This window comes from Kutzneria buriramensis (assembly GCF_003387475.1).
Classification (GTDB): domain Bacteria; phylum Actinomycetota; class Actinomycetes; order Mycobacteriales; family Pseudonocardiaceae; genus Kutzneria; species Kutzneria buriramensis.
Window position 1 is genome coordinate 115,344 of the sequence record NZ_QUNO01000018.1, and the last position, 114,385, is coordinate 229,728.

A 114,385-nucleotide genomic window follows, 5' to 3' on the forward strand; every position below is an offset into this window, starting at 1 on the left:
GCGGTGCGGGCCGCGGTGGCGTAGTCGCTGTCGTTGACGGTGCCGGTGGAGGCGAAGGTGCCGTAGCCGTCGGTGATAAGTGAGTGATCCTCATCCGGCACGAGGTCGTACCAGCGGCTGGCCCGGAACAGGTCGGTCATCAGCCGGAACTCGCGGGTGGGCTGGGTGTCCAGGTGCTCCTGCCAGCCCTCCTTGAACTTCCAGGTCCAGCCGCTGCCGTAGAGCTGGCCGGTGGCGCCGGACAGCATCGCCCAGTACTCCTGGCGGCGCAGCGTGTGCGGGCCGGCGTAGTCGTGCTCGTCCTCGTAGTTGCCCTCGGTCATGTACACCGGCAGCGCGTCCGGCCGGTCGTACTCCTTGAGGACCTGAGCATAGGTCGGGTAGTACGTGTAGGCCGCGTCCAGCTGGATCATCGGCCGCCAGCTGGGGTCGTCCAGCGAGCCACTGCTGTCGTAGTTCAGCTGGACGGTCTGAAGGTGCGCGGGATCGTTGTCGCGGATGCCGCGCGACACCGCCATGACCAGGGCGTCGTCCTTCGGATCGCGCCACGTCTGGAGGTCGCAGCCGTTGAGCCAGACTATGTTGGGATACTTGGCGAATCGCCTGCCCAGGTCCGCGCCGAAGTCGTAGGCCTTGTCGGGACCGTTGTCCCGCAACAGTTGCAGGTGGCCGCAGGTCTCGGCCGGGTTGAGCCAGACGGTCAGGCCGTGGTCGGCGGCGGCGGAGATCATCTCCTCGACCCGGTCCCAGTACCGGGGATTGGGCGTGGAGAGGTCGCCCGCGGTGGTGAACGGGGCGACGCCGTCGAAGGTGGCGTCGTCGGGATGACCGCCCTGGTCGGGGCCGACGAGGGTGTTCAGCCAGAGCGTGTTGAAGCCGGCGGCCCGCCGGTCGGTGAGGAAGGTCCTGGCCTGCGCCACCGACATCGTCACGAACAGGGCCTGCGGCGAGTCGCCGGCGATCAGGTACGGGTGGCCCCGCTGGTCCAGCAGGTACCGGCCGTTCGCGCTGACCGAGGTCGGCCAGGCGAAGCGGCCGGGGCCCGGGGCCTGCGCCGACGGCGTGACGAGCACGGCCGTGATCAGCACAATCGCCGTCAGCAAGATCGGGATCCGCACGCTTGAGGATCGTACGGGTCGTTACGGCAGCAGATCGATCCGGTGCCGCGTCACCGGATATCCGGCCCTGGCGAACGTCCTGGCCATCCGGACGTTCGGCACGTCAGTGCTGGCGACGATCTTCTGCGCGCCTTCGGCGGCGAGCATGTGGGTGGCCTCCGCCAGCAGGTCGTAGGAGTAGCCGTGGCCGCGCTGCTCGGGCAGCACCGCGATGTAGCCGATGCAGTGGGCGCTGTAGTGGTAACAGGGCGCGGCCAGCCCGACGAGTTCGCCGTCCGGCGTGTACGCGAGCCGCCACCACTCGCGTGGGCTCGGCATCCAGAGCAGGTAGTCGAGATCGTCCTGGGCGGACGCGTCCAGGCCCTTCTCCTCGATGACGCGCCGGGCGTGTGCGTCGACACTGGTCGCGTTGACGCGGCGGAACAGGGTGAAGATGACGTCGTCGTCGGGCTCGGGCCGGAACTCCAGGCGCGTGCTGCGCTCCGGCAGCCCGCAGTCCGGAGTCCAGGTGTAGGTGTATCGCTCGACGAGGTAGGTCATGCCGGCGGCGGTCGCCGCGTCGAGACGCGCCGTGGCGGCGGCGTGCACCGCCGGGTCGTCGCGCCACTTCGGCGGCAGGATGAGCGAGTACTCGGCACTGAGCGGGGCGGTGCGCAGCAGGTGCACGGCGGCGTCTGCGTCGGTGAAGTCGAACCAGTCCAACGCCTTCGGCTCGGTGTCGTCGGGCCCGCCCCACCACACCGCCCGGGCAACGACAACGCCGTCGCGCAGCGCGATCCACGTCCATTCGAGGCGGTAATCGCCGGTGGCGTAGGTGATACCCAAGGGGGCGTAGCCGACCAGGCCGGGGTCGGGCAGCGAGTCGAACAGGGCCTCTTCGCCGGCCGCGAGGGGCCGGACGATCAGATCAGACATGCGGGCAACTCCGGGAGAATCGGTGTGTGCTCCCGGTTGTCACGCCCTGTGGGTCCGGTGGGAGCACGTGAACAGTCGAGTGACCATCGCTCCCACCTCCTCTGCCGTCGTCGAAGGGCGCGCCGGCGACTGTAGCCGCGCCGGCGCGTCCCTCGCGAACGGTTTTCAGCTCGTGGTGATGAACTTGTCCGGGCTCGTCACGACGGGGGACTCGACGTACAGGCTGCGGTACTCGTCCTGGATCCCCTTGTTGTGCACCTGGAGCGCCAGCGGGCCGTCACGGCCGGCGGTCTTGTCGGTGAAGTCCAGCACCTCGGTGCCCTTGCACGTGGTGGCGGTGCCCGACAGCGGGCAGCAGGCCATCCGGGCGACGCCGGTGGTCTTGTTGCCGATCAGCTCGCACTGGCTCCAGTTGTGGATGTCCAACTTGGTGTGCGGCAGCTGCTTGAACAGCTTGCCGCCGCCGTTGTTCTTGCCGGGGCGGTAGTCCCAGTGGCCGCCGTTGGGCGGCTGGAACTGGATGGCGCTCAGCGCGTCGCGGATGGGGTTGGTGGTGCCCCAGATCAGCACCGTCGGGGCGTGGTTGCCGACCACCTGGCGGACGTTGAAGATCCAGCGGAAGGTGCCGGCCTGGACCTTGTTGTAGTACAGCCAGCCGCGCGAGGTGCCGTTGCCGTGGATGACGCCGTTCTGCGCCGACCACTGGCCCGCGGCCTGCGAGGTCCACCCGTCCAGCGTCTTGCCGTCGAACATGGAGACGAGGTTCGGGTCGTTGTACGGGTTGCCAGGATCCTTGGCGGCCTGGCTTGCGGGAGCCATGGCGACCGCGACGAGCAGGGAGATCGCGATGGTGACTATCCATAGTGGACGACGGACCATGATCCCTCCGGGCGTGAATAGGACTGTAAACCTTTTCATGCGCGGCGGACCCCAGGTTAGAAGCGCCCGAAGCCCCCGTCAACGCCCAACCCCCGCGAGTCGCGCTGACGGACACACCGAATGTCGGTTTCAGGCAGAAACGAGACTGGGAGCTCAGTTCTGTCGGAAACTGGGGATCGGTGTGACGTCCGGGGACTCGCCGGGTGGGTGGGGGAGTGCGGCGGCGTGAGGGGTCGGTTGTGGCGGAACCGGGTTCGCGATAGCGCTGGGTGGGACTCGCTGGGATGAGGTGGCGGAGCGACGCGCCGATCTGCCGGAGTCCGGGGATCGACGCGACGCTGGGCGGGACTCGGGGGGCGAAGCGGGCGCACCTGAGTGGCTCGGTTGGCGGTGGTGGCCAAGTGAGCCACTCAGGTGGCGTTCGGCAACTGCCCCAGACCTACATTCGTTGTGTCTGTGAGCGCGACTCGCCGGGGTGATCAGGCGGGGGTGAGTTCCAGGACCAGGGCTTGGGCGGGGCCTAGGAGCGGGGCTTGGAGGCCGAAGGTGGCCAGGGTGGCGCCGGGGAGGGTGACGCCGGTGGCGACCCACGGGGTCTGCTGGGCGAAGCGGCTGGCGGCGGGAGCCAGCTCGGGGATGGCCCGTACGGTGTAGCGGCGCGCGGGGTCCAGGCCGGGGAAGCGCAGGCGGGCGGGCACCGCGTCGGGGGAGGTTTCCAGCCGGGCGTAACAGAAAACGGCGTGCCCGTCGCCGACGACGCCGTGCAGCAGGGAGCCGTGATCGGTGTGATCGGCCCGTACGGTCACGCCCCCGTGCAGCAGCGGCCGCAGCCGCTTGTACACGGCGATCCACCCGGTGAGCTGGGCCAGTTCCTCGGCGGACAGGCCGGTGAGGTCCCACTCCAGCCCGGCGTGGTCGAACAGGGCCGTGGCGCAGCGGAACGGCAGCTCGGTGACGCGCCCGGTGGTGTGCGCCTCCGGCGGCCCGACGTGGCTGCCGATCAGCTCCGGCGGCACGAGCAGGCCCATCCAGCGCTGGATCCGTTGCCGCTCAACGGCATCGTTGGTGTCGGACGCCCACACGCGGTCGGTGTGCCCGAGAATGCCGAGATCCACTCGGGCGCCGCCGGAGGAGCAGGACTCGATCTCCAGCGCCGGATGCCGTGACCGCAGCGCGTCGAGCAGCCGGTACACCGCCGCGGTCTGACCGTGCACGCCCGGCACGGCCTCCATCAGGTCCCGGTTGTGATCCCACTTGATGTAGTCGATCCGGTACTCGGCGACGAGGGAGTCCAGGCGCTCCAACAGATAGTCGAACACCTCGGGCTTGGCCAGGTTCAGCACCTGCTGCTGCCGCCACGGCCGCGCGAGCCGGTCACCGGCGACCAGCAGCCAGTCGGGGTGCGCCCGGGCCAGCTCCGAGTCGGGGTTGACCATCTCGGGCTCGAACCACAGCCCGAACTGCATTCCCTTGTCCCGCACGTAATCCACCAGCGGCTTGAGCCCGTCCGGCCACACCTGGGTGTCCACGTACCAGTCGCCGAGCCCGGCGCTGTCGTCCCGCCGGCCGAGGAACCAGCCGTCGTCCAGCACGAACCGTTCGACGCCGATCTCCGCGGCCCGGTCGGCCAGCGCCTTGAGCCGGTCCAGGTCGTGGTTGAAGTAGACGGCTTCCCACGTGTTGAGCACGACCGGCCGCGGCGTGGACGGATGCGAGTCGCGGGCCCGCATCCACGCGTGCAGGCGGTCGCTCAGTCCGTCCAGACCCCGGTCGGACCACACGAACAACGCCCACGGCGTCGCGTACGACTCGCCGGGGCCGAGGCGGATCTCGCCCGGGGCAAGGATTTCCGCCGAGCCGAGCACGCTGACGCCTTCGGCCAGCCGCTCGGCGAAGTGCTCGTGGTTGCCGCTCCACGCGAGGTGCACGCCCCACACCTCGCCGTGCCGGAACCCGAAGCCGTCGGTGCCGGCGACGAGCAGCCCGGTCGCGTCGTGACCGGTGCGGCCGCGGCGGCTCTCGCGCGCCCGCAGGCCGTGCAGGAACGGGCTGCGCTGTGGCGACCGCTCCCGGCACCACCGCCCGGTGAGGTCCAGCAGCTCCGACGCGTGCGTGGGCACCGGCAGCAGCAGCCGCAGGGCGTCCACCGTCCACGTGTCGGCGCCGGTGTTGACGATCTCGTGCCGGACCCGCAGCACGCCCTGCGGGTCGAGGTGCAGCTCGACGTGGAATTCCACGCCGGCAAGGGAATCGGCCGCGGTGAAGGTGACCGAGTTGCCGTCCACGGCGACCGGCGCGATCAACTCCGGCCGCACGTGCTGGTACGAGCCCTCGCGGTGGCCGGCCGTGCCGGGGCGGCCGAGCCAACCCTCCTGTTCGGACGGCAGCACGGTGAGCCGGATCGGCGTGTCGACGGAGCTCGGCGCCACGCCGGGCGTCGAGGCGAGAACCAACGCGTCGTCCACGGGACCGAGGTCGGCGCCCCAGTGCAGCACGCGGGGCAGGCCCGGGCCGGTTTCCAGGACCAGGCCCACCCCGTTCGCCGCGAGGCTGATCAGCTCACTCATGGCCGCAACCTAAGCGAGGCCGAGAACCTTTTCAACTAGCGGACGGCGACCAGCACCCGATCGTCACCGGACTGCCATACGAAGCCCACCTCGCGGAACCCGGCGGCCCGCAACAAATCGACGTGGGCGTCGAGGCCGAGACCGACGCCGTGGTCGTCGGCCGGCACCGCCCGCTCGCGGCGCTGGGCGAGGAGTCCGGCAAACGTTTCCTCCGCCTCGACGGCGGCCCACCACTGCTGCCAGTTCTCGTTGGCGGTCACGCCGACCCGGGCCTCCCGCTCGCGCCGCACCATCTTCTGGAGCTCCGCCAGCCGGGGCTGCGACTCGATGAAGTGATCACCGTCGACCAGCACGCCGCCGGGCTCGATCAGCTCGAACAGGTCCCGGTAGAGCCGGCTCAGGCCCTCCTCGGGCAGCCAGTGCAGCGCGGTGGTGGACACGGCCGCCTGCACCGGGCCGGTGAGCTCCAGCGCGTCCGCCCAGCCGGGCACGCCCAGCCGCGACTCGACGTACCGCACGTTCGGCGGCGTCGTGGCGCGGGCGAAGGCCAGCAGCAGGGGATCGGTGTCGATTCCCACCAGCTGGGCGCTCGGCAGCCGGCCCGCCAGCCGGCCGGCCAGCGAGCCGGGGCCGCAGCCCAGGTCGAGCACGGTGGGCGACGGGTGCTCGCCGAGCGTGTCCGCGAGGATGTCGCCGATAACTGTGAACCGCAGCTCACGGTCGGCGATGTAGTGCTCCTGCTGCGCGTCCCAGCGGCGCAGCCACTCGGCCGCGACGGCCGGATCGACGATGTCGGTGCTGGTCATGTGCCCTCCCCGTTCGATGCTCCTGTTGCAACTTAATGGCAATAAGCGCGGATCTCAAGGGGTGGACGGCCGATCGACGGGTGTCCGCGGCGGTTAGGGTCTGCGACCATCCGTTCACTGTCCGAGTTCGAGGTGGGGGAACACCGATGACCTGGCGAGGATCGTCTCTGCTCGTGGCCGGGCTGCTACTGGCCGGCACCCTGACCGCCTGCGGCGGCGGCGCCCAGAGCGCCAGCACCGCGTTCGACGCGAACAACTGCCAGGGCGGCACGCTGGATGTCCTCAACCAGGACGACGCCGCCTCGCACCTGGACCCGGCGCGGCTCTACACCTCCGGCGGCGGCAACATCCCGTCCCTGCTGTTCCGGACGCTGACGACCAGGACCCGCAAGGCCGGCGCGGACGGCGCGAAGGTCGCCCCGGACCTGGCCACCGACACCGGCGAGCCCAACGCCGACGCCACGGTGTGGACATATCACCTGCGGGACGGCCTGAAGTTCGAGGACGGCACGGCGATCACCGCGCAGGACGTGAAGTACGGCATCGAGCGCGGCTTCGCGGCCGAGCTGCCCGGCGGCGCGCCCTACCTGCACGACTGGCTCGTCGGCGCGCAGAACTACCCGGGGCCCTACAAGGATCCGAACGGCATCGCCGCGATCGAGACCCCCGACGCCAAGACCATCGTCTTCCACCTCAACTCGCCGCACGGCGACTTCCCCTACCTGGCCACGGCGACGCAGTTCGCGCCGGTGCCCAAGGCCCAGGACAAGGGCGCCGACTACGAGAAGCACCCGATCTCCAGTGGCCCGTACAAGATCGAGTCGTACGACAAGGGCAAGAGCATGGTGTTGGTGCGCAACACCAACTGGTCGCGCGCGGTGGACCCGAACCGGCTGGCCTGCCCGGACCGCATCGAGGCGACCTACGGCCTGGACCCGGCGGTGATCAACCAGCGGCTGACCACCGGCACCGGCAAGGACGGCGACGCGGTCACCACCGACACCGACCTCGGCCCGTCGGAGCTGGCCCAGCTGGACAACAACCCGGACCTGGCCAAGCGGGTGGCCAAGGGCGGCTTCCCGTACACGTACTACATCGCCTTCGACAACACCAAGGCCCCGTTCAACGACATCCGGGTGCGGCAGGCGCTGAGCTACGCCATCGACCGCACGTCGGTGGTCAACGCGGCCGGCGGCAGCTCGCTGGCCTACCCGGCGACGACGTTCCTGCCCGACAACAAGAACATGGGCTACCAGGCGTTCGACTTCTTCCCGGCCGGCAAGAACGGCGACCCCGCCAAGGCCAAGCAGCTGCTGGCCGAGGCCGGTTTCTCGAACGGCATCACCATCACGCTGGCCCACCGCAGCGCCGACTTCAACCAGGACGGGCCGAAGGTGGCCACGGCGGTGCAGGACGCGTTCCAGAAGGCCGGCATCACCGTGAAGCTCCAGAGCATCGACAGCGACAGCTACACCACCACGGTCAGCAACCCGGCGACCCAGCCGCAGGCGTCGGTGGAGGGCTGGGGCGCGGACTGGCCGTCCGGCGGCCCGTTCATCATCCCGATCTTCGACGGCCGGCAGTACCTGGCCGGCGGCGGCAACTTCAACACCGCGCACTTCAACGATCCCAAGGTGAACGCGGACATCGACGCGATCAACAAGATCACCGACCCGGACCAGGCCGCGCAGCGCTGGGGCCAGGTGGACAGCGAGATCATGAAGCAGGCGCCGCTGGTGCCGCTGTTCCACACCACCCAGCTGCGGCTGTACGGCAAGAACGTGAAGAACGCCTTCGTCAGCGACTGGACCGGCGTGTACGACCTGTCCCAGGTGTCCGTGAAGTGACCGCCCCGTCCGAGGCGAGACCCGGCTTCCGGGTCTTCGCCGGCCGGTTCCGCACCGACCGCGCCGCCGTGTTCGGCGCGGTCGTGGCGGGCCTGCTGGTGCTGCTGGCGGTGTTCGCCCCCGTGCTGACCGCGATCGAGGGCCAGGACATCGCCTCGTTCCACAGCGACCTGGTCGACTCGGCGCGCGGCGGCGTGCCGCTCGGGCCGCTGGGCGGGATCAGCGGCCAGCACTGGCTCGGCGTGGAGCCGCAGACCGGCCGCGATCTGTTCGCCCGCATCGCCCAGGGTGCGCAGATCTCGTTGCTGGTGGCCGTGTGCGCGACGGTGGTGCAGGTGTTCCTCGGCGTGACCGTGGGTCTGGCCGCCGGGTTGGGCAGCAAGCTGGTGGACACCGTGCTGACCCGGCTCGCCGACATCGCGCTGGCGTTCCCGGTCATCATCTTCTCGCTGGCGCTGCTGACCATCGTGCCGGACGCCTTCCCCCGGCCGCTGCTGCTGGCGCTGGTGATCGGCGTGCTCGGCTGGGGCGGCACGGCCCGCATCAGCAGGGCGCAGACGTTGTCCCTGCGCACCAGGGACTTCGTCGCCGCGGCCCGGCTGTCCGGCGCGGGCGGGTTCCGCATCGCACGCCGGGAGATCCTGCCCGGGCTGGCCGCGCCGGTGATCACCTATGCGGCGTTGCTGCTGCCCACCAACGTGATCACCGAGGCGGCGCTGTCCTTCGTCGGCGTCGGCGTGCGGCCACCGACCTCGTCGTGGGGGCAGATGCTGTCCACGGCGACGACGTGGTTTCGCAGCGACGTGATGTACGTGCTGATCCCCGCGGTCATGGTGTTCCTCACCGTGCTCTCGTTCACGCTGGTGGGCGAGGGTGTGCGGGTGGCGCTCGACCCGCGGACCACGCGCCTGACCAGGAAGGCGGGCTGAGGTGCTCGGCTACGCGGTGCGCCGGGTCAGCGGCGCGGTGGCGGTGCTGCTGATCATGTCGGCGGTGGTGTACGTGCTGTTCTTCCTGATGCCGGCCAATCCGGCGCAGCTGGTGTGCGGGATCAAGGCGTGCACGCCCGACCGGCTGGCGCTGATCTCGCACAGCCTGGGCCTGGACGAGCCGCTCTACCTCCAGTACTGGCACTTCCTGGTCGGGCTGTTCGCCGGCCGGGACTACAGCACCGGACCGTCCATCGTGCACTGTGCGGCGCCGTGCCTGGGCTATTCCTTCCAGTACACCGAGCCGGTGCTCCAGATCATCGGCGAGCGGCTGCCGGTGTCCGGCTCGCTGGTGATCGGCGCCGCGATTCTGTGGCTGTCGCTGGGCATCGGCATCGGCGTGCTGTCGGCGCTGCGCCGCGGCCGGTGGCTGGACCACGTGGTGAACGCGATCGTGCTCGGCGGGCTGGCCGTGCCGATCTTCATCACCGGCCTGATGGCGCTGATGATCGTCTGCGTCTGGTTGCAGTGGATGCCGTTCCCGACCTGGGTCCCGTTCGACGAGGATCCCGTGCTGTGGGCGCAGAACCTGGTCCTGCCGTGGATCGTGCTGGCGCTGACCACCATGCCGGTCTACGTCCGGATGTCCCGCGCCGGCATGCTGGAGACCCTGGCCGAGGACCACATCCGCACCGCCCGGGCGTACGGGCTGCCCGAGCGGCAGGTGATCGGCCGGCACGCGCTGCGCGGCGCGTTGAGCCCGCTGATCACGTTGGCGGCGCTGGACATCGCCGGCATCCTCACCTCCTCGGTGCTCACCGAAACCGTGTTCGGCCTGCCCGGCCTCGGCCAGATGACCGTGCAGGCGGTGCGCAACGTCGACCTGCCCGTCGTGGTCGGGCTGGTGCTGCTGATCGGGTTCGTCATCGTGGTGTGCAACACGATCGCCGACCTGCTCTACGCGGCGGTCGACAAGAGGGTGAGCGTGCAGTGAGCGAGCTTGTGAGCGAACCATTCAATGCTGAGCGTCCGCGAACGCGGACACCGGGCGCTGGCGAGGTGCCGCAGTGAGCGAGCTTGTGAGCGAACCATTCAACGCTGAGCGTCCGCGAACGCGGACACCGAGCGCTAGCGAGGTGCCGCAGTGAGCGAATCCGTTGTGTCGGTGCGGGATCTGGTCATCGACTTCCACACCGAGGGCGACACCGTCCGCGCCGTCGACGGGTTGTCGTTCGACCTGGCGGCCGGGCGGGCGCTCGGCATCGTGGGGGAGTCGGGTTCCGGCAAGAGCGCGACCGCGTTGTCCCTGCTGGGTCTGCACCGCGGCGGTAACGCGGACGTGACCGGCTCGATCGACGTGCTCGGCACGGATGTCCTTGCGGCGTCGAACGAACAGGTGCGGCAGCTGCGGGGCAACCGGATCGCCATGGTGTTCCAGGACCCGCTGTCCGCTCTGGACCCGTTCTTCAAGGTGGGCGACCAGATCGTCGAGGCCTACCGCGCGCACAACAAGGTCGACCGCCGCGCCGCGCGCAAGCGGGCGATCGAGGTGCTGGACCGGGTCGGCATCCCCGACGCCGCACGGCGGGTCGACGCCTATCCGCACGAGTTCTCCGGCGGCATGCGGCAGCGGGCCCTGATCGCGATGGCCCTGGCGCTGTCGCCGGAGGTCCTGGTCGCCGACGAGCCGACAACCGCGCTGGACGTGACCGTGCAGGCCCAGATCCTGGACCTGATCCACGACCTGCGGGCCGAGACCGGGATGGCGCTGATCCTGGTCACGCACGACCTCGCGGTGGCCGCCGGCAACGTCGACGACGTGCTGGTCATGCAGCGCGGCAAGGCGGTCGAGCACGGGCCGGCGGCCGACGTGCTCGGCGCGCCGAGCGCGGTCTACACGCGCGAGCTGGTGGCGGCCGTTCCCCGGCTGGAGCAGCCGCGGGAGTCGAAGGTCGTCGGCGGTGAGCCGCTGGTGCGGGTCGATGACGTGCACCAGGTCTTCACGGTCGGCTCCTTCCTGAACCGGACCAAGGTGCACGCCGTCGAGGGCGTCACGCTGGACGTGCTGCGCGGCGAGGCGCTGGGGATCGTCGGCGAGAGCGGCAGCGGCAAGACCACCCTGGCGCGCATGATCGTCAGACTGCTGCGGCCCACCTCCGGACGGATCCGGTTCGACGGCCGGGATCTGGCCGACGACCGGGCGCTCCGAGAGGTCCGGCGCGAGCTCCAGATGGTGTTCCAGGACCCGGTGTCGTCGCTGAACCCGCGCCGCACCATCGGCGAGAGCATCGCCGACCCGCTGCGCGTGCAGGGCGAGGACGCGTCCCGGCAGCGGGTCCGCGAGCTGCTCGCGCTCGTGGGGCTGGATCCGGACCGCATCGACCGGTATCCGCACGAGTTCTCCGGCGGTCAGCGGCAGCGCATCGGCATCGCGCGGGCCATCGGGCTGCGGCCGCGGCTGCTGGTCTGTGACGAGCCGGTGTCCGCGCTGGACGTGTCGACCCAGGCCCAGATCATCCGTTTGCTAGCCTCCCTGCGTTCCGAGTTCGACCTCACGCTGATCTTCGTCGCCCACGACCTGGCCGTGGTGCGGCAGGTCAGCGACCGGGTCGCCGTGATGAGCAAGGGGGCCGTGGTGGAGCTCGGCGAGACGGACGCGCTGTACGACAATCCCACGCACCCGTACACGAAGTCGCTGCTCGCGGCGGTGCCGGTGCTCGACCCCGAGCTGGCGCGGCAGCGTCGGCTGGAGCGCGGGCTGCTGACCCCGTGAGACTTCCGCTGCGTTGGCCGGTGGTGGTCCTGGTCGGTGTCGTGCTGGCCGTCGGTGGAATCGTCGGCGCGTACTGGGACCGTGTCGACCACGCGTCGGTCGACGCCCGGCACGCGGCGGCGCTGGCCGGGCTGAAGTCCGACGACGTGCAGGCCCGGATCCGGGCCGTCGACGCGCTGGAGTCGGTGACCAAGGAGTCGCCGGCCGACCAGCCGGCCGTGACCGCGGAGCTGGCGTCGTTCATCCGATCCGTCGCGGGATCGGGCAACTGTCCGGACACGGGGGTCGGCCGGGACGTGCAGGAGGCGTTGAACGTGTTGGTGCGGCGCAAGGTGATGTCCGACGGCACCACGGTCGTCGACCTGCACGGGGCGTGCCTGAACAACGCCGCGATGGGCAAGATCGGCCTGCCGTACGGGAATCTGGTCGGCACCAGCTTGGTCGGGGCCGAACTGATGTTCTCCGTCCTCGACGGGGCCGACCTCACCGGCGCGGACCTCCGCGGCGCCGACCTCGACAACGCCCGGTTGGTGCAGGCAAACCTGTCGCACACCGACCTGTCGAAGGCGAATCTCGCTGGCGCCGACCTGAATTACTCCCGTTAGCGGTTCGTCTCACCGGTCACGGCGCGGGTGTGGTCGAGCAGCTCGGCGGCGGCACCGGGGACGGCGTAGCGGGCGGCCTCCAGAGCGCCGGTGGCGGCGGACCGGGCGTCGGGGTTGGTGGCGCGGTGCAGGCACGCCCACAGCCAGTGGTGCTCGCGGTAGTCGGACAGGCCGGACCGCCGGGCCAGCAGCTCGGCCTCCGGCGTCAGCGCCCGGGCGGCCAGCGAGGCGGCGACGGCGGGGTGATCGGTCAGTTCGGACCGTTCGACGACGAAGGCGGCGGCCCACCAGGCCAGGTCGCGGAGGCGGTCGTCCGGCACGTCGCGGAACTCCGTGTTGCGGGTATCGGCGTAGAGCACCGGCAGCAGTGGCAGGATCGGGTACCCGACGTCGGCGGACTCGATGACCGCCAGCTGCTCGGCGGACAGCGACAGCCCGGTGAAGCGGGCGGCGGCGAAGACGCCCTTCGCGGGCCGGTGGCCGTAGTTCGCCACGTCGAGATCCTCGAGCAGCGCCTCGGCGGCCGGTGACGGCTCCTGGAGGCCGAGTTCGAAGGACGCCAGCGACTCGCCGGCCTTGGCCAGGGAGAACCTGGTCAGGGCGTTGACGTTCCAGTACATGCTGGCGGCGACGGTGTCGGGGGAGGAAAGGGCGCGCATCACCCGCTCGTCGCTGGCGACCCAGCCGTTGTACTCGACGGCGACGACCCCACCGGGCACGTCGAGCACCGCGACCCACGGATCGAGCGTGCCCTGCTCGGACAGCTCCCGCGCCGAGGCCGGCGCGGACGGGTCCGCGCCGAAGTCGCGGAGCACCTCGGTGGCGGACTTGCCGGCGACAAAGGTGATCGTGGCGGCATCCGACAGGGAACTGGACTCGATCCAGTGGTAGTCGGCCTCGGGCGGGACGACGACCGGCGGCTCGGGCTCGCCGCGCAGGACGTGGCCGAGGCGGTCGGAAGCCCTGTGCACCAACGGATCGGCCAGCGGCGCTCGCCAGACGGTGAGCTCGTAGCGTTCGTCGCCCTCGTCACGGCCGCGCGCGCAGACCCGCACGCGGTAGTCGCCGGGCCACGGGGGAGCGGTGTCCCGGCCCGCGCCCGCGATGGACGCGCCGCCGACCGGGGCGTGCCAGCTGACCTCGACCGCTTCCTCCCAGAGGAAGGGATCCGGCTCGACAACCGGGGGCTCCTCGACGATCCGCAGGATATATCCGACGCTGCGGTTCTCGTGGCCGGTCCGGATGGCCACGCCACCGGGAACCACCGCCACCAGTCCGTTCTCGGAGAAGTCCACAGTGGACTCGACGGGCCCTTCGGCGAGGGCGAACATGTGGTCCGCGACCATGGCGCGACCGCTGCTGTGCCGGGGCATCAGGTAGTTCGCGCGGCGCTTGGCCAGCTCGGCCTCGGCGTAGGCGGCGGGCATCGGTGCTTCCCGCAGGATCGGGGCGGCGATGCCGAGCGCGGTGCCGATGATCGCAGGGGCGGAGACCTTGGGCCACAACGACCGCAGCACAACGGTCGTGGCGACGACGCTCAGCGCGAGGTGCCGCGCGCCGTGCGAGGCGGCGATGGCGGTCTCGTCCTCACCCGTAGCGACGAGCAGGGGAGCGATCGCCGGGTGGGTGACCAGCTCGGTGACGACGAACTGGGCCATGTCCCGGGAACCCGGTACGAATCCGTCCAGTTTGGACAGTTCCGGTGACATCGCGCTGCCACCGGACATCGTGGCGACGCTGACCGTGCGGCGACCGTCCGGGAGCGTCGGCAGGACGGCGACCAGGTCGGGCAGCGCGACGTCGAGCGCCGCAACCGTCAGCTCGAGCGCGCCCAGCAGGCGTTCGGCGAGCAGGTCGGGCAGGCCGCCCAGCCGGTCACCGCCGCGAACGGCGGCCTGCTGGGCGCGGTTCGCGTTGGCGGGAGCGGCGACCTGCCGGGCCCGCGCCGCCTGCCCCTCTCGCCGCACCAGCGCCTGCGCCGGGCTCATCAGGCCGAGCCGTCCCGGCGCCGGCGCCTTCTCCCGCAGCCGGCCCAGTTCCGCCGCCGGCGCTGGCGGAATCGCCTGCGCCACACGGCTTAAATCACCGGCGACCACCTGTGCCATCGCGTCCAGCACGGCCTGCGGTAACGCCGTCGTCGGCCCGTACATCGTCCCCCCACTGTCACCGGATCACTTGACCGGCAACAGAATGGCAGACGGGTGCGCGGCGTCGTGGAACACCTCCAAGCGGGTCGGATACGGCGTGGTCGCGGTGGCGAAGGGCTCGTCGCTGCCGAGGTTGCGGGCGTAGCGGGGGAACGCGCCGCCGGCGACCTGGACCCGGATCCGGTGGCCGCGCCTGAACACGTGCGCGGTGGGCGACAGCTCGACGGTGACCTTGGTGATGCCGTCCGGCCGCACCTTGACCAGATCGTCGCAGATGTTCACGGACCGGCCGCGCCGATCCACGTCGCACAGGCGCACGAACAGGTCGCAGGCGGGCCGGTCGGACCGCAGCCACACCTCGGCGCCGACCTCGCCGATCACCTCGAGGTCGGCGTCCAGCACGTCCGACGTGAAGGTCAGGACGTCGTCCCGCGCCTCCAACTTCCGGTTGTCCACGGCCCCGGCGCCCCGGGCCTCCAACTTCGCGCCGCCGACCGACGGCGTCGGGTTGGACGGGTCGTACGTGAAGGCCGTCGGCACGACGAAGCCGCCGGGGGTGCTGCCCAGCGCGTTGCCGGCGAGCAGGTGCCAGCGCTGCTGCGTGTACCCGGCGGGCGGCCACTGGTCGTACTCCCGCCACTCCTTGACGCCCATCACGAACAGTCGCACCGGCGCGCGGTAGTTGGGCTTGGCGCCGCGCGCGAGCGGCCCGGCCCAGCGCACGGTCTCCCAGATCGACGCCGAGATGCCCCGCGGGTCGGAGTGGGCCCACGGGCCGATCGTCAGCCGCGGCGGCCGCCCGGCCTCGACGAGGGCCCGGTAGTCGCGGAGCTGGTCGGACAGGAAGATGTCGTACCAGCCGGCGATGGAGCTCACCGGCAGCGTCACCTCGCCGACGGTGTCGGTGAAGTCCTCGTTCTTCCAGTACGGGTCGTCCTGGTCGTGGTGCACGCAGTCCTGGTAGAAGGGCCAATCCCGGCCCAGCGCGGCCTTGTCCCCGTCCACCAGCGGCAGGGTGAGCATCGCCGCCTCGGTCTTCCGGCGGCCGAAGGCGTTGCGCAGCATGGCGAACCGGCGTTCCTGGGTGGCGGTCATCACCGACCAGCTCATCAGGGTTTCCATCTCGATGCGACCCGGCCGCAGGAAGGTCATGGCCAGCCGGGACGACGTGACGTGCGGCACCATCGCCTTCACCTGCGGCGGCGCGCCCGCGGCGACGGCCCACTGGGTGTAGCCGAGGTAGCTGGCGCCGACCAGGACGACGGAGCCGTCGAACCAGGGCTGCTCGGCCAGCCAGCGCAGCGTCGCCTGGCCGTCGGCCCGCTCGTGCCGCATGGCCCGGAACTCGCCGCCGCCGGAGCCGAAGGTGCCCCGCGTGCTGACCACCACGACGTGGAAGCCGCGCTCGGCCAGCAGCCGGCCCATCAGCCAGCCGAGCGGCCCGCGCCGCCCGTACGGGGACCGCACCAGCGCCGTGGGCAGCTTGTCGGCGCCCTCCGGGGCCCAGTGGTCCGCGAGCAGCGTCACACCGTCGTCGGCGGGCACTTTCAGGTCCCGCTCGACCCTCACCTTGCGCGCCGTCGCCGGCGGCAGCTTCAGCAACCGTTGCGCGACCCAACCAGTCACCGTCATCGGCTCAGCCTGCCATGGCTACGCTCCGTGCGCGTCCGGTATCGCGACCACGGTCGGCATTCGGGTGATTACTGGCTGTTTCGCTAGGCCGAGCGTGTGGTTCTGGATGAACCGGGATTAAACGGGCGCGCGTGTGGGCAGGGCGATGGTGCATTCTTGCTGGTACCGGCCCAGCGAGGGCAGGAGGTACCCACAATGCCAGACAGCTCCGCGGCACTTCCGCTCCGCAACTACACCCGGCTCACGTTCGGTGAGCTGGCCGAGGCAATCCTGTGCCTGACCGCACACGAACTCCACCAGTTGTTGGGTTACGAATGGGTGCACGGCCGGCGCGACGAAGTCATCGTGCTGCTGCGTGACCGACTCACGGAACTGGGCACCGGCGTGGCGCCTTCGGGCACCCCGGCGGTGTTCATTCCGTGCCAGCCCGGGAGTCCCGAGAACCTGCCGGTGATGCCCCGGATCGATGCCGCCATCGAGGGAACAGAACGGGAGCGTCCCACGTTGTAGGAGGTGGTCGGCGGCGAGCGAGCCGCGGAGACCGCGTCGATGAATCCCCTCACATCCGCGAGTCGCGGCAGTCCCGAATGCCGTGCATCCGCTGGCGCCCCGCCGACCCCCGTCGCCGTTCCGGGACTCTCCCCCGTGCCGTCCCGGAACGGCGCGCCCGAAGGGACCTCCGTCCCCGACCGGTTTCCCGTTTCGACGTCTTCGACGTGATCAGAATTACCTGAACCCTTATTTCGGGAGTGAAATCCGTGTCGAGAGGGTAAGAGAAGGGGCAGAGGTCGGGGAAAGGAACCTGGGATGAGCGTCAACAGTGACTTCGCGGCATGGGCGGAGCCGGAAGCCGGGCTGACAGAGCTGATCGACATGCGCGAGCCGGAGTCGGGCCGGCACCGCGCGGACACCGTGAGCAACGGCATCAGCGTCGAGGAGCTGCTGGTCCGCGTCGGGCAGAGCCGCAACTAGCGGGTGTGACGTGGCTGACGTCGGCAACCGACGTCACGCTACGTGGAATTAACCGTCCCGTACTCGCGTTGGACAGCATGCGGACACACCGAGAGGGGCCGACCGGCTCCCGGAGTTCGCGCTTCCTCGAACGTAGCAGAGCGACAGCCCTGCGCGCTCGGGGCCGGCGTTGAGTGAGGAGGTCATCGTGGCTGAGGTGAGGACGCCCAGGCAGCGGGTCGCGACCGATGGCGACCAGGACCTGGTGCGCCACTACCTTGCCGACATCGGGACCACCCCGCTGCTGACGGCGCCCGAAGAGGTCGCGCTGGCGAAGCGGATCGAGGCGGGCGTGTACGCGGCCGAGCTGCTGCGCACGGGCGAGCTGGGGGAACGGACCCGTGACGACCTGGCCATGCTGGCCAGGGACGGCGAGGCGGCGCGCGATCACATGATTCGGGCCAACCTGCGGCTGGTGGTCTCCACCGCCCGCAAGTACAGCCACCGCGGGCTGCCGTTCCTGGACGTGATCCAGGAGGGCAACCTGGGACTGATCAGGGCGGTCGAGAAGTTCGACTACGCCAAGGGCTTCAAGTTCTCCACCTACGCGATGTGGTGGATCAGGCAGGCGATCGAGCGCGGCGTCGCGGAGACCTCGCGCGTGATCCGGCTGCCCGTCCACGTCGTCGAGCAGGTGAACCGGATCGCCAAGGCGGACCGGCAGCTCAACCTCAGGCTCGGGCGCGAGCCCTCGCTGGCCGAGATCGCCGAGGAGGTCGGCCTGGCCGTGGAGCGGGTGGACGAGCTGCGCCGCGCCAGCCGCGAGGCGACCAGCCTGGACGCCACCGTCGGCGAGGACGGCGAGACCACCGTGTCGGACCTGATCGAGGACACCGACTCGGTGCGCGCGAGCGAGGTGCTGGAGCGGGAGGCGATGACCGAGTCGGTGCGCGCGGTCGTCAACACGCTGCCGCAGCGGGAGGCGCTGATCGTCAGCCTGCGCTTTGGGCTGGACGGCGGCAACCCCCGCACCCTGCAGGAGGTTGCCGAGCGTGTCGGGCTGACCCGTGAGCGTGTCCGGCAGCTGGAGAAGGGCGCATTGGCCCAGTTGCGCAATCCGGAGCACTCCAGGCCGCTGTTGGAGTGGGCCAGCTGAGCCGAACCCGAGGCGCTTGATCGGCCGAGTGGAGTAATACTCCCGGTAACTGTCGTACGAAAACGTGACTCGGCCGATCCGCAAGCTACCTTCGTGTGGTGTTCCCCTGCAGACCCCGTTTCTTGCGGCCACGTTCCGCAGCGCTGTCGTCACTTGTGGTTCTCGCAGTGGCGGCTGCCGCCTGCGGGACGCCGTCGCCGCCCGCGAAGACCGGCACCGGCGTGAGCAACACAGCCATTCGCCTGGGTGTGCTCAGCGACCTGTCCGGCCCGTTCGGCCCGCTGGGCGAGGCGGTCGTGCAGGGCAACCAGCTGTACGTGGACAAGCTCAACGCCGCCGGCGGCGTGTGCGGCCGCAAGGTCGAGCTGGACGTGCAGGACACCGGCTTCGACACCGACAAGGCGGTGCAGCTCTACTTCAAGATGGAGCCCACCGTGCTGGGCCTGTTGCAGGTGGTGGGCAGTGACATCACCAGCAAGATCACCCCGGACATGCTGCAGCAGCAGGTGATGGCCGCGCCCACGTCGTGGTCCAGCGACCTGCTGGGCAACCCGTACATGGTGGTGGTGGGGGCCACGTACGACCTGGACGTGATCAACAGCTTCGACTACCTGGTGCGCCAGGGCATGCTGCACCAGGGCGACGTGATCGGCCACATCTACAACGACGACCCCGAGTACGGCGGGAACGCGCTGCTGGGCAGCCAGTTCGTCGCCGACAAGCTGGGGCTCCAGCTCAAGGCCATCCAGGTCGCGGCGACCAAGACCGACTTCACCGCCGAGATCGCCCAGCTCAAGGCGGCCGGCGCCAAGGCGATCGCGATCAGCACGTATCCGCAGCAGACCGCGGTCGCCGTCGGCACCGCCGCGGCGATCGGGCTGAACGTGCCGTTCCTGGTGTCCAATCCGGGCTTCGACCCGTCCGTGCTGGCCAGCCCGGTCGGCCCCGCGTTCCAGCAGCTCGTGCTGGTGTCGTCCTCGGTCGCGCCGTTCGGGGCCAAACTGCCGGCCGCCGAGGAGTTGGCGACCGCGTACAAGGCCAAGTTCCCCAACGGAAAGCCGTCGATGGCCGTGGACTACGGCTACGTCGTCGGCATCGGCTACGGCGCGATCCTCAAGCGGGCCTGCGACGAGGGCGACCTGACCCGTCCCGGCGTGCAGAAGGCGTTCCACGAGTTGACCGGTGTGGACACCGGCGGGCTCACCGCGCCGCTGCTGTTCTCGTCCTCGAACTATCCGTCCAGCCGGCAGTCCTTCGTGCTGCGCCCCAACCCGAAGACCGCCGGCGGTCTGGACATCGTGGACCCGCTGAAGGAGTCCGACCTGGTCCGTCAGCGGATCGGTTAGGACGGAGACGACCCCCGGTGATCAGGGGAGCCGCGAGGCCCCGCCGATGCTTTGCCCGATTGCTGGATTTCGATCGCCGCCACCCGACGCGCCCCACCACCGAGCCGATGCGGCGGTCGAAATCCAGCAAGGGCGAGGCATCGGCTTAAAGGGGGCCGAGCCGCGACGCCGAAGATCGCGACGCGCGGCAGAGAGTCCAGTGGCGGCGGGCCAGGTGCGCGGGACTGCCCGCCGCCATCAGCATGAGCTCCTGGTCGGGTGTGGGGCAGCCGTCGGCCATCGCCTTCTCGGCCAGGGCCAGCGGAATCACCTCGGCCAGCCGCGGACTGGGCACCGCCGGCCCGGCCGGTCGCCGGTGGAACAAGCGGGCGAGGGCACGAAGACCGAGCATGGCGGGTCCTCCCGGTAGCCGCAGAACTGCAAGTGTGACAGCGCGCACACGGGTTCGGCTGCCGCCGAACGGGCTGTGTGATCAGTGCCAGAAGGCGGAGATCATCTTGGCCAGCGCGGCGCCCTGGCGCTGCCCGGCCAGCGCGGTGGGCGTCCGCACGCCCGGGTCCAGCGGGTTCGCGCCCATGGCGGCCAGCACGTCCTCGTCGGTCTTCACCACGACCACGGTCGACCCCTGCGCCCGCAGCGCCGCGACCTGCTCGTCGAGGTCGGTGAGGCCCTGCGCTTCCATCGCCTGGAGCACCAGCACGATCTCGTGACCGGCGGCGAGATCGGCGTTCTCGGCGCTGCGCACGCCGCCGTCGACGTAGCGGGTGCCGCCGATCGTGACCGGCGGCCACACGCCCGGCACCGCGCAACTCGCGGCCACGGCGTCCACCAGGCTCACTCCGCTGTCGCGGTCGAAGATCCGCTCCGCGCCGGTGTTCGCGTCGACGGCGACGATCCGCAGCTCCTGCTCGGCCGGCCACGCGTCGACCGGCACCCGGGCCTCGATCACCGCGTGCCGGTCCGCCTCGCTGACCGTCTCGGCGAGCAGCGCGACCCGGCACATCTCCCGCCGCAGGCCCTCGCGGTCCGGCGGGTTCGCCGGGTCGTAGCTGAACAGCGCCGCGAACTTCGCCACGTCGAAGTCGACCGGGATCTCCGGTGTCTGCTTGGCCGGATCCACCTGCCGCGCCAGCAGTTCCGCCAGCGGCAGCCCGCTGGCCAGCTGCGCGGCCACCGCCGAGCCGGCGGACGTGCCGACGACCAGGTCGGCGTCGCGTACGGTGACGCCCGCCTCCTCGAGTCCGGTGAGCAGGCCGATTTCCCAGGCGATGCCGGCGAGTCCGCCGCCACCGAGCACCAGAGCGTGTCGCATGGGCCGATCATCCCAGGGTCGAAGGTCCCGGCCTGAAGGGCCTCTTGTCGCTGTCGACGCGCCCCCTTCCGGTCGACTATGACTCCATGAGTCTCGATCAGTCCGCCGCGGGGACCGACTCGACCGGGCTCACCGCGCTCGACGAGGCGGAGTGCCTGCGGCTGCTGGCATCCGTGCCGCTCGGGCGCATCGCCGTCACCGACCGGGCGATGCCGTCGGTGCTGCCGGTGTACTTCCTGCTGCGGGGACGCGCCGTGCTGCTGCGGGTGTCCGGCGCCGGCCGGCTGGCTGCGGCGACGCGTGCGGCAGTCGTGGCGTTCGAGGCGGACGAGATGGGGCCGACGGGCGGCTGGAGCGTGCTGGGCATCGGACGCACCCGATCCGTGCGTCCGGACGAACGCGCTGCGGCGAGTGGCCTGAGAAGGTGGGGATCCGGCGACCAGGACCGCTTCGTGGCCGTCGGACTGGAGGTGCTCACCGGACGCCGGCTGCCCCCGCCGTCAGGGTGATCCCTCGACGGCCGTTCGGCGGTCACGCGGACGGCCGTGGATCTGGATCATCATGGGGTCGCGGGGCGGAGCTGGAGTGAGGTTGTGCGGGAGCGGAGACCTGGGTCTGCGCGGTTGGAGCGGTTGCAGGGGCTGTTGGACGCTGTGCTCTCGGTGTCGTCGGGCATCGAGCTGGAATCGACGCTGCGCCGGATAGTGCGGGCCGCCGTGGATCTGGTGGACGCGCGCTACGGCGCGCTGGGGGTGCTCGGCGCGAACCGCGAGCTGGCCGAGCTGGTGGATGTGGGCGTCGACGACGCGACGCGGGGGCGCATCGGGGCGCTGCCGACCGGGGACGGGCTGCTGGGCGTGCTGATCCACGACCCCAAGCCGCTGCGGCTGGACGACCTCACGCAGCATCCGGCCGCGATGGGAGTGCCGGCGAACCACCCGCCGATGCGAACGTTCCTCGGCGTGCCGGTGCGGGTGCGCGACGAGGTGTTCGGAAACCTGTACCTGACCGAGAAGCGCGGGCCCGGCGGGTTCACCGAGGAAGACGTGTCAGTGGTGGAAGCGCTCGCGACCGCGGCCGGAGTGGCCGTGGAGAACGCGCGGCTGTTCGAGCAGAGCCGGCGCCGGCAGCGCTGGCTGGAGGCGTCGTCGGAGGTGCGGGCCGAGCTGCTGGCCGGCTGCACCGCGACGGACGCGCTCCAGATGGTGGCGCGGCGGGTCCGTGAGCTGGCCGAGGCCGACCACGCGCTGATCCTGTTGGTGGACGAGGAAGCCGACGTGCTGCGGGTGCATTCCTACGCCGGCCCGGGCGGGTCGGCGCTGGTCGGGCGGCAGCTGACCGACGGCGGATCGGTGCTGGCCGCGATCACCCGTGACGGCGTGCCCCGGCTGATCCCGGACCTGGCCGAGGCGCTCGGCGGCGAGCTCGGCGCGGACGCCGCCGAGTTCGGGCCCGCCGTGGCGGTGGCGCTGCGGTCGGCCGGCGGCGCCACCGGCGTGCTGATCGCCTTGCGGGACAAGGGATCCCCGTCGCTGGAGCCGGCCGAGGTGCCGCTGCTGAGCTCGTTCGCGGACCAGGCGGCGGTGGCCATCGAGTTCGCCGAGAAGCAGCGCACGCAGTGGCTGCTCGCGGTGCTCGCCGACCGCGACCGGATCGCCCGCGACCTGCACGATCACGTGATCCAGCGGTTGTTCGCGACCGGGCTTGGGCTCCAGGGCACGCTGCGCCGCGCCGCCGATCTGGACGTGCGGGCGCGTATCCAGAAGGCGGTCGAGCAGTTGGACGAGACCGTGCGGGAGATCCGCACGTCGATCTTCGACCTGCACACTTCCGGCAGCAACGGCATGGAGGGCCTGCGGCGGCGGCTGTTGGACACCGTCGCCGAGCTCACCGCCGACGCTTCGCCGACCCCGTCCGTGCGGATCTCCGGCGCCGTCGACACTTTGGTGCCGCCGTCGGTCGCCGAGCACGCCGACGCCGTGGTGCGGGAGGCCGTGAGCAACGCCCTTCGGCACGCGCGGGCGACCGAGCTGACGCTCGCCGTGGACGCGGGGGAGGACCTGGTCATCCGCGTCGGTGACGATGGGATCGGCATACCGTCGGATGTTCGGCGGAGCGGGCTGGCCAACCTCGCCGAACGGGCCCGCGCCTGCCGCGGCACTTTGGACGTGGTGGCAAGGGAATCCGGCGGCACCCTCCTCACCTGGCGCGTCCCCCTGCCGTGACGACCCCGGCGAGTCGCGCTCACAGACACACCGAATGTCGTTCTGAGGCAGAACCGAGCCTCACGGCTCATTCCTGCCTGAAACCTACATTCGGTGTGTCCCAGAGCGCGACTCGCGGGGGTTCTCAGGTCTTGTCGCGGCTGCGGAGCTCGGTGGCGAGCACGGCGACCTGGGTCCGGCGCTGCATGCCGAGCTTGGCCAACAGGTGCGACACGTAGTTCTTCACGGTCTTCTCCGCCAGGAACATGCGTTCCGCGATCTGGCGGTTGGTCAGGCCGTCGCCGATCAGCTCCAGCACGGTCCGCTCCTGGTCGGACAGCTCCCGCAGCGGATCGGCGTCGTCGCGCTGGCGGCGCAGGCGGTTCATCAGCGCGGCGGTGGTCCGTCCGTCCAACAGCGACTGGCCGCCGGCGACGGTGCGGATCGCCGCCAGCAGATCGTGCCCCAGGACCTGCTTGAGGACGAAACCCGCCGCCCCGGCCATGATCGCGTCGAGCAGGGCCTCGTCGTCGGAGAACGACGTCAGCATCAGGCAGTGCAGCTCGGGCATCCGCGTCCGCAGCTCGCGGCACAGCTCCACGCCGTTGCCGTCGGGCAGGCGCACGTCGAGCACGGCGACATCGGGTCTGGTCGCGGGAATCCGGGCCAGTGCCTCGGCCGCCGAGGCGGCCTCGCCGCAGACCAGGAGGTCGGGTTCGTCGTCGAGCAGGTCGGCGATGCCGCGCCGGACGATCTCGTGGTCGTCGACCAGGAACACTCGGGTGGGCACACCCAACCCTAGTCCGCGCGGCCGAATCCGGGGCAGTGTCGAAGGTCCTGCCCGAAAGTGGTGAACGCGAAGTGGCCGGCAGGCGTCTTCACGTTCGGGAGTGATCTCACGAAGACCGGCGAACGTTCGGAGGACCGTTGTGCTGACCCGGCGCAATTCCGGTGACCAGTGGACCAAGTTCGAGGCGACCACGCTGCTCAACGCGATTCGCCACGCCCCCGTGCTGCACCCCGAGCGCCCGTACGTGCTCCAGCTCGGCGAGCGCGCGGCGTCCCTGTTCGAGCTGGGCCCGGGCACGCGCTACGAGCGCGCCGGCGTGAACCGCCTGCTGTACTGCGGCACCGCCCTGGCCAACCTGTTCCTGGCCATGCGGGTGCTCGGCTGGCGTTCCACCATCGAGCTGGCCGGCGACGGCACGGCCCCGGATCTGGTCGCGACCGTGAAGGCCCTCTCGCCGGCGCCGCCGACCGACCGGGAGACGTTGCTGCACCGGCAGATCGAGCGCATGCACCCGTACTGGGCGGAGCCGTCCGAGTGGGTCCCGGACTCGGCGGCGGTGGCCAAGCTGGTCGCCTCCAACTGGTGCCCCGGCACGGAGTTGCGGCTGCTCAGCGACCGGACGGCGGCGATGGAGGTGGCGCGGCTGGTGTTGCACGCCGGCAGGCGCATGGACGGCGACCGCTGGTGCGCCGACGAGCTGGCCCCCTGGCTGACCCCGCAGCAGACGACGCCGGTCGCGCAGCTGGCCGGCCAGTTCGGGCCGCTCGCCACGATGGCCGCCGAGCCGTACACCGACGCGGTGTGCTCGATCGCGGCGCGGCTGGTGGCCGACCCGATCCTGGTCGTCACGACCAGCGGCGACACCCCGCGCGATCACGTGCTGGCCGGCGCGGCGATCCAGAACGCCCGGCTGTCGGCGTCCGCGTTCGGGCTGGCGATCCGGCCGGTGACCAGGCTGATCAAGCTGGACGAGGTGCGCGACGGGCTGGCCCGCCAGCTCGGTCACGGCGTCTACCCGCACGCGCTGCTGCGGATCGGGGGCGTGCCGACCCACGTCTAGGTCACATCCCACATGACAGGCGGGCCGTCGCCGACCTAGGTTGCCGAGTGTGAGCAGTCGACTGGTAGCCGTCATCGTGGCGGGCTCGTTCTTCATGGAGCTGCTGGACGGCACCGTGATCACCACCGCGCTGCCCGGCATCGCCGGCTCGTTCCGGGTGGGCGCGGTCGACGCCGGCCTCGGGGTGACTGCGTACCTGCTGACCGTCGCGGTGATGATCCCGCTCAGCGGCTGGCTGTCGGACCGGTTCGGCGCGCGGCGGGTGTTCTGCGTGGCGATCGTCGTGTTCACGCTGGCGTCGGTGCTGTGCGCGGGGTCGCAGACGCTGTGGGAGTTCGTGCTGGCCCGGGTCGTGCAGGGCGTCGGCGGCGCGATGATGGTGCCGGTGGGGCGGACCGTCGTGCTGCGTGGCGCCGCGAAGGCGGACCTGATGGCGGCCACGGCCATCATCACGTGGCCGGCCCTGATCGCGCCGGTGCTCGGGCCGCCGGTCGGCGGCGTGATCGCCACGTACGCGTCCTGGCGCTGGATCTTCCTGATCAACGTGCCGCTGGGGCTGGTCGCGTTGGTCTCGGCGCTGCTGGTGATCAAGCCGTCGCAACGTCAGCTCCGGCCGTTCGACGGGCTGGGCTTCGCGCTGAGCGCGGTGGCGATCGCGTGCCTGGTGTACGGCATGGACCTGGCCGGCGGGGCGACGAACTGGCTGCTCACGGCGGGTGTGCTGATCCTCGGCCTGGCGGTCGGGGCGGTCGCCGTGCGGCACGCGCGCCGGCACCCGACCCCGATGCTGGACCTCTCGCCGCTGCGGATCCGCACGTACACGGCGACCTCCGCGGAGGGCTCGCTGCTGCGGCTGGCGATCAACATGGTGCCGTTCCTGCTGCCGCTGCTGTTCCAGGTCGGGTTCGGGCTGAGCGCCGTCACCTCCGGCCTGCTCGTGCTGACGGTGTTCGCCGGCAACCTCGTGATGAAGACGATCACCACGCCTACCGTGCGGCGGTTCGGATTCCGGCGGGTGCTGGTCGGCAACGGCATCCTGGTCGCGCTGTCGCTGGCGGCGTGCGCGCTGTTCAGCGCCTCGACCCCGTACGCGCTGATCGTGGTGGTGTGCTTCCTCGGCGGCGCGTTCCGGTCGCTGGAGTTCACCGGCGTCAACACGCTGGCCTTCGCCGACGTCCCGGCGGAGTCGATGAGCGCCGCCAGCACCTTGAACGCCACCATCACGCAGCTGGCGACCGGCATGGGTGTGGCCGTGGCGGCGACCGTCGTGCACGTCGAGGCCGGCGGGGGAGTGCCGTCGGTGCTGGACTTCCGCGTCGGCTTCCTGGTCGGCGCGGCGATCGCCCTGGTCGGCGCGCTGCTGTTCCTCCGCCTCGACCGCGACGCCGGCGCCGTCGTCAGCGCCGGCCGGGCCAAGGCGGCCGCCCGCTAAAAACTTACCGTTTTGGCAATCTTGCCAACTTGGCAAGATTCTGGCTACCGTGTGCCCATGACCGGGTTGCGGGAGCGGAAGAAGCGCGAGACGCGGCTGGCGCTGAGCCGGGCGACCATCGCGCTGCTGGTGGAGCGCGGCTGGGACGCGGTCGGCGTCGAGGACATCGCCGCCGCCGCGAACGTGTCGGAGCGGACGTTCCGCAACTACTTCGCCAGCAAGGCGGAGGCCGTCGCGGCCAGCCACCTCGAGCGGGCGCTGTTCATCGTCGACGAGCTGCGGTCGCGTCCCGCCGACGAGCCGTTCTGGCAAGCGGTGATCTCCGCGGCCAAGGCCAGCGTGACGTCCGCGCCGGGCGAGACCCGCGACGACGCCTACATGGAGCGGGTGAAGCTCGTGCTGGCCCATCCGTCGCTGCACGCCGAGCTGCTGCGGGCCGACGCGCTGGCCAAGGACGAGTTCGCGGCGGCCATCGCCGACCGGCTCGGGCTGGACGTCGACCGCGACCTGTTCCCGCAGCTCGCGGCCTCCGTGGTGGCCGCGGGCATCGCCACCGCCATGCGGCACTGGATGCTCAACGACCCGACCGGGTCGGTGCTTCCCGTGCTGGACAAGGTTTTCGACGACATCGGGCGCGGGCTGCCCGTGCCGGAGGGGGAGCAATGGACGTGATCATCTCGGGCGCGGGCCCGAACGGGCTGATGCTGGCGTGCGAGCTGGCGCTGGCCGGCGTGCGGCCGGTGGTGCTGGAGGCGCTGCCGGAGCCGAGCACCGCGCCCAAGGCCAACGGCCTGGTCGGCGAGGTGGTCCGGCTCGTCGACCACCGCGGCCTGTACGAGGCGCTGGCCGGCAAGCCGGGGCCGCCGCTGGCCAACAGCGGGTTTTTCCCTTACGCGGGAATGTATCTGAACCTCGGGCTGCTCGACGAGAGCCCGCTCTACGTGCTGCCGGTGCCGCAGCGCAAGATCGTCCAGGTGCTGACCGAGCGGGCGTTCGAACTCGGCGTCGAGATCCGCTACGGCCACGAGCTCGTCGGCCTGAACCAGGACGACGACGGCGTCACCGCGTCGATCGCCGGCCCGGACGGGGCTTACGAGCTGCGCACCGGTTACCTCGTCGGCGCGGACGGTGCGCACAGCCCCGTGCGCAAGCTGTCCGGCATCGACTTCGTCGGCGTCACCTACGACCGGCGCACCCTGCGCATGGCGCACGCCGTGGTGCCGGCCGACTGGATCGACCCGGCCACGCAGGGGCTCAAGATCCCCGGCCACGGCGTCGCGTTCCCGTTCGTCGGCATCCGCACCGAGCAGGGCAGCTTCTCCTACGCGCCGCTGCCGGATCACCCGCCGACGATCGCCACCACCGAGTGGGACGAGCCGCCGGGCGACGAACCGCTGACCATGGACGAGATGCGGGCCAGCGTGCGGCGGGTGCTCGGTGTGGAGGTGCCGCTGGGCGAGCCGAGCGGCGACGGCCCGCACCTGATGAACAAGCTCAGCAAGGGAAACACCCGCATCGCCGCGAAGTTCCGCGACGGCAGGGTGTTCCTGCTCGGCGACGCCGCGCACATCTTCGCGCACGGCGGCGCGGGGTTGAACCTCGGCATGCAGGACGCCGCCAACCTCGGGTGGAAGCTCGCCGCCGAGATCAACGGCAGCGCGCCGGCGGGGCTGCTCGACACGTACGAGGCGGAGCGCCGCGCCGCCGCCGAACGCGTTGTCCTGTATGCGGGTGCGACCAACGCCCTGCTCTCGCCCGGCTCGGATGTGACGGCGCTGCGCACGGTGTTCGGCGAGCTGTTCAACGACGCCGCCACCGTGCGGAGGTTCGCTGAGCAGATTGCCGGTTCGGACGTCCGCTACGACATGGGTGTCGACGAACCGCATCCGCTCGTCGGCAAGTTCGTGCCGCCGCTGGAACTCGTGACGCCCGACGGTTCCCTCCGGCTCGCGGAACTCTCCCGTACTGCGCGCCCCTTGTTGCTGGACTTCACCGGCGGCCTGTCGCGCTTCCAGGGAGCGGTCGACGTGATCACCGCCGACCCGATCGAGGGCGTGCCGGCCGCGGTGCTGGTCCGGCCGGACGGCTACGTCGCCTGGGCGTCGTCCGCCGAGGGGGTAGAAGCGGCGTTCGAACGGTGGTTCGGCCTGGCCGCGAACCACGTCTGATCCTCGGTCAGCCATCCGTCGAACCGTAGACCGACCTGTGCCAGCTCAAGGTCCGCTATGGACAGTCGCTGCGCGGTGAAGGCGTGCTCCCAGTGGCGGTCGGCCGAGTCGTAGTGCACGGTCGCGGACAGGAGATCGCCGTCCCGGACGATGTCCCGGACGGCGATCTCCACCGGCCCGGCCGGGCGCGGCACGGAGTCCACGGTGTCGAACCAGGCCGCCGGATGCCACTGGACCAGCACCCGTCCGGCGGCGTGATGTGCCGCCGTGGCAAGCAATGCCCGCCGAAGTTCGGCGTCCGGTGTGTTGACGAGGTGGCTCGCCAGCACCACCGTGTCGAAGCGGCGGTCGAGCCGCAGCGTCTCGATGTCGGCCCGGACGGTCTCGGCATTCCGGACATGGCCGAGCATTTCTCCGGAGTTGTCGACGGCGACGACCGGATGTCCCAGCGCCGCAATCGGTTCCGTGACGCGGCCGGCGCCCGCGCCGAGCTCCAGCACGCTGCCGCCGGCCGGTGTCGACGCGTGGACCAGGGCCGCCTCGCCGAAGTCCGGCAGCAGCGCGTAGAGCTCGACGGGGCTGCCGTCCGCTGAGGTGTTCACTTTTCCCCCACTGTCGTGCATGTATGTGAACTTCAACTGTGGCGCGAAGTTGCGGCGCTGTCGACCCTTGACACCGTGAACTGGTCTAGTCCACCGTGGGCGCACCCTGCCGCGACACCGAGGAAGTGACCCTGCATGAAGCGACTCACCACGGCGCTGGCCGTGTCCGCGCTCGCCGCGCTGGCCTGCGCCGCGCCGGCCCAGGCCGCGCCGAACGCGTTCCCCGCCAAGTTCTTCGCGCCGTACGTGGACACCGGCCTGAGCAACACCACCCTGACCACGGTGGCCAGCAGCTACGGCACGAAGTACTTCACGCTGGCGTTCGTCGACGGCGCTGGCTGCAGGTGGTCGATGCCGAACTCGTCCGGCTGGCAGACGCAGGTGAGCAACCTGCGCAAGGCCGGCGGCGACGTGATCATCTCGTTCGGCGGCTGGACCTCCGACAACGGCGGCACCGACCTCGGTGCGACCTGCTCCTCGCCGAGCGCGGCGGCCACCCAGATCGAGAACGTGGTGACCACGTTCAACGCCACCCGCCTGGACTTCGACATCGAGGCGGCGGCGATCACCAACGCCACCGACGTCGACCGCACCACCAAGGCACTGGCGCTGGTCCGCACGTGGGCCAGCGGCAAGGGGCGCAGCCTGTCGATCTCCTACACCATCCCGACCTTCCCGACCGGCCTGAGCTCCGACGGCGTCACGCTGCTCAAGACCGGCAAGAACAACAAGTTCACGCCGGATGTGGTCAACGTGATGTCCATGGACTACGGCACCTCCGGCACCGAGATGGGCAACGCGTCCAACTCGGCGGTGGACGCCGCGGCCGGCCAGGTCGCGTCGGTGTTCGGCAAGACCAGCGCGCAGGCGTTCGCGATGATGGGCAACACGCCCATGATCGGTCAGAACGACAGCGCCGGCGAGATCTTCTCGCTCGCCGACGCGGCCAGCGTCGTGTCGCATGCCCAGTCGAAGGGCATCAAGATGGTGTCGTTCTGGTCGGAGGGCCGCGACAACGGCGGCTGCGCCGGCACGAAGACGGCCTCGTCGACGTGCAGCGGCATCAGTCAGGGCGCGGGCGCGTTCACGAAGGCGTTCCAGAAGTTCTGAGCACGTCCGCGGTGGCGATGTTGCCGCCGCAGACGACCAGTCCGAGCCGGGCGTCGGGTCCGATCCTGTCCAGCACGCGGCGTGCCGCGGGCAGCAGGCACCCGGCGGCCGGCTCGGCCCACACCTTCGCGTGGTCGGCCAGATCCAGAGTCCCTTGCATGGCATCGGAATCCGACACCAGCAGCACCTCTTCCACCACAGTGGACACATGGTCGTAGGTCAGCTGCGACACGGTCGGCGCGCAGAGCGTGGACACGGACGACGTCAGTGTGGTCGTCACGGGACCGCCGGCGGCGAGCGCGTCGGTCATCGCTTGCGCGCCTTCGGTCTCCACGCCCCAGACCCGGATTCCCGGCCGCTGTGCATGCAGTGCGACGGCGACGCCGGAGATCAGGGCGCCACCGCCGATGCTGACCAGGACGTCCGTCAACTCGCCGGCGTCCTGGCCGAATTCCAGCCCGACCGTCCCCTGTCCGGCCAGGACAACGGGATCGGCGAACGGGTGCAGCAGCGTGAGCCCGTCCAGCTGGAGTTGGTCCATCAACGCGAACGCGCTCGCCATGTCCTCGGTCAACCGGACGTCCGCGCCGGCCCTGCGCGCCGCCGCGGCGGCACGGGCCGGCGCGGACTTGGGCATTACGACCGTCGCGGCGACGCCGAGCGCCCCGGCCATCACGGCGACGCCGATCGCGTGGTTGCCGCCGCTGACCGCCACCACGCCGGCGGCTCGCTCGGCGTCGGTCATCGCCAGCAGCTTCGACGCCGCGCCGCGCACCTTGAACGAGCCGCCGCGCTGGAGCAGCTCCAGCTTCGCCGTCACCGGCACGCCGAGCAGGGCGGACAGGCCCGGGCTGGGCACGGTCGGCGTCCGCAGCACGTGCCCGGCGATCCGCTCGGCCGCCGCCTCGATGTCGGTGATGTCGACCACTGCCGCTCCTTGTTGCCGAACCAGCAAGTTTCGTTGCCGAAACTCGCCGGGCGTCCGCATCATCGCACCATGAACGATAGCTACGACGTGATCGTGATCGGCGGCGGTGCCGCTGGGCTGAGCGGGGCGCTGACCTTGAGCAGGGCCCGTCGTTCGGTGCTGGTGATCGACGCCGGCCGGCCGCGCAACGCAGCGGCTTCGAATGCCCACAACTACCTCGGCCGCGAGGGTGTCAACCCGTTCGAGCTGCTCCGGATCGGCCGGGCCGAGGTCGAGGGCTACGGCGGCGAGATCCGACGGGGCGAGGCCGTGAAGGCCTCTCGCACGGACGCCGGCTTCGCGGTGGAGCTGGCCGACGGATCCACAGTGGAGGGTCGGCGGCTGCTGGTCGCCACCGGGTTGACCGACGAGTTGCCGGACATCGCCGGGGTGGCGGAGCGGTGGGGCAAGGATGTGCTGCACTGCCCGTACTGCCACGGCTGGGAGGTGCGGGATCGCAACATCGGGGTCATCGGCGGCGGGCCACTGTCCGTGCACCAGGCGCTGACGTGGCGGCAGTGGAGCGCCGACATCACCTTCTATCCCAACGACATCGTCGAACTCGATGAGGCGCAGCGCCGGCAGTTCGAGGCGCGGGGCATTCGTGTCGTCGAAGGGCCGGTGCGGAGCCTGGACGACCTGGACCACGAGGCGTTCGTGGTGGCGACGAAGATGATGTCCAACGCCGACGTGCTGGCGGGCCTTGGGCTTGTCGCCGAGGACCACCCGGCGGGGCGGTTCGTCCCAGCCGACGGCGAGGCGACGTCCGTGCCGGGCGTGTGGGTCGCCGGCAACGTGACGAACCTCGCCGAGCAGGTGATCGGCGCGGCGGCGGCCGGCGTGCGGGCCGCGGCGGCGATCAACTTCGACCTGATCACCGAGGAGACCGAGGCCGCGGTGGCGTCGCTGGGCGCTTGACGGCGCGGCCGACGAGCACCGTGTCCACCGAGTGCACGCCCAGTGCGCCGAGGTCGCGGGTGACCAGGTGATAGAGCTCGTCGAGGTCGCGCACCCAGACGGCGACCTGGAGGTTGGTCTGGCCGGTGGTGGCGACCGTGCCGTGCGAGGCGGGATGTTCGGCCATGGCGCGGCCTACCGAGTCCAAACGGGACGGTTCGACCTGGATCCAGAGGTTCGCGTCGACCACGAGGCCGGCGCGGCGGGGATCGAACAGCACCTGGGTGCGTAGCGCCCCGGTCCGGGCGAGTGCCGCGATTCGGCGGCGCACGGTCGATTCCGGCAGGCCAGTCCGCTCAGCCACGGATGCCGCCGAGGCGCGGCCGTCGTCGTCGAGCGCGGCCAGAACAGACAGGTCTGTGTCGTCCACTGTGGACGTACCGGTTGGAGCTGCTGTCAGGGCATGGCGTTCCTCATCGGTGAGCACGCCGAGCCGCCATTCGGGGGCCTCGCCGAACACGTGCAAGACGGTCTTCGCCTCGACCGAGGTGACGGCCTTCGTTGCGGGCAAAAGATTGTGGAGCAGGCCGCTGCGGGTGCTGGCGTGTGTGAACATGACCGCGCTGATCTCGTCGCCGGCCGCCGTCAGGTCGATGAACGGCACGTCGTCGCGGGCCGCCAGCGCGGCAGCGATGGCGTCCACCTTGCCGCGCAACACCTTGATGCGGAGCAGCATCGCGCCTAGACCCGGCGGGCGCTCGCGGACCGTCGTCACGCGGATCGTGCCGTCGCCGAGCAGCGCCGACCACCGTCGCCGCACCGTCCGGATGTTGATGCCCAGTACCTCGGAGGCCCGCTCGGCCGTCAGCCGGCCGTCGCACTGGAGTGCCTCGATCAGCTGCAGATCGCGCTCGTCGAGGACCTCAACCGCCATCTCAGACGTCACAATAAGCAGTTTCGCTCACATTGGGCGTTCGTGACAGTCTGGATCCGCCAACTGGGTGGAGAGTTTGGGTATGGAACTCATCGAGCGCATGACCTCCGCCGCCGAAGCCGTCGCCTCCTTCGTCGAGACGCAGCGGCCCCCGCTCGTGAAGCCGGACTCGTGGCCCGAGTTCGCCGCGATCTTCGACGCCGTCGACAAGCCGGCGTCCGCGCTGCTCGCCGAGCACCTGGAGCCGCTGCGACCGGGCGTGCGCTGGGCGGACGAGATGCGCGCCGAGATTCCCGCGGTGGGCGACGTGTGGGTCGTCGACACCATCGACGGTGCCGTGCAGTTCCTCCAGGGGCTGCCGCAGTGGTGCGTGAGTGTGACGCTCATGCGGGACCGCGAGCCCGTCGCCACCGTGCTGCACTCGTCGGTGCTCGGCGAGACGTACAGCGCCTCACTCGGCGGCGGTGCCTTCCGCAACGGCGTGCGGATCACGCCGTCCACGAAGACCGATCTGTCGGTTTGCCTGCTCGCCACCAACCAGCCCCCCCACCGTCGCCGACGATCAGTCAGCCGTTGCCGCCGCGGGCCGCTCCCTGTCCGCTGTGCTGCCGTCCGTTGGGGCGGTGCGCAGCTTCGGGCCGACGTCGTGGCAGATCGCCGACACCGCCGCCGGCCGGATCGACGCGTTCTGGGAGTTCGGCCGGGACGACACCAACCTGCTGCCCGGGGCGTTGATGGCCCGCGAGGCCGGGGCACTCGTCACCACCGTTACCGGCGAGCCGTGGACCGTGGGGGAGCGGTCGTTCCTGGCCGCGCCTCGCGGCGTGCACGGAAAGTTGTTGGGACTGCTCGATAGTTGCCGGACTGCCGGCGTGACCGGATGATGAAGTGTGCACTGGCGAGCGTTGAGTCCCCGGCGGCGGATGCTGTTTGCCCTGGTCGCGGCGGTGGTCGTGGCGCTCGGGGTCGTCGTCGCCGCGCGACTGTGGCCCGGTCCGGCGACCGCCGTCGCCCCCGATCGGCCCGGGACCGTGGTGCTCGTGCCGGGCTTCGGCGGTGACCGCAGTTCGCTGCAACCGCTGGCCGACCGTATCCATGCCGACGGGCGGAACGCCGAGGTGCTGACCCTGCCCGGCGACGGCACCGGCGACCTGAACGAGCAGGTTTCCGTGCTGGACAAGGCCGTCGAAACCGCGCTGTCGGCCGGCAGCCCGTCCGTCGACATCGTCGGCTACTCAGCCGGCGGTGTCGTCGCCCGGCTGTGGGTCGCCAACGACGACGGCGCGCGGAAGGCCCGGCGGGTGATCACCCTCGGGTCGCCCCTGCACGGCACCCAGCTCGCCGCCGCCGGCGGGGCGCTTGCCCCCGGCTCGTGCCCCACCGCCTGCCAGCAACTCGTTCCCGGCAGTCCCGTGCTGGCCCCCGTCGCCGGCGCCGCCGGGCTGCCGTGGCTGTCGATCTGGACCCAGGACGACCAGACCGTCACTCCTGCGGACTCCGCCCGCCTCCCCGACGCCGTCAACCTCCCCCTGCAACAGGTCTGTCCCGGCGCCACCGTCTCCCACGCCCAACTCCCCACCGACCCCCGCGTCATCACCCTCGTGATCAACGCCCTCCAGGCCCCCACCCTCACCACCCCCACCACCTGCCCCTGAACCCCCGCGAGTCGCGCTCACAGACACACCGAAATGCGTTTTCGGGCAGGAAAGGTGTGTCGAACTCGACTAGCGGGCGAGTAGGATGCGCTTGCCCAGCGGGGAGAAGCCGGCTCTACCTGGCGAGGTTCGCCTGATGGTCCAGCCGCGTCAGCTTCAGCGGATTCCGGACCAGATAGATGTGGGTGATCCGACCGTCCGCCACCACGACGCTCACCGCGGCGGGCTCGCCGGCCACGTCGATCCGAGCCGCGACCGCACCATTGAGCCACGTGGCCGTCGACACGAGAGCGGATCGGCTCGCACGGGCGAGCACCGCCGCCACCGCCTCCGACCCGTGCACGGGGGCCAGCACGGCGGCCGCGACCCCGCCACCGTCGGCGATCATGACCACGTCCGGCGCCATGACGTCCATCAGGTCCTGCAACCGACCGGTGCCCAGTGCGGCCAGGAACCGTTCCATCACGGCTTGCTGTTCCGGCGGACTGACCCGCACCCGGGGCCGTCGGGCCATGACGTGGTCGCGGGCCCGCCGCGCGATCTGGCGCACCGAAGCCGGAGACTTTCCCACGGCCTCGGCGATTTCGCCGTGCGGCAGGTCGAAGACCTCGCGGAGCACGAACACCGCCCGTTCCACCGGCGCAAGCGTTTCCAGCACGGTCAGCATCGCCATCGAGACGCTTTCCGCGAGTTCGACGTCCTCGGCGACGTCAGGACTGGTCAGCAGTGGTTCCGGCAGCCATTCACCGACGTAGTCCTCGCGGCTGCGGGACAGCGTTCGCAGGCGGTTGAGCGCCTGCCGGGTGACGATCCGCACGAGATACGCGCGCGGATCGTGCACCTGTGTTCGATCGACGTCCGCCCACCGAAGCCAGGAATCCTGCAGCACGTCCTCCGCATCGGACGCCGAGCCGAGCATTTCGTAGGCGACCGTGAACAGCAGGCCGCGGTGGACGACGAACGGATCGTCCGTCATGCGTCCGCCACCACGGCACGCTTGGCCAACGGGATTTCGCAGGAGTCGGAGTAGCCCTGCGAGGTGATTCCGTTCGCGGTGTTGGACCGGCTTGCCATGTTGGCGAAGGCGATGAACGTGGTGAGCTCGACCAACGCCGCCGCGCCGAGCTGCTTCAGCAGGCTCGCCGACATCTCGTCGGTCACGGTCGTCGGGGTGGTGGTCATCGCCTCGGCGTATTCCAGCACCTCTCGCTCGAGCGGGTCGAACACGTCCGCCTGGCGCCAGTTCGGGACCTGGCTGGCCTTGGTCGGATCGAGGTTCTGGTTCAGCGCCAGGAAGTAGTTGATGTCAAGGCACCAGCTGCAGCCGATCTGCGCTGCGACGGCCATGTGCGCGAACGTCTTGAGGCTCGCGTCGCAGGCGTTCCACGTGGCCACCCTGGCCGAGTACTCCGAGTTGGCCTCCGCCACGGGCGGGTTGTTGTACGACACCGCGATGGGCTCGGGCACGGACCCGAGCTGATTGATCATAGCGTCCCGGAGCTCGGTGGGGAGCTCTGCCTTCGGGATGCGTACCGCCATGCTGTCCTCCTGTGGGCTTCGCCTGGTCATCCATGAAGACACCGCGGCGCCCGCGAATGTGACACCCGACTTCCGGCTACCCGTCCCTATGACCGAGCCACGTCGACGGAATCGAGGGATCAGGAGGTGATGTCCTTGGTGGCCAGGTTGGCCCAGGCGGCGCCGAAGAAGACGACGACATAGCCGGCCTGCAACAGGAGGCCCTTGTCGATGGAGTCCCAGAAGATGGGGTCGCGGAAGAAGTCGATCCAGGAGAGCCAGTAGTTCGTCGGCAGGTACGGTCGCACGCCCGTGGCCGCGTCCAGGGTTTGCAGCACCGCGCTGGTGATCAGGATGGACAACGCGCCGAGCGCCGCGCCCAGCGAGGAACTGGTCAGCGTGGACAGGAACAGCCCGATCGCGCCGAAGCCGATCATGGCCACCACGATGTAGCCGATGGAGTACAGCAGCCGGGCCGCGAGCTGGCCCTGCGTCAGCGACACGCCGGACAGCGACGTCGCGGCGCCCGCCGCCGCCCCGCCGGCCGCGCTCGTCCCCGTGCCGAACAGGATCACGCCCACCACCAGCGACGACACCACCACGCAGGCGATCGCCAGCAGCACGAACGCCACCAGCGCGATGATCTTCGCGAACAGCAGCCGGGTCCGGCCGACCGGGCGGATCAGCAGGTAGCGCAGGGTGCCGCCGACGGACTCGCCGGCGATCGAGTCGCCGGCCACCACCGCCACGGACAGCGGCAGGAAAACCGGCAGCACCAAGGCGAGGGCCGCGGCCGGAAAGAGCAGACCGTTGCCCCGCACGGCGGACAGGAACGCGCCGCCCTGCCCCGGCGGTGGCGCGAAGTCGGCGGTCTTGAGGAAGATGCCGACGATGAGGGGCAGCCCGCAGAGCAGCAGGATGTTGACCCAGATCCGGGGCCGCAGCACGAGTTTGCGCAGTTCGACGGCGATCACGCGGCGACCCTCCGAGCGGGGCGAAGGATGGCCTTCTTGTGTGCCGCACCGCCAATGAGCGCAGGGCCTTCCGAGTCCGCGTGTGCCGGTTCGGTGGCCCTCACGGCGCGTCCACCCGGTCCGAGCCCGCGCCGGTCACTTCCAGCACCACCTGCTCCAGCGTGCGCCGCTGCTCGGTGATCGACGCGATCCGTAGCCCGGCGGCCACCAGCGTCGTGTTCAGGGCGGCTGGATCTCCGTGTCGTATCAGCAAGTTCTCTCCGTCACGGCTGACGAGCTGGCCGTTGAGCATGGACGCCACGTCGGCGGCGTCGGGGCTGCGCACCTCGACCAGGCCGGTGGCGCCGCGCACGGTGTCCAGTTCCTCTTCCAGGACAAGGCGTCCGCGATCGACGATGCCGACGCGCGTGCACAGGTGCTCGACCTCGGACAGCAGGTGGCTGGACAGGAACACGGTGGTGCCGGCCTTGTTGAGCTCGATCAGCAGGTCCCGGATCTCGTGGATGCCCTTGGGATCCAGGCCATTGGTCGGCTCGTCGAGGACGAGCAGGCGGGGCTTGCGTAACAGCGCCGCGGCGAGACCGAGGCGCTGGCGCATGCCCAGCGAGTACGCCTTCACGGGGCGGCGGTCGATGCCGGCGAGCCCGACCTGTTCCAGCGCCTCCTCGATCCGCGCGCGCCGGGTGCGGCGGCTGCCGCCGGGGCCGCTGGCGTCGAGCAGCGACAGATTCCTGCGCCCCGACAGATGCGGATACGCCGCCGGTCCCTCGACCATCGCGCCGATCCGCGGCAGCACCTCGGCGGCGTTGCGTGGCATCCGCTCGCCCAACAGTTCGATCTCGCCGCTGGTGGCGAAGACCAGCCCCAGCAGCATGCGCACGGTGGTGGTCTTGCCGGAACCGTTGGGGCCGAGAAAGCCGTAGCGGTCGCCGTCGCGCACGTTCAGGTCCACGGCGTCGACGGCGAGCACCGAGCCGTAGCGCTTGGTCAGCGCACGCGTGACGATCATGGGCGCCTCCTGGGCAGCTGGGACAGCTCGGCGGCCGCCTGGGTGAGCAGCGCGGGATCGACCACGCCGGCGAGGATGTACGAGCGGCGGCCGGTGCGTTCGACCAGCACGGACAGGGGCGTGATGGTGAGCAGTGTGCCCTGGCCCTGCGGCAGCGTCACGGTTTTCGCGCCGCCCTTGCCCATCGCGTTCACGACGCCGCCGGCGACGTCGCGCGGCAGCGGCGCGACCACGAACGCGGACAGACCGGTGCCGTAGAAGCCGAGGCCGCGCCCGCCGCCGACCCGGTCGGTCTGCAACGCCCGGCCGGCCAGCTGCGGCGGCAGCGGGAACTGGCCGAGCGCGCCGATCACGTCCGGGGCGTCGGTGATGGTGAAACCGCTGTCCGGCGAGGGTTTCGGGGTGATCACGTCGTCGTCCGGGCGCTGCGTGTCGACGGTCTGGAACGCGGTGACGATGTCCGGCGCGTGCTGGCCCTTCGCCGTCAGCTCGACCCGCAGCGGCAGGCCGTTGCTCGGATCGGCCCAGATGTCGATCTGTCCGATCGCGGTCTGTGGATCGGTCGGCGTCACCCGCAGCCCGGCCGCGTCGATGCCGGCGACGCGCTTCGCCGGAAGCGCGGCGACCTTGTCCTCGGTCTGCAACACGCGGCGGGCCAGGTCCGGCGGCAGCAGGTCCGCGCCGCGCGGCAGCCGGATCGGCTCGTCGCCGACGACCTGCGTGTACTGGTTCTGCCCGTTGTCCCAGACGAACTGACTGCCCGGCGCCGCGTACGTGTCGCGCTCGCCGACGCCGGTGATCTCGTCGACCCGCCAGTGCTGCGGGGCGACGTACCAGGCGCGCAGCCGCGTGGTGCCACCGAGCAGCGACGTCACCTCGGACAGATTCGGCAGGTCGGGCAGGCCGAGCGAGCCGGTGCTCTCGGCGTAGCCCTGGTACGGCAGGGTCGCCGTGGCCAGGATGCGGGCGCGCAGCGCGCCGGGGTCCATCCGCGCGGACGCCGGCAGCGCGGCCAGCACCACCGGCGCGGCCACCAGCGCCGCCGCCGCGGCGGCCACCACCGCCCACCGCCACCGGGTTCCCGTCACGTCACCCACTTTCCCGCCTCGCCGCGTCCCCGTCATCCCTTTCTACGCCTGCGACGGCCGGTCGGTTGTGATCGAAGTCTTACGTCCTGTGTGCCACGTCACTTTCACAAGGTGCGACACCACCGTTTCGGGTGATTCGGCGTGTCGAATTCGGAAGATCGAATATGTTTCGGACCTGCCTGATCACGTTTTGATCGCGACACGATAGCCGGCGAATATCCTTGCCTGGTCCGAAGGCGCTGTTACGTTGTCGCGGGGCCGGAGAACGGCCCCGCAGTACCGATCCGGCGAGCGCCCAGCTCCGTCCGGAAACCGGATCGGGTCACGTTGTCGCGTGAAGGGAACCGCCGGACGGAGAACGCGTTGGCGTGAGGCGTGGCGGAAGAGGCGACGATGTCTCCTCGTCGAGTCAATCGGCGTATCGCCGCGGGTTCCGCAGTCGGAATCGCGGCACTTGCTTTCACCATCGGACCCGCGGCGGGATTCGCCGCGGCCGATTCCGGGGTCAACTGGGACGCGGTGGCCGCGTGCGAGAGCGGCGGCAACTGGTCCGCGCACACCGGCAACGGCTACCTCGGCGGCCTCCAGTTCTCGCCGGGCACCTGGGCGGCCAACGGCGGCACCGGCTCACCCGACGGCGCCAGCCGCGAGGAGCAGATCCGGGTCGCCGAGAACGTGGTGCGCGCCAGGGGAACCGGCGCGTGGCCGAACTGCGTCGGCGGCGCACGGCATTCCGCGCCGGTCCACCGCTCGGCCCAGTCCGCGCCGGCCGTTGTCAAGGCCCTGCCGGCGTCTGTGGACAACCCGGCCGGCGACTACACGATCCAGGCCGGTGACACGCTCAGCGCGATCGCCGACCGGCTCGGCGTCGCCGGCGGCTGGCAGCGGCTCGTCGAGCTGAACCCGGCCTCGCTGCTGGACCCGGACCTGATCTTCCCGGGGGAGCGCATCGTCACGAAGTGACGGTGTACCGGGGGCACATCGGTCGGTACCGGTGTGCCCCCGGTCCTATTGTCGGGGCATGGATCTTCGTCAACGGTTCGAGACGCTGACCACCGCGCACGTCGCCGACGCCTGCGTGCGGGCCGAGCTTCCCGTGCGGTGCCTGGGACTTCGGTCGGTCGGCGATGGCGACAAGGTCGTCGGGCGGGTGCTGCCGGCCCGCCACGCCGGCAGCGTCGACGTGTTCCTGGAGGCGTACGAGTCGGCCGAGCCCGGCGACGTGCTGGTGGTGGACAACGGCGGCCAACTCGACCACGCCTGCGTCGGCGACCTGATCGTGCAGGAGGCGCAGACCGCCGGCCTGGCCGGCGTGGTGATCTGGGGCCTGCACCGGGACACCGCCGACGTGCGGGCGATCGGGCTGCCGGTGTTCAGCCTCGGCTCGCTGCCGACCGGGCCGCTGCGCGTCGAGGAGCGGCCGGCGGACGCGCTGGCGTCGGCGCGGATGGGGGAGTGGGTGGTCGACCCGACCGACCTGGTGCTCGGCGACCACGACGGCGTCGTCTTCATCCCGGCCGCGCACGCCGAGGATCTTTTCCAGCTGGCAGAAGGCATTCGCGACAAGGAACGGCGGCAGGCCGAGCGGATCCGCGGCGGCCGCTCGCTGCGGTCCCAGGTCGGCTTCGACGGATTCCTGGCCCAGCGCGCCGAAAACCCGACGCTGACGTTCCGGGAACATCTGCGTCGGGTCGGCGGTGTCGTGGAGGAATAGGTCAGGCGGCGCGGAGCGGGGCCAGCGCGTTGCTCCAGGCCACCACCTGGTCGAGGGTGGTCTGGAGCGCGGCGACCTGGTGCTCGCCCGGCGCGAAGTCGCGGAAGTTCTCGAAGTCGGTGAACAGCGACAGCGCCACCTGCGAGCGGACATCGGCCATCTGGAGCTCGCCGGCGACCAGCCGGAGGTGCTCGACCGCGCGGGCGCCGCCGACCGAGCCGTAGCTGACGAAGCCCACTGCCTTGTTGTTCCACTCGGCGTGCAGGTAGTCGATGGCGTTCTTGAGCGCGCCGGACGTGGAGTGGTTGTACTCGGGCGTCACCATCACGAAGCCGTCGAACGACTTGATCTTGGCCGCCCACAGGAGGGTGTGCGGCCGGCTGTACTGGCCCATCGCCGGCGGCAGCGCCTCGTCGAGGTGCGGCAGCGGGTAGTCGAGCAGGTCGACCAGTTCGAACTCGGCGTCGGTGCGCTCGCCGGCCACCTTGTGCACCCACTTGGCGACGGCCTCGCCGTTGCGGCCCGGGCGGGTGCTGCCGAGGATGATGCCGATCTTGGTCACGGTGTGCCTCCCAGGTAGTTCCTTCGGAAAGAAAGTATCTACGGTTCCTTCGGGAAGCAAGTAAGGTGTGGCCGTGGACACCTGCCGCCCGCTCGACCCCGACGAGGAAGCCCTGGTCCGGTCGCTGGACCGGGTCGTCAACGTGCTGCCTCGGGTGATGGACGCGACCATGCTGCGCGAGCGGGGGATCTCGCTCACCGACTACATGACGCTGTCGCGGCTGTCCGAGGCGCCGGACCGGCGGCTGCGGATGAGCGAGCTGGCCGAGATGGCCTACCTGTCGCTCAGCGGCATGACGCACGTGGTCAAGCGGCTGGAGGACCAGGGCCTGGTGGTCCGCGTGCGCGACGAGCACGACCGGCGCGGCTGGCACGCGGTGCTCACCGACGAGGGATTCGCGCGGCTCGAGGCGGCGTGGCCGAGCAACCTGGCCGGCACCCGCAGGTTCGCGCTCGACCATCTGGCCGGCTTCGACCTGCGGGCGCTGGCGGAGGCGTTCGAGAAGTTCGGGACTACCTGACCGGCGGCACCGGGTCGGCGCCGCGCCGGCCGCCGGGGCGGCAGCGGATCAGCCGGCCGATCATCAGCCGGGCGCCGCGCAGCGCGCCGTGCCGGGAGATGGCCTGCGCCGCGTACTCCGAGCAGCTCGGCTCGAACCGGCACACGGCCGGCCGCTTGGCGCTGATCTCCCGCTGGTAGACGCGAATGGCGGCGATCATCATCTCGGACGGCCGCCGCGTGCGCGGCACCGCCGAGCCGGCCGCGACCAGCAGGTGCGGCAGCGTCAGCAGGCCCAGGATCAGGCAGTTGCCGTCGCAGCTCTCGGCGATGCAGCAGCCGCTCTCGATCAGGCAGGCGTCGCGCCAGCACGAGGAGCCGCCACCGCGGTACGGGCGTGGTTCGTACCGGTCGTCATAGCGCCGGCGGCGTCGAAAGAAGGGCACGAAACCACCGTACAGAGATCAGCTGTGCGCCAGGGCCTGATCGACGGAGGACACCAGCGTGACGAGCTGGTCGACACCGGTGATCTCCAGCGGGCGCAGCACGATGCGCGTGTCGGCGACCACCAGCATGTCCAGGCCCCGCGCGGTCATGTCGTGCTGGAAGTCGACCAGCACGTGCAGGCCGGCTGAGGCGAAGAAGGTCACGCCGGTCAGGTCGAGCACGAGCGCCGCCGGGGCGGGGGCCAGCGCCATGGCCAGGCTCTCCCGCAGCATCGGCTCCGTCTCCATGTCGACCTCGCCCGTGACATGCAGCAAGGCGACGGAGCCTATGTGCTCCACCGCCACCACAGCGTTCGAGGACATCGCCGGTCTCCCTCGGTCAGACGGTGGGTGACGTGCTGCCACCCACGCGGCTGTGGTCTCAACCGGCACCGCCCACCGTAGGACGGTGGGGACTGGCCGGCAACGTTTCACCGGTCGAGGGCGACCTCCGTTGCGGCTGCCGGGGCGGCGGGCTTGGGCAGCAGGGTGCCGCGGACCAGGGCGATCACGGTGCGGACGGCGATGGCGGCGCCCGCCCAGGCGAAGGTGAAGGCCCAGAAGCCGGGGGCGAACCGCAGCATGAGGTGACGGGGCAGCAGCCGGAGCCGGGCGAGCACCATCAGCAGGCCGTAGCCGGCGAGGCCGGCGGTGACGGCGTCGGCTCGATCGCCGGACAGGGCCAGGTAGGCGAGCGTGGCGACGGGGGCGGGGGCGATCTCGATGGCGATGGTCGGCAGCAGCGCGCCCGGCAACGACGGGCGGAAGATCAGGCGTCCCAGGATCAGCGAACCCAGGATCAGCCACGACACCAGCCCGAACCCGAGCACCACCACGCCGAACTGGTGCTGGCCGACCTCGGCGGCGCTCGTCGCGGCGACGAGGCCGCCGGCGACGCTGGGCCGGCGTGAAGCCGCGGCCGGCGCAGCCGGACGTGTTCGGCGAGGCGCTGGCTTCCGTCGCCTCGCTGTCGCTGGCGGGGGAGTGGGGCCGGTTCAAGACGTGCCGGGCGCTGGGTGTTCGTGGATCGAAGGCGGCGATGCGGGCGTATCGGGAGCGGAAGAAGGCCGCTAGCTCTTGAGCCAGGCGCGGATCTCCGCCCCGTGCTCGTCGAGTGCCGGCGGCGCGAGGTCGTGCCGGGTGGGGGTGGCGGACAGCGTCAGCGGGTTGCGGACGGTGGGCACTCCGCCGGCGTCGGCTACCGGCTCCAGCCCCAGCTCGGTGGCCAGATCCACGCCCTGCCGTACGTCGTTGATCGGCCCGCACGGGACGTCGGCGTCGGTGAGGATCCGGAACCACTCCTGCGCCGAGTTGGTGGACAGCCGGGCCAGCAGCAGGGGGCGCAGCTCCCCGCGGTTGGCGTTGCGGGCCGCCATCGAGGCGAACCGGGGGTCGTCGGCCAGTTCGGGCACGGTGAGAGCTTTGGTCAATCGCCGGAACTGTCGGTCATTGCCCACGGCGATGATCAGCTCGCCGTCGCCGGTGGCCATCGGCTCGTACGGGTACAGGCTCAGGTGCTCGTTGCCCATCCGGTGCGGCACCACGCCGCCCGCCACGTATGCGGAGGTCTGGTTGACCAGCGACGACAGCGCGGCCGACAGCAGATTCGTCTCCACGTGCTGGCCCTCGCCCGTGACGTCCCGATGGTGCAGCGCAGCCAGAATGCCCGTCGACGCGTGCAGGCCCGTCATCACGTCGATCACGGCGACTCCGGCCCGGTACGGCGGGCCGTCCGGCGAGCCGGTGAGGCTCATCATCCCCGACAGCGCCTGCACGAGAAGGTCGTAGCCGGGCAGCGTCGCATCCGGGCCGAATCCGCTGATCGAGCAGTAGACGACGCCGGGGTTCAGTTCGGCGACGTCCTCGTAGCCCAGGCCGAAGCGCGCCATGCCGCCCGGCCGCAGGTTGTGCACCAGCACGTCCGCGCGCTTCGCCAGCTCCCGCGCCACCTCGGCGTCCGCCGGATCGGTCAGGTCCAGCGCGACGGACCGCTTGTTCCGGTTGACCGACAGGTAATACGTGCCGACGCCGTCCCCGTCGACCGGCGGCAGCCACTGCCGCGTGTCGTCGCCGTGCGGGCTCTCCACCTTGATCACGTCCGCGCCGAGATCGGCCAGCAGCATCGTGCAGTACGGCCCGGCCAGCACCCGCGAGAAGTCCGCGACCACGACTGGCGTCCAACGCTCCCATGCCGTCAGTAAAGTGCATGCCCCATCTGGGGGAATCGGGGCCGCGCGAGGCCCATGGGTAGCTCGCTTGGGGCCTGCCAGAGGCCCCTGGCGGCCTTCTACCGTCGTAGTGGCGGCTCGATCGCCGCTTCATGACCGAGAATGCACCTGCTACACGGGGATGGGATATGCAGGGCAGTTCCGATGAGGGGCCGTTCTCCGCGCGCAGCAGCAACGATTTCGCGGGTCGGGTCGACGGGACGATCGTACAGGCGGGGCACGTCGACCACGTGCACATATCCGGCGGTGGCCGGCGTGTGCGCGTGCCGTCGCAACTACCTCCGGTGCCGCGCGTGTTCAGCAGTCGCAAACGCGAGCTGGCCGCGTTGGAGAAATGGCGTTCGCGCGGCCCGACGACCATTGTGATCAGCGGCGCGGCCGGAGTCGGCAAAACGTCGCTGGCACTTCGCTGGCTGCATGACGTGCGAGAGCACTTTCCGGGTGGCCAGCTGTACGCGCATCTCGGCGCCCACTCGATCGATGGACCGGCCGCGCCGGAGGACGTGCTGGAATGGTTCCTTCGGGCTTTCGGCGTGCCGGCGGACAGCATTCCGGCCTCGGCGGGGCAACGGGAAGCGATGTACCGGTCGGTGACCGCGGACGGGTCCGTCGCGGTGCTGCTCGACGATGCGGTGTCGGCGGCCCAGATACGACCGCTGTTGCCGGCGTCGCCGCACACCGTGGTCGTGGTCACGAGCCAATGGCGCCTGGCCGGCCTGCGAATGGACGGGGCACGCTTCCTCGAGATCGGTCCGCTGAACGTCGCCGACTCCATCGACCTGCTGGACTCCGTCGCCGGGAATGGCCGGCTCGCGGAGGAACCCGAACATGCCGAGGAACTCGTCCAGCTGTGTGGCGGACTGCCCATCGCATTGTCGGTGGTCGGCGCCCGCCTGGCGTCGCGTCCCAACCGGTCGCTGTCCCGAGAGGTCAGCGCGCTCCGCGGCAGCGACCGGCTGGCCACCTTGTCGCTGGAGGACGACTGTTCCGTCGAGGCCGTGTTCGACGTGTCGTATCGCGGCCTGCCGCACGTCCAGGCCCAGCTCTACCGACTGTGCGCCCTGCACCCGGGGCCGGCCTTCGGTATCGAGGTCGCCGGGGCCGCCGCCCACCGACCGGCGCGCGAGATCGAACCGTCGCTCGACGCCCTCGTCGACCGGAACCTCCTCAACGAGGTCGGCGACGGTCGCTATCGCTACCACGACCTGCTGTTGGTGCACGGCCGGCAGATGGCCGAGGCGGAAGATCCACCGGAGGTGCGCGACGCCGCCCGGCGACGGATGATCGAGTGGTACCTCACCATGGCGATCGCCGCCGATCTGGTGCTCAGACCGACCCGCAGACGCGTCGGCCCGCACTTCCGCGAGGCTCTTGACGCGCCTTCGACCGTCTTCGACACCGAGCGGATGGCCCTGCGGTGGCTGGAGGTCGAGCGACGGAACCTGGTGTCGGCCGTGCACGCGGCGGCGGAACTCGGCTGGGACCAGGTGGTGTGGGAGCTGTGCGAGGCGCTGTGGGCGTTCTATCTCAATTTCCGGCCCTACGGTGACTGGCTGGCGATCCACCGGCTCGGCATTCCCGCCGCGCAGCGCGTCGGCCACCGGACGGCCGAGGCGCGGCTGCGGATCCAGCTCGCCTCCGCGCTGGCCAACCTCGAACGTCACGACGAGGCGATCGAGGAGAACCGCCGCGCGGTTCGGCTGGCCGAGCTGGAACACGACGAGGCGACCAAGGCGGCGGCGCTGTCGGAACTCGCGGACAGCGCGCAGGGGCAGGGCGACCTGGCCGGCGCGCTGAGCCATCTCCATCAGGCCAAGCAGATCCGCGAGCGGATCGGCACACCCCGGGCGGTGGCTGTCGGTCAGCGCCGGATCGGGGAGGTGCTCCTCGATCTCGGCCGAACCGAGGAGGCGGTGGCGGAGTTCCGGCACGCTGCGGACGCCTTGGCGACCCTGGACCGGGCGCAGTGCGCGCGGGCCCTGACCGGCCTCGCACGGGCCTATGCCCGGAATGGTCGTCTCGCTGACGCCCGTCGGGAACTGGACGAGGTCCTGGAGATCACGAGCCAGCTCGGACTGGTCCGGTACGCGGCCGAGGCGGTGGTCGTGTTGGCGGAGGTCGCCGAACTCGCGGGCGACCTCCGCGCCGCCCGCACGCACTACCTGCGGGCCCGGGCGGTGTTCGCCGAACAGGAGGATCCGAAGGCGGACCGGCTCGCCGAGCGGATCGCCCGGCTGCCGGAGACCTGACTCGCGTATTCGGCGACACAGCACCACAGCACGTCTACAGCTGACGTCGTCACCAGCCGACGGCCGTCCCGCCACAGCAGGACATGATGCTGCTCAACGGCGTTCGCGGCAACGAGACTGCACCCGCTCAACTGAGCGAGGGCGGTCGCGGTCGTCTCCTCGGCGAGGGCAACCGTCGGCTGTGGCGGCAGAACGACAACATCGGCGAGCCGCAGCCACGAGAAACTCGCGCGGGCGGCGTAGGCCACGACGAAAGCATCCGGCTGGCCTACGCCGTCCCACCACGTCACGCGAAAGACGCCCGCGGAGGTCACCATCGCAGCGGCCTCGGGACAACAGCCGGCGGCACGACGGGCTGCTCCGCAGGCTCCATCAGTCCGAGCAGGTCGTACATCGCTCGACGGAGCAACGAAGCCGACTCCCCGTGCCGTGAGCTGATCATTTCGGCGACGGCTGCGTCCCGGAAGGCCGGGAGATCGAGCGCGTGCACGATCTGCGCCACGACCGGCGCGTCGACGTCGAACCGCGGCGCCCGAGCCGCGACCGCGGCCGCCAGACTTCCCTTGCGGACCGCGTGTTCGGGGTATGCCGCGAGCAGGACCGGTGTGCCCAGCGCCGCCGCGTACTGTGTCGTGCTGCCGTGATCCCCGAGGACGACGTCGCTGGCGATCGTGGCGGCTTGCCAGCCCTGGTCCGGTGGGATGACGAGAAGTCCCGCCCGCGCGCAGTCCGCCAGCCACGCCTTGATCTGCCACGGGCTGTGCACGGCCCACGCGCTGGGATGCAGGATCAACGCCACCCGGTACTCGGACTTCGGCAGGCGAGCGAGCAATTCCTTGCACAGCAACGGATGTCGGCCGAAGACCGAGTCCGCCGACCAGGTGGAGCTGACGGTGACGAGCCGTTGGTCCGGACCGATTCCCAGCGCCTGCCGGTAGGATTCCCGGTGCGGCAAGCTTGTCGTGAGGCGATCCATGCAGATGTCACCGGCTACCAAGGCACGCGGGACCGCCTCGGGACACGACCGACGCAGCGCGGTCATCTCGCGGTCGTGGGTGAGCGCTATGACCGACGGGATGAGACGCCCGCGGTGCGTGAGCGTTTCGCGGGCAAGTCCCATGTGCGGCAGGGCCGACGGGCCGCCGCTGCGGCTGAATCGCCGCGACATCAGGCTGCTGGCGCCGTGCGGCACCACCAGCACTCGTCCCCGTACCGCGGCGAGCTCGGTGTAGCTCGCCGCCAGCACCAGATCGAACCGGTGCTCGAGTGCTTGGCCCCAGGGGATCGCCAGCCCGCCGAGCCTGCGTACGAACTCGGCGCTGTCGGGCCAGGAATTCGCGCTCTGCGGGACCGAGAACAGCACCTGCGCCCGGAGATCACCCTCGAGGAGCGCGAGCAGCTCCAGCAGCCGAGTGCCGGCCGCGACGGTGGGAACGACGACGAGGATCTTGCGGCAATCCCTGCGGGTGACCCGCAGATCGGCGTCCATGCCGATCGGGCCACGAATCCAGCGGTCGATGTGCATGGCACCTCCTCAGCAGGCGATCGCGGTCGCGTCGTTCTGGACGAAGTGGGGGAGACCGGTGGTGCAGTCCACGATCGGCGCCTGGCACCGCATGAGCAGAGCTGTGTCCACGGCCTGGTGCCTCGTGAGGATCACGACCAGGTCCGCGACGCCCGGCCGCAGCGTCTCGCTGTGCAGGGCGGTGCCGTCACGGAGGACAAGGCGATGCACGTAGGGGTCGTGATAGCCGACTTCGGCTTGGTGGTGCAGGAGTTCGAGCACCTTGACCGCCGCCGACTGCCTGACGTTGGGCACGTCCGGCTTGTACGTCACGCCCACCACGAGGACGCGGCAGTCGCGCAGCGGCCGCACGCCGTGCACCAGCTCCTCGAGGCGACGGACCGTCTGGCTCGGCATGGCGTTGTTGCGAACGATCGCCGCCTCGACGACCCGCGCGGCGACACCGCAACGCCGTGCCGCCGAAGCGAAGAAGCCGGCGCACACGGGGACGCAGTCGCCGCCGGCGCCCGCGCTCGGCGCGTGGCGAAGGAAGCCGAAGGGCTTGCTCGCCGCCGCGTCGAGAACCTCCTCGACGGCAACGCCGCTGGCGTGGCACAGCGCCGCCAGTTCGTTCACCAGCGAGACGTTGACCAGCCGAAACGTGTTCTCGAAGACCTTGACGAGCTCGGCGGTCCGAATGCTGCTGACGGTGACGACCCGGTCGGTGAGCCGGCGCAGGAACCGCGCCGCGAGCTTCGTGCACCGGGGCGTGGCCCCGCCCACGATGCGCGGAATCGACCGCAGCGTCGACGACGCGATACCGGGATCGATGCGCACCGGCGAGTGCGCAAGATGCACGTCACGGCCGACCCGCAGCCCCGAGCCCTCGGCCAGTTCGGTGGCGACGACGTCGTCGACCACGCCCGGTGGGCAGGTGCTCTGGACGACGACCAGGTCGCCGACGCGAAGGCTGGCCGCGACGCCGCGCGTCGCCCGACGCAGCGGGGCAAGATCAACACCTTCGTGTGAGCCCGGAGGCGTTGGCACACAGAGGACATGGACGTCGGCGGCCGGCACCTCGTGCGCGCTCGTCTGCACGTGCAGGCGGCCGGTCGCCAGCATCGCGCGCAGGTCGCGATCGGACACCGTGGTCAGCTCGTCGGCGACCGCGCCGCCGGCGATGGCGGCGACCCGCTCCGGCGAGCTGTCGACGGCCACCACATGGCAGCCCGCCCTGACCGCGTCGATGGCCATGGGCAGGCCGGTGAACCCCAAGCCGGTGATTGTTACCGCAAGTGCTTTCATCGAAGCCCCCTTACCAATGGCATTCGGGCTCCCCCGAGAAGCCCGCACGGCAAGAGTGCGAAGCCAATGTGGTCGAACCGCTGACACCGCCGGATGAGATGACTGAAACGCCAGCTCAGTGGCTGTTGCGGGCCGGTTCGGGATTGCCGGCCGTCTTCGGGTCGGCGTGTCGTGGCCACTAATTGGCCAGTTGATGCGGGCTGTAGCACGGGCACCGGGACAAAAGTCTGTCATGTCCACGAACAGCCCAGTCCATGGCGGTGGAGTCGCCCGTACGTTCTAGCGCCAGGGTTACAGCGTTATTACTCCCGCTTGATCCCCCGGTGCGTGCGGGCGACACTAGGAACGCTAGCGATGGCGGTCGGAACGGCGCTCGGCCGCTCGGCTCCAGCGGAGGGGACGCTGGTGGAACCTCGCTTCATGATCCTGGGCAACACGGGAATTCGGGTGGGCGGCGAGATCCGGAACCAGTGGGGCCACACCAAGCTGCGCGGAATTCTCGCCGTCCTGCTGCTCAAGGCCGGCGAGTTCGTGCCGATGGATGAACTGGTCGAATGGGTATGGCCGGACGGCAGGGCGCCGAGGGATCGCGCCGGCACCTGCTACACCTACATCAAGCGTGTACGTGAGATGCTCCGTGGCGTCGGCATCGTCGATGTGATCGACACCAATGGCGGTGCCTACCGCATTCGGATCGACCGTCAGGAAATAGACTTCTTCGCCTTTCGCGGCGCGATCGACCGGGCGCGAGTCGTCGGCCGTCGGGGCGATCATGCGCAGGGGTGCCGGGAGATCGAATCGGCGCTCGAATTGTGGACGGAGCGTCCGCTCGCCGACGCGCGGGGAGATCGGGCCGCGCAGTGGCGAATGTGGTCCCGGCAGCAACACTGGATCGACGCCCACGGCGCGCTCACGCACGGCTTGCTCGCCCTCGGCGAGTATCAGGCGGTGTTGCAACGGCTTGACGACCTGCCTGTCGAATACCAATCGAATCTCACGTTGGTCAAGCGGCGCATCCAGGCGCTGCGCGAACTGGGTCGGCACCGCGATGCGACCGCATACTACCTGAGAATGCGCAAGTTCTATCGCAGCGAACTCGACCAGGATGAAGCCGACGACCTGACCCGCTTCCACGACGCATTGCTCAAACGCGGGCAAGGTCGGGTCTCGACCGGCGAGCCGGAAACGAAGGCGCGAACGGAGGTCGCGCCCCGCGCACCCCATCTTCTCCCGCACGACATCGCCGATTTCACGGGGCGCGTGGAGGTGCTCGGCGAGCTCGACCGCCTGACGACCTCCAGCGCCGGCGAGGCTCTGGCCAGGGTCGTTGTGCTCGAAGGGGCGCCAGGGGTCGGCAAGACGGCCGTTGCCACCCATTGGGCACACCGGGCGACGGAGCGATTTCCGGGCGGGCAACTCTATGTCGATCTACAGGGTTTCTCCGAGGGGCCAAGATTGGAACCGGCCGACGTTGTCGACCGATTTCTCGCCGCATTCGACTTTCCGCTGGAGCGCGTCCCGACCGCTATCGGTAGATTCTCGAAGCTTGCGAACCTGTTGTCGGGCCGCCGCGCGCTGATAGTGCTCGACAATGCGGAGAATTCTCGGCATGTCCAACCGCTGTTGGATTACCTTTCGACCTGTCTGGTGCTCGTCACCAGTCGTCAGCGACTGAGTGGACTGGCGCGGCGTGGCGCATCGCACATATCCGTGGCGCCGCTCGATCAGGGCGAATCCGTCGAATGGTTGGAGAAACGGATCGGTCCACGCGCCGAGGCCGATCGGGATTCTGTTTGCGAGGTGGCGGCGCTCTGCGGTGGGAACTCGTTGTCGCTTCGCCTCGTGGGTGAACACATCGTGGCGCACCCCGGAGTTCCGCTGGCCGAATTCGTCGAGGAACTCCGGGCCGAGCTGCTCGACCTCGGGGATGACGGGGACGGGCCGGACGCCTCCATTCGCGCCAGCTTCTCCTACTCGCTCCAGAAGCTCAGTGAGAGCGAGCGCCGGCTGTTCAGGTTGTTGAGCGTGCATCCCGGCGCGGACATCGGTCTTGGGGTTGCCGGCGCCGTGGCCGCCTGCGAGCCGATGTCCGTGCGCCGGTCGCTCGACGGTCTCCTGCACGCGCACCTGCTGTCCCAGGGAGCGTCTCGGGATCGCTACCACGTCCACGATCTCCTGCGGCAATTCGCCGCGAGTCTGACGTCGACCCCGGAACACGAAGCCGAACGCCTGTCCGCAGAAGAGCGCATGTTGAGCTATTATTTGCATACGGCCAACAATGCCGATCTCACGATCTTTCCACACCGCACTCCGGTGCCCATGGAACCGCTCATGGACGGCGTGAAGCCGGAGTCCTTCGCCGATGACGACCGTGCCATCAACTGGTTCGTGCGCGAACGGCCGAGCCTGAGCTCCCTGGTCCATTTCGCGGCCGAATGCGGCTACGACGAATACGTGACCAAACTGTCCAGCTGTATTGGCGAGGCGTACCAGAGGCTGGGCTACTACGGTGATATCTTCGACTTTCTCGGGTTGGCCATTCGTGCGGCTCGAATGTCGAAGGACAGTCTCGGCGAGGCGTATTCCTTGCATAATCTGGGGTTTGCCTACCTCAACCTCCGTCGCTTCGACCTGGCCGAGGCGAACCTGCTCGAGGCGCGGCGGAAGTTCGGCGAAGTGGACATGCCCGAAGGCGTCGCCGGCGCGGTTCACAATTTGGGTCGAGTCATGATAGGTCGGGGTGAATATCGGCAGGGAATTGAATACCACCTGACCGCGCTCGAGGCATTTCGGGCACTCGGGGCGAAGGGGCACGAGGTCATCGTCCTCTACCGCCTGGGCGAGGCGCACCGTGCCGCCCACAATCTCGACGCCTCGATCTCGTTCCTGCGGGACGCGCTGTGGCTGGCCGAACGGCTCGCGGACCGGCGCAGTCAGGCCTTCAGCCTCGCCGAGCTCGGCGCCGCCTATGCCGAACGGGGCGATTTCGTGGCCGCCGAGGGGTATCACAAGCGAGCGCTGGAGATCAGCGAGGCCATCCACGACATGGCCCTGGCCGCCAAGGCCTGCGCCGGCCTGGCCCTCATCGCGCAGGACGAGGAATCGTTCGAGGAGGCGGTCCGCTTCGCGCAGCGGGCCGTCGAGCTGTGCGCGCAGGTGCGCGACGCAAAGGGCGAGGCGACCGCCTACGACGTCGTCGCCCATGCCCAGTACTCGCTCGGTGAACGGGAGCAGGCCACCCGCTCCTGGCGTCGGGCTCTTGCCGTGCTCGAGGATCTCGGCGACCCGCTCGCCGACGTCGTCCGCCGGCGCCTGGCCGAAGCCACCGCGTTCCTACCGGTCGGCCCGCCGACACAGGGGACTGGCGAGGATGTCGGCCTACCGTCGCCGCGGACGGCGGACGGCGGCTCCCCGGAGGAACCGCGGTCGAGCTCGGCCTGACCGGACGGCCGCTCAGGGTGCACTCCTTGGCTGCTGCAATGGCTCGGGGAGCGTTGCAGCAACCAAGGAGTGCGGCGGTGGTACGGGACGCTGCTGTTCAGCACCGGTTGTGAAGCGTCGCCGGTGACCCGAACGGGTCCCGCTGAAAACCCTACTGCTACATGGATCTCATAACTTCGCCGACTTCATGGCCGGGCAGCACCTTGAACAGACACGAAATGGCTCCGCTCGTGTTGCCCATCCAAATCATCGTGGTGAATTGTGCAATCGCCGAGGCGTCCACATGGGTCACCTCGACGACGTTGCGCTCCGCGGTCGGGGCCGCGGCGTCGGTGCGGGCGACTTGGCTCGCACCTAGCGCTAGTGAGCCGGCGAGCACGACGGACAGTGCTGCGCCGGCAAGCCGCATTTGGCTGGGGATGTCTTCCTCCAGGTATTGCTAGGGCTTGTGGTGCGCGTCAGGTTTTACAGCGCGATGTGGAGCTTCGTCAAGAGGTCTTGATCTTGTCCGGTGACGCGGTGACCGTGGCGGATGCGGTGCGGAAGGTGTTGCGGGAGTCCTGTCGGACTCCTGTCGAACACCTTGCGACTACCTAACGAGAGGACGGGTATCCGCACGGTGACCATCAAATTGGGCGTCAAAACATACACCTCGACACGTGACCGATTTTGCGAGGGGTAGCGAACCGCTTGGTTCATTTACTCGAGGTCGTGGCGACGGTCCGGCAGAATGTGGGCCGAGCGGTTGGCGGCTTTCGTTGATAAATGCGCATCCGGTTGCACGGGTGGGTGTTCGAAGGCATCGCGATGGCGGCTACTGGGTGGGTCCTAACGGCGTCGAGCGATGCCGTCAAGCATGGGTGAGTCGGGCACGCCCGATCTGTGGCGTTCCCGGCCCGATCTCGGGGACCACTGCGAGCGGGGGCGACCTAACTTCGGTGGCATGGATGCATTGGTGTTGTTGGATCACCCGGACCTGAGCCGCTCCAGGATCAACGCGACGCTGGCGGAGGCGGTGCGGGAGCTGCCGGCGGTGACGCTGCACGACCTGCGCGCGGAGTATCCGGACCGGGTGATCGACGTGGCAAGGGAGCAGCGGCTGGTCCGGGTGCACTCACTGATCGTGTTCCAGTTCCCGTTCCACTGGTATGCGGTGCCGAGCATGCTCAAGCAGTGGATGGACGACGTGCTGGTGAAGGGGTTCGCCTATGACGGCGCGCTGCCGTTGCTGACGGGGAAGACGTTGCAGGTGGTGACGTCGACGGGCGGCGTGGAGGAGGCGTACCGGGAGGGCGGGTTCCACCGGTATCCGATGTCGGCGCTGCTGGCCCCGCTGGAGAACACGGCCCATCGGGTGGGCATGGCGTACGCGCCGCCGCTGGTGCTGCACGACGTCCGCGGCGTCACGCCGCTCGAGCTGGCTGAGCACGTCGAGCGGTACCGGGATCTGCTGGCATCATCGGGGGCGTGCCTCACCGCGTGACCATCCTGGCCTTCGACGGCGTGACGATGATCGACATCGCCGGGCCGTCGGACGTGTTCGGCCACGCGAACCGGCTGGGCGCCGACTACGAGCTGCGAGTGGTGTCGCCAGACGGGCAGCCGGTGCGGACGGCCAGCGGCACCACACTCGGCGTGGACGGCGCGGCCGACGACAGTCCGAAAGGGACGGTTCTGGTGCCCGGCGCGTACGGCATGGTCGACTTCCCGTTCACCGGCCCGCTCGTCGAGGCCGTCCGAAGGCTGGTCTCGGACGCGGACCGGATCACGTCGGTGTGCACGGGGTCTTTCCTCCTCGCGGAGATCGGGCTGCTCGACGGGCGCAAGGCGACCACGCACTGGCGGCAGGTCGACCGGTTCGGCCAGCGTTACCCGGACGTCGCCGTCCAACCGGACGCCTTGTACGTGCGGGACGGCAACGTCGTCACTTCCGCCGGCGTCAGCTCCGGCATCGACCTCGCGCTGGCGCTGGTGGAGGACGACTTCGGCCCGGCGCTGGCCGCCGAGGTCGCGCAGGCGATGGTCGTGTTCATGCAGCGCCCCGGCGGTCAGTCCCAGTTCTCCGCCCCGTCACGGGCCCACGTCGGCCGGGACAGTCCACTGAGGACCCTGCTGGACGCCGTCGCCGCCGATCCCGCCGAGCACTGGACCGTCAGCACCATGTCCGCCAGGGCCGCCGTCAGTCCGCGGCAGCTGAGCCGGCTGTTCCACGACGAGATCGGCACCACGCCCGCCCGCTACGTCGAGCTCGTCCGGCTGGAGGCCGCGCAGGATCTGTTGTCCCGTGGGCACACCGTCGCCTCCGCCGCCGCCCGCAGCGGCTTCGGCAGCGACGAGACCCTGCGCCGCGTGTTCGTGCAGCGCCTCGGCGTCACCCCCGGGGCGTATCGCGCTCAGCACTGAAACAGGAACGCGCCCCGCTCGCACGGCCGGCACACGAACACGTACCCGGCGCCGGACCCGAAGTTGATCGAACCGTGCTCCTCCAGTTGGGCCGCGAACTCCGTGGCGTCGCCACAATCGGCGCACCTCGGGGTCTCGTCGTGCTGGAGCCACGCCGGCTCGCCGCCCAGCTGCCCAAGGGCGTTCTCCGGCAACGGCCAGTCGTAGACGGCGTCGCTGACAACGAGGCTGAGCCCGGTCACCTCGTCCAGCCGCGTGACCCCGGTGTCTGGCGGGTTGAGCGGGACGACGTCATCGGCTGCGAGCAGCACGGCGTTCGCCCCGGAGCCGGACCGCCAGGCGTCGCACATGCCGGGATCGTTGGCGCACATGAAGACTTCCAGCGCCGGGCCGTCGGTCAGCGGAAGGTGCGCGATGAACTGCTGCGGCGCGTCGCACTCCGAGCAGGTTGGCCACGCGGTGTCGGCGGGCAGCAGCGGCAGACCGCCGGTTCTCGGCGCGGTGCAGGCTTCGTCGGCCGCGCCGGCGCCGATCAGCAGGGTGGTCACGGCGAGGAGCCTAGTCCCGAAGGTCGGCGACGATCTCCGTCAGCCCCTGCCGTGCCCGCGCGGCACGCACGGGATCGGCGAGGTCGGCCATGGACGGCAGCAGGGACGTCAAGCCCCAGACCCGCCCACGGGCCCAGGTGGCGTCGTCGACGGCGAGCAGCTTGCGGAACTCGGCCCGCGCCCCGGCGGGCAGGAAGCCCCAGGCGGCAATGAGATCGCAGGCGGGATCGCCGACGGCGAGGGTGCCGAAGTCGATCACGGCGGCCAGGCGGCCGGCGCGGGCGACCATGTTGCCGCCGACGAGGTCGCCGTGCACCCACACCGGCGGCCCGGCCCACGCGGGCGCGTCGAGCCCGGCCTGCCACACGGCGGTGACGGCCTCGACGTCGAAGAACCCGTCCAGGACGGCGATCCGGTCCCGGAGCCGGGACGCCACGACCGCGGAGTCACGGTGATCGTGCAGCGCGACGCCGCGGAACCCGTTGCTCCACTCGGGCGGCGGCCCGCCTGAGGTGTCGATGTCACGCAGTGCCAACAGGAAGTCGGCGAGGTCGATCGCCGCCTGCCCGGGGTCGTCGATGGCGGAGAGGTCGGCGTTGGTGCCCTCGATCCACCGGTAGACCGACCACGGGAACGGATATCCCTCGCCGGGCCGGCCCCGGCCCAGCGGTTCGGGCACGGCCAGCGGCAGCAGGGGCGCGAGCAGCGGCAGCCAGCGCTGCTCACGCGTGACCTGCCCGGTCCACCGGGCGAAGCGCGGCATCCGGATCAGCATGCCTTCGCCCAGCCGGAAGCTGATGTTGTCGACGCCGGACGTCGCAACCGGCGTCACCGGAAGGTCGGCCCACTGCGGGAACTGGGCGGCGATCAGCCGCCGCACCTGCGGGACGTCGACAACGACGGCGTCGGACGACAAGCGGCACTCCTCGACTCGGGTGCCTTCATCACACCGCACCTGTCGAGGCAATTACCGGCAGCTGCCGCAGCCCGTGCACAAGAGTGCTGGTACGCCACCGCAATTCCGACGGATCGACGGCCAGCCGCAGCGAAGGGAACCGGGCCAGCAGCCGGCCGATGGCGATCTCGCCCTCCAGCCGGGCCAGCGGCGCCCCGAGGCAGTAGTGGATGCCGTGCCCGAACGCGAGGTGCCCGCCCATGGGCCGGGTGATGTCGAGCTCGTGCGGGTCCTCGAACCGGGCCTCGTCCGCGTTGGCGGCCAGCAGCGAGATCATGACGAACTCGCCGGCGGGGATCTCGACGTCGCCGACCGGCACCGGCTCGGTGGCGAACCGGATGGTGGCGAGGTGGATGGGGCTGCCGGTGCGCAGGAACTCCTCGACGGCGCCGGGCAGCAGCGACGGGTCGCCGCGCAACAGCTCCTCCTGCTTGGGGTTCAGCAGCAGCGAATACACGGCGGTGGCCAGCAGGTTCACGGTGGTCTCGTGGCCGGCGATCAGCAGCAGGAACGCCATGGCGACCAGCTCGTCCTCGGACAGCCGGTCGCCGTCGTCGGTCACGTGCACCAGATCCGACAGCAGATCCTCGCCGGGGGTCACCCGCTTGGCCGCGATCAGCTCGTGGAGATAGGCCGTCTGCTCGTCGACGGCCACCATGAGCGGCTCGATCGGCGCACCGGAGATGAAGGCGCGGCTCCAGTCCCGGATCCGGTCGCGGTCGGCATGCGGCACGCCGAGCAGCTCGCTGATCACGGCGATCGGCAGCGGGAAGGCGAACGCCTCGATCAGCTCGACCTCGCCGTCGGAAGCCTCGATGCCGTCCAGCAGGTCGTCGGTGATCCGCTCGATCTGGGGGCGCAGCCGGCTCACCGCGCGGCTGGTGAACGCCTTGTTCACCAGCTTGCGCAACCGGGTGTGGTTGGGCGGGTCGTCGTTGAGCATGTGCTCGGAGAGCCGCGTGCGGTAGGCGTTGAGCTTGCCCGGCGGGAAGAACTGCCGTGCCCGCCGCACGTCCTTGCTGAGCCGGCGGTCGTCCAGCAGCGACCGGGCCTCCGCGTAGTCGGTGATCAGCCAGCCCGGCACGCCGTCCGGCATCACGACCCGCCGCGCGGGTCCCTGCTTGCGCATTTCCTCGTACCGTGGCCAGGGATTCTGGATCCACGCCTTGTCGAGCTCCACCTCGTCCACTATGCCAGCGCGACTACGGCGCAGCGGCCGACCCGATGGGCAGTCCTTCGTTCACCTTCACCTGTTTCATGGTCAGGTGCGACGTCAGCCGGGCGACCCCCGGCAGCTGCGCCAACGACTCCGTGTAGCAGCGCTCGTACGCGGCGATGTCGGCGACGGCCACCCGCAGCAGGTAGTCGGGGTCGCCGAACAGCCGCATCGCCTCCACCACCTCGGGCAGCTCGCCGACCCGGCGTTCGAACTCGGCCACCGTGGGCGGATCCTCCTGGGCCATCGCGACGCTGACGAACGCCTGGAAGCCGCGGCCGACGGTGGCGGGCTCGAGCAGCGCCCGGTACCCGAGGATCACGCCGTCCTGCTCGAGCCGGTTCACCCGGCGCAGGCACGGCGACGGGGTGAGGCCCACTCGCTCGGCCAGCTCGGCGTTGCTGAGCCGGCCGTCGCGTTGCAGTTCCCGCAGGATCTGCCGGTCGATTCGGTCCACCTCGCTATCTTGACATCCGCTCGGCGTCGGAATTCGCGCCGACGTAGGCGTGCAGCAGGGCCGCCGCGGCGAGCATCGCCTCGCCGCGGCGGGCCAGGTCGGTGTGGCGTTCGGCGATGGCGGCGCGCAGCGCGTCCTTGCTGCCGGAGCGGCGCAGGTCGTCCAGGATCGGCCGGATCTGCGGCAGGCGGTGCATGCCCTGGCGCAGCATCAGGATGATCCGGGCGTCCCGGACCTCGCGCGGCCCGTAGGTCCGGTAGCCGGTCGATTCCCGTTGCGGGGCAAGGAGTTCGGCGTCCTCCCAGACGCGCAGAGTGGACGTTCGGACGCCCAGGTGCGCGCCGAGCTCGCCGATGCGCATGGCGGCGCGGGCCGGCGGCTCGGTGTCGACGACCGTCTCCAGCGCCTCGGCGGTGAGCCGCAGCGCCTCCCGCTGCCGGTGCAGGTCGGCGTGGCCGGCGTCGATCAACGCCAGCGCCTGGGGAAGGTCGCCGCCGTGAATCGCGCGCATGATGTCCCCGGCGGCGTTCCACCCGTGACCGTCGGCCAGGGCCCGATAGGCGAGCAGCGCCCGGCGGTGCCGGTCGTCGAGCTGCCGGTAGCCGGTCTCGGACCGGCCGGCCGGCGGCAGCACGCCCGCGTCGAGGTAGTTGCGGACCTGCTGCGCGGAGATGCCGACGAGTCGGGCCAGGTCAACGGGTCGGTTGAGGGTTTTTCGCACAGTTCTCCGGGTCGATTCGGCAAAGTCTCAACAAGGTGGTTCAACGATACGCTTGAAGCCATGGATGTTGTTCGGGTAGTGGGCGCCCGCGAGCACAATCTGACCGGATTCGACGTCGACATTCCCAAGCGGGTGATCACGGCGGTGACCGGCGTGTCTGGCTCCGGCAAGTCGTCGCTGGTGTTCGACACGGTGGCGGCGGAGGCGCAGCGGCAGTTCCACGAGACGCTGCCGGCGTTCGTGCGCAGTTTTCTGCCCCATCGGGCGCGGCCGGACGTCGACGCCATCGAGCACCTGCCGGCGGTGGTGCTGGTGGACCAGCGCCGCCTCGGCGGCGGCTCGCGGTCGACCGTCGGCACCATCACCGACATCTCGCCGCTGCTGCGGCTGATGTTCTCCCGCGCCGGCGAGCCCTACATCGGGCCGGCGGACTGCTTCTCGTTCAACATGCCGGCCGGCATGTGCCCGGCCTGTGAGGGGCTGGGCGTGGTCACGGACGTCGACCTCGCCGCCTTCGTGGATCCGTCGCGGTCGCTCGCCGACGGTGCGCTGCTGGCGCCGGCGTTCAAGGTCGGCACCTGGCACTGGCAGATCTTCGCCAACCGGTTCGACGCGACCCGGCCGATCGCCGAGTACTCCGACGCCGAGCGGAACGACCTGCTGTACGGCGAGGGCGGCAAGGTCGCGGTCGAGAACCTCGGGCAGCAGATCAACGCCACGTACGAGGGCGCGGTGGTGAAGTTCCGCCGGCTCTACGTGCGCAAGGACAGCGCGGAGGCCTCGGAGCGGACCAAGCGGATGGTCGCCCGGTACACGACTTCCGCCTTGTGCCCCGACTGCCGTGGCACAAGGTTGTCGCCGGCCGCTCTGGACTGCCGGATCGACGGCCGCAACATCGCCGATCTGTCCTCTCTGGAGGCCACGGAACTCCTTGCCGCGCTGGCGGAATTCGACCTACCGACGGTCGCGCCGGTGCTGGCCGGCCTGCGCCGGCGGGTCGGCCACCTGGTGGAGATCGGGCTCGGCTACCTGTCGCTGGACCGGGCCACCGACACGCTGTCCGGCGGCGAGTCGCAGCGGATCAAGATCGTCCGCCAGCTGGCCAGCACGCTGTCGGATCTGCTGTACGTGTTCGACGAGCCCAGCATCGGCCTGCACGCCCGGGACGTCGGCCGGCTCACGGGACTGCTGACCACGTTGCGGGACAACGGGAACACCGTGCTGGTGGTGGAGCACGACCGGGACGTGATCAGTGCCGCCGACCATGTGGTCGACATCGGACCGGGCGCGGGCAGCGCCGGCGGGCAGGTGGTGTTCGCAGGAACCGTTGCGGCGCTGGCCGATTCCGGCACGGTGACCGGTCGGTGCCTGAAGGCGCGGCCGGAACTCAAGCCGCAGGTGCGGTGGCCGACGGGCTGGCTGCCGGTGGTCGGCGGGGCGCTGCACAACCTGCGGGACGTCAACGTGGAGATCCCCACCGGTGTGCTGACCGCCGTCACGGGCGTCGCCGGTTCGGGCAAGTCCTCGCTGATGTACGGCGTCTTCTGTGCGCAGCACCCGGAGGCGGTGGTCGTCGACCAGTCCGCGCCGACCGTCAACCGGCGGTCGAGCATCGCCACCTACACCGGCGCGATGGACCCGATCCGCAAGGCCTTCGCCAGGGCCAACGGCGTCGGCGCGGCGCTGTTCAGCGCGAACTCCGCCGGCGCGTGCCAGACGTGCGAGGGCGCCGGCGTGATCGTCACCGATCTGGCCTTCCTGGAGGGCATCACCTCCGTCTGTAGGACGTGCGAGGGCCGGCGCTACTCCGCCGAGGTGCTGGAGTACTCGCTGCGCGGCGCGTCCATCGGCGATGTGCTCGACATGACCGTCGCCGACGCCCTGGAGTTCTTCGCCGGGAACCGTTCCGTGCAGCCGATTCTGCAGGGGCTGGTCGACGTCGGTCTGGACTACCTGCGGCTCGGCCAGCCGCTGCCGAGCCTGTCCGGCGGCGAGTGCCAGCGGATCAAGCTGGCCTCGCAGCTGCACCGGTCGGGCGCGGTCTACGTGCTGGACGAGCCGACCACCGGCCTGCACATGTCCGATGTGGACCGGCTGGTCGAGGTGTTGGACCGGCTGGTGGACGAGCGGGGCGCCAGCGTGATCGTGATCGAGCACAACCTGGAGGTGATCGCCCGCGCGGACTGGATCATCGACCTCGGGCCCGAGGGCGGCAGCGCCGGCGGCGAGCTGCTGTTCTCCGGCACGCCGGCGGATCTCGTGGCGTTCACCGGCTCGCACACCGGGGACGCCCTGCGCGAGGCCGTCCGATGATCGCCGAATCCGCCCGTCGCGTCGCGATCCTGCTCGATGCCAATCCCGTGCGGGGCAGCGGGTCCTATCCCATCGGCGACGTCGTCCGGGGTCTCGACGCCGAGCTGGCGGTGCTGCGCGGTGTGGTCGCCGAGAGTCCGGGACCGCTCGCGGCGGCGGAGCAGTTGGCGCTGCTGATGATGTGCCTGCAACACATCGTCGTGCTGTGTCACGGGTACGAGGAGTTGCCGGACGACCTGCGCGTGCAGGCGCGCCGGGAGCTGTCCACCGCGCATCAGACCGCCCGGAAGCTGGCCCGCTGATACTGTCCCCGGGTGGAATCGGTCACCATCGAGGCGGCGCCGGTTGTCAGCTATGCGATGGCGCACAACGGGATCTGCCCGGTAGGCCGGGTGGTGATCGACGGGGTGCCGGCGGATCGCCGCGGCGTGCCGCTGGAACTGGACATCTCGGACGCCCATGGCGTGCTGACCCAGCCCTGCCGGCTGGACGTCGACCTGGCCGCCGGCGTCCCCACCGTGCTCACGGACATCCCGCTGCGGCTGGACCCGGGCGCGATGCTGCACGTCGAGGAGCAGCGGCCGGGGCGGGTCCGGGCCCGGCTCGACGACGTCGAAGGGTCGACCCCGGTCCGGGTGCTGGCGGCTCGGCAGTGGCAGGCCGAGCCGTTGGCGCTCGGCCTGGAGATGCTCGCCGCGTATGTGATGCCGCACGATCCGGCGCTCCCGGCGCTGTCGTTTCCCGGCTACGACTCCGGCCCCGAGCGGGTGGATCAGGTTGTGCGGGCGGTGTTCGAGGCAGTGCGGGATGTGCGGCCGATCGCGGACTCCGGCCGGATCCGGACGCCCGGGGAGGTGCTCGGCGACCGGGTCGGCAGCAGCCTCGACGTGGTCGTGACGATCGCGTCGGCGCTGGAGCGGGTCGGCATCCGGCCGCTGATCTGGGTGCTCTCCGGGCACGCGTTCCTCGGGTACTGGCGTGAGGAGAGGACGCTCGGCAGCGCGGCGCTGACCGACGTCACCGACGCGGTGAACCGGGTGGAGCTGGGGCAGATCGGCGTTCTGGAGGCCGTTTTCGCGGGGGATTTCCCGTCCGCGCAGCGAGCCGCCTACACGGAGCACCTGTCCGGCGGGCTGGCACGTGTGCTCGGCGTGACCGACGTGCACCAGGCTCGACGTGACCAGATCGTTCCGCTGCCGGCGTCGAGCCGGGACGAGGACGGTGTGACCCGGCTGAGCCTGTACGTGCCGCCGGTGGAGATCGTCCGGGCCGCGCCGGTCGCGCCGCGTGCGGACCGGGTTCGGTCCGAGGAACCGGCGCGGGTGACGCAGTGGAAGAACGCGTTGCTGGACCTGAGCCTGCGCAATCGCCTGGTCAACTTCCCGCCGTCCGCGGGGCTGTCGCTGGCGGTGCCGGGTGACCGGATCGGGCAGTTCGAGGACGTGCTCAACCAGGGCGTGTCGATCGCGCTGCGGGCCGCGGACGATCTTTCCGAGGTCGACCGCTCCCGGGGCGTGGCCAGTGGCCCGGAGCTGCCCGGCGACCGGCTGATCGAGCTGTTGGGCGCCCGCTCGGTGTACCTGGACCTGGCCGAGCCGGCGTATCGGACCCGCCTGCGGAGCCTGGCGTACCGGGCGCGGACGATCACCGAGGAGACCGGCGCCAACAACCTCTACCTCGCGATCGGCACCCTGGTGTGGGAGTTGGACGGCCGTCCGCTGCGGTCGCCGCTGATCCTCGCGCCGGTGACGCTCAGGCCGGCCGTGCGGGGACGGTATCGGGTGTCGTTGGACGATTCCGGGGCGTCGACGCCGAACTACTGCCTGGTCGAGAAGCTGCGGCAGGCTTTCGACCTGGAGATTCCCGGTCTCGCGGAGCCGACGCACGACAGTTCCGGCGTCGATGTGGACGCCGTGTTCGGGGCGGTCCGGGCCGCCGTCGCCGCGCGGGGGCTGCCGTTCCGCGTCGAGCCGACCGTCGACCTGGCGGTGCTCCAGTTCGCCAAGTACCGGCTGTGGCGGGACCTCGACGAGCACTGGCCGGTGCTGATGGCCAATCCGCTCGTGGCGCACCTCGTGCGGACGCCGACGGACGCGTTCGTGGACGACGGCTCCGAACTGGTGGATCTGGAGGAGTTGGCCGAGCGCTGCCCGGTGCCGGCCGACTCGTCACAGCTGCGGGCCATCGCGCACGCCCTCGACGGCCGGACGTTCGTGCTGGAGGGACCGCCCGGCACCGGCAAGTCGCAGACGATCACGAACCTGCTGGCCACGGCCGTCGCGGCCGGCAAGCGGGTGCTGTTCGTGGCGGAGAAGCGGGTGGCGCTGGAGGTCGTGCGGCAGCGGCTGGAGGAGGTCGGTCTGGGGCCGCTGTCGCTGGACCTGCACGACAAGGGCAGCAGCCCGCAGGCGGTGCGGGAGCAGATCAGGCGGGCGTTGGAGCACACCGTCGCCGTGGACACCCAGGGCATGACGGCGACGCTGGAGGATCTGCGGTCGGCCCGTCGGGGGCTGACCCGGTACGCGTACGGACTGCACGAACGCAATACCGCCGGGCTTTCGCTGTACTCGGCGCGGGACGCGGTGCTGGCCTTCGGCGACGACGTGCCGGCGATGCCGGTGCCATCCGTGCCCGGTGCCGAGCTGGTGGAGGACGTGCGTCAGGCGTTGCGGGAACTTCCCGAGGTCGCCTACGCGGCGCGGCCTCGGGCTGATCACCCGTGGGCGTTCGTCGATCGTGCCGATGTGGGGGACGTGGTTTCGGCGGCGCGGCGGTTCTCCGCGGCGGTTCGGGCGTTGCCGGATGTCGTGGTTGCGGTGCCGGAAGATCTGCGGATTGTCGCGTCGCTTGTGGACAGTGGCGTGGAGCTGTCCGTTCTGGACGGTGCGCGGACGGATTCGTGGCGGCGGGATGTCGAGGCGATGCGGGCCAAGATCGCCGCGTTCGTGTCGGCGGCGCATCCGGGGTTGGAGTTCGTGGCACCGGAGGTGCTTTCGTTGCCGTTGGGCGAAATCCACGCCTCGGCGCGGGCGGCGGCAGCCTCGGGGTTCTTCGGTCGGCGGCGACGGTTGGCGGCGGTGCGGGACCGGCTGCCGCTGCGGGTTGCGGGCGCGCCGAAGCCCCGAGGTGTGGTGGACTTGACCGGGGCGCTGGTGGAGTTGCACTCGGCGGTTCGTCGGTTGGCGGCGGACGTTGTCGAGGTGCCCGGGATGGTGCTGCCGGCGGACTGGAACCCGTTCGTCGACGACGCGGTCGACCGGAGGGTGGAGTGGCTCCGGTGGGCGGCGGAGGCGGTGTCCGGAGACGGCCCGGTGATCGCCTCACGGCGGGAAATCGTCGGCACTCGGCCAGACCCCGAACTTTATGCGGAGGCCTGGGAAGCCGTGTCGGAGCTGGTGACGGAGTGTCGGCTGGAGCCGTCGGCGCTGGCGTCGTGGGGCGGTGCGGGCGGCTACGTCTCTCGTTGGCGGTCGCGTTCGGACGAGTCGCCGGACCGGTGGCTGGCGTTGGTCGCCGTGGTGGAACCGTTGCGTGCGGCGGGGATGGCCGAGGCCCGGGCGGCGATCCTGCGTGGCGAGGGCGCGCCGGACGATGCGTTGCGCTCGTTCGAACTCGGTCTCGCGCTGGCGTCGGTGCGGGAACGGGAAGCCGTCAGCGGTCTCGACCGGTTCGACCGGAAGACGCATGAGCGGGGGATTTCCCGGTTCGTCGACACGTCTCGTGGACTTCGACGTCATCTGACGGGGGAGTTGCCGCGGCGGGTGTTGCGGGCGCGGTCCTTCGACCCGGCGGCGACCGGCGGCAACGTCGGCCTGCTGCAACGACAACTCGGCCGCCAGCGCGGCGGGTTGAAGGTGCGGGAGTTGATGACCCGGTTCGGGGACCTGATCACGCAGGCGATGCCGTGCGTGTTCGTCAGCCCCGACTCGGTGGCGCGTTTCTTCCCGGCACGGTCCGACCTGTTCGACATCGTCGTGTTCGACGAGGCGTCCCAGGTGCGGGTGGCCGACGCCGTCGGCGCGATGGGCCGGGCGCGGTCCGTGGTGGTTGTCGGCGACAGCAAGCAGATGCCGCCGACCTCCGTCGCGGAGAGCAGTTTCGTGCCGGAGGACGCCGAGACCGTCGAGGACGAGGAGTCGATTCTCGGCGAATGCGTGCAGGCCCGCGTGCCACGGCACCGGCTGACCTGGCACTACCGCAGTCAGGACGAGACGCTGATCTCCTTCAGCAATCGGCACTACTACGACGGAGAGCTGAGTTCGTTCCCGGGCCCGCCGCTGTCCGACGCGGGCGTTCGTCTGGTGCGGGTGGAGGGGCAGTTCCTGCGTTCCGGGCCGTTGCTGCGGGCCAATCCCGTGGAGGCCGAGGCCGTCGTAGCCGAGATTCGGCGGCAGTTCGAGACGGATGCCGTTCCATCGCTCGGAGTTGTGACGTTCAACCAGCAGCAGCGGTCGCACATCGAGGGTCTGCTGCGCGACACCGACGACCCGCGGATCGTGGACGCCCTGGAGGCGCGCGACGGCTTGTTCGTGAAGAACCTGGAGAACGTGCAGGGCGACGAGCGGGATGTGATCCTCTTCTCGACGGCGTTCAGCGCGAACGAGCGCGGGGTGCTGCCACTGAACTTCGGGCCCCTGAACCGGAGCGGCGGCGAGCGGCGCCTGAACGTGGCCGTCACCCGGGCGCGGCGGCAGGTGATCGTGTTCTCCAGCTTCGACCCGTCGGAGCTGCGGGCCGAGCAGACGTCGTCGGTCGGGGTGAAGCATCTGCGCGCCTACCTGGACATGGCGGTGTCCGGCGAGCGGGTGCTGCCGATGGTCGGGCGGTCGCGGGCGGTGCCGGACCGTCACGTCGACGAGGTGGCCGATGCGTTGCGGGACAAGGGGCTTGCCGTGCGGACCGCCGTCGGACTGTCCGACTTCAAGATCGATGTCGTGATCGGCGACGCGGTGGCAGTGGTGTTCGACGGTCCGGCGTGGGCGGCGCGGCTGACCGCACGGGACCGGGACGGACTGCCGGTGGAGGTGCTGTCCGGGATGCTCGGCTGGCCGTCCGTGCAGCGGGTGTGGCTGCCGGACTGGCTCGCCGATCCGGACGGCGTGGTCGACCGGCTCGTCGAGGTGGCGCGGCAGGCTTCGGGCGGTGTGGTTGACGACTCGACCCGGCGGGATTCCGAAGGTGTGGTTGATCGGGCTTTCCCGGCAGCGACGCCGGCTTCCGCCGAGCACATCGAACCCGTCGAGCAGCCTTTTGTGCCGTGGGAGGTGAAGGTCGCCGGCCGGGTAGGGGTTCTCGACCGGCTGCCGGCGCCGAAGTCCGCGCTGGCGGTGATGGCCGTGATGGACGAGATCGTCGCCGCCGAGGGGCCGATACACCTGGACCGGCTGGCGAAGCTGGTGGCCGCCGCCTTCGGGCTGGGACGCGTGGTGGAGTCGCGGCGGGCGACGATTCTTCGGCACGTGCCGGACGACTTGGCGGTGGATTCGCTGGAGCCGGTCGTGTGGCCGAAGGGGCTGGATCCGGATACCTGGGAGGGGTATCGGCGGACGCTGGCCGCGGTCCAGCGGCCGCTGGACCACGTGCCGCTGCGGGAGATCGCGAACGCGGTGGTGGCGAAGGTGCGCGGGGCGGCGGGGATGGGACTGGGGGAGTTGCGGCGAGAAGTGCTGGCGGTGTTCGGGGGACGCCGGGTGACGGCCGGTGTGGCCGCGCGGCTGGACGCGGCGGTGGAGCTGGCGGTGGCAAGTGGAAGGCTGGTGCGGGAAGGAGAGGCACTGAAGCCCGCCATGGGTTGATCATGGCATGCGTTGATCACCCGGATGACCGGAGTCGGTCGTGCTGTGGGTTCCCATCGATCGCGGGTGAGTGCCCGCCGTCCGACCGCCTGGCCGGGTGATGAACGCGGCAGTTGGCCCGGCTTGTGGATCGTGACGGCCGGGCGTTAAGGTCAAGAGCGACGTACGAAAGTCACTGCCCGGTGGGTAGTCCGGGTGACGCGTGAGCGTTCGTACAAGCGCCTGATCCAAGGCCACCTGTGCGTCCTTTGTCGAACATCGAACAAGGGACGACCATGTCAGACCTGAAAGTTCTTGTCGTCGGTGCCGGGCTTGGTGGCCTCACCCTCGCCCGATCACTGCGTGGCCACGGGATCGACGTCGCCGTCTTCGAGCGCGATGCGAGCCCGTGGGACCGGCCGCAGGGCTACCGCCTGCACTTGGACGCCGACGCGATCAACGCCGCCCGCGAGGTGCTCCCGGCCGAGCTGCGCGCCGTGTTCGAGGCAACGGCCCAGTACACCGAGCCGTTCACCACGATCCTCACCACCGGCCTGTCGGTCATCAAGCGCCTGCGGACGCAGGACGGGTACGGCGACGTCTGGCCCCGACACGACGGTCCGGAGATCCACGCCAACGTCGATCGAGCGACCCTGCGTCAGATCCTGCTTGCCGGCCTGGAGAACACGGTGCACTACGGTCGGACACTGGAGCGCTATGAGAGCACTGACGAGGGTGTGACCGCGTTCTTCACCGACGGGTCGAGGGCGCACGGCGACGTGCTGGTCGGCGCGGACGGCATCCGCTCTGCGGTTCGCGGGCAGCGAGCCCCACATTGTGAGACGGTCGACGCGGGGATCACCGCCATCTACGGGCGCCTGCCGATGGCCGTCGCCGAGCCGCTGGTGCCCGCCGAGGCCCTCACCGACATTTTCACCATCGCCTCGGACGAGCGGAAGGTCTTCCTCGGACTCGGCTCGGTCCGCTTCCCGACCTCGCCCGCTGAGGCTGCCGAGCGCTTCGCGCCGGGGACCCCGATGCGCGACCAGGACGACTACGTCGTGTGCATCGTGGGCGGTCGCCACGAGTTCTTCCCGAATGCCGACGGGGCGATGCGCACCTTCTCGGGACAAGAGTTTCGCGACATCGCCGCCGAAACCCTCCGTGACTGGCCCAGCGGCGCTGCGGACCTCGTTCGCGGTGCGGACCCGGCATCGTTGTTCTGCGTCGAGATGTACACCAGCGTGCCGGCAACGCTCGACACGCCCGTCAACGTCACTCTCCTCGGCGACGCGATCCACGCGATGACCCCGACCCTGGGGCGCGGGGCCAACGTCGCGATGCGCGACGCCACGTTGCTCGGCCGCACGCTGAGCGCGGTCGCCGACGGACAGCTCGCCCTGGCCGAGGCGCTGGCCGCCTACGAGCGCGATGAGCTGACCACCTATGGCTTCTCCGTGGTCAGGGAAGCAGCCCGGATCGGCGAGCAGCGCATGGGCCAAAACCCCCTGCCCGAATAGCCCGCACTGACTCCGCCCCCACTGGCAAGGTGGGGGCGGTCTCCGGTGGCGTTCAACTCAGCCGGCAGCGACTCGATCCGTGCCCACAACTCGTCGGACACGATCCGTGGAGGCGATGGCCCTTCCTCACGCTCTGATCGACAACGTCGTTGACCAACCTATTCCAAGATCCATTCTGTACGGAGTTGCAAAGCCCTACCGCTGCGTCAGCCGGTACCCGAACTGCGCGGTGAACTCCGCCGTCAGCGCGAACCGGTCGCCTCGCACGACGGTCTGCCGCCACTCCACGGCCTGCCCCTGCGAAAGGCCCAGCCGGTTGATCGCGAACACGGCGGTCCCGGCGGGGCACTTCAACTGCGCGGCCTCGGCGGCGGTGGGCACGTTGGCGTGGACGTCCTCGTGCCCGGCGTCGAGCCGCACGCCGGTACGGGCGGCCAACTCCCCGTAGAGACTGGTGTGCCGGAAGTCCGCCTCCAGCAGCGGCGATGCCACCGAAGCCGGTAGCCACACGCGGTCGATGGCCAGCGGTTCCCCGCCGGCGAGGCGCAGGCGTTCCAGGTACACCAGCGGGGTGGAGCCCTCCAGCCCCAACCGCTCCGCCACCAGGGCATCGGCCCGTACGTCCAACACCCGCACAACCGAGTCCTGCGAGAGGCCACCGGCCTCCACGGAGGCGAACAGGCTGTACAGGGCCCCGAGGGGCTGATGGATCTCCGGTACTGGAGCCACCCGCGGCTGTCGCCCGCGCTCGCCGACGATCACGCCGTCGGCCCGGAGCTGCCTGAGCGCCTGTCGGACGGTGGAGCGGCTGACGTCGTACTCCTCGACCAGCGCGAGCTCGCCGGGGAACTGGTCGGCGAACTCCCCGTCCGCCAGCCGGGCGACCAGCTCCTGCTGGAGCTGCCGCCACAGCGGCGTCGTCCCGGATCGGTCCAATGTGCGCCCCACCACGGCGGGAACGCTACCGCTTGTGCAATGTACGTACATATCGTAGCGTAAATGTACGGACATTAGGAGGCGGCATGGCTCGGACCCTCATCGCGGCGGGCACCACCCACCAGGCCGCGACGAGGCTGCCGGGTCTGGCGGTGGCGCTGCTCGTCGCGGCCACGGCGACCGGCCTCGGCCTCCTGCTCCCGGTGGTCGGCGGCCCGGTGTTCGCGATCGTGCTGGGCGTTCTCGCCGCCACGCTGATCCGCCCGCTCCGCGCGAAGACCCTCGCCCCGGGCTACGCCGTCGCCTCGAAGACGGTGCTCCAGCTGTCGATCGTGGTCCTCGGCACGGGCCTCTCGCTCCAGCAGGTCGTGCACGTCGGCGTGTCCTCGCTGCCGGTCATGGTCGGCACGCTGGCGGTCGCCCTCGGCGGCGCCTGGCTGCTCGGCAAGCTGCTCAAGGTCGGCACGGACACGAAGACCCTGATCGGCGTCGGCACCGGCATCTGCGGCGCGTCGGCGATCGCCGCCACCACGGCCGTGATCAAGCCGAAGGACACCGAGGTCGCGTACGCGATCGGCACGATCTTCACCTTCAACATCGCGGCGGTGCTGCTCTTCCCGCCGCTGGGCCACCTGCTCGGCCTGAGCCCGCACGCCTTCGGCCTGTGGGCCGGCACCGCCGTCAACGACACGAGCTCCGTGGTCGCCGCGGCCTATGCCTACGGCGGCGACGCCGGTCCGTACGCGGTCGTGGTCAAGCTGACCCGCAGCCTGATGATCATCCCGATCGTCATCGCCCTCGCCTTCCTCAAGGCCCGCCGCGAGGACGCCAAGGAACAGCGGGAGGTGCACCTGCCCTGGCACCGCATCGTGCCGCTGTTCCTGATCGGCTTCGTCGTCGCGGCGGCCACCGACACCGCCGGCCTGATCCCGGACAGCTGGCACCCCGTGCTGTCCACGCTCGGCACCTTCCTGATCACCACCGCGCTGGCGGGCATCGGCCTGTCGCTGCGCTTCGCCGACATGCGCAAGGCCGGTGCCCGCCCGCTGCTGCTGGGCGGCCTGCTCTGGATCGCGGTGGCCGCCAGCAGCCTCGGCCTTCAGGCCCTCACCAGCTAGGACCAGAGCTCCAGCGACCGCGAGCCGACCAAGCCGCCGATACGGCCGAGTGCCTCGTCGACGGGCATCGGATCCAGCCGCCGGCCGTCCCGCAGCCGCAGCGCCAGCTCCTCGTTGGCGACCTCCTTGGCGCCGATCACGGCCTGGTACGGGGCCAAGCGTGACTCCCGGATCCGAGCGCCGAGCGAACCCCGTTCCACGCCGACGACTTCCGCCCGCAGCCCGAGATCCAAACAGCGCTGCGCCGCCGAACGGGCCGCCGCCCACTCGTCCTCCGACACGGGCAGGATCACCACCTGCACCGGCGCGAACCACACCGGGAACGCGCCGCCGTGCACCTCGATCAGGTGCGCCACAACGCGTTCCATGCTGCCGATCAGGCTGCGGTGCAGCATCACGGGCCGGTGCCGCGCCGAATCCGCCCCGATGTAGCTGAGGTCGAACTGCGACGGCTGGTGGAAGTCGACCTGCACGGTGGAAAGGGTGGACTCCCGCTCCGAGCTGTCGGCGACCTGGACGTCGATCTTCGGCCCGTAGAAGGCGGCCTCGCCGGGCACCTCCTCGTGGTCGACGCCGGACAGCACCTCCCGCAGCAACGCCTCGGATCGTTGCCACGCCTCGGGATTGTCGACGTACTTGCCGCCGTCGCCCCGCAGCGACAGCCGATACCGCACGCGCTCGATGCCGAGATCCCGGTGCGCCCGCTGGATCAGCGCCAGCGCGGCGTGCGCCTCGGCGGCCACCTGGTCGGGGGTGCAGAACACGTGCGCGTCGTTGAGCTGGATGGACCGCACCCGCGACAGTCCGCCCAGGACGCCGGAGAGCTCGGCCCGGTACATGCCGCCGATTTCGGCCATGCGCAAGGGAAGTTCCCGGTAGCTGTGCGCCCGTGACCGGTAGATCAGCGCGTGGTGCGGGCAGAGGCTGGGGCGCAGCACCATCTGCTCGCCGCCGACGTCCATCGGCGGGAACATGTCGTGGTTGTAGTGCGACCAGTGCCCGGACTGCTCGTACAGCGCGCGTTTGCCCATGACGGGCGAGTACACGTGCCGGTAGCCGGCGCGGCGTTCCAGGTCGCGGACGTACTCCTCCAGCACGTGCCGGATGGTCGCGCCGTCGGGCAGCCAGTACGGCAGGCCGGCGCCCATCAGCGGGTCGGTGTCGAACAGCTCGAGCTCACGGCCGAGTTTGCGGTGGTCCTGCATGGTGGTCTCCTCGTCATCAGGGAGGCGAGTGACCACAAAGCAAGAGCCCCGGGGCACTCGCCCCGGGGCTCTTGCGGCAAAGGATCAGCGCGGCGCCGGGACTGTGTCCGGCGTCGTCGTGACGATTGCGCGCTGCATGTCAGTCACAGTAGCACGTCGGCAGCACGACCTGGGCCGCACTTCCGCCGCGTCGGGAGGGCTCGCCGGCCGCGATCACCCGGCCGCCGGGCTTGAACTCCAGGCCCGACGCCACGCCGATGGTCGGCGCGATCTTGATGGTCGGGTCCAGCGGTGACGTGTCGTTGACGGCGAACGTCTGGCCCAGCGCCTGGAGCCCCGGCGTGGTCGGCAACGCGATGAACGCCGGCTCCGCCGTGGTGGTCGCGGAATTGCGCTGCGACGCCCGCGGCGCGGCGATGGCGTCCTCCAGGTTCATGCCGAAGTCGATCCGGTTGACCAGGATCTGGAGCACGGTGGTGATGATCGTGGAGCCGCCGGGGGAGCCGACCGCGAGGAACGGCTTCCCGTGCTGCAACACGATCGTCGGCGACATGCTGGACCGCGGCCGCTTGCCCGCGGCGGGCAGGTTCGGGTCGGGCGCGGTGCCCTGAGTGGGCGTGAAGTTGAAGTCGGTCAGCTCGTTGTTGAGCAGGAAGCCGCGGCCCGGCACGACGATGCCGCTGCCGCCCAGCTCCTCGATGGTGTTGGTGTAGGACACCACGTTGCCGTAGGCGTCGGAGACCACGAAGTGGTTGGTGTGGTTCTCGTTGTCGCTGGTGGACGCGGCCGGCGTGGTGGCGCAGCTGCCCGGCGAGGCCGGGTTGCCCGGCGCGACCGGGCTGGTGCCGGCCTTGGCCGGGTCGATCAGGCACGCCCGGCTCGCGCCGAACTGCGGCGACAGCAGTTGCTGCTGCGGCACGTTGACGAACCGCGCGTCGCCGATGTAGCGGTTGCGGTCGGCGAAGGCCAGCCGGGTCGACTCCAGGTAGTGGTGCAGCGCCTGGACCCGGTCCATGTCCTTGAGGTCGAAGTTCGACAGGATGTTCAGCGACTCGCCGACCGTGATGCCGCCGCTGGAGGACGGGGCCATGCCGTACACGTCGTAGCCGCGGTAGTTCACGTGGGTGGGCGCGGTGTCCAGCGCCTGGTACGAGCTGAGGTCGGACAACTGCATCGGGCCGGTGATCGGCTTGAGCGTGGCGTTCGGGGCCAGCGGCAGGTGCTGCACGGTGTTCACCACGTCGCGGCCGATGTCGCCGCCGTAGAGCGCGCCGACGCCCTTGCGGCCGAGCTCGCGGTACGTGGCGGCCAGGTCCGGGTTGCGCAGGGTGGAGCCGACCACCGGCAGGTCGCCGCCGGGCAGGAACTGCTTGGAGGTGGAGGAGAACTGCGCGAACCGGGAAGCGTTCTCCCTGGTCAGTTCCCGGAACGTGGTGTCAACTGTGAATCCCTGGTCCGCCACCTGCTCGGCCGGCCGCAGGTCGTCGGCGAGGCCGAACCGGCCCCAGCGCTGCAGCGCCCGCTGCCAGATGGCCACGTTGCCCGGCACGCCAACGGAAAGGCCGCTGGTGACGGCGGTCGGGAAAGCGTAGGGCTTGCCCGTCGCCGGATCGACGAACATGGTCTGGCCGTCGGCCGCGGGCGTGGTCTCGCGGCCGTCTATTGTGGACACCTGGCGGGTACGGGCGTCGTAGTACACCAGGTATCCGCCGGCGCCCGGGCCTGCCACGTACGGGTCGGTGACGCCGAGCGTGGCGGCCACCGCCACGGCGGCGTCGGCGGCGGTGCCGCCACGGCGCAGCACGTCGATACCGGCCTGGGTGGATTCGGGCGTGTCCGAGACGACCGCGCCGAGGAAGCCCTGCGCGACCGGGTGCTTCACCGGCGCAGGACGGGCCGCGCCCGGCGTCGCGCCGGCCACGAGGGTGAGGCCGGCCATGACCCCTACCGACAGTACCGAGCCGACGCTGCGGCGTAGTCGCATGGCGATCCCTTCCGCTCTTTCCGCGAACAGACCCCCATGTTCTACTCGCACCCGCGCGGTGCTGACCAGGCTTGCGCCCGGGTCGCACTCGCCCGCCGGCAGGGTGTATGACCGTCCATTTCAGACTGACGCGCGGAGGATATCGGCGAATCGTTCGGGCTGCTCCAGGTTCAGCACGTGTCCGGCGTCGGCCACGGTCACGAGCTCGGCCTGCTTCGCCTCGCGGACCAGGCTCTCCGCCACCTGGGCGATGTCGGACGAGTCGAGATCGCCGAGCGCGACGGTGATCGGCATGGTCAGTTCGGCCAGCCGGTCGATCGCCCCGGCCTCCACCGGCTCGATCCCCATACTCCGGGCGTGCCGGGTCACGGTGTCGGCCATGACCCGCTCGCAGAACGCCCGCAGCTCCGGGTCGAGCTGCTCCGGCGTGCGGCGCGGGCCGTCCACCCACATCCGCAGCAGGGGATTCACCACGCCGGCGACGTCCCGCGCGGCCGGCAGGAGCGCCAGCTGTTCGAGAATGAACGGGTCCCGGTGCTCCATGCCGCTCACGCCGGGCGCGCCCAGCAGCAGCCGGTGCACCCGGTCCGGCCTGGTCAGCGCGAAGTCGACGGACGTCCGCGAGCCGAGCGACAGGCCGACCAGGCTCGCTCGGTCGATGCCGAGCTCGTCGAGCAGCAACCGCAGGTCGCCGTGGTGGGACCACGGCTCGGTGGCCGCGGACGACGACTTCCCGTGGTTGCGCGCGTCGTACCGGACGACCGTGTGCCCGGTCACCAGCGCGGCGAACTCGCGATCCCAGACCGCCGCGCTGAGCACCCCGGGGTGCAGCAGCACGACCGCCGGGCCGGCGCCCGCGACTTCGTAGTGGATTTCCCCGCCGTCAACTGTGATCCGCCCCAGTGTCACCAGATCAGGTTAGACCTGGAACCGGTTCCCGATCGGGCTGAACCGAGGCGCACTCCCGTACGTAACCCCTGGTAACACGGACTACCGAGAGGGCGCACCAGTGAGTCGGGCCGCGAGTACCCCGTTCGACCGCGTGATGAGCGCGAGCACCGCGGTCGTGGTGTCCGCGATCGCGGGCGTGGTGCTGGGCATGACGTTCATCAAGATGCCGATGCCGACCACCACCGACTTCCAGGGGCAGCCGGCTCCCGCGCAGACCACTACCACCACTCCGGACCGCGTGGTCCCCGTGCCCGTGACGACCCGGACCCGAACCACTCGTCCCGACCAGACCTCGTCGCGGCCCACCACCACGACGACGACCACGCCGAGTGCGACCACCACGACCACCTCGACCAGTCGTCCGACGAAGCCGTCGAAACCGCCGAAGCCGACGACCACCGGGACGACCACCACGACCACCACCGACGACGGCGGCCTACTCGGTCCGATCCTCGGCGGCTGACTCCTCCGCCGGCCTGGTGAACCGCTCCCAGGCGGACTGCCTGGTCATGCTCAGCTTCTCGCCGATCCGGACCCAGGTCACGCCCCGTCGGCGCAGTTCGCCGACCCACTGGTCCAGGCCGTTCTCGACCTGTGCCACCGTGCCGGCGATGCGAGGGAGCTTGGTCAACATCTCCTCGTCGGTCAGCTCGGCCCACTCCGGCACCCGTCCCGGCGACTTCTCGTGGGCGATGATCTTCACGCACAGGTCGACGCAGTTGTTGCAGATGTAGACGCCGGGCCCGGCGACCAGTTTCTCGATCTCGTTCTCGGACTTGGCGCAGAACGAACAGCTCAGCACGATCCCTCCTCTGTCAGGCAGTGCCTGACACGCTAGCGCATGACGGGGCTCCGTGTCAGGCGCTGCCTGACAAATTTTCTAGGCGAGCGCCGCCCGGGCGTGCTGGATGCGCAGCAGATCCGCGATGACCATGTCGGCGATCAGCTGCTGCTCGTCGTCCAGGCCGGCCGGCGGCCGCGGCGACTCGACGCCGTCGTCCAGGGCACGGGCGGCGGCCTCGGTGAAGTCGGCCAACGCGGGGGCGCTGTTGCCGAGCCGGAACAGCGCCAGCGACGAGCCGGCCAGGCCGCGCAGGCCCTCGCCGGCCTCGTCCAGGGCCTCCTGCTGGTCCGCGGTCGGCGGCTTGCTGCCGGGTTCGGGCGAGACCAGGTTCTGGTGCGCCCTCGAGGCGTCACGGAATCGGGCGCCGATCGCGCGGCCGAGCACCTCGTCGCCACGCAGCAGCGACGACACCATGCGCAGCAGGCGTTGGAGTTCGGCGGTTGCGTCGGCGAATCGCCGGCTCAGCGGCGGTCGTGGCACGCCCGGCACGGCAAGGAAGCCGAACAGCAGGCCGATCGCCACCGCGCCGGCCATCAGCAGCACGTACTCGATGAGCGTGGCGTCCGGGTCGAGGTGCTTGGTGGACGCGTTCAGACCGACGCTCAGGAACACCATGCAGCCGTTGAACACCATCGGCTGCGTCTGCATGAGCGGGAAGCCGATCAGCAGTGCCACCAGGGCGATCGGCAGCAGCGCGGACTGCGGCAGCAGCCACAGCACCAGCGCCAGCACCGCCGCGCCGGCGAGCGCGCCGCCGACCCGTTGCCACGCCTTGGCGAGCGTGTCCCGCCACTCCGGCTGCATGATCGCGAACGTCGTCATCAGGAACGACACGGTCAGCGGGTCGCCCGGCCGGAAGGATGCCACCGTCAGGGCGATGATCATGCCGATGGCGCAACGGATCGCGTGTCGCAGCAGCGCGGACTGCCAGGAGAAGACGCCCTCCATCTCGCGCCGGACGAGCGCCCGTACGAAGTAGGGCGGGAAGTTCGCGGTGGACCGGTCGCGAGTGGTGACGGCCTCGTGCACCGTGTCGGTCATGCGCCACAGGTCGTCGACGAGACGCTCCGTCGCACCGGGCAAGGAAATTCTTGCCGTGGCGCGGGAAACCGGCGGCAGATCGTCCGGAGTGGACTTCGCCTTGACGGCCTCGGCCAGCGTCGCCATCTGCTGCTGGGCCGCGTCGAGGACCTCGGTCAGCGTCTCGGCCTGCTCGGCCGGCAGCGCCTTCGCACGTCCTCTGAGGACGCCCATGGTGGCCTGGAACCGGGCGCCGGCACCGAGAACTCGGGACTGCCACACGCGCGGGCGGTCGGACAGCCACGCGCGGGCGGCGCGCTCCGCCGTGCCGGCGCCGCCGACGAGCGCGGCGGCCAGCGCGACGCGCGTCGGCTTGTCCGGGTCGGCGGCGCCCATCAGCGTGCGGAGGACGATCACGATGGCGACCGCGATCGCCGGCGCGGCGATGATCCGCCACACGTTCGCGCCGCCGGTGAGCTGATAGCCGTACCCGAAGACCGAGGCCATGCCCAGGCCGAGACCGACGGTGACGAACCGGGTGCCCAGCACCGGCAACAGGGCGGCGACGAACACGATCACCACCAGCGCGGCGATCGCCGCGACCTGCGAGACCTGGCCCAGCAGCCGCGGCAGCGCGCCGCCGATCACCACCGCCGGCGCGAAACCGGCCAGCAGCTTGAGATCCGCGCGCAGCGGGCCGCCGTTGGCCGCGATGAAGCAGAACAGCGCCGTCAGTCCGGCGAGGATCGTCACGCTGCCCAGGCCCAGCGCGGCCCCGATGCCGGCGGTGCCGCCGACGACGATCACGATCACCACGAGCAGGCTCGCGCCCCGGGCCAGTGCCTTCACGAGGCGAAATCTAGCGGTGCCGGCGGGCGGTGCGAGGCGCCACCCGCCGGCAGTGGATCAGTCGGCCGCGCGGCTCTGCCCGGCCGGCGGCTCCTTGATCAGCTCGTGGCCAGCCAGGTGTTGCTGAACCGCGTGCCGCCGCTGATCGCCGACGTGGTGTCGATGGTCCGGCCGTGCCGGGCCATGTTGATCGCCTGCGGGCCGGCGCTGCTCAGCGGCTGCCCGTCGATCGTGACGTTGGTGTACGTCACCGTGCCGAAGTCGGCCAGCGCGGACGGGCCGTTGGAGTACTCCGGCGTCTCGGTGATCACCTCCGCCGACACGTCGCCCGCGCCCGAGCAGGCCCGCTTGTTCGGCTGCTCGATCCAGCCCTGCGTCTCGTCACGCAGATACAACTGGTAGGTGCCGTCGCCGTTGTCGGTGACCGTGGCGTCGATCTTGTCGCCGGCCCGCACGGTGTGGCCGTAGTCGATGATGTTGTAGCAGGGGAAGGTCTCCCACCAGCCGGTGTGGACGGCGCGGCCGTTGCGGCACAACACATGCGTGCCGGTCTGCTCGACGTTGTCGTTGCCGTCGCCGTCGAGGCCGACCCAGAACACGACCTCGCCGCCGGTGCTGCAGTCGACCGACGGCTCGGTCCAGCTCGCCGAGACCGAGCTGTAGGTGTCGGAGTGGGCGGAGTAGCCGCTCCAGTGGTCGTTGGTGCGGGTGGCGCCGGTGCCGTCGGTGTGGCCGGCGGCCGCGCCGGCGGGGCCGGCCTGGGTTGGCACGAGCAGGGACGCGCCCAGGAACAGTGCGATCAGGGGTACTCGCATGACAGGGAACTCTCCGTCCGGGAGATGCAGGGAATACGGACGGTAAAGCGCTTTCTCGAATCAGCTCAAGCGCGGCTTCCGCATTGCGGGAAACAGTGTTTCGGGCGCTTCCCGACTCTGTTCGAAACTGTTAGTCCCATTCCCAGCGCAGGCCGTGGATGCCCGGCTCGACGTCGAACAACGCCAGGTGGGCGTGCGGGGCGCCGCCCAGCGACAACTCGCCGGTGTCGCGGCGGGCGTGCTCGATGGTCGGCCGGGTGGTGGTGTGACAGCGGACCGGCAGCGCCGCCGGGTGGAATTCCAGTTCGAGCAGATAACTGCGGGTCGCATACGGCAGGCGGCGGTCGTAGTCGGTCATCGGCTCGGACTGTCCGCCGTACTGGAGGGCGCATTCGATGACGGCCGTCTCGTTGCGGTCGAGGATGCGGTCGAGCATCACCTCGGCGACGAGGAAGCCGGCCTTCTCGTCGGTGCGGACCCGGCCCGGCCAGCCGCCGCGGACCACGGTGAGCCTCGGCGTGCAGCCCAGCTCCCGGCCCTGGAAGATCACCAGCGCCCGGTCGACGCGGTCCCGTTGCGCCCGGAGCACCTCCGTGATCGACAGTCGGGCCGGACGGCGGCGCTCGTCCAGCTGGAAGCGGTCGTGCACGGACAGCAGGCACAGGCGCTCGTCGTCGAGCGTGCCCATCTGCGCCATCATCCGGTCCAGGCGGTGCGGCTCGTCCCACAGCCGACGGCGGTCGATGCTCACCGCCACATGCGCGCGGCGCGGACCACGGGGGCGAGGCGGCGCGAGCAGCGCCGTCAGCGAGCCGGACGGCGTGTCCAGGATGGTCTCCAGCAGCTTGACAGCCTTGATCGACTGGACGCGTTCCGGCTGGCTGCGTCCGCGGCTCCAGTACGACAGCGTCACCGAGCTGACGGTGACACCCCGGTCGGCGAGCTCGTGCTGCACCTGTTCCAACGTCAGGCCGCGCATCCGAATCGCCGTCCGCAACCCGTGCGCGAACGACCCCGACTCCAGCGCGGCGGCCAGCTGGCGGTCCATCCGCCGACGGTAATTCCGCGCGAGCCCCACTGACCAGGGCCGACCGTCGGGTTCAGTCAGTTCACCACCGTGAACCATCGGCGGTCGTACGGCGTAGTCCTCCGGCAGATAGGAAACCTTCCTTACGATTACGGCGCTGGAGGCAAGGGTGGAGAAACGCACGATCCGGGTCCTGCTGGGCGTCGGACTGGCCGCCGTCGCCGGCGTCGCGATCACCGCGCCCGGCCTGCTCACCGCGACGGACTCGCACGCCAGCACCGCGCACGCGACCACCCTCGACCCGAAGACCGTGGCCACGATGGACGACATCACCGCCGTATTCGAACAGGGCGCGAGCTCGCCGCAGTACGCCAACATCGAGAACGATCAGGACGGCTGCGGCTTCACGGCCGGCTGGATCGGGTTCTGCACCCAGTCCGGCGACATGCTCGACCTGGTCAAGCAGTACAACGCCGCCGAGCCCGACAACGTGCTGGCGAAGTACACCGCGACCCTCCAGAAACTGGCCGACACCAGCAGCGACGACGTGACGGCGCTCGGCGCCGCCTTTCCGTCCGACTGGAAGAAGGCGGCCGCCGACCCGGTGTTCGTGCAGACCCAGCTCAAGGTCGGCCACGACACCTACCTGACGCCCGCGCTCGCGCAGGCCGACCAGGCCGGCGTCAAGACCAATCTGGGCATCGAGAACTTCTTCGACACCGCGCTGATGATGGGGCCGGGCGAGACCGACTGCGACGGTCTGCCCAAGCTGGTCAGGGAGACCACCACCGCGGCCGGCGGCACACCGGCGTCCGGCGTCGACGAGAAGACCTGGCTCAAGGCGTTCAACCAGGTCCGCGCCAAGCACATGAAGAACCCGTGCACGCCGGGGCGGCAGGCGGACTGGCCGCAGGCGGTCGACCGCACGACCGCGCTCCAGAAGCTGGCCGACGACGGCAATCTGGACCTGACCACGCCGCTGACCATCGCCGCCGACTTCGGCATCACGATCAGCAACCCGCACGACTGAGCGGCGCCTCCAGTTCGTCGAGGCTGGCGGCGCGAACCGTCAGCAGCGGCACGGTGGTCGCCAACGCGGCGAGATGCCCCTCGGGGGCATCGATGTCGTACAGGTGGACCGCGGCCGACGGCCACCGCGGCACGGCGGTGGCGACGACGGGGCCGCTGACTTCGAGCCGCTTGGGCGGGGCGCGCAGGCCGAGTCCGGTGAGTTTCATGGCGGCCTCCTTGCGTGTCCACGCCGACACCAGCCACGACGCCCGCTCCGACGTTGGCAGGGCGTCGAAGTGCTGGCGCTCGTCGGCGGTGAGGCAGGCGCGGGCGAGGCCGTCCGGATCGGGGGCGGCGCGCAGGTCCTCGATGTCGACGCCGACGAGCCCACTGCCGGTGACAGCCATGATCACCCAGTGCTCGGTGTGGGAGACCGAGTAGTCGATGGCGCCCCCGTCGATCGTCGCTGTGCGGAAGCGGGGCCGCCCGTGCCGCGCACCGGTGTCGCAGTGGTTGCAGGTGCGGTCGGTGACGATGTCGCTGGGCGGAATCCCCAGGTAGTGCGCGCCGACCAGCCGCTGCGTGGCCCGGGACGTGACGAAGGTGTCGCCGGCGGGGGTGCTGGCGAGCTTGGCGGCCCGCTGCCGTTCCTCGTCGTCCAGCATGGCCAGCCAGCCGGCGCGGGGACGCACCGGCACCAGCCAGACCTCGACCTCGCCCGGGTTCACGGCGTCAGCTGGGGGATCGGGGCGAGCGCCGCCACGGCTGCGGTGAGCTGGCGGTCCTCGTCGTCGACGGTGATGTCCGGTGTCACACCACGGTTCTCCAGCACCTGGCCGTCCAGCACGTACCGGAACTCGGGCTGCGTGGTGACGCTGCCGTCCACCAGCCCGTGCCGGGGCCAGGTCGCGATGACCCCGCCCCACGTCCGCCGGCCGACGATCGGGCCCAGCCGGAGGGTGCGGAAGCCCTGCGCGAAGATCTCGGCGTTGGAACCGGTGTGCTCGTTGACCAGCAGTGCCATCGGGCCGTTCGGCGCCTCCGGCGGGTACGCCGTCGACACGGCCCAGCGGCCGGTCTCGGCGCCGAAACGCCTGCGCGCCAGGCGATCCAGCAGCATCGGGGCGATCTGGCCGCCGCCGTTGAACCGGACGTCCACGATCAGCCCCTCGCGGTCCAGCTCGGTGAGGAAGCCCCTGGTGAACTCGGCGTAGCCGGCGGCGTTCATGTCCGGCACGTGCACGTAGCCGAGCCGGCCGCCGGACAGTTCCCGGACCAGGGCACGGTTTCCGTCGACCCAGTCCCGGTAGCGGGCGGCGGACTCGCTGGCCAGGGCGGTCACCGTGACCTTGCGCTCGGCGCCGTCGCGGACGAGGGTCAGCTCGACGTCACGATTCGCCTGCCCGACAAGGAGTTCGCCGGACATCGGCTGGCCGTTGACGGCGGTGACCCGGTCGCCCGGTCGAATGTCCGCGCCCAGTCGGTTGCACGGCGAGGTGGCGCGTGGATTCCACGGGTCGCCGCGCAGGATGTTGCCGATGCGCCAACCGGGTTCCCAGTCCACGCCGAGGAAACCCTGGCCGTGGTAGGGGACCTGGCGGTACTCGCCGCCGTTCTCGTACGTGTGCGATGTGCCGAGCTCGGCCTGCAACTCCCACAACAGGTCAGACAGCTCCGCCCGCGTGGCCACGCGGTCCAGCAGCGCGGCATACCGGTCGTGCATGATCTCCCAGTCCACGCCGTTCATGCCGGCGTCCCAGAAACCCTCGCGCTGGAGCCGCCACGTCTCCCGGAACATCTGCCGCCACTCGGATTCCGGCCGCACGGACACCTTGACCCGGGACAGGTCGAGCTTCTTGGGCTCGTCCTCGTCGATGTCCTCGGACTTCAGCAGCCGCAGCGTGCCGTCGTGGCGGTAGAGCAGGGTTTCGCCGCGGGCATCGGTGCACAGCTCGTCGACGGGGCTGAGCACGTCCTGGTCGACCTCGCCGGTGACGAGGTCGACCAGCGTGGCGATGCCGTCCGGCTCCGCGTCGGGCTGGGTGACGTCGGGGGCGGCCAGCGGCACGGAGTGCAGCAACACCTTGCCGGGCAGGCCGACGATCGCCGCGTACCGGCCCTCCGGCACGGGAAACGGCAGCACGCGCCGCTCGATGCCGTCGAAGTCGATCTCCACCCGGGCCAGGGGTTCCGGGGTCCGGTGCTCGAACGGCGGCGGCTCGTCGGCGTCGAGCGTGACCAGGTAGGGCCGGCCGGCGTAGGGGAAGCCGAAGTCGAACTGCACCTGGTCGTGATCGACGACCAGGTCCCGCTGCCCGACGAAGTACAGGTACCGGCCGTTCGGGTCGAAGGCCGGCTTCGAGTCCCGCAGCACCGGCTCGGTGACCGCGAAGGTGCTGCCGCGCAAGGGATCCGCAACCTTGATCGCCGATGTTCGCGGCGCGGTGGGGAGCGTGTACGCCAGCCACCGGCCGTCCGGGGACCAGGCGAGATCCTCGATCCGCTCGTGCGGCGAGGAGTCGAGGAGCCGGGGGCGCAGGGGCGTCGAGGTGGTGTCGACGGCCCAGAGCTGCTGACGGTTGGTGGCAAAGGCGACCCAGCCGCCGGCGGGCGCGGCGGCGAGCTCCGTGACGGTGCCGGCGATCGGCGCGTCATCGGCGTCCAGGACGACGAGCCGCTCGTCCGGGCCGGTGTCTCCGGCGACCGCGACGAGACGGCCGTCGGAAAGCCAGTCCAGCAGCCGATAGCGGATGCCGTCGGCCGCGCCGTGCTGGCGGACCGGGCCGGTCCACGGGGCCATGGTGAACGCCTTGCCGCGTACGCTGATCGCCACGGACTTGCCGTCCGGGCTGAGGCGGGCGTCGTCGAGGTGGTCCGCCGCCGGCACGATTCGGCGGGCGCACTGCGACCGCGAGCCCGCGACCGACACCGGGATCTCCGTGTCCAGCATGAAAAGCCTCGCGCCGGCGTGGTGCACCAGGCGGCGGCCGTCGGTCGTGAGGTTGCGGGCGTAGTACTCGCGGTGGTCGGTGTGCCGGTGCAGGTCGGTGCCGTCGGGCTGGCACGAGTACACGTTGCCGGTGCCCTCGTGGTCGCTGATGAAGAAGATCCGGTCACCTACCCAGCACGGGCTGGCCAGGTTCCCCGGCAGCGACAGCAGCTTCGTCAGGTCTCCATCCACAGTGGACGCCGTGTACAGCTCGCCGGCCAGGCCGCCGCGATAGTGCTTCCACCGCGCGGGATCGGCGGTGTTCAGGCCGATCACCACCCGGCCGTCCGAGGCGAAGGAGACGACGTCGGCCCGGCCCGGGCGCAGCAGCCGGGGGAGTCCGCCGGACGGCGACACCGCGAACAGCCGGAAGCCGAAGCCGGCGGGCTGCTCGGCGGCGGAGGCGTAGACGATCTCGCCGGTGGTGGGGTGCCAGCCGACCGTCACGCACCGCGTCGCCTGGTACGTCAGACGCCGTGCGGTGCCGCCGGCAACCGGCATCACGTACAGCTCGGACGGCCCGTCGTCAGAGCCGACGAACGCCACCATCGACCCGTCCGGCGACAGCCGGGGCCGACTGGCCTCCGACACGCCGGCGGTCAGCCGCCGCGCGCTTCCGCCGCCTGCCGGCACCGACCACAGATCGTCCTCGCAGGTGAAGACGACGGTGTCGCCGGCGATGGTCGGGAACCGCAGGTATCCGGTCACGACAGGCCCTGCACTCCCGCTCGGACCCGGTCGGCGATCTCCTGCCGGCGCGCCTGTTCACGCTGCTTGCGGCCGCGCACGTCGTCTCGCGTCACCGTCCAGTAGCAGGCCGTGCGCCACTGGCCGACGGTGTAGGAGTCGTACTCCGCGCGGATCTGCGCGTGCGCGTCCAGCTCGGCCGCGGACAGCATCATCGTGTTGTGCGACAGCACCTGGTTGATGATCACGTCCATGTGCAGCTGCTCGCGCAGGTACTCGTGCGCCGCCTCGACCGCCTTGAAGCCGAAACCGCTGCGGTAGCGGGGAAGCACCGCGAACGACAGCTCGCAGGTCTGGCTGCGCCAGTCGATGGAGGTGATCCACGAGAAGCCGACCACCTGGCCCTTCGAGCCGCACATGGTGAACAGCCGCTTGACGTGGTGGCCGGACTCGATCGTCCGCCGCATGCCGTCGGCCAGCTCGAGGTCGGCCGCCGACATCGCGAAGTCGTTCAGGTTGGTCTGGTACTTGTTCTCCCGCAGCAACTCCGTGCGGACCGGGATGTCCGCCTCGGTGAAGTGCCGGACCGTCATGAACGGCACGAGTCCGCCCTCCCCACGTAGACCAGGACGTCCTGCCAATCGTAGTTCTGCCAGCGGTGCCTTGGCAGCACGCCCACCTGCTCGAAGCCGCAGTCCGCGAAGCAGTTCTCCACGCCGTCGGGCACCATCGCCACGAAGGTGGTGCAGCGCTGGTACGTCGTCAGGAACTCCAGCAGCGCCCGCAGCGGCTCCGGGTCCGCCGAGGTGCTGGCGACGTACGCCTGGCGCGGCTGGTCGGTGTTGGGGGCGAAGCCGACCACCGTCTCGCCAGCGCTGAACAGCTGCGCCTGCAGGGACTTCAACTCGGCGGCGAGCAGGGAGTCGTTCTGGGTGACGGGATCGAGGCCGAGGAAGCCGCGGGCGGCACCACCACAGGACTTCAATTCGGCGATCGCCATGTCGGTGTCGAGGCGCTGGAGGCTCAGAATCTCAGTCATTGCGCACAACTCCCCAGATCTCGCGGTCAATCGGCCGCCCGTCCAGCCACGTGGCCTCCGGCAGCACCGCTTCCCGCTGGAAGCCGACGTCGGCCAGTAGACCGATCGGTGGATCCACCAGCGGCGTCACCCAGCCGTGGATCCGGCTCAGGTTCAGGGTGAGGAACCCGTGCGCCACCACGGTCTTCAGCAGCACGTCCAGCCCGTCGACACCGTGCAGGCCGATCTCGACCCGCGCCCGGCGGTGCACCCAGTCCAGCTCGGTGTACCGGACGAAGCCCAGCCCCGGCGCGATGCACAGCTCCTGGCCGGGGTCGGCCGGGGGCGGCACGGTGGTCGGCGCGGCCAGCGGCGGCCAGTCGGCCAACGGCAGCCCGAGCAGCTCGCCGGGCAGCCACGGGCCGGCGAGCAGATCAGCGTCGCTGCCCCGGTATCCACGCAGTCTCATGAGATCGGCTCCCAGATTCGGGCGAACGACACGTATCCGTGGCGGCGGCCCTCGTGCACCGTCACCGCGCCCAACGTTCCCTCCTCGCGCAGGCCGGCGGAGCGTGCGAAGGCCAGGCCGCGGTAGTCGAACTCGTCGAAGCGCAGCGCCAATCGCACGACCTCGCGCCGCCATGTGTTGGCACGCAACAGCTCGCCGAACGCCGACTGCCACCACGCCGGCGGCGCGGACGCGCGCAGGCGCAGCTGCATGCTGTAGTGGCAGGCGTTGTTGGCCTCGGACTCGACGGCGTACAGGCCGACCACCTCGCCGTCGGCGAGCAGCACGTGCGTGTCCTCGTCGATCAGCTCCAGGATCTCCCACTCCGGGCGGGTGTCCGGGTCGCCGGTGCGGAAGTAGAAGTCCGGCTCGGTGTAGAGGGCCAGCACGGCGTCGCGGTCGGCGTCCGAGTACGGCCGGCTCGACCAGCGTGGCGTCTCAGTTGTCGTCATGGCCCGTCCCGATGGTGAGGCGTTGGATGTTGCTGGTGCCGTCCATGAACTCGAACGCGTGCACGTCCCGGCACCACTTCTCCAGCAGCGGGTGCTCCAGCAGCCCGCCGGGCGTCAGTGCCGCCTCGGCCCAGCGCGCGGTCTCCACGGCGAGGTGGGTGGCGTGCAGCTTGCCGATCGACGGGGCGCGCCGGTCGTCCGGGTTGTTGTCGACGTCGTGGGCGCAGTCGAGCAGCAGTTCCCTTGCCGCTTCGAGTCTCGTCGCCATCAGCGGCTTCCACTGTGGACGGAGCTGGTGCACGTAGTCGGCGATGGCCAGTGCCACGCCGAGCGCCTGGGCGCCGATCTGCAGCCGCATGATGTTGAAAGTCCTGGCCGCTCCCCAGAGCCCGCGCCGCGACGCCGGCAGGTGCGCCCCCAGCAGGCAGGTGCGGGGGATCTCGATGCCGTCGAAGGTCATCTCGCCGAGGGCGGCCCCGCGCAGGCCGAACATCGTCAGCGCGCGGCCGCTGTAGCCGGGGCTCGGGTTGCGGACGATCACCGCGCGGATCGACAGGGGAGTGGGACCCGTGCGCGCGAACACCACGCCGATGCCGCCGCGTTCGGCGTTGGCGACGTAGCGCTTGCCGCCGTGCAGGCGGAAGTCCTTGTCCAGGCGCGTCTGCATGGCGGTGGCGTCGCTGCCGACCGACGGCTCGGTCATGCCGAAGAACGTCCACGGGCGCTCGTCGGCCAGCACGCGGTAGAACGCCTCCTGCTGCTCGGCGCTGCCGAGGGCGTCGACGGCCAGGCCGGCGAGCGACGGGGCGCGGCAGATGTTCAGCACGCCGGCGTCGCCGCGTGAGAGCTCGATGTTGGCGGCCGTCCGCGCGAGGCACGTCTCCGTGTACAGCTGGGCGCATTTGGGCAGGTCAGAGGTTCGAAAGTCGGGTGGGGTGGCGATGTCGCGGATGATGTCGAGCGCCGGGATCTCCGGCACCTCGCCGGCGTCGACCGCCAGCGCGTGCGGGCGCAGCGACGTCGCCAGTTCCGCCGACAGGCCCTGAAGTTCGTCCACAGTGTTCATGCGGCACCGATCCAGCAGTGGGCGGTGAGCCGGGACAGGTGAACCTCGAACATGGCGCCTGTCCCAGATGAATCGACACTGACGAAACCGCTGGCCCCCAACAGCTTGGCCAGCTCCCAGTCCACTGTGGTCAGACAGTGGTGCACGTCGGCGACGGCCTCGGGGCAGTCGCCGGCGACGGTCAGGGTGCGCCGGGCCGCCTCGGTCGCGACGTGCGCGTCGGCAAGGGCGCCCTGCACGAGCTGCTTGCCGATGGTCGGCTCGCCGCCGACCTTGCGCGCGGACAGGTGCTCGACGACCCGCTCGGCGAGCCGCCGGGTCAGCCCGAGGCGGACCGCCGCCAGCCGTGCGGCGATCTCCGGATCGGCCGGGCCGGCCTCGGTGCGGACGAAACTGACGCCCCGCTCCTCGCGGACCACGGTCGCGCCCGAGGGGATGCCGGATGTCGGCCACGCCGCGACGCGGCCCGGCGCCTGCGCCGTCTCCGCGCCGGCCAGGGCCATGGCCAGCCCGACGGAAAGGCCGTGCTCGTGGCCGGCCCGTTCGCATTCCGCGATGGTGTGCCGCATCGGATCCTCCCGACGGAAGTATTCGGGGGAATGCGCCGGTTGCAACTCGGCGCATTCCCCCGGGAACTGTGCTATTTCCCAATTGGGAAGAAATGAGATCGGCGGTGCGACGAGCGGGAGTCTCACCCGCCGCACCGCCGTGTATCACGACTGCTTCACGCTCTGCTTCACGGACTGCTTGACCGACTGCTTCACGCTCTGCTTGACCGACTGCTTGACGGACTGCTTCACGCTCTGCTTGACGGACTGCTTGACCGCGGCCTTGGTGTTCGGCATCGTGCTCACGCCTCATTCCTTGGTGGTGTGAATTGATTTCCCGGCTTCGCCTCGGTGCTGCTCCGCCGGGGGTGCCAAAAGATTCGCCTGTCGACCCGGCCGGTGTCAACGGCTCGTGCTGACAGCTATTTCCCGGAAACAACATGACACCGTCGAACACTGCCGCGGCGGCTTTTTCGGGGTCACTATCTGGCTACTCGCACGAACGGTTTCGGAGGTCACGATGGTCGCGAAGAGCGCGGACCTGTGCTGGGGGCAGCGGCACCACGTGCTGCACTACCTCCAGACGCCGGCCGATGCCCGGCTCGACATGCACATCGCGATCAACCACCCGGTGCCGGCCGGCGCCACCGTCGCGAACGTGCGGTCCGCGCTGACCTACCTGGTCCGGCGGCACGAGATCCTGCGTACGGTATACAACCTGCTGGCGCGGCCCTGGCCGCAGCAGGAGGTGCAGCCGCCGGCGGAGCCGCCGCTGCACGTGGTCGGCGTCGACGACAAGCCGGCGGAGCTGATCAAGCGGCTGACCGAGGAACCGTTCGACATCACCACGGAATGGCCGTTCCGCGCCTGCGTGATCGCCGCCGGCGACACCGTGCGCCGGCTGCACCTCGTCTTCAACCACCTGTCGCTGGACGACGTCAGCCTCGGCACGCTGCTCGGCGAGCTGGACACGGTGCTGGCCGCGCGGATCGCGCGCCGCCCGATCCAGCTGCCGCCGGTCGTGTACCAACCGGTCGATCTCGCCCGGCACGAGGCGACGCTCTCCCCGGACAAGGCCCTGGACCACTGGCGCCGCACGGCCGCCGAGCTGCCCCAGGACATCTACGCGAACCGCCGCACCGGCGCCAAGGGCTCCTTCGCCGCCTCCTTCACGGTGCCGGAACTGCTCGCCACCGCGCGGGTGATCGCCAGTGAGCACAAGGTCTGGCCGTCGGCGGTGCACCTCGCCACCTACGCGATCACCATGGCCGCCTTCACGGGCGAGCGGCGGATCGCCTTCCGGATGTACACCAGCCAGCGGGAATCCAGCGGCTACGAGCAGGTCCTGGGCTGCGCCTCGTATCCGACGCTGGTCACCATCGACACCGCCGGCAGCTTCGCGGAGGTCCTGAAGCAGGCCGCGGCCCGCGTCGAGGAAGCGATGGCGTACGCGCACGTGCCCTACGACCTGGTGGTCGAGCTCGTGGCCGCGGCCGGCGAGCCGCGCGTGGAGTCGGAGCTGAACTTCCTCAACTACGCGCCGAGATCCTGCCGCACCAGGCGCGATCGGTTCGTGTGGAACGCGGAACCGGTCAGCTGGGCCAAGTCCGGCGGCGACACCTACTTCCGCGTCTACGAGTGGTGCGACGGCACGACCCTGGCGTTGCAGGCGACGGCCGACGTGATGAGCCGCGACGACGTGGAGCGCTTCCTTCGTGGCTACGCGGACGTGCTCCGGTCCGGCGGGGAGCCGGTCTTCTCCGCTCCGGCGGGCGGACGCGTGGCCACGAAGGAACTCGCCCGTCCCGACCCGGGGGCGGAACGGGCTCTGCTCGAGGCCGTTGCCGAGGTCAACGGCCTCGGGCAGGTCGACCCCCAAGTCAGCTACCTGGCGGCCGGGGGCCGCGCGCTGCTGCTGCCGCGGGTGGCGCAGGCGTTGCGGGACAAGGGATGGGACGACGTGTCGCTCGGCCACCTCGCCAGCGCGCGGCCCCTGCGGACGATCGCCGACGAACTGAGGAGAGCGATGAATTTCGTCGAACGACTGAAGAAGGACCTGACCGGCGACGAACACGCCCGCTTCGTGTTCGTGAACAACTTCGAGGTGGAGCGGAGCTGGGCGGTCGGCGAGCCGAAGCTGCCCGGCGCCGGCATCGCGTTCGCCGGCGCGACCGTGAACCGCATGGAGGAGATGGGCGCGCTGCTGGCCGACACCGGCGACGTGGTCGTGCTCAAGGCCGCGATGGACGACGAGTTCGCCGCCTACCTCGCCCGCCTCGGCGCGGCCGCCGGCACCACGCTCGCCGCCGAGAACAGCAGCCCCGAGCTGATGGTCACCGAGGACGCGCTCAACTCCCCGGCGCTGCTGGACGAGTTGCGCAAGCTGGCCGACGGCCGTACCTACCTGATGCCGCTGGGCATCTCCGCGGCCGAGGAGGAACTGGCCAAGGAGACCGGGCTGCCGCTGGCCGGCACCACGGCGCAGACCTGCAAGGCGGTCAACGGCAAGATCTTCAGCCGCCAGCTGGTGGAAGCCGTCGGCATCCGGGAGGTTCCGGGCCGGATCGTGCGCACGGTCGGCGAGCTCCGGCCGGTGCTGACCGAGCTGCTCGCCGAGGGCGGGCGGGTCGTCGTGAAGGAATCCCTCGGCGTGTCGGGGCGCGGCATGGTCGTCGTCGCCGACGAGCAGGCCGCCAACCGGCTGCTGCGGCTGATCGAGCGCCGTGGCCCGGACGCGCCGGCCAACCTCGTCGTCGAGACGTGGATCGAGCACGCCCAGGACCTCAACTACCAGTTCGTGGTGTCCCGCACCGGAAACGTGCGGTTCGAGACCGTCAAGGCGGCCGTGCTCTCCGACGGTGTGCACCAGGGCCACCGCTTCCCGGTGGAGCTGCCGCCGGTCGCCGCCGCCGAGCTCCAGGACGCCGTCGAGAAGATCGGCAGGGCGCTGCACGCCGAGGGCTTCTTCGGACTCGTCGGCGTGGACGCGATGCTGGCCACCGACGGCACGCTGTACCCGTGCCTGGAGATCAACGCCAGGTTCAACATGTCGACCTACCAGAGCCGGATCGCGGAGCGCTTCATCCCCGAGGGCGCGCACGCCATCGCCGCCCAGTTCGCGCTGCGGCCGTCCCGGGTGCACTCCTTCGGCGAGGTCGAGGCGGCGCTCGGCGAGCTGCTGCTGGACGCGGGCCGCCGCACCGGCGTGCTGGTCAACAACTACGCGACGCTCAACGCCGCCGCCACCGACGGCAGCTTCCACGGTCGTTTGTATGCGATCTGCGTCGCCGACACCGCCGAGGCCGCGCTGGAACTGCGCCAGGAAGCCGACGCACGTCTCCAGAGAATGGTGGGAAACCAGTCATGAAGATCCAGGGCATCGAGTACGAGGAGCTGGCGCAGGAGTTCGGCACGCCACTCTACGTCTACGACGGCGACGTCCTGTACGACACGATCGCCGGGCTGCGCAACGCGTTGCACCCCAAGCTGGAGATCTTCTACTCGCTCAAGGCGAACCCGAACGTCAGCGTGTTCGCCGCGCTGCGCGCCGGCGGGGCCCGCGCCGAGGTCTCGTCGCTGGTGGAGCTGCGCACCGTGCTCCAGGCCGGCACGCCGCCGGAGGACATCATCTTCCTCGGCCCCGGCAAGAGCGAGCGGGAGCTGCGCGCCTGCATGGAGACCGGCGTCTACGCCATCGTCTGCGAGTCCTTCGCGGAGCTCGACCACATCGAGCGGATCGCCGGCCAATGGGGCATGTCGCAGAAGGTGTTGCTGCGCATCAACCCCACCTGCGCGATCAGCGGCTCGCGGCTGACCATGGGCGGCAAGCCCCGCCAGTTCGGCATCGACGAGGCGCAGGTGCTGGCCGCCGGCGACCTGAGCGTGAAGTACCTGCACGCGGACGTGGCCGGCATCCAGGTGTACATGGGCACCCGCATCCTGGACGCGGAGGTGGTGGGCAAGAACACCCGCTACATCCTCGACCTGGCCGAGCGGGTCGCCGCGACGTGCAACATCCGGCTGGACACCGTGGACATCGGCGGCGGCCTCGGCGTGGCCTACTTCGACGGCGAGCAGGACATCGACGCCGTGGACGTGGCCACCGAGATCAACCCGCTGCTGGACAAGTTCGTCGGCGCGCACCCGGAGACCCGGCTGATCATGGAGTCCGGGCGCTTCCTGGCCGGCCGCGCCGGCGTCTACGTGATGGGCGTGCGGTACGTCAAGGAGTCGATGGGCGAGAAGTTCGCCATCGCCGACGGCGGCACGCACCACCACATGGCGGCGGTCGGCATCGGCTCGTTCGTCAAGCGCAACTTCCCGGCGGCGCTGCTGTCCAGCCGCGAGGACGTGGGCGAGGCGGAGCCGTGGAACGTCACCGGCCCGTTGTGCACCCCCAACGACTCGGTGCTCAAGCACGCCGAGCTGCCGGCGCTCCGGCCCGGCGACCTGATCGGCATTCTCAACTCCGGCGCGTACGGGCCGACGGCCTCGCCCGGCCTGTTCCTCAGCCACGGCTACCCGGCCGAGGTCCTGGTCTCCGACGGCAAGGCGCACCTGGTGCGTCGCCGTGACGAGCCCGAGGACCTGCTGGAGCCGCAGATTCTGGTCAACCCCACTGAAAGGCAGTCCCGATGAACCGCGAAGAGATCGTCGCGCACCTGCGTGTCGCCCTGTCGGCCGTGCTGAACAAGGAGGTCGGCGAGCTGTCGCCCACCTCGCGCCTGTTCGAGGACCTCGCGCTGGACTCCACGAGCGTGATCGAGCTGCTGATGTCGCTGGAGGACACCATCGGCCTGGAGATCGACCCGGACGAGCTGGGCCCCGAGGTGTTCCAGACCGTGGGCAGCCTGACCGACTACATCGAGCACGGCTTCGCCAAGGCCGCGGTCTGACGATGCCGATCGGACTGTCCACAGTGGCCGTCCAGCTGCCCGGACGGTCCGAGCCGGTTCAGGACATCCTGCAACGCGCCGGGCGGGACGCCATGGAGCGCAAGATGTTCGCGAAGATCCACGGCTTGCGGGAGAGCCCGACGCTGGCCGACCACGAGCGCATGGAGGATCTGTTCGTGGCGGCCGGCCGGGCGGCGCTTGCCGGCGGCACGGCGGGGCTGGTGCTCTACGGGCACACGATGCTCACCCAGGAGTTCGGGCTGCGCGGCGGGTTCCCGGACCGGGTCCGCGCCCGGCTGGGCCTGTCCGGCAGCCGGTTCTTCGGGCTGTCGCACGTGAACTGCACGTCGGTGCTGCGCTGCCTGGACTTCGCCCGGCGGTACCTGGCCCGGCACCCCGAGGAGCGGGTGCTGGTGCTCGGCGGTGATCACGGCAGCGTGCACGACGTGGCGCGGGTGATCCCCGGCATCGCCATCGGCGGCGACGGGGTCGTCGGCCTCACGGCCACCGCCTCGGGCCGGTGCCGCTACCGCTACCTCACCGGTGTCAGCACCCGTGACCTGCGGTTCCACCGCAACATGCGGATGTCGCCGAGGGAGGCCGAGGAGTTCAGCCGGGTCTGCTGCGACGAGACCGTGCGGTCCCTGCACCGGGCCGCCGAGTCGGCCGGCATGACCGTGGACGAGCTGGACTGGGTGCTGCCGCACCTGTCCAACCGGATGTTCTGGGGCAGCGTGAGCCGCCGCGCCGGGATTCCGCGGGAGAAGGTCCTGCTGGACCTGATCCCATTGTGCGGGCACAACTTCGGCGCGGACGCGCTGATGGCGCTGGACCACGCCGACCGCACCGGCCGGCTGCGCCCCGGTGACCGCTGCGCCCTGGTCTCGGTGGCCCAGGGCGCCTACTTCCACACCGCGATCGTCGAAGTCGAGGAGGACTCATGAGCACTGTTCTCGAGCAGTGCGAGCGGATCGCGCGGGACGAGGGCCTGGCCGCCGGCCTGGCCGCCGCGCTGTCGGGCACCGAGGTCACCGCCGCCGCACCCGGAAGCTACGCCGCCGTGCCGGCGTCCGATGTACCCGAGGGCGCCGAGGTCCGCACGCACAGCCTGGCCAACCGCGAGGAGATCGTGTTCCTGGCGTGCCCGGGCGAGCGGCCGGCCGCGGACTACACGCTCGCCGAGATCGGCCGGCTGCTCGCGGCGGTGCGCATCGGCACCGTGCGGCGGCTGCTGGACGAGGCCGTGGCCTACCTGTCGGAGCGGACGGTCGGCGACGAGCCGCTGATCCGCAAGCAGCTGATCACCGGCACCGTCGGCGACGTCGCCGCCGAGCTGGAGATGGCGCGGGCGTACGCGTCGAACCCGTTGTCCCCCGAGGCTCTGGCCGACCTGCACACCAAGTTGGACGACCTGGGCTGGCAGGTGACGCAGCTGTTCGGCGCGTCCGGCTACATCGCCGACCACCCGGTGCGGGCGCTGTACGTCTCGGCGCTGGTGGCCAACACCTGGATCGACCGGAAGGGAGCGGCGTGATGATCGAGCTCGACGAGCGGCTGCGGGCCGTGCGCGACGACTGCCGGGACGCGGTCGAGGACATGCGCGCCCGTGCCCTGCCCATCGACGCCGACCCGGACGACATGGAGCAGCACTTCAACTCGCCGGTGTACACCATGATCCGGCTCTCCAACACCCCTCCGGAGTATCGCGAGTCGGTGGCCGGCGGGTACCGGCTGATGAAGGCGAAGTCCGTGCTGGAGGACATCGTCGGCATGGTCGAGCTGGCCCGCGGCGACATGTCCACCATGTTCGCCTGCCCGTGCCCGGCGCTGGCCGGCGTCTACGTCAGCCTGTTGGGCAACCCGGCGCAGCAGGAGAAGTTCTACACCCGCCTGCACGGCGGCCGGACCTGGACGTTCTTCGCGATGAGCGAGCCGGGGCACGGCAGCGACGCCACGAACATGCAGACCCGGCTGGAGAAGGACGGCAACGGCGGCTACCTGATGTACGGCGCCAAGCGGTACATCGGCCACGGTGCCCGCGGCGGCATCGGCCTGGTCTTCGCCCGTACCGGCCGGTCCGCGCTGTCCATCCGCGCGGCGATGGTCGAGGTGCCGTCTGAAGGCTGGAGTGCGCAGCGGCTCAACACCGTCGGCCTGCGCGGCGCGTATCTGTCCGAGCTCCAGTTCGACGGCGTACCGGTGGCGGCGGACATGCTGCTGGGCGAGCACCTGCCGGTCACCCGGCGTGGCATCTGGGGTGCGGTCAAGACGTTGAACAACATGCGGATCCAGATCTCCGCCAGCGCCGTGGGAACCGCCATGGCCATCACGGAATACGTTGCCGAGCACCGGAAGAACGCCCCCGGCGTGGACCTGGCGCTGGCCCGCGCGGAGGCCGGCAAGCAGCTGATCTTCCAGGCCGCGGCCAAGCTCGACGCCGACCCGGAGCGCGGCTACTTCGCCAGCGCGTCCAAGCTGAGCGCGGTGCGGATGGCCCAGCAGACGGCCCAGTGGGCGATCACGTCCATCGGCCCGGCCGGCCTGATCGAGCACCCGCTGCTGGAGAAGTGGACCCGGGACGTGCGGGCCTTCGAGTTCATGGACGGCACCAGCAACATCCAGCGGCTGCACGTGGCCCGCGGCTACCAGTCGGGAGACGCAGATGGCTGACCTGAGCATCTCCAAGCTGTGCGTCGCCGTGCGCACGCACACGGATTACCTTCCCCTGACGGCGTTTCCGGACGACCTGCTGCCCAAGCAGCGGGTGGAGGCGGCGATCCAGGAGGGCATCCCGCTGGAGCACCTGATCGTCGTGAACCCGGCCGACTCCGACCGGCCCGAGCTGAGCGACCTGGCGCTGGCCGCGGTCGGCGTGCCGGACGACGACCAGCCGCTGTTCCTGATCCGCTCCGGCCCGCTGCGCGACCCGATGGTCACGCTGCTGGCGCGGATGGTGCTGAAGTTCGGCTGGCGCGGCGACGACATCGGCATCACGCACCTGGACGAACTCGGCGGCACCGTGGGATTCGAGCTGCTGGACTGGGCGGTGCCGGCCGAGGCGACGGTGCTGATCTGCGACGAGCCCGTGTTCGCGGACGCCCGCGTCGGCACCGGCCGCTTCGCCACCGTGTCGATGCGCGTGCACCAGGGCCCCGGTCCGCTGCGCGTGCTGGACGCCGGCGAGGGCGCCCCGGGCCCGTATCCGGACGTCGAGTGGACGTTCACCGGCGCCGGCGCGTGCGACGGCTGGCTGGACGTGCACGCCGCGCTGTCCGCCGGCGACGTCGCCGACGGCGACCGGATCCTGTTGCACACCAAGGGCCCGCTGCGCGAGGGCTGGCTGCTCGCGCAGGCCGTCGACGCCGGCGGCGTAGAGCTGGGCGCCGGCTGATGAAGATCGCCGTCGACCTGCTCTCGGTGAGCCGCTTCAGCAAGGTCGCCGAGCACCACCGCTACCGCCGACTCGTGTTCACCGAGGCCGAGCTGGCGCAGGCGGGGGAGCCCGGCACGGCGCGGCACGCCGAGCGGCTGGCCGGCCGGTTCTGCGTCAAGGAGGCCACCTGCAAGCTGCTCGGCCGCGGCTTCGGGCAGGGCCTGCGCTGGCGCGACATCGAGGTCACCTCCGACGAGTGGGGAGCGCCCGAGGTGACCCTGCACGGCGGGGCCCGGCGGTTGGCCGAGCGGGCCGGCCTCGGCGACATCGCCGTCTCCATCACCCATCAAGTCGATCTTGTCGTCGCGGTGGCCGCTGCCGTGCGGAAGGGAACGTCATGACCACGAGCATCGCCACCGAAGGCGTCCTGCACGGCTGGTTCCTGCGCAGTCTGCGCCGGGACCCGGCGGCGGTCGCGCTGCGGGTGGCCGGAGAGTCCTACACGTACCAACAGATCCACGACCACGCGCTGGCCCTGGCCGGCGAGTTGGTGGCCCGCCTGGGTTCCAGACCTCGCCGGGTCGGCCTGCTGGCCAGCCGCAGCGAGCTGGCCTACGCCGGCATCCTGGCCGCCGGCTACGCCGGCGCCGCGGCGGTGCCGCTGAACCCGGACTTCCCGGCCGAGCGCACCCAGGGCATGATCGCCGCCGCCGACGTCGACGCGGTGATCGCCGACGACAACGGCCTTCCCCTGCTGCCGGTGCTGGAGCTGGGCGGCAGGCCGGTGATCACCGAGACCGCCGCGCCGCCGCTGGAGCATCCGTACTCGGCCGAGCCGGACGACATCGCGTACATCATGTTCACGTCCGGCTCCACCGGGCGGCCCAAGGGCGTGCCGGTGCGGCACCGCAACGTCGAGTTCTACCTGCGTTTCGTGCACGACCGCTACGGCTTCGGCCCGGACGATGTGTTCTCGCAGACCGGCGAGCTGACGTTCGACCTCGCCATGTTCGACATCTTCAGCGCCTGGGGCAGCGGCGGGACGCTGGTGTGCATGCCGCCGCAGGCGTTCGCCGCCGTGCCGCAGTTCGTGCGCAAGCACGGCATCACCGTCTGGTGTTCGTCGCCGAGTGTCATCTCCTTGGTGCGGCGCATGGGAAAGCTGACGCCGGGATGCATGCCGTCCATGCGGATGGCGGTGTTCTGCGGAGAGCCGCTGCTGCGTGAGGACGCCGCCCAGTGGCAGGCCGCGACCGGCGGGCTGGTGGAGAACCTCTACGGTCCCACCGAGCTGACCATCTCGTGCAGCGTGCACAAGTGGGACCCGGCGACCTCGCCGTCCCTGTGCGTCAACGACATCGTGCTGATCGGCACCATGCACCCGGGCCTGGACCACGTGCTCGTCGACTCGGAGGGGGTCGTCGGCGCGGCGTCGGGCGAGCTGTGCGTGACCGGTCCGCAGATGTTCCCCGGCTACCTGGATCCCCGTGACGACGCCGGGCGGTTCCTGGAGCACGACGGCCGCCGCTGGTACCGCACCGGCGACCTGGCGACGTTGCAGCCCAACGGGGAGCTGGCCTTCCTCGGCCGCCGCGACCACCAGGTCAAGATCCACGGCGTGCGGGTCGAACTGTCCGAAGTGGAGAGTGGCCTGCGCCGGCTGGGGAGCGTGACCGACGCGGTGGCGATCGCCCTGGACGGCGAGCTGTACGCGTTCTACCTGGGGGAGGAGCGGGCCGCCGCCGACCTCATGGAGGAGATGGGCACGTTCTTCCCACGCTACCTGATCCCGCTGCACTACCAGCACCTGGCGGAGTTCCCGCTGAACAGCAACCGCAAGACCGACCGGCCCGTGCTGACCGCGCGGATCCTGGCCGCCAGGAGCGAATCGTGACCGCTGTGGGCCTGTCCAAGGTGGCGGTGTCGCTGCCGAGCTGGATGGAGCCCGTCGAGGACATCATGGTGCGCGCCAACCGGCCCGCGACGGAACGCAAGATGTTCACCAAGGTGTACGGGCTGCGGGACATTCCCTCGCTGGCGCCCGGTGAGCTGTACGAGGACGTGCTGGTTTCCGCCGGTTCCAAGGCTTTGGACGGTGGCACGGCGTCGCTCGTGTTGTACGGGCACACCATGCTCATGGCGGAGACCAACCTGTGCGCGGAGTTCCCCGACCGGCTGCGCGCTCGACTGGGGCTCGGCGACAGCCGGTTCTACGGCTTGTCGCACATCAACTGCGCGTCGGTGCTGCGGTGTGTGGAGTACGCGCGGCGGTATCTGGGCCGGCCCGGGGCGTCCGACGACGAGCGGGTGCTGGTGCTCGGGGGCGACCAGGGCAGCGTCGGCGACGATGCTCGGGTCATCGCCGGGACGACCGTCAGTGGCGACTGCGCCGCCGGCGTGATGGTGCAGCGGCTGACGGCGTCCTCGCGGTACCGGTACCTGGGCGGGGCCGGCGGGCGGGATGCCCGGTTCCATCGGAACATCCGGATGACCGCCGAGGAGAACGCCCTGTTCGCCAAGGTCTGCTCGGCCCAGGTCGTGGAGACCTTGGAGCGGGCGGCGGCGTCGGCGGGCCTGCGGCTCGACGAGTTGGACTGGGTGCTGCCGCACCTGAACAACAAGATGTTCTGGCGGACGTTCAGCAGCCAGGCGGGGATTCCGCGGGAGCGGATCTGCCTGGACCTGATGCCCGAGACCGGGCACAGCTTCGGCGCCGACGCGTTGATGGCGATGGAGCACGCGGACCGCGTCGGCCGGCTCCAGCCCGGCGACCGCTGCGCGCTGGTGGCCATCGGCCAGGGCGCGTACTTCCAGGCCATGATCATCGAGGTCCAGGAGGACTGACGGCAGGGGCCACCCCGGTGCGGGGTGGCCCCTCTGCGGCGTCAGCGGGCGGCAGCGGCGATGAGGTCGGCGACCTTGTCGGGCCGGGAGACCAGCACGGCGTGCGAGGCGTCGGCGACCTTGACCACCTCGGCGTCGGCGCGCTGGGCCATGAACTCCTGCGCGGCCAGCGGGATGTTCTTGTCGCCGGTGGGGATCAGCGACCACGCCGGCACGGTCCGCCAGGCCGGGACGCCGGAGGTCTCGGTCAGCGCAGCCTCGGTGACGGGGCGCTGGGTGACGGCCATCAGCGCGGCCTGCGCCTCGGGGACGTCGGCGGCGAACTGGTTGCGGAACAGCTCCTGGCGCACGTAGAAGTCGGTGTTGCCGTCGGCGAGCTTGACCGTCTGGAGGGTCTCGCCGAGCGTGGCGCCGGGGAACTTGTTGGTCAGCTCGAGCGCGGACTCGCCCTCGTCGGGGAGGAAGCCGGCGACGTAGACCAGGGCCTTGACGTTCGGCTCGCCCGCGGCGGCGTTGGTGATGACGGCGCCGCCGTAGGAGTGGCCGGCCAGGACGACCGGGCCGTCGATGCTCTGCACCAGGGCCTTGACGGCGGCGGAGTCGGAGCCGAGGCCGCGCAGCGGGTTGGCGGCGGCGATGACGTGGAAGCCGCGGCCGGCGAGGTCGGCGGCGACGCCGTTCCAGCTGGACGAGTCGGCGAACGCGCCGTGCACCAGGACGACGGTCGGCTGGGTGCTCATCTCGGGTCTCCTTCGGTCTGTCGTGCTGATGAAGTGGACCGTAGACGATTACATCGTGCACAATCAAGTTGCCAACGATGTGACCCGGCCCACCTCACCCCCGCGAGTCGCGCTCTCAGGCACACCGAATGTGTGTTTCGGGCAGAGACGCGACCCTGAGCTCGGGCGATGCGGCAGACGGTATGCGGGGTGTGGCCCCCGTGGCGGCCCCGCATCGGGACAGAACCCCGACCGATGTGGACATTGGCGCGATCTGTGGCCTCGCCGACCGGACGTGCGAACTGAGACCCAAGGCTCGTTTCTGCCTGAGACCTACACTCGGTGTGTCTGTGCTTGTGCCGCGTGTTCCGCGCGGGGTGAGGTCGCTCGCGCCGGTCTCTTCCCTTGTCTCAGCTCGATCGATGAACAGACTCGATCGAGCTGAGCCTGCGGTCCTTCAGACCGGCGCGACCTCACGCGCGACTCGCCGGGATTCAGGCGGGGATGGTGAGGCGGGAGGCGGCCAGGACGCCGGCTTGGAAGCGGCTGACGGCGTCGAGGTTGGCCAGGAGGGCCGCGATGTGGCGGCGGCAGGTGCGCACGGACATGCCAAGGCGGCGGGCCACCACCTCGTCGGTCAGGCCCTGCGCCATCAGGCGGGCGACGCTCTGCTGGAGGTCGTCGATGGCGTCGGCGTAGCCGGTGTCGTCGGCGGCGAACGGCGTGGCGCTGTCCCAGAGCTGCCCGAACATGTCCAGCAGGAACCGCACCACGTTGCGGTCCCGCACCCGCCGCGCGACCGGCATGTCGTCGTCGAAGCTGAACATGACGGCCAGCGACCGGTCGAAGACCACAGCCGCCTGCGGGACCTGCGCGAGGGTGCGGATCTCCGCGCCGTCGGCGATCAGGCGCTTGGCCTTGGCGCGGGTGGCGAAGCCGGCGCGGCTGCGGTGCGGGCACACGACCCGCACGGACACCGACCGCTCCAGCACCGAGTAGCACGGCGCGAGCAGGTCGTCGAGCAACTCGTCGTCCTCGTGGCCGGGCCGCAGCACGACCATCTCGTCCCGGCACACCTCGGCGGCCAGCTTGAACAGCCCGCGGATCTCGGCGACGCCTTCCAGGCTGTCGATGGCGCCGACGGGCTCGGACACGTCGACGGCGGGCCGGGTGATCGAGTCGATCCGGTCCCGCAGCCGGTCGGCCAGCTCCCGCCGCTGGTACATCGCCCGCTCGATGGGGGAGATCAGCAGCGTGGCGGCGACCTCGGGATCCATCGGCAGGTAGCGGCCGGTGAGGCCGTCGGTCCGCAGCAGGTGCAGCTCGACCAGCCGGGTGACGGCGGCGAACACCTCGCCGGCGGGCAGCCCGAGGTCGGCGGCGGCGCGCTCCGGCGAGGCGATCTCGCCCAGGCGCGCGGCGTAGCGGTAGACCTCGGCCTCACGGTCGTCGCCCAAACCGTCCACAGTGGGCAGTGACCCGATGGTGACCACGGACATGACGCCTCCCAGCCAGCAGTCCTTGTGCTCAGCGGTGTCCACGGTGGCAAACGGCCTTCTCACGTCACTACTGCCGCGCCACCGGACCCGTGATGGCGCGGCAGTAGTGACGTGAGGGGGCCGGGTGGTCTGCTCGGCGAAGCGTCCGCCCCGACACCGCAGCCGAGTGAGGAACCCATGGACATACCGCGCTCCTTCCGCAAGACCCTGCTGGCCCACCTGCCCTACGCGGTGAACGAGGACTTCACCGCCGCCGACGACCTGGCCGCGCTCGGCCTGAACTCGATGGGCCTGGTGCAGCTGCTGACCGATCTGGAGGAGACCTTCGGCCTGGAGCTGCCGGACGAGCTGATCACGGAGGAGACCTTCGCGACGGCCGGCTCGCTGTGGGCCACGGTGGCCGACCTGGTCCCGGCGGGGCGGTTCCCCCAAGAGGAAGTCAGCAATGCGTGAGATCCGCGTCGACGAGCTGATCGGCCGCGGCGACCCGGACCGGCCGGCGCTGACGTTCAAGGACGTCACGCTGAGCTACCGGGAGCTGGCCGACCGGGTCGCGCGGCTGGCGGCCGGCCTGCGCGGGCTGGGGGTGCGGCGGGGCGACCGGGTCGCGGTGTACGCCGAGAAGCGGATCGACACGGTGGTCGCACTCATGGCGATCTCCGCGGCGGGGGCCGCCTTCGTGCCGGTCAACCCGCTGTTCAAGGCGCGGCACCTGGGGCACGTCATCGCCGACTGCACGCCGCGGGTGGTGCTGACGACCGCCGAGCGGATGGACACGGTCCGTGACTCGCTGCCGCTGGACACCTCCGTCGAACACGTCGTGGAGTTCGGTTCCGAGCAGTGGCGGACGCTGAGCGAGACCGACCCGATCACGGGCCCGAGCACCGTGATCGACCAGGACGTCGCCGCGGTCATGTACACGAGTGGCAGCACCGGCGGCCCCAAGGGCGTGGTGCTCTCGCACCGCAACATCCTCGTCGGCGCGGAGAGCGTGGCGAGCTACCTCGATCAGCGCGAGGACGACGTCGTGCTGGCGGCGCTGCCGCTGAGCTTCGACGCCGGCTTCAGCCAGCTCACCACGTCTTTCCTCGTCGGCGCGCACGTGGTGCTGGTGAACTACCTGCTGCCCAAGGAGATCGTGCGGCTCTGCGCCAGGCACGGCGTCACCGGGCTGACCTGCGTGCCGCCGCTGTGGCTGCAACTCGTGACGCAGAACTGGCCGGCCGAGTCGACCGCGTCGCTGCGGTACTTCGCCAACACCGGCGGCCGCATGCCGCGCGCCACCCTGGCCCGGCTGCGGGAGATCTTCCCGCAGGCCCGGCCGTTCCTCATGTACGGGCTGACCGAGGCGTTCCGCTCCACCTATCTCGACCCGGCCGAGGCGGACAACCGGCCCGACTCCATCGGCAAGGCGATCCCCAACGCCGAGATCCTCGTCGTCCGACCGGACGGCGCCCCGTGCGACCCGGGCGAGCACGGCGAGCTCGTGCACCGCGGAGCCCTTGTCGCGCAGGGGTACTGGCGTGACCCGAAGCGCACCGCGGAACGCTTCCGCCCGCTGCCCACCAGTTACGGCGAGGAGATCGCGGTCTGGTCGGGCGACACCGTGTACGCCGACGCGGACGGCTTCCTCTACTTCGTCGGCCGCGGCGACGACATGATCAAGACCTCCGGCTACCGGGTGAGCCCGACCGAGTTGGAGGAGGCCGCCTACGCCACCGGACTGGTCGGCGAGGCGGTCGCGCTCGGCGTCGAGGACGAGCGGCTCGGCCAGCACATCGTGCTGGTCGCGACGCTGCTCGGCGACGTGGACGAGCTCGGGCGAGCGCTCGCCGAGGCGCTGCCGGCGTACATGCTGCCGCACCGCGTCGAGGTGCGGGACCAGCTGCCCAGGTCGGTCAACGGCAAGTTCGACCGGCACCTACTGGCCAAGGAGCTGTCGTGTTAGAAGCGGTCGACCTGACCAAGAAGTACGACGAGGTGCAGGCGCTGGCCGGGTTCAGCCTGACCGTGGCCGCCGGCGAGATCTGCGGGCTGGTCGGCCACAACGGCGCCGGCAAGACCACCTTCGTGGACATGGTGTCCGGGCTGCTCAGGCCGGACACCGGCACCGTGCTCGTGGACGGCGTGCCGCCGCACGAGACCCGCGGCGCGATCGGCATCTCGCCGCAGCACATCGCGCTGTACCGGCCGCTGACCGTCCGCGAGCACCTGGAGCTGTACGGGCGACTGTCCGGCCTGCGCCGCAAGGCGCTCAAGTCGGAGATCGAGGAGCTGGCCACGGCCATGCAGCTCACCGGTTTCCTGGAGCGCCGCGCCGGCCTGCTCTCCGGCGGCCAGCAGCGCCGCACCCAGGCCGCGACCGCGCTGATCCACCGGCCCAAGCTGCTGCTGATGGACGAGCCGACCGCCGGCGCCGACCCCGAGACCCGGCAGGCGCTGCTGGACGTCGTCAAGCAGCGGGCCGGCGAGGGCGCGGCCGTCGTCTACACCACGCACTACCTCACCGAACTGGCCGACCTGAAGGCCAGCATCGCCGTCGCCTCGCACGGCAAGGTGATCGCCCGCGGCAGCAGCGCCGAGCTGTTGGACGGCCTGCCCGGCGAGGTGCGCGTGCGCACCACCGATCACGAATACCACCGCGCCACCACGGATCCCACCGCCGCGCTGCTCGAGCTGCTCGCCGAGTCGCGGGGCACCGTCGAGTCCGTGGAGCTGCGCAACCCCGACCTTGACGACCTCTACCGTTCGCTGGCGGTCTCCGATGTCCATTGACACCCTGCGCGTGCCCGAGCCGCTGATCCGGGCGGGCGCGCTGATCAAGTACAACTCGCTGCTGCGGCTGCGCGATCCGTCCCAGCTGATCAGCTACCTGGTCGCGCCGATGGTGTTCATGGTGATGTTCCAGCCGCTGTACACCAAGGCGCTGAGCTACGGCTCGATCCAGGCGGTCACCGGGCAGCTGATGATGTTCTCCGTGTTCGCCATGTCGATCGTGGCCAACTCGATCTTCGTCGAGCGGGAGTGGCTGACCTGGGACCGGCTGCGCGCCAGCCGCGCCGCCCGCGCCGAGCTGCTGATCGGCAAGGCGCTGCCGGTGTTCGTGGTGCTGCTCATCCAGCAGGCCGTGCTGATCGTCTTCGGCTGGGCCGTGGTCGGCATGCCGTTCCCGAAGTCGCTGTGGCTGCTCACCTTCGCCATGTGCGTGTGGGGATTCGCCCTGCTGGGCATGGGCGCGATGCTGGCGACGATCGTGCGCAGCCGCGGCGACCTGTTCGTCGCCTGCGACGTCGGCGCGCTGCTGATCAGCTCCATCGGCGGCGCCATCCTGCCGGTCGACCTGATGCCGTCCTGGGCGCAGGCCGTGACGAAGTTCTCGCCCGGCACCTACGGCCTGTCCATGCTGCGCTCGGCCGTGCAGGGCGACTTCGCCGGCACCTGGCAGCCGGCGCTGATCTGCCTGGCCATCGGCCTGGTCTGCGGCACGGTGGCGACGTTCCGCCTGGCCCACGGCTGGGGTCGCAGCCACCTGGTGTGACCGCCGCCGCCGACGCGCGCTCCCCGGTTCGGGGAGCGCGCGTTTGACCTTGTCGTAGCGACATGGTGCAGCGTTGGCGGCATGAAAAGAACCCTGCTGTCCGAGGCGCGTGGGCTGGCGTGCCTGGCGCGGTGGATCCTGCGCCGACATCCGGGCCGCTCGCCCGGCCACTTCGCGTACAACCGCGAGAAGAAGCCGCTGATCATCGTGTTCATCACGCTGCTGGTGTTCGAGTCGGCCGGCACGCACGCGGTGCTGCTGGCGATCTTCGGCAGCCGGTGGTGGCTCTGGGTGCTGTTCGCCCTCGACCTGTACACGGTGCTGTGGGCATTCGGCTACTACGCGTCGATGGTCGTGCTGCCGCACCGGATCGACGACACGGAACTGCGGCTGCGCTACGGCTGTCTCGCCGAACTGGTGGTGCCGCGGGAGGCCATCCGGTCCGCGCGGCCGAGCCGACGGCCGGGGGCCAAGCCTGGCAAGGTGATCGTCGACGGCGACGAGGCGACCTTCTGCTGCGGCGAGACGACCGTGACCCTGGAGCTGGATCCGGCCGTCGAACTGTCCTTTCGGGACGAACATGTGGGGCACGTCGGCCGGCTGCATGTGACGGCCGACGACCCGCGCGCGTTCGTCACCGCGCTCACGACACGTGCGGCGCCAGCGCCTCGCTGATCGCGGCCAGCGTCTCGTCGGACCGCTCCAGCACGGCGAAGTGCCCACCGGCCAGGGGATGCAGCCGGAAGCCGGCGGTGGTCTGGGCGCCCCAGCCGCGCATCGAGTCGAACTCGGCCTGGCGGTCCTCGATGCCGCCCAGCGCCAGGATCGGCACGTCCAGTTCCGGGCGGGGCATGTAGCGGTAGGCGACCTTGGCGGTCAGGTCGGCCCGCAGCGGCGGCATGATCATCTTCAGGATCCTCCGGTCCGTGAGGTACTGCTCGGGCGTGCCGCCGAGGTCCCGCAGCAGCGCGATGATCTCCTCGTCGGTCACGGCGTCGTCGGCGAAGTCCTCGGCCTGCGGCGCCGAGAATCCCGACACCACCAGGTGCACGGGCATCGGGCCGCCGAGCGAGCGGATCACGTGCATTAGCTCGAACGCGGTCAGTGCGCCGAAGCTGTGCCCGTACACGGCGTACGGCGCGTCCTGGGCGTCCGCGAGCAGCGCCTCGGCGAGCTCGGCGGCCAGCTCGGGAATGCGGCTGTGCGGCGTCTCCCGCAGCCGGGTCTCCCGCCCGGGATACTGCACCGGCAGCACGCTGACGCCCGGGATCCGGCCGATCCACGGCCGGAACGCGGACGCCGAGCCGCCGGCGTGCGGCAGGCAGTACAGCCGAAGGCCGCCCTCCGCGTCGGCGAAGGGCAGCCAGCGACTGTGACCGAGCTCGCGAGGGAACCGTTCAGCGCAGAGACCGACCGTGGCGGTCACCGGACCACCTCCATCGTGACGTAGCCGGGCGGCGGCTGGATCTGGTCCAGGTCGGCGGCCAGCACCACGTGCTTGCCGTCCCGCGCGGCCTCCCGGAAACCGCTGAACGCGTAGGTGATCTGCATCATCCGGTTGCGGCCGGTCTCCACGAAGTCGGCCCGCAGCCCGGCACCGGCCTCCCGTGCCAGGCCCATGATGTGTCCCAACAGGACGGTGCCGACGCCGCGGGACATCACCCGGCAGGACATCAGCATCATGTTCAGCCGCCAGTCCGGGGCGCCCTTCTCCACCAGCGCGAGGCCGATCTTCCCGTACGAGCCGAACCGGTCGGTCAGCGAGGCCACCAGCAGCAGGTGGTCCGGCGACTCCCGCAACGCGTCCAGCTCGTCGTACGAGTACGTGCGGCCGGTGGAGTTGAGCTGGTTGGTGCGCACGGTCAGCTCCTCGGCCCGCTGGAGGTCCTCCCGCCGCGCCGGCGCGATGGTGAACGTCATCTCCAGGCTGGCCAGGAACTCCTCGCTGGTGCCGACGAAGTCGGACTCGATCTCGTCACGGGCGAGCTGGCTCTGGTACATGCCGCGCCGCTGCGCCGACTCGTCGGTGACGAACCGCGGCCGGAACTCCTGGCGCTGCAACACCTCGTCCATCACGGCACTGTCCACGCAGGTCACCTGCGGCAGCGCGTGCCCGACCTCGGCCAGCTCGAACTCCTGGTCGTCGACGAACGCGAAGGCGTCCAGCCCGAGGTTGAGCCTGGCGGCGATGCGCTCGATCGACGAGGACTTGGCGTTCCACGAGATCTGCGGGAACAGGAACAGGTCGGCCAGGCCCAGTTCGGCCAGCTTGGCCATGGCCGCCTCGTGGTCGTTCTTGCTGGCCACGGAGTGCAGCACGCCCATCGCGTCCAGCCGCCGGATGTGGGCCACGACGGCCGGCCGCACCGCGACCGCGCCGTCCTCCAGCAGCACGCCGTCCCACAGCGTGTTGTCCAGGTCCCACACGACACACTTGATCTTGCCCTGGGCCGGCTTGGCCAGCACCTCTGCGGTCACGACTCCCACTTCCGGTAGGCCTCGGCGGCGATGGTCATCCGCTGGATCTCGGTGCTGCCCTCGATGATCTCCATGACCTTGGCGTCCCGGTAGAACCGCCCGACCGGGAACTCCGGGCTGCACCCGTTGGCGCCGTGGATCTGCACCGCCTCGGACGCGTGCCGCGCGGCGGCCGTGGACGCGAAGTACTTCGCGATCCAGGTGGCCATGATCGTGGCGGCGTCGCCGCGGTCCTTGAGCCGGCCGGCCTCGGCCAACAGCAGCCGGGCCGCGCGGACGTCGGTGACCATGTCCGACAGCTTGGCCTGGATCAGCGGCAGGTCCCGCAGCGGCGTGCCGCCGACGCGGCGCTGCGCCGCATACGAGGAACAGGCGTCGACGCAGGCCTGGATGATGCCGACCGAGCCGGCGGCCACGCTGTAGCGGCCGAGGTCCAGCGTCCCGGTCAGCACCATGCCGGAGGCGAAACCGCTGGGCCCCAACAGGGCGTCCGGCCCGAGCGCCACGTCCGAGAACGCGATCTCGGCCAGCATCGACGAGCGGGTGCCGAGCATGTCGTCGATCGGGTTCACCAGCACGCCGGGGGCGTTGCTGGGCACCAGCAGCGCGATGGTGCTGGTCGGTCCCTTGGCGAACACCAGGAACAGGTCGGCGCGCTGGCCGTTGGTGGTCCACTTCTTGACGCCGTTGAGCAGCCAGCCGCCGTTGTGCGGCACGGCAGTGGTGGTGATGGCGGCGGTGTCGCTGCCCGCGCCCGGCTCGGACAGGCAGAACGCGCCGAGCGTGCGGCCGGTGGCCAGCTCCGGCCCCCACTGCTGGATCTGGGCGTCGGTGCCGAAGCGCTGCAGCGCCCAGGACAGCATGGTGTGAACGGTGAGCAGGCTGCGCACCGACGAGCAGCCGCGGCCCACCTCCTCGTGGATCTCGCCGAGTGTCACCATGTCGATGCCGGCGCCGCCGAGCTCGGACGGCAGGAACGGCGCCCACAGGCCGGCGCCGGCGATCCGGTCCAGCAGGTCCTCGGGGATGGCGCCGGCCCGGTCCCAGGTGTCCGCCTCGGGCCGGATCGCGTCGTCCACGAAGGACCGCGCGTAGGCCCGGTCGATGGTGGGGGCCAGTTGCTGGGTCATGTCACGCTCCTCAGACGACCGCGGACCGCAGGCCGTCCACCAGCTCGGTCATCGCCTTGGCGGTGCGGAAGTTGTCGATGCGCAGCTCGTCGTTGGGGATGGTGATGGTGAACTCCTTCTCGATGAACATGACCAGCTCCATGGCGAACAGGGAGTTGATGTAGCCCAGCGAGAAGATGTCCTCGACGTCGCTGATCTCCGCCTGCGGGAAGCGGTTGGTGATGAACGCGAGAATGCGATCCGTGGTGGTCATTGCTGCCCCTCAGCTGTTGTAGGTGTAGAAGCCACGACCGCTCTTGCGGCCGTGCAGTCCGGCGTCGGTCATCTGCTTGAGCAGCGGGCACGGCCGGTACTTGCTGTCCGCGTAGTGCTCGTAGAGCACCTCGACGCTGTACAGGATGGTGTCCACGCCGATCAGGTCGGCGGTCTCCAGCGGCCCCATCGGGTGGCCGAAGCAGCCGCGGAACACCTCGTCCACCGACTCGGCGGTGGCCACGCCCTCGTGCACCAGGTAGGCCGCCTCGTTGATGGTCAGCATCAGCACCCGGTTGGACACGAAGCCGGACGCGTCCTTCACGTCCACCCAGCGCTTGCCCATGCTGGCCAACAGGTCCCGGGTGCGCTCGAGCGTCTCCGGCGTGGTGTGGAAGCCGGGGATCAGCTCCACCACCGGCTTGGCCGGCACCGGGTTCATGAAGTGCACGCCGACGACCCGCTCCGGGTGGCTGCCGACGGAGGCGATCCGGGTGATCGGGATGGCGGAGGTGTTGGCCACCACCACGGTGTCGGCCGGCAGCACGCGGTCCAGCTCGGCGTGCACCTCGCGCTTGATCTCCCAGTTCTCGGTGACGTTCTCGATCACCAGCTCCGCCTTGGCCAGCGCGTCCAGGCCGACGGCGGTGGTGACGCGGGCCAGGATCTCGTCCGGGTCCAGGGTGGGGCCGCCCATCATGCGGGACATGCGGCAGTTGCGGTAGATCGCGGCCCGCGCGTCCGCGAGGATCTCCTCGCTGGTGTCGACGAGCACGACGTCGTGCCCGCCGGTGGCCACGCTCTGCGCGACGCCGATGCCCATCACACCCGCGCCCACCACGCCGATCACTGCCATGACTGCTCCGTTTCCGTGTTGATGAGGACCTGTGCGGCGAGCGCCCGCACGGTGGGCAGCTCGAACAGCGTCGCGGTGGGGACCGCCACGCCCAGGCGTTCCCTGACCAGCGCCAGCATGTGCAGCGCGATCAGCGAGTTGCCCCCGAGGTCGAAGAAGTTGTCGCGGGACCCGACCGGGGCCACGCCGAGCACGGACGACCAGATGTCGGCCAGCGCGCGCTCGTTGTCGTCGCCGGGCGCCACAAACGGTTGCGGCAGCTCGGGGCGCGGGTATCGCGTTGTTGCGGTCTCCTGCTTCGGTGCGGCCGCCGTGGCGGTCCTCGCCGGCAGACGGTCGTGGAGACCGCCGGCCGCGACGACCAGCCGGCCGCCGTGCGCGACCACCCGGTCGAAGGCTCCCAAAGCCTCGGCGCGGGTCATCGCGTGCCTGGCCATGGTGGCGCCGATCCGGCCGTCCAGCCGGTCGAGGGTGCCGGGCCAGGTGTCCCAGGCGGCGCAGGCCCAGTTCTCGTTGCGGGCCAACGCCATCAGCGCGGCGTTGGCGGCCGCGTACGCGCCGAGCGTGATGCCGCCGAGCACGGCCGAGGTGGACGAGAACAGCACGCACCAGTCGGGGCGGTCCGCCTCGGGCAGCGTCGCGATCACCGTCGCCAGCACCCGTGCGCCCTCGACCTTAGCACCGAAGTGCCGCGCCACAACGGATTCGCCGCTTTGTGCCAACGGGCGCAGCGAGTCCGGATCCGACGCGGCCGCGGCGTGCACCACGCCGTCGATCCGGCCCTCCTCGAACAGCGCGCGCATGGCATCGACGTCGGTGACGTCGATCTGCCGAACCTCCGCGCCCTCGACCTCGCCACCGCCGCGGGTGGTGAGGATGATCCGGCCAGCACCGGCGTCGGCAAGGTGTTGCGCCAGTTGACGTCCGACCGTGCCGAGTCCGCCGGTGATCAGGTAGGTGCCGCCCGGCTTCACCACAGTCGTGGTGCCGGGGGTGAGGGGTTCGTAGGTGGGGGAGTGGGGGCGCCCGCCGCGGTGCGCCACCAGCACGGCGTCCGACGGCTGGGTCAGTTCGGTGGCAAGCGCTTGCGCTGCCTCGGAAACCGTGTAGGCGGGGTCGAGATCGACGCCGCGAGCCTCCAGGTTGAGGTACTCCTGGTTCGCGACCACGGGAAGCGCCGCGACCGCCGCCTGGATCGGCGACACCGACTCGTTTCCGACGGCCTGGCCGCCGCGCGTCACGATGAGCACGCTCAGGTCGCTGCCGGTGCTCAGCGTGCGGGAAGCGCTTGCGACAGCGGTGACCTCGTCGACGGCGTCCACAGCGGACAGATCGACGACGGTGCCGTAGAGGTCGCCGCAGCTCAGCTCCGCGTCGAAGCCCTGCTGGCACAGGAGCTCCACCAGCGCCTCGCCGACACCGCCGGCGTCGGGGATGACCACGAACTGCGTCGGCTCGCCCGCCTCGCCCGGCCGCGCCGGAATCCAGCGCTGGGAGAGGAGTTCCACGTTGTCGCGGACGACCGGCTTCGGCGCGTCGATCCAGTACCGCTCGCGCTGGAACGGGTACGTCGGCAGCCCGACCCGGCCCAGCTCGCGGTCGCCCTGGTAGCCGGCCCAGTCGATGGCCACGCCGGCCAGCCACAGCCGGCCCGCGGCCTCGGCGAGCACGCCGGCGCGGCGGTCGTCGGCGGCCGGCAGCGTGGAGATGATCAGCGGCCAGCGGTCGGGCTCGCAGTCGCGGTGCCCGCGGACCATGGCGCCCAGCGACTGGCCGGGGCCGATCTCCAGCAGCGCCAGGTCGCCCTGCGCCAGCACGGTTTCGATGGCGGTGTCGAACTGGACCGGAGCGCACATGTGCTCCGCCCAGTACTCGGGCTCCGGCGCGGCGGTGATCAGCTTGCCGGTGACGTTGGAGACGTACGGGATGGTCGGCGCGTTGAGGGTGATGTTCGCCTTGATCCACTCGGTCAGCTCGTCCCTGATCGGTGCCAGCATGCGGGAGTGGAACGCGTGCGTGGTGGCCAGCGGACGGCACGGGATCGAATCGGCTGCCAGCTTCTCGCGAAGTTCGGCGAGGGCCTGAATGTCGCCGGAGACGACCGTCAGCTGCGGGCCGTTGACCGCCGCGATGTCCACACCGTCGAGGCGGTCCCGCAGCTCGTCGGCGGAACGGGGAATCGCCGCCATCCCGCCGCCGGGCAACGCGTTGATCAACCGGGCCCGGTGCTGGACCAGCCGCAGCGCGTCCTCCAGCGACAACACGCCGGACAGGCAGGCCGCGACGTACTCGCCGAGGCTGTAGCCGACCAGCACGGACGGCTCCACCCCCCAGGACCGGATCAGCTGCGCCAGCGCGTACTCGACGGCGAACAGGGCCGGGTGCAGGCGATCGGTCGCCTCGGCGGAGGCGTCGGCGGAGCGACCCAGCAACTGGACGAGGCCGTTCGAGGTGGCCCGGCGCGGCTTGAGCATGTCCTGCAACGGTTCGAGGCCGACGATCTCCAGGCAGGCGTCGATCGCCATGGCGAAGACCGGCTCGGTCTCGTACAGGTGCCGGGCCATGCCGGGGTACTGCTCGCCCGCGCCGGACAGCAGGAAGCCGACGCCACGGTCGGTCTGGCCGTCGTGACGGGTGAGGTAGTCGCCGTCGCGGACCTTCTTGGCGGCTTCGGCGGCGGTGTCGGCGACGACGATCCGGCGGTGCGGAAACACCGACCGGCCGCGCTGCAACGTGTTCGCCACGTCCGCGAGGGCATCCTCCGTGACGGCAAGGTGATCCGCGAGGCGCTGCCCCTGCTCGTCGGCGGCCTTGGCCGATCGCGCCGACCACACCAGCAGTTCCTGCCGCTCGGACGGCTCCCGGCTGGTGACCGGCGCTTCCTCGACGATCACGTGCGCGTTGGTGCCGCCGATGCCGAAGGCACTCACGCCGGCCCGCCGCTTGCGGTCGCCGCGCGGCCACGCCTGCGGCGACGTCACCACCGACAGGTCGGCGGAACCGGCCGCCAGCTGGGGATTCGGCGTGTCCAGGTTGAGCGTCGGCGGGATCTCCTCGCGGTGCAGGGACAGTGCCGCCTTGATCAACCCGGTGACGCCGGCAGCCCGGTCGAGGTGGCCCACGTTCGTCTTGATGGACCCGATGCGCAGCGACTCGCCGTGGAAGACCCGTTGCAGGGCGGCGATCTCGGCGGCGTCGCCGAGGGCGGTGCCGGTGCCGTGCGCCTCGACGTAGTCGATGTCCGACGGCGCCAACCCGGCCGCCGCCAGCGCCTCCGCGATGACTGCCGCCTGGCCCTCGACGCCCGGCGCGGTGAAGCCGACCTTGCGGCCGGCGTCGTTGTTGACGGCCCAGCCGCGCAGCACCGCATACACCCGGTCGCCGTCGGCCAGCGCGTCTTCCAGGCGCCGCAAGGCAACCACGCCAACGCCGCCACCCAGCGGCGCGCCGAGGCCGGCGGCATCGAACGCCCGGCACTGGCCGTCCGGCGGCGCGATGCCGCCCTGCTGGTACAGGTAGCCGACCTGGTGCGGCACCGCGAGCGACACACCGCCGGCCAAAGCCAGATCGCACTCGAAGTTGGCGAGGCTGCTCGCCGCCACGCACACCGCCACCAGCGACGTCGAGCAGGCGCTCTGGATCGCGAACGCCGGTCCGGACAGCCCGAGCAGGTGCGCGACGCGGGTGGCGAGCGTGTCCTTCTCATTGGCCAGGGCCAGGGCCATGTCGCCCATCTCGCGGGCGGTGCCGGCCGGCGCCAGGTTGTTGATCAGGTACGTGCTCCAGGCCGTGCCCGCGAACACCCCGACCGCCCCGTCGAACCGCGCCGGGTCGCAGTTGGCGTCCTCCAGGGCGTGCCAGCAGTGTTCGAGCAGCAGCCGGTGCTGCGGGTCGAGGATCTGCGCCTCTTTCGGGTTGATGCCGAAGAAGCCGGCGTCGAACTGCTCGATGCCGTCGATCACCGCGCCCGCCTTGACGTAGGCGGGGTCGTCGAGCAGCTCGGGGGACACGCCGTTGGCCAGCAGGTGCTCGTCGGTGAACCGGCGGATGCCGGACCGGCCGGCCCGGACCGTGGCCCACAGCTCCTCGACGTCCGTCGCGCCCGGGAAGCGGCCGGCCATGCCGACGAGGGCGATGTCGGTGCTCTGGATCTCCTCGGTCATGTCAGTCCTCACTTCTGCCGCGCGCGGCGACGCCGCTCGCCACGGGACACGCCTACAACGGGTTTGGGCTGGTCCGGCTCCGTCAGCTCGGCGGCGAACGCGGCCACCGTGGGGTGCGCGAACAGCACGGCCGGGGCGATCGGGCGACCGACGACCTTCTCGATGGCGGTCACCATCGCCATCCCGACCAGCGACGTGCCGCCGAGGTCGAAGAACGGGTCGTTCACGCCGATCCGGTCGATGCCGAGGAACTCGCCCCAGATCTCGGCGATGGTGGTCTCCAGGTCGCCGCGCGGCGGGGCGTAGTCGGTGCGCAGCGGCGGCCG

105 protein-coding genes and 2 pseudogenes (2 of these 107 only partly in view) are annotated in these 114,385 nt (G+C 70.6%); 50 read left to right on the plus strand and 57 right to left on the minus strand.

Annotated features, from left to right (window positions below):
- The 5 genes from BCF44_RS41550 to BCF44_RS41570 all read right to left on the minus strand — a co-directional run.
- Window positions 1-1,118, minus strand: the 5' portion of a protein-coding gene (locus tag BCF44_RS41550; protein ID WP_116180003.1) for an apiosidase-like domain-containing protein. 223 nt of this gene lie to the left of the window's left edge; 1,118 of the gene's 1,341 nt are visible here — the first part of the coding sequence; the start codon lies at window positions 1,116-1,118; its stop codon lies beyond the left edge, outside the window.
- Between the two features lie 21 nt (window positions 1,119-1,139).
- Window positions 1,140-2,033 (minus strand): GNAT family N-acetyltransferase, encoded by an 894-nt coding sequence (locus BCF44_RS41555; RefSeq protein WP_116180004.1) that lies wholly within the window; start codon window positions 2,031-2,033, stop codon window positions 1,140-1,142.
- Between the two features lie 165 nt (window positions 2,034-2,198).
- Complete coding sequence (locus tag BCF44_RS41560; RefSeq protein ID WP_116180005.1) at window positions 2,199-2,912, minus strand: 3-keto-alpha-glucoside-1,2-lyase-like domain-containing protein; 714 nt, start codon at window positions 2,910-2,912, stop codon at window positions 2,199-2,201.
- A 479-nt stretch (window positions 2,913-3,391) separates the two neighbouring features.
- Complete coding sequence (locus BCF44_RS41565) at window positions 3,392-5,479, minus strand: alpha-galactosidase (RefSeq protein WP_116180006.1); 2,088 nt, start codon at window positions 5,477-5,479, stop codon at window positions 3,392-3,394.
- A 35-nt stretch (window positions 5,480-5,514) separates the two neighbouring features.
- Entirely contained in the window at window positions 5,515-6,285 is a 771-nt protein-coding gene (locus tag BCF44_RS41570) for a class I SAM-dependent methyltransferase (protein WP_116180007.1), read from the minus strand.
- 146 nt (window positions 6,286-6,431) lie between these two features.
- On the opposite strand from BCF44_RS41570, the gene BCF44_RS41575 reads away from it, so the two are divergent.
- From BCF44_RS41575 to BCF44_RS58115, 5 genes are all read left to right on the plus strand, one after another.
- Window positions 6,432-8,132, plus strand: coding sequence for an ABC transporter substrate-binding protein (locus BCF44_RS41575; protein WP_116180008.1), 1,701 nt, complete (start codon window positions 6,432-6,434; stop codon window positions 8,130-8,132).
- Window positions 8,129-9,061, plus strand: coding sequence for an ABC transporter permease (locus tag BCF44_RS41580; RefSeq protein WP_116180009.1), 933 nt, complete (start codon window positions 8,129-8,131; stop codon window positions 9,059-9,061). Before BCF44_RS41575 ends, BCF44_RS41580 begins: the two co-directional genes overlap by 4 nt.
- 1 nt (window position 9,062) lies before the next feature.
- Window positions 9,063-10,055, plus strand: coding sequence for an ABC transporter permease (locus BCF44_RS41585; protein WP_211353468.1), 993 nt, complete (start codon window positions 9,063-9,065; stop codon window positions 10,053-10,055).
- Window positions 10,056-10,205: 150 nt separating this feature from the next.
- Window positions 10,206-11,834, plus strand: a complete 1,629-nt coding sequence (locus tag BCF44_RS41590; RefSeq protein ID WP_116180010.1) for an ABC transporter ATP-binding protein — start codon at window positions 10,206-10,208, stop codon at window positions 11,832-11,834.
- Window positions 11,831-12,439 carry a pentapeptide repeat-containing protein gene (locus BCF44_RS58115; protein ID WP_116180011.1) on the plus strand — a complete coding sequence of 203 codons (609 nt, stop codon included), beginning with the start codon at window positions 11,831-11,833 and terminating at the stop codon, window positions 12,437-12,439. The genes BCF44_RS41590 and BCF44_RS58115 overlap by 4 nt, the downstream gene beginning before the upstream one ends.
- Here the strand turns inward: BCF44_RS58115 and BCF44_RS41600 are convergent.
- Both BCF44_RS41600 and BCF44_RS41605 read right to left on the minus strand, forming a co-directional pair.
- Entirely contained in the window at window positions 12,436-14,589 is a 2,154-nt protein-coding gene (locus BCF44_RS41600; RefSeq protein WP_116180012.1) for a DUF6461 domain-containing protein, read from the minus strand. The two genes, BCF44_RS58115 and BCF44_RS41600, sit on opposite strands and share 4 nt — an antisense overlap.
- Before the next feature lie 21 nt (window positions 14,590-14,610).
- On the minus strand, window positions 14,611-16,218 hold the full coding sequence (locus BCF44_RS41605) for a CocE/NonD family hydrolase (RefSeq protein ID WP_116180013.1): 1,608 nt from the start codon (window positions 16,216-16,218) through the stop codon (window positions 14,611-14,613).
- Between the two features lie 195 nt (window positions 16,219-16,413).
- Between BCF44_RS41605 and BCF44_RS41610 the strand changes: the two genes are divergently transcribed.
- From BCF44_RS41610 to BCF44_RS41620, 4 genes are all read left to right on the plus strand, one after another.
- Window positions 16,414-16,728, plus strand: a complete 315-nt coding sequence (locus BCF44_RS41610; protein WP_116180014.1) for a hypothetical protein — start codon at window positions 16,414-16,416, stop codon at window positions 16,726-16,728.
- Window positions 16,729-17,025: 297 nt separating this feature from the next.
- Window positions 17,026-17,190: a hypothetical protein gene (locus BCF44_RS56070; protein WP_170218038.1), complete on the plus strand. Its 165-nt coding sequence runs from the start codon at window positions 17,026-17,028 to the stop codon at window positions 17,188-17,190.
- 187 nt (window positions 17,191-17,377) lie between these two features.
- Window positions 17,378-18,325: a sigma-70 family RNA polymerase sigma factor gene (locus BCF44_RS41615; protein WP_246016111.1), complete on the plus strand. Its 948-nt coding sequence runs from the start codon at window positions 17,378-17,380 to the stop codon at window positions 18,323-18,325.
- Between the two features lie 167 nt (window positions 18,326-18,492).
- Complete coding sequence (locus tag BCF44_RS41620; RefSeq protein ID WP_170218039.1) at window positions 18,493-19,671, plus strand: ABC transporter substrate-binding protein; 1,179 nt, start codon at window positions 18,493-18,495, stop codon at window positions 19,669-19,671.
- A 145-nt stretch (window positions 19,672-19,816) separates the two neighbouring features.
- On the opposite strand, the gene BCF44_RS41625 is transcribed toward BCF44_RS41620, so the two are convergent.
- Complete coding sequence (locus BCF44_RS41625; RefSeq protein WP_116180017.1) at window positions 19,817-20,062, minus strand: hypothetical protein; 246 nt, start codon at window positions 20,060-20,062, stop codon at window positions 19,817-19,819.
- A gap of 81 nt (window positions 20,063-20,143) precedes the next feature.
- Complete coding sequence (locus tag BCF44_RS41630; RefSeq protein WP_116180018.1) at window positions 20,144-20,983, minus strand: patatin-like phospholipase family protein; 840 nt, start codon at window positions 20,981-20,983, stop codon at window positions 20,144-20,146.
- Window positions 20,984-21,069: 86 nt separating this feature from the next.
- Here BCF44_RS41630 and BCF44_RS41635 point away from each other — a divergent pair, with 86 nt between their 5' ends.
- Window positions 21,070-21,492: a pyridoxamine 5'-phosphate oxidase family protein gene (locus tag BCF44_RS41635; RefSeq protein WP_116180019.1), complete on the plus strand. Its 423-nt coding sequence runs from the start codon at window positions 21,070-21,072 to the stop codon at window positions 21,490-21,492.
- A 144-nt stretch (window positions 21,493-21,636) separates the two neighbouring features.
- A complete protein-coding gene (locus tag BCF44_RS41640; RefSeq protein WP_246016126.1) occupies window positions 21,637-23,208 on the plus strand; it encodes a sensor histidine kinase in 1,572 nt (523 codons plus the stop codon).
- A gap of 124 nt (window positions 23,209-23,332) precedes the next feature.
- Here BCF44_RS41640 and BCF44_RS41645 read toward each other — a convergent pair whose 3' ends face one another.
- Entirely contained in the window at window positions 23,333-23,977 is a 645-nt protein-coding gene (locus tag BCF44_RS41645) for a response regulator (protein ID WP_116180021.1), read from the minus strand.
- Between the two features lie 139 nt (window positions 23,978-24,116).
- On the opposite strand from BCF44_RS41645, the gene BCF44_RS41650 reads away from it, so the two are divergent.
- The 4 genes from BCF44_RS41650 to BCF44_RS41665 are packed head-to-tail and all read left to right on the plus strand — an operon-like array spanning window position 24,117 to window position 28,637.
- Window positions 24,117-25,037, plus strand: coding sequence for a hypothetical protein (locus tag BCF44_RS41650; protein WP_116180022.1), 921 nt, complete (start codon window positions 24,117-24,119; stop codon window positions 25,035-25,037).
- A 49-nt stretch (window positions 25,038-25,086) separates the two neighbouring features.
- Complete coding sequence (locus tag BCF44_RS41655; RefSeq protein ID WP_246016112.1) at window positions 25,087-26,469, plus strand: MFS transporter; 1,383 nt, start codon at window positions 25,087-25,089, stop codon at window positions 26,467-26,469.
- Between the two features lie 57 nt (window positions 26,470-26,526).
- On the plus strand, window positions 26,527-27,141 hold the full coding sequence (locus BCF44_RS41660; RefSeq protein ID WP_116180023.1) for a TetR/AcrR family transcriptional regulator: 615 nt from the start codon (window positions 26,527-26,529) through the stop codon (window positions 27,139-27,141).
- Window positions 27,132-28,637, plus strand: coding sequence for an FAD-dependent monooxygenase (locus BCF44_RS41665; RefSeq protein ID WP_116180024.1), 1,506 nt, complete (start codon window positions 27,132-27,134; stop codon window positions 28,635-28,637). Before BCF44_RS41660 ends, BCF44_RS41665 begins: the two co-directional genes overlap by 10 nt.
- On the opposite strand, the gene BCF44_RS41670 is transcribed toward BCF44_RS41665, so the two are convergent.
- Window positions 28,556-29,239 (minus strand): class I SAM-dependent methyltransferase, encoded by a 684-nt coding sequence (locus BCF44_RS41670; RefSeq protein ID WP_246016113.1) that lies wholly within the window; start codon window positions 29,237-29,239, stop codon window positions 28,556-28,558. The genes BCF44_RS41665 and BCF44_RS41670 overlap by 82 nt on opposite strands.
- 135 nt (window positions 29,240-29,374) lie before the next feature.
- Between BCF44_RS41670 and BCF44_RS41675 the strand changes: the two genes are divergently transcribed.
- Window positions 29,375-30,349 (plus strand): chitinase, encoded by a 975-nt coding sequence (locus BCF44_RS41675; protein ID WP_116180025.1) that lies wholly within the window; start codon window positions 29,375-29,377, stop codon window positions 30,347-30,349.
- Here BCF44_RS41675 and BCF44_RS41680 read toward each other — a convergent pair.
- A complete protein-coding gene (locus BCF44_RS41680) occupies window positions 30,324-31,277 on the minus strand; it encodes a threonine ammonia-lyase (RefSeq protein WP_116180026.1) in 954 nt (317 codons plus the stop codon). The two genes, BCF44_RS41675 and BCF44_RS41680, sit on opposite strands and share 26 nt — an antisense overlap.
- 69 nt (window positions 31,278-31,346) lie before the next feature.
- Here BCF44_RS41680 and BCF44_RS41685 point away from each other — a divergent pair, with 69 nt between their 5' ends.
- Window positions 31,347-32,234 carry an NAD(P)/FAD-dependent oxidoreductase gene (locus tag BCF44_RS41685; RefSeq protein ID WP_116180027.1) on the plus strand — a complete coding sequence of 296 codons (888 nt, stop codon included), beginning with the start codon at window positions 31,347-31,349 and terminating at the stop codon, window positions 32,232-32,234.
- On the opposite strand, the gene BCF44_RS41690 is transcribed toward BCF44_RS41685, so the two are convergent.
- Window positions 32,191-33,147: an Lrp/AsnC family transcriptional regulator gene (locus BCF44_RS41690; RefSeq protein WP_116180028.1), complete on the minus strand. Its 957-nt coding sequence runs from the start codon at window positions 33,145-33,147 to the stop codon at window positions 32,191-32,193. The genes BCF44_RS41685 and BCF44_RS41690 overlap by 44 nt on opposite strands.
- Before the next feature lie 100 nt (window positions 33,148-33,247).
- On the opposite strand from BCF44_RS41690, the pseudogene BCF44_RS58775 reads away from it, so the two are divergent.
- The 3 genes and pseudogenes from BCF44_RS58775 to BCF44_RS41700 form a co-directional block, all read left to right on the plus strand.
- Window positions 33,248-33,658, plus strand: a pseudogene (locus BCF44_RS58775) (inositol monophosphatase family protein); the annotation flags it as partial.
- A 91-nt stretch (window positions 33,659-33,749) separates the two neighbouring features.
- On the plus strand, window positions 33,750-34,031 hold the full coding sequence (locus BCF44_RS58780; protein ID WP_281283205.1) for an inositol monophosphatase family protein: 282 nt from the start codon (window positions 33,750-33,752) through the stop codon (window positions 34,029-34,031).
- Between the two features lie 39 nt (window positions 34,032-34,070).
- Complete coding sequence (locus BCF44_RS41700; RefSeq protein ID WP_116180029.1) at window positions 34,071-34,802, plus strand: esterase/lipase family protein; 732 nt, start codon at window positions 34,071-34,073, stop codon at window positions 34,800-34,802.
- Between the two features lie 115 nt (window positions 34,803-34,917).
- On the opposite strand, the gene sigJ is transcribed toward BCF44_RS41700, so the two are convergent.
- From sigJ to BCF44_RS41725, 5 genes are all read right to left on the minus strand, one after another.
- Window positions 34,918-35,778 carry an RNA polymerase sigma factor SigJ gene (gene sigJ / locus BCF44_RS41705; protein WP_116180030.1) on the minus strand — a complete coding sequence of 287 codons (861 nt, stop codon included), beginning with the start codon at window positions 35,776-35,778 and terminating at the stop codon, window positions 34,918-34,920.
- The gene (locus tag BCF44_RS41710; protein WP_116180031.1) at window positions 35,775-36,341 is read right to left on the minus strand and encodes a carboxymuconolactone decarboxylase family protein; all 567 of its coding nucleotides are present in this window, start codon (window positions 36,339-36,341) and stop codon (window positions 35,775-35,777) included. The genes sigJ and BCF44_RS41710 overlap by 4 nt, the downstream gene beginning before the upstream one ends.
- Before the next feature lie 119 nt (window positions 36,342-36,460).
- Window positions 36,461-37,294 (minus strand): ABC transporter permease, encoded by an 834-nt coding sequence (locus tag BCF44_RS41715; protein ID WP_116180032.1) that lies wholly within the window; start codon window positions 37,292-37,294, stop codon window positions 36,461-36,463.
- A 100-nt stretch (window positions 37,295-37,394) separates the two neighbouring features.
- Complete coding sequence (locus BCF44_RS41720) at window positions 37,395-38,303, minus strand: ABC transporter ATP-binding protein (RefSeq protein ID WP_116180033.1); 909 nt, start codon at window positions 38,301-38,303, stop codon at window positions 37,395-37,397.
- Window positions 38,300-39,391, minus strand: a complete 1,092-nt coding sequence (locus BCF44_RS41725; RefSeq protein WP_246016114.1) for a hypothetical protein — start codon at window positions 39,389-39,391, stop codon at window positions 38,300-38,302. Before BCF44_RS41725 ends, BCF44_RS41720 begins: the two co-directional genes overlap by 4 nt.
- Window positions 39,392-39,784: 393 nt before the next feature.
- On the opposite strand from BCF44_RS41725, the gene BCF44_RS41730 reads away from it, so the two are divergent.
- Together BCF44_RS41730 and BCF44_RS41735 are read left to right on the plus strand one after the other, a co-directional pair.
- Window positions 39,785-40,354, plus strand: coding sequence for a LysM peptidoglycan-binding domain-containing protein (locus BCF44_RS41730; protein WP_116180144.1), 570 nt, complete (start codon window positions 39,785-39,787; stop codon window positions 40,352-40,354).
- 58 nt (window positions 40,355-40,412) lie between these two features.
- Window positions 40,413-41,105 carry an RraA family protein gene (locus BCF44_RS41735; RefSeq protein ID WP_116180035.1) on the plus strand — a complete coding sequence of 231 codons (693 nt, stop codon included), beginning with the start codon at window positions 40,413-40,415 and terminating at the stop codon, window positions 41,103-41,105.
- A gap of 1 nt (window position 41,106) precedes the next feature.
- On the opposite strand, the gene BCF44_RS41740 is transcribed toward BCF44_RS41735, so the two are convergent.
- The gene (locus tag BCF44_RS41740) at window positions 41,107-41,667 is read right to left on the minus strand and encodes an NADPH-dependent FMN reductase (protein WP_116180036.1); all 561 of its coding nucleotides are present in this window, start codon (window positions 41,665-41,667) and stop codon (window positions 41,107-41,109) included.
- A 73-nt stretch (window positions 41,668-41,740) separates the two neighbouring features.
- On the opposite strand from BCF44_RS41740, the gene BCF44_RS41745 reads away from it, so the two are divergent.
- Complete coding sequence (locus BCF44_RS41745) at window positions 41,741-42,187, plus strand: MarR family winged helix-turn-helix transcriptional regulator (RefSeq protein WP_211353469.1); 447 nt, start codon at window positions 41,741-41,743, stop codon at window positions 42,185-42,187.
- Here the strand turns inward: BCF44_RS41745 and yidD are convergent.
- The 3 genes and pseudogenes from yidD to BCF44_RS41760 all read right to left on the minus strand — a co-directional run.
- A complete protein-coding gene (gene yidD, locus BCF44_RS58120) occupies window positions 42,180-42,611 on the minus strand; it encodes a membrane protein insertion efficiency factor YidD (RefSeq protein WP_116180037.1) in 432 nt (143 codons plus the stop codon). The two genes, BCF44_RS41745 and yidD, sit on opposite strands and share 8 nt — an antisense overlap.
- 18 nt (window positions 42,612-42,629) lie before the next feature.
- Window positions 42,630-42,974 carry an STAS domain-containing protein gene (locus BCF44_RS41755; protein WP_116180038.1) on the minus strand — a complete coding sequence of 115 codons (345 nt, stop codon included), beginning with the start codon at window positions 42,972-42,974 and terminating at the stop codon, window positions 42,630-42,632.
- 107 nt (window positions 42,975-43,081) lie between these two features.
- Window positions 43,082-43,534 (minus strand): annotated as a pseudogene (locus tag BCF44_RS41760) (SLAC1 family transporter); the annotation flags it as partial.
- A gap of 23 nt (window positions 43,535-43,557) precedes the next feature.
- Here BCF44_RS41760 and BCF44_RS56075 point away from each other — a divergent pair.
- A complete protein-coding gene (locus BCF44_RS56075; protein WP_170218040.1) occupies window positions 43,558-43,731 on the plus strand; it encodes a hypothetical protein in 174 nt (57 codons plus the stop codon).
- Here BCF44_RS56075 and BCF44_RS41765 read toward each other — a convergent pair.
- On the minus strand, window positions 43,721-44,818 hold the full coding sequence (locus BCF44_RS41765; protein WP_342775710.1) for a CaiB/BaiF CoA transferase family protein: 1,098 nt from the start codon (window positions 44,816-44,818) through the stop codon (window positions 43,721-43,723). The genes BCF44_RS56075 and BCF44_RS41765 overlap by 11 nt on opposite strands.
- Before the next feature lie 353 nt (window positions 44,819-45,171).
- Here BCF44_RS41765 and BCF44_RS41770 point away from each other — a divergent pair, with 353 nt between their 5' ends.
- Entirely contained in the window at window positions 45,172-47,127 is a 1,956-nt protein-coding gene (locus tag BCF44_RS41770; protein WP_170218041.1) for a tetratricopeptide repeat protein, read from the plus strand.
- Window positions 47,128-47,437: 310 nt separating this feature from the next.
- Here the strand turns inward: BCF44_RS41770 and BCF44_RS41775 are convergent, their stop codons facing one another.
- Window positions 47,438-48,652 (minus strand): hypothetical protein, encoded by a 1,215-nt coding sequence (locus BCF44_RS41775; RefSeq protein ID WP_116180041.1) that lies wholly within the window; start codon window positions 48,650-48,652, stop codon window positions 47,438-47,440.
- 9 nt (window positions 48,653-48,661) lie between these two features.
- Window positions 48,662-49,936: a nucleotide sugar dehydrogenase gene (locus tag BCF44_RS41780; protein ID WP_170218042.1), complete on the minus strand. Its 1,275-nt coding sequence runs from the start codon at window positions 49,934-49,936 to the stop codon at window positions 48,662-48,664.
- Window positions 49,937-50,290: 354 nt separating this feature from the next.
- Between BCF44_RS41780 and BCF44_RS41785 the strand changes: the two genes are divergently transcribed.
- Window positions 50,291-53,377, plus strand: coding sequence for an AfsR/SARP family transcriptional regulator (locus tag BCF44_RS41785; protein WP_116180043.1), 3,087 nt, complete (start codon window positions 50,291-50,293; stop codon window positions 53,375-53,377).
- A gap of 157 nt (window positions 53,378-53,534) precedes the next feature.
- Here the strand turns inward: BCF44_RS41785 and BCF44_RS41790 are convergent, their stop codons facing one another.
- On the minus strand, window positions 53,535-53,786 hold the full coding sequence (locus BCF44_RS41790) for a hypothetical protein (protein ID WP_116180044.1): 252 nt from the start codon (window positions 53,784-53,786) through the stop codon (window positions 53,535-53,537).
- Window positions 53,787-54,320: 534 nt separating this feature from the next.
- Between BCF44_RS41790 and BCF44_RS41795 the strand changes: the two genes are divergently transcribed.
- A complete protein-coding gene (locus BCF44_RS41795) occupies window positions 54,321-54,860 on the plus strand; it encodes an NAD(P)H-dependent oxidoreductase (RefSeq protein ID WP_116180045.1) in 540 nt (179 codons plus the stop codon).
- The gene (locus BCF44_RS41800; RefSeq protein WP_246016116.1) at window positions 54,845-55,780 is read left to right on the plus strand and encodes a GlxA family transcriptional regulator; all 936 of its coding nucleotides are present in this window, start codon (window positions 54,845-54,847) and stop codon (window positions 55,778-55,780) included. The genes BCF44_RS41795 and BCF44_RS41800 overlap by 16 nt, the downstream gene beginning before the upstream one ends.
- Here BCF44_RS41800 and BCF44_RS41805 read toward each other — a convergent pair.
- Genes BCF44_RS41805 through BCF44_RS41825 form a run of 5 tightly spaced genes read right to left on the minus strand, consistent with a single transcriptional unit; the run spans window position 55,771 to window position 59,677 of the window.
- Window positions 55,771-56,328 carry a YwqG family protein gene (locus BCF44_RS41805; RefSeq protein ID WP_116180047.1) on the minus strand — a complete coding sequence of 186 codons (558 nt, stop codon included), beginning with the start codon at window positions 56,326-56,328 and terminating at the stop codon, window positions 55,771-55,773. The genes BCF44_RS41800 and BCF44_RS41805 overlap by 10 nt on opposite strands.
- 10 nt (window positions 56,329-56,338) lie before the next feature.
- A complete protein-coding gene (locus BCF44_RS41810; RefSeq protein ID WP_116180048.1) occupies window positions 56,339-57,244 on the minus strand; it encodes an aminoglycoside phosphotransferase family protein in 906 nt (301 codons plus the stop codon).
- A gap of 28 nt (window positions 57,245-57,272) precedes the next feature.
- On the minus strand, window positions 57,273-58,463 hold the full coding sequence (locus tag BCF44_RS41815; protein ID WP_246016117.1) for a cytochrome P450 family protein: 1,191 nt from the start codon (window positions 58,461-58,463) through the stop codon (window positions 57,273-57,275).
- A 22-nt stretch (window positions 58,464-58,485) separates the two neighbouring features.
- Window positions 58,486-58,956, minus strand: coding sequence for an Lrp/AsnC family transcriptional regulator (locus BCF44_RS41820; protein WP_116180049.1), 471 nt, complete (start codon window positions 58,954-58,956; stop codon window positions 58,486-58,488).
- A gap of 4 nt (window positions 58,957-58,960) precedes the next feature.
- Window positions 58,961-59,677, minus strand: coding sequence for a MerR family transcriptional regulator (locus BCF44_RS41825; RefSeq protein WP_116180050.1), 717 nt, complete (start codon window positions 59,675-59,677; stop codon window positions 58,961-58,963).
- 60 nt (window positions 59,678-59,737) lie between these two features.
- Here BCF44_RS41825 and BCF44_RS41830 point away from each other — a divergent pair, with 60 nt between their 5' ends.
- The 4 genes from BCF44_RS41830 (at window position 59,738) to BCF44_RS41845 (ending at window position 69,284) form a co-directional block, all read left to right on the plus strand.
- Complete coding sequence (locus BCF44_RS41830) at window positions 59,738-61,990, plus strand: ATP-binding cassette domain-containing protein (RefSeq protein WP_116180051.1); 2,253 nt, start codon at window positions 59,738-59,740, stop codon at window positions 61,988-61,990.
- Window positions 61,987-62,292, plus strand: a complete 306-nt coding sequence (locus BCF44_RS41835; RefSeq protein ID WP_116180052.1) for a hypothetical protein — start codon at window positions 61,987-61,989, stop codon at window positions 62,290-62,292. The genes BCF44_RS41830 and BCF44_RS41835 overlap by 4 nt, the downstream gene beginning before the upstream one ends.
- A gap of 12 nt (window positions 62,293-62,304) precedes the next feature.
- Window positions 62,305-67,785, plus strand: a complete 5,481-nt coding sequence (locus BCF44_RS41840) for a DUF3320 domain-containing protein (protein WP_211353470.1) — start codon at window positions 62,305-62,307, stop codon at window positions 67,783-67,785.
- A gap of 248 nt (window positions 67,786-68,033) precedes the next feature.
- A complete protein-coding gene (locus tag BCF44_RS41845; protein ID WP_246016118.1) occupies window positions 68,034-69,284 on the plus strand; it encodes an FAD-dependent oxidoreductase in 1,251 nt (416 codons plus the stop codon).
- 195 nt (window positions 69,285-69,479) lie between these two features.
- On the opposite strand, the gene BCF44_RS41850 is transcribed toward BCF44_RS41845, so the two are convergent.
- On the minus strand, window positions 69,480-70,235 hold the full coding sequence (locus BCF44_RS41850) for a GntR family transcriptional regulator (RefSeq protein ID WP_246016119.1): 756 nt from the start codon (window positions 70,233-70,235) through the stop codon (window positions 69,480-69,482).
- A 71-nt stretch (window positions 70,236-70,306) separates the two neighbouring features.
- Between BCF44_RS41850 and BCF44_RS41855 the strand changes: the two genes are divergently transcribed.
- Window positions 70,307-71,338, plus strand: a complete 1,032-nt coding sequence (locus BCF44_RS41855) for a YeiH family protein (protein WP_116180055.1) — start codon at window positions 70,307-70,309, stop codon at window positions 71,336-71,338.
- Here BCF44_RS41855 and thrS read toward each other — a convergent pair.
- The 3 genes from thrS to BCF44_RS41870 form a co-directional block, all read right to left on the minus strand.
- Window positions 71,335-72,579: a threonine--tRNA ligase gene (thrS, locus tag BCF44_RS41860; RefSeq protein WP_281283206.1), complete on the minus strand. Its 1,245-nt coding sequence runs from the start codon at window positions 72,577-72,579 to the stop codon at window positions 71,335-71,337. The two genes, BCF44_RS41855 and thrS, sit on opposite strands and share 4 nt — an antisense overlap.
- A 103-nt stretch (window positions 72,580-72,682) precedes the next feature.
- Complete coding sequence (ggt, locus tag BCF44_RS41865) at window positions 72,683-74,527, minus strand: gamma-glutamyltransferase (protein ID WP_116180057.1); 1,845 nt, start codon at window positions 74,525-74,527, stop codon at window positions 72,683-72,685.
- A gap of 120 nt (window positions 74,528-74,647) precedes the next feature.
- A complete protein-coding gene (locus BCF44_RS41870) occupies window positions 74,648-75,436 on the minus strand; it encodes an alpha/beta fold hydrolase (RefSeq protein WP_170218043.1) in 789 nt (262 codons plus the stop codon).
- 136 nt (window positions 75,437-75,572) lie between these two features.
- On the opposite strand from BCF44_RS41870, the gene BCF44_RS54935 reads away from it, so the two are divergent.
- Window positions 75,573-75,941, plus strand: a complete 369-nt coding sequence (locus BCF44_RS54935) for a hypothetical protein (protein WP_147328835.1) — start codon at window positions 75,573-75,575, stop codon at window positions 75,939-75,941.
- On the opposite strand, the gene BCF44_RS41880 is transcribed toward BCF44_RS54935, so the two are convergent.
- The 4 genes from BCF44_RS41880 to BCF44_RS41895 all read right to left on the minus strand — a co-directional run bounded on the left by BCF44_RS41880 (window position 75,915) and on the right by BCF44_RS41895 (window position 80,054).
- Entirely contained in the window at window positions 75,915-76,280 is a 366-nt protein-coding gene (locus tag BCF44_RS41880; RefSeq protein WP_342775711.1) for a ClpX C4-type zinc finger protein, read from the minus strand. The genes BCF44_RS54935 and BCF44_RS41880 overlap by 27 nt on opposite strands.
- 78 nt (window positions 76,281-76,358) lie before the next feature.
- Entirely contained in the window at window positions 76,359-78,191 is a 1,833-nt protein-coding gene (locus BCF44_RS41885) for an FUSC family protein (protein WP_116180061.1), read from the minus strand.
- Between the two features lie 98 nt (window positions 78,192-78,289).
- Entirely contained in the window at window positions 78,290-79,006 is a 717-nt protein-coding gene (locus BCF44_RS41890) for a G1 family glutamic endopeptidase (protein WP_116180062.1), read from the minus strand.
- A gap of 130 nt (window positions 79,007-79,136) precedes the next feature.
- Window positions 79,137-80,054, minus strand: coding sequence for a hypothetical protein (locus BCF44_RS41895; RefSeq protein ID WP_116180063.1), 918 nt, complete (start codon window positions 80,052-80,054; stop codon window positions 79,137-79,139).
- A 148-nt stretch (window positions 80,055-80,202) separates the two neighbouring features.
- Here BCF44_RS41895 and BCF44_RS41900 point away from each other — a divergent pair, with 148 nt between their 5' ends.
- Window positions 80,203-81,063, plus strand: a complete 861-nt coding sequence (locus BCF44_RS41900) for a chitosanase (protein ID WP_116180064.1) — start codon at window positions 80,203-80,205, stop codon at window positions 81,061-81,063.
- Here the strand turns inward: BCF44_RS41900 and BCF44_RS41905 are convergent.
- The 9 genes from BCF44_RS41905 to BCF44_RS56080 all read right to left on the minus strand — a co-directional run bounded on the left by BCF44_RS41905 (window position 81,044) and on the right by BCF44_RS56080 (window position 88,618).
- Window positions 81,044-81,772: a 4'-phosphopantetheinyl transferase family protein gene (locus tag BCF44_RS41905; protein WP_116180065.1), complete on the minus strand. Its 729-nt coding sequence runs from the start codon at window positions 81,770-81,772 to the stop codon at window positions 81,044-81,046. The two genes, BCF44_RS41900 and BCF44_RS41905, sit on opposite strands and share 20 nt — an antisense overlap.
- The gene (locus BCF44_RS41910; protein WP_116180066.1) at window positions 81,769-84,741 is read right to left on the minus strand and encodes a S41 family peptidase; all 2,973 of its coding nucleotides are present in this window, start codon (window positions 84,739-84,741) and stop codon (window positions 81,769-81,771) included. The genes BCF44_RS41905 and BCF44_RS41910 overlap by 4 nt, the downstream gene beginning before the upstream one ends.
- A complete protein-coding gene (locus BCF44_RS41915) occupies window positions 84,738-85,313 on the minus strand; it encodes a GNAT family N-acetyltransferase (RefSeq protein WP_246016127.1) in 576 nt (191 codons plus the stop codon). The genes BCF44_RS41910 and BCF44_RS41915 overlap by 4 nt, the downstream gene beginning before the upstream one ends.
- On the minus strand, window positions 85,310-85,759 hold the full coding sequence (locus BCF44_RS41920; protein ID WP_116180068.1) for a hypothetical protein: 450 nt from the start codon (window positions 85,757-85,759) through the stop codon (window positions 85,310-85,312). The genes BCF44_RS41915 and BCF44_RS41920 overlap by 4 nt, the downstream gene beginning before the upstream one ends.
- Complete coding sequence (locus tag BCF44_RS41925) at window positions 85,752-86,207, minus strand: GNAT family N-acetyltransferase (RefSeq protein WP_116180069.1); 456 nt, start codon at window positions 86,205-86,207, stop codon at window positions 85,752-85,754. The genes BCF44_RS41920 and BCF44_RS41925 overlap by 8 nt, the downstream gene beginning before the upstream one ends.
- Window positions 86,204-86,698 (minus strand): hypothetical protein, encoded by a 495-nt coding sequence (locus BCF44_RS41930; RefSeq protein WP_147328836.1) that lies wholly within the window; start codon window positions 86,696-86,698, stop codon window positions 86,204-86,206. Before BCF44_RS41930 ends, BCF44_RS41925 begins: the two co-directional genes overlap by 4 nt.
- The gene (locus BCF44_RS41935; RefSeq protein WP_116180071.1) at window positions 86,685-87,764 is read right to left on the minus strand and encodes an acyl-CoA dehydrogenase family protein; all 1,080 of its coding nucleotides are present in this window, start codon (window positions 87,762-87,764) and stop codon (window positions 86,685-86,687) included. The genes BCF44_RS41930 and BCF44_RS41935 overlap by 14 nt, the downstream gene beginning before the upstream one ends.
- A complete protein-coding gene (locus BCF44_RS41940; protein WP_116180072.1) occupies window positions 87,761-88,333 on the minus strand; it encodes an acyl-CoA dehydrogenase family protein in 573 nt (190 codons plus the stop codon). The genes BCF44_RS41935 and BCF44_RS41940 overlap by 4 nt, the downstream gene beginning before the upstream one ends.
- A 144-nt stretch (window positions 88,334-88,477) precedes the next feature.
- Entirely contained in the window at window positions 88,478-88,618 is a 141-nt protein-coding gene (locus tag BCF44_RS56080; RefSeq protein ID WP_170218044.1) for a hypothetical protein, read from the minus strand.
- 214 nt (window positions 88,619-88,832) lie between these two features.
- Between BCF44_RS56080 and BCF44_RS41945 the strand changes: the two genes are divergently transcribed.
- Genes BCF44_RS41945 through BCF44_RS41990 form a run of 10 tightly spaced genes read left to right on the plus strand, consistent with a single transcriptional unit; the run spans window position 88,833 to window position 99,424 of the window.
- Window positions 88,833-91,679: a condensation domain-containing protein gene (locus BCF44_RS41945; RefSeq protein ID WP_116180073.1), complete on the plus strand. Its 2,847-nt coding sequence runs from the start codon at window positions 88,833-88,835 to the stop codon at window positions 91,677-91,679.
- Window positions 91,676-92,950, plus strand: coding sequence for a type III PLP-dependent enzyme domain-containing protein (locus BCF44_RS41950; protein ID WP_116180074.1), 1,275 nt, complete (start codon window positions 91,676-91,678; stop codon window positions 92,948-92,950). The genes BCF44_RS41945 and BCF44_RS41950 overlap by 4 nt, the downstream gene beginning before the upstream one ends.
- Window positions 92,947-93,207: an acyl carrier protein gene (locus BCF44_RS41955; protein WP_116180075.1), complete on the plus strand. Its 261-nt coding sequence runs from the start codon at window positions 92,947-92,949 to the stop codon at window positions 93,205-93,207. The genes BCF44_RS41950 and BCF44_RS41955 overlap by 4 nt, the downstream gene beginning before the upstream one ends.
- Window positions 93,208-93,209: 2 nt before the next feature.
- Window positions 93,210-94,151: a 3-oxoacyl-[acyl-carrier-protein] synthase III C-terminal domain-containing protein gene (locus BCF44_RS41960; protein ID WP_116180076.1), complete on the plus strand. Its 942-nt coding sequence runs from the start codon at window positions 93,210-93,212 to the stop codon at window positions 94,149-94,151.
- Window positions 94,148-94,741: an acyl-CoA dehydrogenase family protein gene (locus BCF44_RS41965; protein ID WP_116180077.1), complete on the plus strand. Its 594-nt coding sequence runs from the start codon at window positions 94,148-94,150 to the stop codon at window positions 94,739-94,741. The genes BCF44_RS41960 and BCF44_RS41965 overlap by 4 nt, the downstream gene beginning before the upstream one ends.
- A complete protein-coding gene (locus tag BCF44_RS41970) occupies window positions 94,741-95,877 on the plus strand; it encodes an acyl-CoA dehydrogenase family protein (protein ID WP_116180078.1) in 1,137 nt (378 codons plus the stop codon). Before BCF44_RS41965 ends, BCF44_RS41970 begins: the two co-directional genes overlap by 1 nt.
- Complete coding sequence (locus tag BCF44_RS41975; RefSeq protein WP_116180079.1) at window positions 95,870-96,598, plus strand: hypothetical protein; 729 nt, start codon at window positions 95,870-95,872, stop codon at window positions 96,596-96,598. The genes BCF44_RS41970 and BCF44_RS41975 overlap by 8 nt, the downstream gene beginning before the upstream one ends.
- On the plus strand, window positions 96,598-96,981 hold the full coding sequence (acpS, locus tag BCF44_RS41980) for a holo-ACP synthase (protein ID WP_116180080.1): 384 nt from the start codon (window positions 96,598-96,600) through the stop codon (window positions 96,979-96,981). Before BCF44_RS41975 ends, acpS begins: the two co-directional genes overlap by 1 nt.
- Window positions 96,978-98,474 carry an AMP-binding protein gene (locus BCF44_RS41985; RefSeq protein ID WP_116180081.1) on the plus strand — a complete coding sequence of 499 codons (1,497 nt, stop codon included), beginning with the start codon at window positions 96,978-96,980 and terminating at the stop codon, window positions 98,472-98,474. Before acpS ends, BCF44_RS41985 begins: the two co-directional genes overlap by 4 nt.
- On the plus strand, window positions 98,471-99,424 hold the full coding sequence (locus tag BCF44_RS41990; RefSeq protein WP_246016120.1) for a 3-oxoacyl-[acyl-carrier-protein] synthase III C-terminal domain-containing protein: 954 nt from the start codon (window positions 98,471-98,473) through the stop codon (window positions 99,422-99,424). Before BCF44_RS41985 ends, BCF44_RS41990 begins: the two co-directional genes overlap by 4 nt.
- Window positions 99,425-99,465: 41 nt before the next feature.
- On the opposite strand, the gene BCF44_RS41995 is transcribed toward BCF44_RS41990, so the two are convergent.
- Window positions 99,466-100,164 carry an alpha/beta fold hydrolase gene (locus tag BCF44_RS41995; RefSeq protein WP_116180082.1) on the minus strand — a complete coding sequence of 233 codons (699 nt, stop codon included), beginning with the start codon at window positions 100,162-100,164 and terminating at the stop codon, window positions 99,466-99,468.
- A 473-nt stretch (window positions 100,165-100,637) separates the two neighbouring features.
- Entirely contained in the window at window positions 100,638-101,642 is a 1,005-nt protein-coding gene (locus BCF44_RS42000; RefSeq protein WP_147328837.1) for a helix-turn-helix transcriptional regulator, read from the minus strand.
- Between the two features lie 177 nt (window positions 101,643-101,819).
- Here BCF44_RS42000 and BCF44_RS42005 point away from each other — a divergent pair, with 177 nt between their 5' ends.
- The 5 genes from BCF44_RS42005 (at window position 101,820) to BCF44_RS42025 (ending at window position 105,855) form a co-directional block, all read left to right on the plus strand.
- Entirely contained in the window at window positions 101,820-102,095 is a 276-nt protein-coding gene (locus tag BCF44_RS42005) for a phosphopantetheine-binding protein (protein WP_116180084.1), read from the plus strand.
- A complete protein-coding gene (locus BCF44_RS42010) occupies window positions 102,088-103,590 on the plus strand; it encodes an acyl-CoA ligase (AMP-forming), exosortase A system-associated (protein WP_116180085.1) in 1,503 nt (500 codons plus the stop codon). The genes BCF44_RS42005 and BCF44_RS42010 overlap by 8 nt, the downstream gene beginning before the upstream one ends.
- Window positions 103,584-104,417, plus strand: a complete 834-nt coding sequence (locus tag BCF44_RS42015) for an ABC transporter ATP-binding protein (protein ID WP_116180086.1) — start codon at window positions 103,584-103,586, stop codon at window positions 104,415-104,417. Before BCF44_RS42010 ends, BCF44_RS42015 begins: the two co-directional genes overlap by 7 nt.
- Window positions 104,407-105,180, plus strand: coding sequence for an ABC transporter permease (locus BCF44_RS42020; RefSeq protein ID WP_116180087.1), 774 nt, complete (start codon window positions 104,407-104,409; stop codon window positions 105,178-105,180). The genes BCF44_RS42015 and BCF44_RS42020 overlap by 11 nt, the downstream gene beginning before the upstream one ends.
- A gap of 81 nt (window positions 105,181-105,261) precedes the next feature.
- The gene (locus BCF44_RS42025) at window positions 105,262-105,855 is read left to right on the plus strand and encodes a hypothetical protein (RefSeq protein ID WP_116180088.1); all 594 of its coding nucleotides are present in this window, start codon (window positions 105,262-105,264) and stop codon (window positions 105,853-105,855) included.
- Here the strand turns inward: BCF44_RS42025 and BCF44_RS42030 are convergent.
- The 7 genes in view from BCF44_RS42030 to BCF44_RS42060 are tightly spaced (at most 10 nt apart) and all read right to left on the minus strand, a layout consistent with a single transcriptional unit that may run on beyond the window.
- A complete protein-coding gene (locus BCF44_RS42030) occupies window positions 105,824-106,606 on the minus strand; it encodes a thioesterase II family protein (protein WP_116180089.1) in 783 nt (260 codons plus the stop codon). The two genes, BCF44_RS42025 and BCF44_RS42030, sit on opposite strands and share 32 nt — an antisense overlap.
- Window positions 106,603-107,658 carry an HAD-IIIC family phosphatase gene (locus BCF44_RS42035; RefSeq protein WP_116180090.1) on the minus strand — a complete coding sequence of 352 codons (1,056 nt, stop codon included), beginning with the start codon at window positions 107,656-107,658 and terminating at the stop codon, window positions 106,603-106,605. The genes BCF44_RS42030 and BCF44_RS42035 overlap by 4 nt, the downstream gene beginning before the upstream one ends.
- A complete protein-coding gene (locus BCF44_RS42040) occupies window positions 107,655-108,788 on the minus strand; it encodes an acyl-CoA dehydrogenase family protein (protein WP_116180091.1) in 1,134 nt (377 codons plus the stop codon). The genes BCF44_RS42035 and BCF44_RS42040 overlap by 4 nt, the downstream gene beginning before the upstream one ends.
- Window positions 108,789-108,798: 10 nt before the next feature.
- On the minus strand, window positions 108,799-109,041 hold the full coding sequence (locus BCF44_RS42045; RefSeq protein WP_116180092.1) for an acyl carrier protein: 243 nt from the start codon (window positions 109,039-109,041) through the stop codon (window positions 108,799-108,801).
- A 9-nt stretch (window positions 109,042-109,050) separates the two neighbouring features.
- Window positions 109,051-109,896 carry a 3-hydroxyacyl-CoA dehydrogenase family protein gene (locus BCF44_RS42050; protein WP_116180093.1) on the minus strand — a complete coding sequence of 282 codons (846 nt, stop codon included), beginning with the start codon at window positions 109,894-109,896 and terminating at the stop codon, window positions 109,051-109,053.
- A complete protein-coding gene (locus BCF44_RS42055; protein WP_116180094.1) occupies window positions 109,887-114,059 on the minus strand; it encodes a type I polyketide synthase in 4,173 nt (1,390 codons plus the stop codon). The genes BCF44_RS42050 and BCF44_RS42055 overlap by 10 nt, the downstream gene beginning before the upstream one ends.
- Window positions 114,060-114,067: 8 nt before the next feature.
- On the minus strand, window positions 114,068-114,385 hold the 3' portion of the coding sequence (locus tag BCF44_RS42060; RefSeq protein ID WP_116180095.1) for a type I polyketide synthase. It continues 4,146 nt past the right edge of the window; 318 of the gene's 4,464 nt are visible here — the last part of the coding sequence; its start codon lies beyond the right edge, outside the window — the gene reads right to left on this strand; its stop codon occupies window positions 114,068-114,070.

Coding starts and splice junctions, on each gene's coding strand:
- BCF44_RS41605 (WP_116180013.1), bottom strand. CDS start 16,218: ATGACGGTGACTGGTTGGGTCGCGCAACGGTTGCTGAAGCTGCCGCCG.
- BCF44_RS41675 (WP_116180025.1), top strand. CDS start 29,375: ATGAAGCGACTCACCACGGCGCTGGCCGTGTCCGCGCTCGCCGCGCTG.
- BCF44_RS42045 (WP_116180092.1), bottom strand. CDS start 109,041: ATGACCACCACGGATCGCATTCTCGCGTTCATCACCAACCGCTTCCCG.
- BCF44_RS42050 (WP_116180093.1), bottom strand. CDS start 109,896: ATGGCAGTGATCGGCGTGGTGGGCGCGGGTGTGATGGGCATCGGCGTC.
- BCF44_RS42040 (WP_116180091.1), bottom strand. CDS start 108,788: ATGACCCAGCAACTGGCCCCCACCATCGACCGGGCCTACGCGCGGTCC.
- BCF44_RS41895 (WP_116180063.1), bottom strand. CDS start 80,054: ATGGACCGCCAGCTGGCCGCCGCGCTGGAGTCGGGGTCGTTCGCGCAC.
- BCF44_RS41970 (WP_116180078.1), top strand. CDS start 94,741: ATGATCGAGCTCGACGAGCGGCTGCGGGCCGTGCGCGACGACTGCCGG.
- BCF44_RS41730 (WP_116180144.1), top strand. CDS start 39,785: ATGTCTCCTCGTCGAGTCAATCGGCGTATCGCCGCGGGTTCCGCAGTC.
- BCF44_RS41930 (WP_147328836.1), bottom strand. CDS start 86,698: ATGACGACAACTGAGACGCCACGCTGGTCGAGCCGGCCGTACTCGGAC.
- BCF44_RS41945 (WP_116180073.1), top strand. CDS start 88,833: ATGGTCGCGAAGAGCGCGGACCTGTGCTGGGGGCAGCGGCACCACGTG.
- BCF44_RS41975 (WP_116180079.1), top strand. CDS start 95,870: ATGGCTGACCTGAGCATCTCCAAGCTGTGCGTCGCCGTGCGCACGCAC.
- BCF44_RS41600 (WP_116180012.1), bottom strand. CDS start 14,589: ATGTACGGGCCGACGACGGCGTTACCGCAGGCCGTGCTGGACGCGATG.
- ggt (WP_116180057.1), bottom strand. CDS start 74,527: ATGCGACTACGCCGCAGCGTCGGCTCGGTACTGTCGGTAGGGGTCATG.
- BCF44_RS41790 (WP_116180044.1), bottom strand. CDS start 53,786: ATGCGGCTTGCCGGCGCAGCACTGTCCGTCGTGCTCGCCGGCTCACTA.
- BCF44_RS42010 (WP_116180085.1), top strand. CDS start 102,088: ATGCGTGAGATCCGCGTCGACGAGCTGATCGGCCGCGGCGACCCGGAC.
- BCF44_RS41855 (WP_116180055.1), top strand. CDS start 70,307: ATGGCTCGGACCCTCATCGCGGCGGGCACCACCCACCAGGCCGCGACG.
- BCF44_RS56070 (WP_170218038.1), top strand. CDS start 17,026: ATGAGCGTCAACAGTGACTTCGCGGCATGGGCGGAGCCGGAAGCCGGG.
- BCF44_RS41925 (WP_116180069.1), bottom strand. CDS start 86,207: ATGAGACTGCGTGGATACCGGGGCAGCGACGCTGATCTGCTCGCCGGC.
- BCF44_RS41780 (WP_170218042.1), bottom strand. CDS start 49,936: ATGAAAGCACTTGCGGTAACAATCACCGGCTTGGGGTTCACCGGCCTG.
- BCF44_RS41635 (WP_116180019.1), top strand. CDS start 21,070: ATGAGTCTCGATCAGTCCGCCGCGGGGACCGACTCGACCGGGCTCACC.
- BCF44_RS41565 (WP_116180006.1), bottom strand. CDS start 5,479: ATGAGTGAGCTGATCAGCCTCGCGGCGAACGGGGTGGGCCTGGTCCTG.
- BCF44_RS42025 (WP_116180088.1), top strand. CDS start 105,262: ATGAAAAGAACCCTGCTGTCCGAGGCGCGTGGGCTGGCGTGCCTGGCG.
- BCF44_RS41960 (WP_116180076.1), top strand. CDS start 93,210: ATGCCGATCGGACTGTCCACAGTGGCCGTCCAGCTGCCCGGACGGTCC.
- BCF44_RS42055 (WP_116180094.1), bottom strand. CDS start 114,059: ATGACCGAGGAGATCCAGAGCACCGACATCGCCCTCGTCGGCATGGCC.
- BCF44_RS41570 (WP_116180007.1), bottom strand. CDS start 6,285: ATGACCAGCACCGACATCGTCGATCCGGCCGTCGCGGCCGAGTGGCTG.
- BCF44_RS54935 (WP_147328835.1), top strand. CDS start 75,573: ATGAGCGCGAGCACCGCGGTCGTGGTGTCCGCGATCGCGGGCGTGGTG.
- BCF44_RS41950 (WP_116180074.1), top strand. CDS start 91,676: ATGAAGATCCAGGGCATCGAGTACGAGGAGCTGGCGCAGGAGTTCGGC.
- BCF44_RS41710 (WP_116180031.1), bottom strand. CDS start 36,341: ATGGCGGTACGCATCCCGAAGGCAGAGCTCCCCACCGAGCTCCGGGAC.
- BCF44_RS41575 (WP_116180008.1), top strand. CDS start 6,432: ATGACCTGGCGAGGATCGTCTCTGCTCGTGGCCGGGCTGCTACTGGCC.
- BCF44_RS42000 (WP_147328837.1), bottom strand. CDS start 101,642: ATGTCCGTGGTCACCATCGGGTCACTGCCCACTGTGGACGGTTTGGGC.
- BCF44_RS41660 (WP_116180023.1), top strand. CDS start 26,527: ATGACCGGGTTGCGGGAGCGGAAGAAGCGCGAGACGCGGCTGGCGCTG.
- BCF44_RS41630 (WP_116180018.1), bottom strand. CDS start 20,983: ATGCGACACGCTCTGGTGCTCGGTGGCGGCGGACTCGCCGGCATCGCC.
- BCF44_RS41700 (WP_116180029.1), top strand. CDS start 34,071: ATGCTGTTTGCCCTGGTCGCGGCGGTGGTCGTGGCGCTCGGGGTCGTC.
- BCF44_RS41785 (WP_116180043.1), top strand. CDS start 50,291: ATGGCGGTCGGAACGGCGCTCGGCCGCTCGGCTCCAGCGGAGGGGACG.
- acpS (WP_116180080.1), top strand. CDS start 96,598: ATGAAGATCGCCGTCGACCTGCTCTCGGTGAGCCGCTTCAGCAAGGTC.
- BCF44_RS41685 (WP_116180027.1), top strand. CDS start 31,347: ATGAACGATAGCTACGACGTGATCGTGATCGGCGGCGGTGCCGCTGGG.
- BCF44_RS41965 (WP_116180077.1), top strand. CDS start 94,148: ATGAGCACTGTTCTCGAGCAGTGCGAGCGGATCGCGCGGGACGAGGGC.
- sigJ (WP_116180030.1), bottom strand. CDS start 35,778: ATGACGGACGATCCGTTCGTCGTCCACCGCGGCCTGCTGTTCACGGTC.
- BCF44_RS41935 (WP_116180071.1), bottom strand. CDS start 87,764: ATGAACACTGTGGACGAACTTCAGGGCCTGTCGGCGGAACTGGCGACG.
- BCF44_RS41955 (WP_116180075.1), top strand. CDS start 92,947: ATGAACCGCGAAGAGATCGTCGCGCACCTGCGTGTCGCCCTGTCGGCC.
- BCF44_RS41940 (WP_116180072.1), bottom strand. CDS start 88,333: ATGCGGCACACCATCGCGGAATGCGAACGGGCCGGCCACGAGCACGGC.
- BCF44_RS41995 (WP_116180082.1), bottom strand. CDS start 100,164: ATGAGCACCCAGCCGACCGTCGTCCTGGTGCACGGCGCGTTCGCCGAC.
- BCF44_RS41985 (WP_116180081.1), top strand. CDS start 96,978: ATGACCACGAGCATCGCCACCGAAGGCGTCCTGCACGGCTGGTTCCTG.
- BCF44_RS41920 (WP_116180068.1), bottom strand. CDS start 85,759: ATGACTGAGATTCTGAGCCTCCAGCGCCTCGACACCGACATGGCGATC.
- BCF44_RS41665 (WP_116180024.1), top strand. CDS start 27,132: ATGGACGTGATCATCTCGGGCGCGGGCCCGAACGGGCTGATGCTGGCG.
- BCF44_RS41560 (WP_116180005.1), bottom strand. CDS start 2,912: ATGGTCCGTCGTCCACTATGGATAGTCACCATCGCGATCTCCCTGCTC.
- BCF44_RS41690 (WP_116180028.1), bottom strand. CDS start 33,147: ATGGCGGTTGAGGTCCTCGACGAGCGCGATCTGCAGCTGATCGAGGCA.
- BCF44_RS41835 (WP_116180052.1), top strand. CDS start 61,987: ATGATCGCCGAATCCGCCCGTCGCGTCGCGATCCTGCTCGATGCCAAT.
- BCF44_RS42020 (WP_116180087.1), top strand. CDS start 104,407: ATGTCCATTGACACCCTGCGCGTGCCCGAGCCGCTGATCCGGGCGGGC.
- BCF44_RS41610 (WP_116180014.1), top strand. CDS start 16,414: ATGCCAGACAGCTCCGCGGCACTTCCGCTCCGCAACTACACCCGGCTC.
- BCF44_RS41830 (WP_116180051.1), top strand. CDS start 59,738: ATGGATGTTGTTCGGGTAGTGGGCGCCCGCGAGCACAATCTGACCGGA.
- BCF44_RS41775 (WP_116180041.1), bottom strand. CDS start 48,652: ATGCACATCGACCGCTGGATTCGTGGCCCGATCGGCATGGACGCCGAT.
- BCF44_RS41625 (WP_116180017.1), bottom strand. CDS start 20,062: ATGCTCGGTCTTCGTGCCCTCGCCCGCTTGTTCCACCGGCGACCGGCC.
- BCF44_RS41735 (WP_116180035.1), top strand. CDS start 40,413: ATGGATCTTCGTCAACGGTTCGAGACGCTGACCACCGCGCACGTCGCC.
- BCF44_RS42005 (WP_116180084.1), top strand. CDS start 101,820: ATGGACATACCGCGCTCCTTCCGCAAGACCCTGCTGGCCCACCTGCCC.
- BCF44_RS41755 (WP_116180038.1), bottom strand. CDS start 42,974: ATGTCCTCGAACGCTGTGGTGGCGGTGGAGCACATAGGCTCCGTCGCC.
- BCF44_RS41720 (WP_116180033.1), bottom strand. CDS start 38,303: ATGATCGTCACGCGTGCGCTGACCAAGCGCTACGGCTCGGTGCTCGCC.
- BCF44_RS41890 (WP_116180062.1), bottom strand. CDS start 79,006: ATGCGAGTACCCCTGATCGCACTGTTCCTGGGCGCGTCCCTGCTCGTG.
- BCF44_RS41915 (WP_246016127.1), bottom strand. CDS start 85,313: ATGACGGTCCGGCACTTCACCGAGGCGGACATCCCGGTCCGCACGGAG.
- BCF44_RS41795 (WP_116180045.1), top strand. CDS start 54,321: ATGGATGCATTGGTGTTGTTGGATCACCCGGACCTGAGCCGCTCCAGG.
- BCF44_RS41555 (WP_116180004.1), bottom strand. CDS start 2,033: ATGTCTGATCTGATCGTCCGGCCCCTCGCGGCCGGCGAAGAGGCCCTG.